General features: G+C 68.7%; 95 protein-coding genes and 1 pseudogene (1 of these 96 running past the window's edge). 60 read left to right on the top strand and 36 right to left on the bottom strand.

Annotation, left to right across the window (positions count from 1 at the left end):
- Nucleotides 1–582: the 3' portion of a DNA polymerase domain-containing protein gene (locus tag ACSMFO_RS27785; protein WP_073847940.1), read on the top strand. The gene continues 360 nt to the left of window position 1, outside the view; 582 of the gene's 942 nt are visible here — the last part of the coding sequence; its start codon lies off the left edge, out of view; it ends in the stop codon at nucleotides 580–582.
- A gap of 72 nt (nucleotides 583–654) precedes the next feature.
- Entirely contained in the window at nucleotides 655–1,809 is a 1,155-nt protein-coding gene (locus ACSMFO_RS27780) for a 4-hydroxybenzoate 3-monooxygenase (RefSeq protein WP_436461068.1), read from the top strand.
- Nucleotides 1,810–1,956: 147 nt separating this feature from the next.
- Here ACSMFO_RS27780 and ACSMFO_RS27775 read toward each other — a convergent pair whose 3' ends face one another.
- From ACSMFO_RS27775 to ACSMFO_RS27765, 3 genes are all read right to left on the bottom strand, one after another.
- The gene (locus ACSMFO_RS27775; protein WP_038518657.1) at nucleotides 1,957–2,583 is read right to left on the bottom strand and encodes an AAA family ATPase; all 627 of its coding nucleotides are present in this window, start codon (nucleotides 2,581–2,583) and stop codon (nucleotides 1,957–1,959) included.
- Nucleotides 2,584–2,638: 55 nt separating this feature from the next.
- A complete protein-coding gene (locus tag ACSMFO_RS27770) occupies nucleotides 2,639–3,304 on the bottom strand; it encodes a DUF998 domain-containing protein (RefSeq protein ID WP_436461067.1) in 666 nt (221 codons plus the stop codon).
- A gap of 81 nt (nucleotides 3,305–3,385) precedes the next feature.
- Nucleotides 3,386–4,537: a beta-ketoacyl synthase N-terminal-like domain-containing protein gene (locus ACSMFO_RS27765; protein ID WP_436461066.1), complete on the bottom strand. Its 1,152-nt coding sequence runs from the start codon at nucleotides 4,535–4,537 to the stop codon at nucleotides 3,386–3,388.
- Nucleotides 4,538–4,671: 134 nt separating this feature from the next.
- Here ACSMFO_RS27765 and ACSMFO_RS27760 point away from each other — a divergent pair, with 134 nt between their 5' ends.
- The 4 genes from ACSMFO_RS27760 to ACSMFO_RS27745 all read left to right on the top strand — a co-directional run bounded on the left by ACSMFO_RS27760 (nucleotide 4,672) and on the right by ACSMFO_RS27745 (nucleotide 9,555).
- The gene (locus tag ACSMFO_RS27760) at nucleotides 4,672–7,248 is read left to right on the top strand and encodes an EAL domain-containing protein (protein WP_436461065.1); all 2,577 of its coding nucleotides are present in this window, start codon (nucleotides 4,672–4,674) and stop codon (nucleotides 7,246–7,248) included.
- A 100-nt stretch (nucleotides 7,249–7,348) separates the two neighbouring features.
- The gene (locus ACSMFO_RS27755) at nucleotides 7,349–7,915 is read left to right on the top strand and encodes an Rv1733c family protein (RefSeq protein WP_436461064.1); all 567 of its coding nucleotides are present in this window, start codon (nucleotides 7,349–7,351) and stop codon (nucleotides 7,913–7,915) included.
- A gap of 712 nt (nucleotides 7,916–8,627) precedes the next feature.
- The gene (locus tag ACSMFO_RS27750; protein WP_436461063.1) at nucleotides 8,628–9,191 is read left to right on the top strand and encodes a TetR/AcrR family transcriptional regulator; all 564 of its coding nucleotides are present in this window, start codon (nucleotides 8,628–8,630) and stop codon (nucleotides 9,189–9,191) included.
- A gap of 1 nt (nucleotide 9,192) precedes the next feature.
- A complete protein-coding gene (locus tag ACSMFO_RS27745) occupies nucleotides 9,193–9,555 on the top strand; it encodes a tautomerase family protein (RefSeq protein ID WP_436461062.1) in 363 nt (120 codons plus the stop codon).
- On the opposite strand, the gene ACSMFO_RS27740 is transcribed toward ACSMFO_RS27745, so the two are convergent.
- Complete coding sequence (locus tag ACSMFO_RS27740) at nucleotides 9,556–10,251, bottom strand: CDP-alcohol phosphatidyltransferase family protein (protein ID WP_436461061.1); 696 nt, start codon at nucleotides 10,249–10,251, stop codon at nucleotides 9,556–9,558.
- Between the two features lie 60 nt (nucleotides 10,252–10,311).
- Here ACSMFO_RS27740 and ACSMFO_RS27735 point away from each other — a divergent pair, with 60 nt between their 5' ends.
- Genes ACSMFO_RS27735 through ribA form a run of 5 tightly spaced genes read left to right on the top strand, consistent with a single transcriptional unit; the run spans nucleotide 10,312 to nucleotide 15,158 of the window.
- A complete protein-coding gene (locus ACSMFO_RS27735; protein ID WP_436461060.1) occupies nucleotides 10,312–11,292 on the top strand; it encodes a zinc-dependent alcohol dehydrogenase in 981 nt (326 codons plus the stop codon).
- 20 nt (nucleotides 11,293–11,312) lie between these two features.
- Entirely contained in the window at nucleotides 11,313–11,711 is a 399-nt protein-coding gene (locus ACSMFO_RS27730; protein ID WP_038518637.1) for a 6-pyruvoyl trahydropterin synthase family protein, read from the top strand.
- On the top strand, nucleotides 11,708–12,775 hold the full coding sequence (locus ACSMFO_RS27725; protein ID WP_436461059.1) for a glycosyltransferase family 4 protein: 1,068 nt from the start codon (nucleotides 11,708–11,710) through the stop codon (nucleotides 12,773–12,775). Before ACSMFO_RS27730 ends, ACSMFO_RS27725 begins: the two co-directional genes overlap by 4 nt.
- Nucleotides 12,772–13,590 (top strand): methyltransferase domain-containing protein, encoded by an 819-nt coding sequence (locus ACSMFO_RS27720; RefSeq protein ID WP_436461058.1) that lies wholly within the window; start codon nucleotides 12,772–12,774, stop codon nucleotides 13,588–13,590. Before ACSMFO_RS27725 ends, ACSMFO_RS27720 begins: the two co-directional genes overlap by 4 nt.
- The gene (ribA, locus tag ACSMFO_RS27715) at nucleotides 13,587–15,158 is read left to right on the top strand and encodes a GTP cyclohydrolase II (RefSeq protein ID WP_436461057.1); all 1,572 of its coding nucleotides are present in this window, start codon (nucleotides 13,587–13,589) and stop codon (nucleotides 15,156–15,158) included. The genes ACSMFO_RS27720 and ribA overlap by 4 nt, the downstream gene beginning before the upstream one ends.
- Before the next feature lie 156 nt (nucleotides 15,159–15,314).
- Here the strand turns inward: ribA and ACSMFO_RS27710 are convergent, their stop codons facing one another.
- A complete protein-coding gene (locus ACSMFO_RS27710) occupies nucleotides 15,315–16,010 on the bottom strand; it encodes a creatininase family protein (protein WP_436461056.1) in 696 nt (231 codons plus the stop codon).
- 18 nt (nucleotides 16,011–16,028) lie between these two features.
- Here ACSMFO_RS27710 and ACSMFO_RS27705 point away from each other — a divergent pair, with 18 nt between their 5' ends.
- The 3 genes from ACSMFO_RS27705 (at nucleotide 16,029) to ACSMFO_RS27695 (ending at nucleotide 18,783) form a co-directional block, all read left to right on the top strand.
- On the top strand, nucleotides 16,029–16,817 hold the full coding sequence (locus tag ACSMFO_RS27705) for an inositol monophosphatase family protein (protein WP_436461055.1): 789 nt from the start codon (nucleotides 16,029–16,031) through the stop codon (nucleotides 16,815–16,817).
- Between the two features lie 78 nt (nucleotides 16,818–16,895).
- Entirely contained in the window at nucleotides 16,896–17,990 is a 1,095-nt protein-coding gene (locus ACSMFO_RS27700) for a glycosyltransferase family 4 protein (protein ID WP_436461054.1), read from the top strand.
- A 55-nt stretch (nucleotides 17,991–18,045) separates the two neighbouring features.
- A complete protein-coding gene (locus ACSMFO_RS27695) occupies nucleotides 18,046–18,783 on the top strand; it encodes a GNAT family N-acetyltransferase (protein WP_436461053.1) in 738 nt (245 codons plus the stop codon).
- Between the two features lie 5 nt (nucleotides 18,784–18,788).
- Here the strand turns inward: ACSMFO_RS27695 and ACSMFO_RS27690 are convergent, their stop codons facing one another.
- Nucleotides 18,789–19,082, bottom strand: coding sequence for a hypothetical protein (locus tag ACSMFO_RS27690; protein ID WP_436461052.1), 294 nt, complete (start codon nucleotides 19,080–19,082; stop codon nucleotides 18,789–18,791).
- Nucleotides 19,083–19,185: 103 nt separating this feature from the next.
- Here ACSMFO_RS27690 and ACSMFO_RS27685 point away from each other — a divergent pair, with 103 nt between their 5' ends.
- Nucleotides 19,186–20,049 carry an NAD(P)-dependent oxidoreductase gene (locus ACSMFO_RS27685; RefSeq protein WP_436461051.1) on the top strand — a complete coding sequence of 288 codons (864 nt, stop codon included), beginning with the start codon at nucleotides 19,186–19,188 and terminating at the stop codon, nucleotides 20,047–20,049.
- A 191-nt stretch (nucleotides 20,050–20,240) separates the two neighbouring features.
- On the opposite strand, the gene ACSMFO_RS27680 is transcribed toward ACSMFO_RS27685, so the two are convergent.
- From ACSMFO_RS27680 to ACSMFO_RS27640, 9 genes are all read right to left on the bottom strand, one after another.
- The gene (locus ACSMFO_RS27680; protein ID WP_436461050.1) at nucleotides 20,241–21,203 is read right to left on the bottom strand and encodes an LLM class flavin-dependent oxidoreductase; all 963 of its coding nucleotides are present in this window, start codon (nucleotides 21,201–21,203) and stop codon (nucleotides 20,241–20,243) included.
- Between the two features lie 16 nt (nucleotides 21,204–21,219).
- Nucleotides 21,220–23,121, bottom strand: a complete 1,902-nt coding sequence (locus ACSMFO_RS27675; protein WP_436461049.1) for a GTP-binding protein — start codon at nucleotides 23,119–23,121, stop codon at nucleotides 21,220–21,222.
- 217 nt (nucleotides 23,122–23,338) lie between these two features.
- Nucleotides 23,339–24,781 carry a glycoside hydrolase family 3 protein gene (locus tag ACSMFO_RS27670; RefSeq protein WP_436461048.1) on the bottom strand — a complete coding sequence of 481 codons (1,443 nt, stop codon included), beginning with the start codon at nucleotides 24,779–24,781 and terminating at the stop codon, nucleotides 23,339–23,341.
- 3 nt (nucleotides 24,782–24,784) lie between these two features.
- Nucleotides 24,785–25,615: a carbohydrate ABC transporter permease gene (locus ACSMFO_RS27665; protein ID WP_038518602.1), complete on the bottom strand. Its 831-nt coding sequence runs from the start codon at nucleotides 25,613–25,615 to the stop codon at nucleotides 24,785–24,787.
- Nucleotides 25,612–26,598, bottom strand: a complete 987-nt coding sequence (locus tag ACSMFO_RS27660) for a carbohydrate ABC transporter permease (protein WP_038518598.1) — start codon at nucleotides 26,596–26,598, stop codon at nucleotides 25,612–25,614. Before ACSMFO_RS27660 ends, ACSMFO_RS27665 begins: the two co-directional genes overlap by 4 nt.
- Complete coding sequence (locus ACSMFO_RS27655) at nucleotides 26,595–27,887, bottom strand: extracellular solute-binding protein (RefSeq protein ID WP_436461047.1); 1,293 nt, start codon at nucleotides 27,885–27,887, stop codon at nucleotides 26,595–26,597. The genes ACSMFO_RS27660 and ACSMFO_RS27655 overlap by 4 nt, the downstream gene beginning before the upstream one ends.
- 298 nt (nucleotides 27,888–28,185) lie before the next feature.
- The gene (locus ACSMFO_RS27650) at nucleotides 28,186–28,608 is read right to left on the bottom strand and encodes a DoxX family protein (protein WP_436461046.1); all 423 of its coding nucleotides are present in this window, start codon (nucleotides 28,606–28,608) and stop codon (nucleotides 28,186–28,188) included.
- 127 nt (nucleotides 28,609–28,735) lie between these two features.
- Nucleotides 28,736–30,784, bottom strand: a complete 2,049-nt coding sequence (locus tag ACSMFO_RS27645) for a hypothetical protein (RefSeq protein ID WP_436461045.1) — start codon at nucleotides 30,782–30,784, stop codon at nucleotides 28,736–28,738.
- Nucleotides 30,785–30,862: 78 nt separating this feature from the next.
- Entirely contained in the window at nucleotides 30,863–31,660 is a 798-nt protein-coding gene (locus ACSMFO_RS27640) for a thioesterase family protein (RefSeq protein ID WP_436461044.1), read from the bottom strand.
- 58 nt (nucleotides 31,661–31,718) lie between these two features.
- Between ACSMFO_RS27640 and ACSMFO_RS27635 the strand changes: the two genes are divergently transcribed.
- Together ACSMFO_RS27635 and ACSMFO_RS27630 are read left to right on the top strand one after the other, a co-directional pair.
- Entirely contained in the window at nucleotides 31,719–32,414 is a 696-nt protein-coding gene (locus ACSMFO_RS27635) for a TetR/AcrR family transcriptional regulator (RefSeq protein WP_436461043.1), read from the top strand.
- 9 nt (nucleotides 32,415–32,423) lie between these two features.
- On the top strand, nucleotides 32,424–33,629 hold the full coding sequence (locus ACSMFO_RS27630; RefSeq protein WP_436461042.1) for a PP2C family protein-serine/threonine phosphatase: 1,206 nt from the start codon (nucleotides 32,424–32,426) through the stop codon (nucleotides 33,627–33,629).
- A gap of 1 nt (nucleotide 33,630) precedes the next feature.
- Here the strand turns inward: ACSMFO_RS27630 and ACSMFO_RS27625 are convergent, their stop codons facing one another.
- Nucleotides 33,631–34,200 (bottom strand): YdeI/OmpD-associated family protein, encoded by a 570-nt coding sequence (locus tag ACSMFO_RS27625; RefSeq protein WP_436461041.1) that lies wholly within the window; start codon nucleotides 34,198–34,200, stop codon nucleotides 33,631–33,633.
- Nucleotides 34,201–34,290: 90 nt separating this feature from the next.
- Here ACSMFO_RS27625 and ACSMFO_RS27620 point away from each other — a divergent pair, with 90 nt between their 5' ends.
- Complete coding sequence (locus tag ACSMFO_RS27620) at nucleotides 34,291–34,650, top strand: arsenate reductase family protein (protein WP_038518577.1); 360 nt, start codon at nucleotides 34,291–34,293, stop codon at nucleotides 34,648–34,650.
- A 241-nt stretch (nucleotides 34,651–34,891) separates the two neighbouring features.
- Here the strand turns inward: ACSMFO_RS27620 and ACSMFO_RS27615 are convergent, their stop codons facing one another.
- Nucleotides 34,892–36,244 carry a PLP-dependent aminotransferase family protein gene (locus ACSMFO_RS27615; protein ID WP_436461040.1) on the bottom strand — a complete coding sequence of 451 codons (1,353 nt, stop codon included), beginning with the start codon at nucleotides 36,242–36,244 and terminating at the stop codon, nucleotides 34,892–34,894.
- Between the two features lie 46 nt (nucleotides 36,245–36,290).
- On the opposite strand from ACSMFO_RS27615, the gene ACSMFO_RS27610 reads away from it, so the two are divergent.
- Nucleotides 36,291–37,295, top strand: coding sequence for an aldo/keto reductase (locus ACSMFO_RS27610; RefSeq protein ID WP_436461039.1), 1,005 nt, complete (start codon nucleotides 36,291–36,293; stop codon nucleotides 37,293–37,295).
- A gap of 79 nt (nucleotides 37,296–37,374) precedes the next feature.
- Here the strand turns inward: ACSMFO_RS27610 and ACSMFO_RS27605 are convergent, their stop codons facing one another.
- On the bottom strand, nucleotides 37,375–38,532 hold the full coding sequence (locus ACSMFO_RS27605; protein WP_436461038.1) for an epoxide hydrolase family protein: 1,158 nt from the start codon (nucleotides 38,530–38,532) through the stop codon (nucleotides 37,375–37,377).
- Nucleotides 38,533–38,593: 61 nt separating this feature from the next.
- On the opposite strand from ACSMFO_RS27605, the gene ACSMFO_RS27600 reads away from it, so the two are divergent.
- On the top strand, nucleotides 38,594–39,559 hold the full coding sequence (locus ACSMFO_RS27600; protein WP_436461037.1) for a helix-turn-helix transcriptional regulator: 966 nt from the start codon (nucleotides 38,594–38,596) through the stop codon (nucleotides 39,557–39,559).
- 18 nt (nucleotides 39,560–39,577) lie between these two features.
- On the opposite strand, the gene ACSMFO_RS27595 is transcribed toward ACSMFO_RS27600, so the two are convergent.
- Both ACSMFO_RS27595 and ACSMFO_RS27590 read right to left on the bottom strand, forming a co-directional pair.
- The gene (locus ACSMFO_RS27595; RefSeq protein WP_436461036.1) at nucleotides 39,578–41,239 is read right to left on the bottom strand and encodes a sulfatase; all 1,662 of its coding nucleotides are present in this window, start codon (nucleotides 41,237–41,239) and stop codon (nucleotides 39,578–39,580) included.
- Nucleotides 41,240–41,301: 62 nt separating this feature from the next.
- Nucleotides 41,302–42,441: a PucR family transcriptional regulator gene (locus ACSMFO_RS27590; RefSeq protein ID WP_436461035.1), complete on the bottom strand. Its 1,140-nt coding sequence runs from the start codon at nucleotides 42,439–42,441 to the stop codon at nucleotides 41,302–41,304.
- 144 nt (nucleotides 42,442–42,585) lie between these two features.
- Between ACSMFO_RS27590 and ACSMFO_RS27585 the strand changes: the two genes are divergently transcribed.
- The 4 genes from ACSMFO_RS27585 to htpG are packed head-to-tail and all read left to right on the top strand — an operon-like array spanning nucleotide 42,586 to nucleotide 47,955.
- Nucleotides 42,586–43,812 carry a YncE family protein gene (locus ACSMFO_RS27585; protein ID WP_436461034.1) on the top strand — a complete coding sequence of 409 codons (1,227 nt, stop codon included), beginning with the start codon at nucleotides 42,586–42,588 and terminating at the stop codon, nucleotides 43,810–43,812.
- Complete coding sequence (locus ACSMFO_RS27580; RefSeq protein ID WP_436461033.1) at nucleotides 43,809–44,423, top strand: hypothetical protein; 615 nt, start codon at nucleotides 43,809–43,811, stop codon at nucleotides 44,421–44,423. The genes ACSMFO_RS27585 and ACSMFO_RS27580 overlap by 4 nt, the downstream gene beginning before the upstream one ends.
- A 50-nt stretch (nucleotides 44,424–44,473) precedes the next feature.
- A complete protein-coding gene (locus ACSMFO_RS27575) occupies nucleotides 44,474–46,069 on the top strand; it encodes an alkaline phosphatase D family protein (RefSeq protein WP_436461032.1) in 1,596 nt (531 codons plus the stop codon).
- Nucleotides 46,070–46,089: 20 nt separating this feature from the next.
- A complete protein-coding gene (gene htpG, locus ACSMFO_RS27570) occupies nucleotides 46,090–47,955 on the top strand; it encodes a molecular chaperone HtpG (protein WP_436461031.1) in 1,866 nt (621 codons plus the stop codon).
- 291 nt (nucleotides 47,956–48,246) lie between these two features.
- Here htpG and ACSMFO_RS27565 read toward each other — a convergent pair whose 3' ends face one another.
- The 8 genes from ACSMFO_RS27565 to ACSMFO_RS27530 all read right to left on the bottom strand — a co-directional run bounded on the left by ACSMFO_RS27565 (nucleotide 48,247) and on the right by ACSMFO_RS27530 (nucleotide 57,274).
- Entirely contained in the window at nucleotides 48,247–50,262 is a 2,016-nt protein-coding gene (locus ACSMFO_RS27565; protein WP_436461030.1) for an iron ABC transporter permease, read from the bottom strand.
- Entirely contained in the window at nucleotides 50,262–51,239 is a 978-nt protein-coding gene (locus tag ACSMFO_RS27560) for an ABC transporter substrate-binding protein (RefSeq protein ID WP_038518551.1), read from the bottom strand. The genes ACSMFO_RS27565 and ACSMFO_RS27560 overlap by 1 nt, the downstream gene beginning before the upstream one ends.
- A 17-nt stretch (nucleotides 51,240–51,256) precedes the next feature.
- On the bottom strand, nucleotides 51,257–52,072 hold the full coding sequence (locus ACSMFO_RS27555; RefSeq protein ID WP_436461029.1) for an ABC transporter ATP-binding protein: 816 nt from the start codon (nucleotides 52,070–52,072) through the stop codon (nucleotides 51,257–51,259).
- Nucleotides 52,073–52,144: 72 nt separating this feature from the next.
- Entirely contained in the window at nucleotides 52,145–53,014 is an 870-nt protein-coding gene (locus tag ACSMFO_RS27550; protein WP_436461028.1) for a metal ABC transporter permease, read from the bottom strand.
- Nucleotides 53,011–53,754, bottom strand: a complete 744-nt coding sequence (locus ACSMFO_RS27545; RefSeq protein WP_436461027.1) for a metal ABC transporter ATP-binding protein — start codon at nucleotides 53,752–53,754, stop codon at nucleotides 53,011–53,013. Before ACSMFO_RS27545 ends, ACSMFO_RS27550 begins: the two co-directional genes overlap by 4 nt.
- Nucleotides 53,751–54,665, bottom strand: coding sequence for a metal ABC transporter substrate-binding protein (locus ACSMFO_RS27540; RefSeq protein ID WP_436461026.1), 915 nt, complete (start codon nucleotides 54,663–54,665; stop codon nucleotides 53,751–53,753). Before ACSMFO_RS27540 ends, ACSMFO_RS27545 begins: the two co-directional genes overlap by 4 nt.
- 48 nt (nucleotides 54,666–54,713) lie before the next feature.
- Nucleotides 54,714–56,813 carry a (Fe-S)-binding protein gene (locus ACSMFO_RS27535; protein ID WP_436461025.1) on the bottom strand — a complete coding sequence of 700 codons (2,100 nt, stop codon included), beginning with the start codon at nucleotides 56,811–56,813 and terminating at the stop codon, nucleotides 54,714–54,716.
- A 23-nt stretch (nucleotides 56,814–56,836) separates the two neighbouring features.
- Nucleotides 56,837–57,274: a hypothetical protein gene (locus tag ACSMFO_RS27530; protein WP_436461024.1), complete on the bottom strand. Its 438-nt coding sequence runs from the start codon at nucleotides 57,272–57,274 to the stop codon at nucleotides 56,837–56,839.
- Nucleotides 57,275–57,608: 334 nt separating this feature from the next.
- Here ACSMFO_RS27530 and ACSMFO_RS27525 point away from each other — a divergent pair, with 334 nt between their 5' ends.
- From ACSMFO_RS27525 to ACSMFO_RS27510, 4 genes are all read left to right on the top strand, one after another.
- Nucleotides 57,609–58,193, top strand: a complete 585-nt coding sequence (locus tag ACSMFO_RS27525; RefSeq protein WP_037346159.1) for a hypothetical protein — start codon at nucleotides 57,609–57,611, stop codon at nucleotides 58,191–58,193.
- A gap of 80 nt (nucleotides 58,194–58,273) precedes the next feature.
- The gene (locus ACSMFO_RS27520) at nucleotides 58,274–60,220 is read left to right on the top strand and encodes a flotillin family protein (protein WP_436461023.1); all 1,947 of its coding nucleotides are present in this window, start codon (nucleotides 58,274–58,276) and stop codon (nucleotides 60,218–60,220) included.
- Nucleotides 60,217–65,100 carry a DNA repair ATPase gene (locus tag ACSMFO_RS27515; RefSeq protein WP_436461022.1) on the top strand — a complete coding sequence of 1,628 codons (4,884 nt, stop codon included), beginning with the start codon at nucleotides 60,217–60,219 and terminating at the stop codon, nucleotides 65,098–65,100. Before ACSMFO_RS27520 ends, ACSMFO_RS27515 begins: the two co-directional genes overlap by 4 nt.
- A 223-nt stretch (nucleotides 65,101–65,323) precedes the next feature.
- On the top strand, nucleotides 65,324–66,547 hold the full coding sequence (locus ACSMFO_RS27510; RefSeq protein WP_436461123.1) for a DUF222 domain-containing protein: 1,224 nt from the start codon (nucleotides 65,324–65,326) through the stop codon (nucleotides 66,545–66,547).
- A gap of 291 nt (nucleotides 66,548–66,838) precedes the next feature.
- Here the strand turns inward: ACSMFO_RS27510 and ACSMFO_RS27505 are convergent, their stop codons facing one another.
- Nucleotides 66,839–67,759 (bottom strand): helix-turn-helix domain-containing protein, encoded by a 921-nt coding sequence (locus tag ACSMFO_RS27505; RefSeq protein ID WP_436461021.1) that lies wholly within the window; start codon nucleotides 67,757–67,759, stop codon nucleotides 66,839–66,841.
- 183 nt (nucleotides 67,760–67,942) lie between these two features.
- Between ACSMFO_RS27505 and ACSMFO_RS27500 the strand changes: the two genes are divergently transcribed.
- On the top strand, nucleotides 67,943–69,145 hold the full coding sequence (locus ACSMFO_RS27500; protein ID WP_436461020.1) for a cytochrome P450: 1,203 nt from the start codon (nucleotides 67,943–67,945) through the stop codon (nucleotides 69,143–69,145).
- Between the two features lie 5 nt (nucleotides 69,146–69,150).
- The gene (locus ACSMFO_RS27495) at nucleotides 69,151–69,330 is read left to right on the top strand and encodes a ferredoxin (protein ID WP_037346172.1); all 180 of its coding nucleotides are present in this window, start codon (nucleotides 69,151–69,153) and stop codon (nucleotides 69,328–69,330) included.
- A 49-nt stretch (nucleotides 69,331–69,379) separates the two neighbouring features.
- On the opposite strand, the gene ACSMFO_RS27490 is transcribed toward ACSMFO_RS27495, so the two are convergent.
- Nucleotides 69,380–69,931, bottom strand: a complete 552-nt coding sequence (locus tag ACSMFO_RS27490; protein WP_436461019.1) for a snapalysin family zinc-dependent metalloprotease — start codon at nucleotides 69,929–69,931, stop codon at nucleotides 69,380–69,382.
- 138 nt (nucleotides 69,932–70,069) lie between these two features.
- Between ACSMFO_RS27490 and ACSMFO_RS27485 the strand changes: the two genes are divergently transcribed.
- The 6 genes from ACSMFO_RS27485 (at nucleotide 70,070) to ACSMFO_RS27460 (ending at nucleotide 76,963) form a co-directional block, all read left to right on the top strand.
- Nucleotides 70,070–72,691 carry a P-loop NTPase fold protein gene (locus tag ACSMFO_RS27485; RefSeq protein ID WP_436461018.1) on the top strand — a complete coding sequence of 874 codons (2,622 nt, stop codon included), beginning with the start codon at nucleotides 70,070–70,072 and terminating at the stop codon, nucleotides 72,689–72,691.
- A gap of 36 nt (nucleotides 72,692–72,727) precedes the next feature.
- Nucleotides 72,728–74,482, top strand: a complete 1,755-nt coding sequence (locus ACSMFO_RS27480; RefSeq protein ID WP_436461017.1) for a substrate-binding domain-containing protein — start codon at nucleotides 72,728–72,730, stop codon at nucleotides 74,480–74,482.
- Nucleotide 74,483: 1 nt separating this feature from the next.
- Nucleotides 74,484–75,005, top strand: coding sequence for a hypothetical protein (locus ACSMFO_RS27475; RefSeq protein ID WP_436461016.1), 522 nt, complete (start codon nucleotides 74,484–74,486; stop codon nucleotides 75,003–75,005).
- A 50-nt stretch (nucleotides 75,006–75,055) separates the two neighbouring features.
- A complete protein-coding gene (locus ACSMFO_RS27470; RefSeq protein WP_016331763.1) occupies nucleotides 75,056–75,421 on the top strand; it encodes a hypothetical protein in 366 nt (121 codons plus the stop codon).
- Between the two features lie 29 nt (nucleotides 75,422–75,450).
- On the top strand, nucleotides 75,451–76,152 hold the full coding sequence (locus ACSMFO_RS27465) for a Crp/Fnr family transcriptional regulator (protein ID WP_037346186.1): 702 nt from the start codon (nucleotides 75,451–75,453) through the stop codon (nucleotides 76,150–76,152).
- Nucleotides 76,153–76,273: 121 nt separating this feature from the next.
- Nucleotides 76,274–76,963 (top strand): hypothetical protein, encoded by a 690-nt coding sequence (locus tag ACSMFO_RS27460; protein WP_016331765.1) that lies wholly within the window; start codon nucleotides 76,274–76,276, stop codon nucleotides 76,961–76,963.
- Between the two features lie 200 nt (nucleotides 76,964–77,163).
- Here the strand turns inward: ACSMFO_RS27460 and ACSMFO_RS27455 are convergent, their stop codons facing one another.
- The 4 genes from ACSMFO_RS27455 to ACSMFO_RS27440 form a co-directional block, all read right to left on the bottom strand.
- On the bottom strand, nucleotides 77,164–78,609 hold the full coding sequence (locus ACSMFO_RS27455; RefSeq protein WP_436461122.1) for a DUF1996 domain-containing protein: 1,446 nt from the start codon (nucleotides 78,607–78,609) through the stop codon (nucleotides 77,164–77,166).
- A gap of 242 nt (nucleotides 78,610–78,851) precedes the next feature.
- Nucleotides 78,852–80,369 (bottom strand): tripartite tricarboxylate transporter permease, encoded by a 1,518-nt coding sequence (locus tag ACSMFO_RS27450; protein ID WP_038518508.1) that lies wholly within the window; start codon nucleotides 80,367–80,369, stop codon nucleotides 78,852–78,854.
- Complete coding sequence (locus ACSMFO_RS27445; RefSeq protein WP_436461015.1) at nucleotides 80,369–80,863, bottom strand: tripartite tricarboxylate transporter TctB family protein; 495 nt, start codon at nucleotides 80,861–80,863, stop codon at nucleotides 80,369–80,371. The genes ACSMFO_RS27450 and ACSMFO_RS27445 overlap by 1 nt, the downstream gene beginning before the upstream one ends.
- On the bottom strand, nucleotides 80,860–81,828 hold the full coding sequence (locus tag ACSMFO_RS27440; protein ID WP_081976006.1) for a Bug family tripartite tricarboxylate transporter substrate binding protein: 969 nt from the start codon (nucleotides 81,826–81,828) through the stop codon (nucleotides 80,860–80,862). Before ACSMFO_RS27440 ends, ACSMFO_RS27445 begins: the two co-directional genes overlap by 4 nt.
- A 132-nt stretch (nucleotides 81,829–81,960) precedes the next feature.
- Between ACSMFO_RS27440 and ACSMFO_RS27435 the strand changes: the two genes are divergently transcribed.
- Together ACSMFO_RS27435 and ACSMFO_RS27430 are read left to right on the top strand one after the other, a co-directional pair.
- Nucleotides 81,961–83,493: a sensor histidine kinase gene (locus ACSMFO_RS27435; protein WP_038518505.1), complete on the top strand. Its 1,533-nt coding sequence runs from the start codon at nucleotides 81,961–81,963 to the stop codon at nucleotides 83,491–83,493.
- Nucleotides 83,490–84,152, top strand: a complete 663-nt coding sequence (locus tag ACSMFO_RS27430; protein ID WP_360087973.1) for a response regulator — start codon at nucleotides 83,490–83,492, stop codon at nucleotides 84,150–84,152. The genes ACSMFO_RS27435 and ACSMFO_RS27430 overlap by 4 nt, the downstream gene beginning before the upstream one ends.
- On the opposite strand, the gene ACSMFO_RS27425 is transcribed toward ACSMFO_RS27430, so the two are convergent.
- Entirely contained in the window at nucleotides 84,103–84,714 is a 612-nt protein-coding gene (locus ACSMFO_RS27425) for a TetR/AcrR family transcriptional regulator C-terminal domain-containing protein (protein ID WP_436461014.1), read from the bottom strand. The genes ACSMFO_RS27430 and ACSMFO_RS27425 overlap by 50 nt on opposite strands.
- Before the next feature lie 80 nt (nucleotides 84,715–84,794).
- Here ACSMFO_RS27425 and ACSMFO_RS27420 point away from each other — a divergent pair, with 80 nt between their 5' ends.
- The 22 genes from ACSMFO_RS27420 to ACSMFO_RS27315 all read left to right on the top strand — a co-directional run bounded on the left by ACSMFO_RS27420 (nucleotide 84,795) and on the right by ACSMFO_RS27315 (nucleotide 115,202).
- A complete protein-coding gene (locus tag ACSMFO_RS27420) occupies nucleotides 84,795–86,174 on the top strand; it encodes a DHA2 family efflux MFS transporter permease subunit (protein ID WP_436461013.1) in 1,380 nt (459 codons plus the stop codon).
- Nucleotides 86,175–86,266: 92 nt separating this feature from the next.
- Nucleotides 86,267–87,469, top strand: coding sequence for an ROK family protein (locus ACSMFO_RS27415; protein ID WP_436461012.1), 1,203 nt, complete (start codon nucleotides 86,267–86,269; stop codon nucleotides 87,467–87,469).
- A 552-nt stretch (nucleotides 87,470–88,021) separates the two neighbouring features.
- Nucleotides 88,022–89,239, top strand: coding sequence for an ROK family protein (locus ACSMFO_RS27410; RefSeq protein ID WP_228694674.1), 1,218 nt, complete (start codon nucleotides 88,022–88,024; stop codon nucleotides 89,237–89,239).
- Nucleotides 89,236–90,738, top strand: coding sequence for a sugar ABC transporter ATP-binding protein (locus tag ACSMFO_RS27405; RefSeq protein ID WP_436461011.1), 1,503 nt, complete (start codon nucleotides 89,236–89,238; stop codon nucleotides 90,736–90,738). The genes ACSMFO_RS27410 and ACSMFO_RS27405 overlap by 4 nt, the downstream gene beginning before the upstream one ends.
- Nucleotides 90,735–91,748, top strand: a complete 1,014-nt coding sequence (locus tag ACSMFO_RS27400; RefSeq protein ID WP_436461010.1) for an ABC transporter permease — start codon at nucleotides 90,735–90,737, stop codon at nucleotides 91,746–91,748. Before ACSMFO_RS27405 ends, ACSMFO_RS27400 begins: the two co-directional genes overlap by 4 nt.
- Nucleotides 91,749–91,770: 22 nt before the next feature.
- Nucleotides 91,771–92,823, top strand: coding sequence for a substrate-binding domain-containing protein (locus tag ACSMFO_RS27395; RefSeq protein WP_360087962.1), 1,053 nt, complete (start codon nucleotides 91,771–91,773; stop codon nucleotides 92,821–92,823).
- 41 nt (nucleotides 92,824–92,864) lie between these two features.
- The gene (locus ACSMFO_RS27390) at nucleotides 92,865–94,034 is read left to right on the top strand and encodes a Gfo/Idh/MocA family protein (RefSeq protein WP_436461009.1); all 1,170 of its coding nucleotides are present in this window, start codon (nucleotides 92,865–92,867) and stop codon (nucleotides 94,032–94,034) included.
- Between the two features lie 109 nt (nucleotides 94,035–94,143).
- The gene (locus tag ACSMFO_RS27385; RefSeq protein ID WP_436461008.1) at nucleotides 94,144–95,301 is read left to right on the top strand and encodes an inositol-3-phosphate synthase; all 1,158 of its coding nucleotides are present in this window, start codon (nucleotides 94,144–94,146) and stop codon (nucleotides 95,299–95,301) included.
- Nucleotides 95,298–96,146: an SCO3242 family prenyltransferase gene (locus ACSMFO_RS27380; protein WP_038518478.1), complete on the top strand. Its 849-nt coding sequence runs from the start codon at nucleotides 95,298–95,300 to the stop codon at nucleotides 96,144–96,146. The genes ACSMFO_RS27385 and ACSMFO_RS27380 overlap by 4 nt, the downstream gene beginning before the upstream one ends.
- A complete protein-coding gene (locus ACSMFO_RS27375; protein ID WP_436461007.1) occupies nucleotides 96,143–97,555 on the top strand; it encodes an EboA domain-containing protein in 1,413 nt (470 codons plus the stop codon). Before ACSMFO_RS27380 ends, ACSMFO_RS27375 begins: the two co-directional genes overlap by 4 nt.
- Nucleotides 97,556–97,559: 4 nt before the next feature.
- The gene (locus ACSMFO_RS27370; RefSeq protein WP_436461006.1) at nucleotides 97,560–98,423 is read left to right on the top strand and encodes a TatD family hydrolase; all 864 of its coding nucleotides are present in this window, start codon (nucleotides 97,560–97,562) and stop codon (nucleotides 98,421–98,423) included.
- Nucleotides 98,420–99,490 (top strand): metabolite traffic protein EboE, encoded by a 1,071-nt coding sequence (gene eboE, locus ACSMFO_RS27365; protein ID WP_436461005.1) that lies wholly within the window; start codon nucleotides 98,420–98,422, stop codon nucleotides 99,488–99,490. Before ACSMFO_RS27370 ends, eboE begins: the two co-directional genes overlap by 4 nt.
- Nucleotides 99,487–100,860: an alkaline phosphatase family protein gene (locus tag ACSMFO_RS27360; protein WP_436461004.1), complete on the top strand. Its 1,374-nt coding sequence runs from the start codon at nucleotides 99,487–99,489 to the stop codon at nucleotides 100,858–100,860. Before eboE ends, ACSMFO_RS27360 begins: the two co-directional genes overlap by 4 nt.
- A 313-nt stretch (nucleotides 100,861–101,173) precedes the next feature.
- Entirely contained in the window at nucleotides 101,174–104,266 is a 3,093-nt protein-coding gene (locus tag ACSMFO_RS27355) for a ThuA domain-containing protein (protein WP_436461003.1), read from the top strand.
- Nucleotides 104,266–105,270 carry a sugar phosphate isomerase/epimerase family protein gene (locus ACSMFO_RS27350; protein ID WP_395878959.1) on the top strand — a complete coding sequence of 335 codons (1,005 nt, stop codon included), beginning with the start codon at nucleotides 104,266–104,268 and terminating at the stop codon, nucleotides 105,268–105,270. Before ACSMFO_RS27355 ends, ACSMFO_RS27350 begins: the two co-directional genes overlap by 1 nt.
- A 10-nt stretch (nucleotides 105,271–105,280) precedes the next feature.
- The gene (locus tag ACSMFO_RS27345) at nucleotides 105,281–106,168 is read left to right on the top strand and encodes a sugar phosphate isomerase/epimerase family protein (protein WP_436461002.1); all 888 of its coding nucleotides are present in this window, start codon (nucleotides 105,281–105,283) and stop codon (nucleotides 106,166–106,168) included.
- Between the two features lie 14 nt (nucleotides 106,169–106,182).
- The gene (locus ACSMFO_RS27340; RefSeq protein WP_038518455.1) at nucleotides 106,183–107,199 is read left to right on the top strand and encodes a multicopper oxidase domain-containing protein; all 1,017 of its coding nucleotides are present in this window, start codon (nucleotides 106,183–106,185) and stop codon (nucleotides 107,197–107,199) included.
- Nucleotides 107,200–107,218: 19 nt separating this feature from the next.
- Nucleotides 107,219–111,184: a ThuA domain-containing protein gene (locus ACSMFO_RS27335; protein ID WP_436461001.1), complete on the top strand. Its 3,966-nt coding sequence runs from the start codon at nucleotides 107,219–107,221 to the stop codon at nucleotides 111,182–111,184.
- Nucleotides 111,185–111,255: 71 nt separating this feature from the next.
- Complete coding sequence (locus ACSMFO_RS27330; RefSeq protein ID WP_436461000.1) at nucleotides 111,256–113,148, top strand: OmpL47-type beta-barrel domain-containing protein; 1,893 nt, start codon at nucleotides 111,256–111,258, stop codon at nucleotides 113,146–113,148.
- Between the two features lie 319 nt (nucleotides 113,149–113,467).
- A complete protein-coding gene (locus ACSMFO_RS27325) occupies nucleotides 113,468–114,331 on the top strand; it encodes a sigma-70 family RNA polymerase sigma factor (RefSeq protein ID WP_436460999.1) in 864 nt (287 codons plus the stop codon).
- A 29-nt stretch (nucleotides 114,332–114,360) separates the two neighbouring features.
- Nucleotides 114,361–114,837, top strand: coding sequence for a carboxymuconolactone decarboxylase family protein (locus ACSMFO_RS27320; protein ID WP_037346248.1), 477 nt, complete (start codon nucleotides 114,361–114,363; stop codon nucleotides 114,835–114,837).
- Entirely contained in the window at nucleotides 114,837–115,202 is a 366-nt protein-coding gene (locus ACSMFO_RS27315; protein ID WP_360127441.1) for a DoxX family protein, read from the top strand. The genes ACSMFO_RS27320 and ACSMFO_RS27315 overlap by 1 nt, the downstream gene beginning before the upstream one ends.
- A gap of 27 nt (nucleotides 115,203–115,229) precedes the next feature.
- On the opposite strand, the pseudogene ACSMFO_RS27310 reads toward ACSMFO_RS27315, so the two are convergent.
- Nucleotides 115,230–115,343 (bottom strand): annotated as a pseudogene (locus ACSMFO_RS27310) (IS481 family transposase); the annotation flags it as partial.

Raw genomic sequence — 115,343 nt, 5'->3', positions numbered from 1 at the left:
CATCTCGTGCTCGATCTGGACCCGCCCGCCGGTGACGATTTCGCGCATGTCGTGAAGGCCGCCGTGCTGGTGCGCCAGGCACTCGCCGAATCCGGGCTCGTCGGGACGGTGAAGACCAGCGGTTCCAAGGGAGTGCACATCTTCGTCCCGCTGGTGCCGGGACAAGGCGGCGAAGACGTCTTCGCCGCGACCCGCGCGCTAGCCGCCCGCGCGGAGCGGCTCGATCCGTCGGTCGCGACGACCGCGTACATCGTGGAAGACCGCGAGGGCAAGGTGTACCTCGATTCGACGCGGGCGGGCGGCAACACGGTCGCGGCGGCGTACAGCCCGCGCCTGCGGCCGGGGCTGCCGGTGTCGTTCCCGGTGGCCTGGGACGACCTCGAAAACGTGGTCCCCGCCGATTTCACCGTGCACACGGCGCCCGATCTCCTCGGCGGCAAGGATCCGTGGGCCGAGTCGATGCCGGAACCGCAGACACTGCCCGCCGACCTTGTCGAACAGGGCCACACGATCCCGATCGCGCGGGTCGTGGCGATGCACGAGGGGAAACGCCGGGCGCGGGCGCGGGAGCGGAAGGACTGAACGCCCACGGCGTCACGGTGTTTTGTGTACCTTGGACCGCGCTGGGGGCGGGCGAAGGTACTGGGGGCTTTCGTGGGAAAGATCGATGCCGACGTGGTGATCGTGGGGGCCGGTCCGGCCGGGCTCACGCTGGGGAACCTGCTGCGGGCGGCCGGGATCGACTGCTTGATCCTCGAGCGGCAAAGCCGTGAGCACGTCGAAAACCGGGCGAGGGCGGGATTTCTCGCCGCGAACAGTGTCCGCGTGCTCACCGAGAACGGGCTCGCCGCCGGGCTGATCGAGAAGGGCGCGAGGCACGACACCTGCGCGTTCCGCAATGATCGGGCCGAATTCGAGCTGAAGTACGGCGAACTGGGGAACGGTGAGGTGCACACCGTTTACCCGCAACAGTTCCTGGTCACCGACCTGATCGCGGAATTCCTCGCTCGCGGCGGGGAGATCAGGTTCGGCACCGAGGTCTCGTCGGTGTCGGGCATGGACGCGACGGTCATCGCCGATGATCTTCTGTTGCGCGCCAAGTACATCGCCGGCTGCGACGGCAGGCGCGGTGTTTCGCTGAAATCCGTCCCCGCGCGGGTCTTCCGGCGGGACCACGACATCTCGTGGCTCGCGATCCTCGCCGAGGCGCCGCCGAGCATGTCCGCGATCGGCTACGCGATCCACGAACGGGGATTCGCCGGGCATATGGCGAGGACGCCGACGGTGACGCGCTATTACCTCGAAGTCCCGCGCGGCGAGGATCCGGAAGAGTGGGGAGACGACCGGATCTGGGACGAACTGCACGTGCGGATGCGCTCCGATCGCTACGGCGAGCTCAAACGCGGCGCCATCATCGAGCGCCGGATCGTGGACATGGCCTCGCGCGTGATGGACACGATCCAGCGGGGGAACCTGTTCCTCGCGGGGGACGCGGCGAGCCTCATCAGTCCCGCCGCCGCGAAGGGCGCGAATCTCGCGCTGATGGAGGCCGAGATCCTCGCGCACGCGTTGATCGAAGCCCATACCGAAAGCGACACGACGGCGCTCGATCGCTATTCCGCCGACTGCCTGCCGCGGATCTGGCGTGCGCAGGAGTTCTCGCTCTGGATGATCACTCTGCTGCACGGCCCGGCGGGATACGACGACGAGGCCGTCTTCCAGCGGGCGCTGCGGGACGCGCGGCTGGAGAGCCTGCGGGTTTCCCGTGCGCACCAAGACTTCTTCGCCGAAAACTACGTGGGCATCTGAACCGGACGCCCGTCGTGTCCGTATTCCGGGGAAAGAGGACTTCGCGGAGTGAAAGGATGAACGACGATGCCGGTACGCATCCGCTGGACGCCGCCGAACCCGCACCCGAATCGTCCCGGCCCCGCGGACGAACCCGAGCCGGAACCGCTAGCCCGCGCGGACTGTGTGTGCGGCGGGGCGCTCGACGCGGAGGAGCCGGACGTCGCCTGAGCGGTGTCTCCCCGGCTCCTCCTCGGTGACGAAGCGCAGCGCGCCGGTGACCTCGCGGGTCACCATCCGCGCGCTGTGCCAGCCCGCCGGGACCCAGCCTTCACGCAGGGCGCGGCGTACCTTCTCGGCCCTTTTGACGTGGCGGGCGAACGAATGCCGCCGGATGACCCGCCCGCGCGCGACTTGGCCCGCGCGGGCGTCTTCCGGGGCCACGTCGAGCCACAGCAACCGGACCGGACGTCGGCTCAGCAGGCCGAGCAGGGCCAGCAGGCCGCGAGTCGTGGCCCTGGTCGACGGTTCGTGCACGACGAGCGGGCCGCCGTCCGCCAGCGCGGAGCGGACGACCCGCGCGCGATGCCAGACGTGGACCAGCGGCCGGTAGATCCGGTACGGCAGCGCGGGCGGCAGCCGTTCACGCAGCCGCGCGCGGACCTGGTCGGAATCGAGCACCGGTAGCGCGCCGGTCGCCGCCCGGGACAGCAGGGTGGTCTTGCCCGCCCCGGGAATCCCCGCCACCACCAGCAGGTCGCGACGGCCGAGCCGGAGTGCGATGCGATCGGTCATACGGCCTCAACGACCCGGCCGAGGATAAAGGTTCCTTTACCTTGATCGGCACAGGTCAGGCCGTCACGCGCGTTCCCGGTAGCGAGGTCTTGTCCGGCAGCAGCGTCCCGCCCTTGGTGAGCCAGGCGACACCGAACGCGAGGATCGCCACCGACTCCAGCCACAGCGCCGGGTAGAGGTCCTTCGTCAGGTCGTCGAACACCAGCCCGCAGAGCACGATCAACGCCAGGCACACCAGCATGATCACGCCCGACGCGACGTACAGCCGGTTCCGTTCGGGTTTGCGGGCGCCGGGGATCTCCTTGTCCGACTTGGTGAACAGCACGATGCAGAAGAACGCCAAGGTGAGGAAGAAGACCGCGGCGAAGCCGAGGTGCAGCAGCCCGATGATCTCGTCCGAGCGGTCGCCGTTCGCCGGTGTCGTCGGGAAGAGCGCCACCCCGACGGCGGCCACCGCAGCGATGTTCCCGGCGATGTCGTCGACCCGGCCGTAACCCCGGTAGGACAACAGGAAGACGCCGATGGCGCACATGACGCCGACCCAGACGTCACGCATTCCCGAGTAGTAGTAGCCGCTGATCGAATTGAGCAGGCCGCCACTGTCGACGACCATCTTCCCGAAGACCAGTACGAAGGGCAGCCCGATCCCGAGGAAACCTATGGCGCGCCGCAAGAACAGGTAGTTGTGGACGAGATTGTCGGATGCCGTTCGCAGGCCCATGGTCGCCTCCGTGCTCAGAGCTGGTCGCTAGATAATGACAGCTCGTGACGACGGTGGGACCGTGTGTTATCGAATTGCTCGCTAGGGAGTCTCCAGTACGACAGCCGCGACGTAGCCGCCCATCCCGATCGACGTCTTGACGGTGAGCCCGCTTTCCGGCCGGGACGGTCCGTCCAGCAGCTGCGGATGCCCGTCCGCCACCGGTTTCGGCGCCGGCACCAGATCCCGCTCGGCCGCGAGGCAGATCGCCGCGATCTCGGTCAGCGCGCTGCCCGACTGGCTGTGCCCGGTCAGCGGTTTGATCGAGTAGATCCCGGTCTGGTGGGGGAAGACCGCTTCGAGGATCTGGGATTCCGTGCGGTGGCAGAGTTTCGTGCCGGTGCCGTGCGCGTTCAGGTAGCGGACGTCCGACGGTGCGGCGGCCGCGTTCTCCAGCGCGCCGGTCACCGCCTCGATCGCGCTCGTCGAATCGGGGTCGAGCGCCATCGCGTTGTGCGCTTCGTGCGTCATCGCGCCGCCTCGCAGCGTCGCGTACGAATCGGTCTTCCGCTGGGTCAGCACGACCGCGACCGCGGCCTCGGAGAAGGTGAAACCCTTTGTGCCCTCTTGGAAAGGGCGGCAGGCCTCGAGCGGGGGCACGTCGGTGATCGCCACCCCGCAGTGCACGAAGTTGCGCACCATCGGCCTGGTGGCGGACAGATCGGTGGTGACCACGACGACGTCGTCGGCCATGTCCGCGTCCAGCCACATCTTCGCGGTGAGCACGGCGGCGCTGCCGGTCGCGCACATCGCGGACGTGGCCATGGAGGGGCCGTGGAAGCCGAACTCCGACATCAGCGTGGCGATCGGGGTCGAGGGCATCATGCCGATGAACTCGCGCCGGTACATGAGCTGCTCGCCGAGTTCGGTGAGCCTGTCCCAGGTGCGCAGGTCCTCACGGACGCCGCCGGAGATGACCCCGACCCGGCGTCCCGGCGTCCAGCCTCGCGAGCCGGCGTCTACGATCGCCTCCCGTGCCGCGGCGAGCAGGGCGCGCGCGTGCAGGCTGCCGTCCCTCGCCTTGCCGCCCTCGGCGACGTGCGCGACCCAGCCGGGCAGATCCGGGGTCTCCCCGAAGCCTTCGGTGAATTGGGCGCAGGGGACGCCGCTCGCCAGGCCCTCCCACAGTGATTCGCGGCCCCAGCCGTAGGCGGTTACGGCGCCGATGCCGCAGATGTCTGTTTTGCTCCGCACGTGTTTCCCTTCAACTACATTCGGTCAACGCTGGGGTGGAATAGCCGTACCGGTCAGCTGTCCGGGGAGGACGGCTACGTCGATTTAGTGATCTAATCGGAAGCTACATCAGTCGAGTAGGGGGTTTGGATCAGATGGATCCTGACGATCTCGACGGTGGGACTCCCGACACCCACCGGCCCTCGGATCAGGATTCCTCGCCAGCGAACGGCACCGCGACCCGCACGGTGGGAAAAACCGACCGGCACGCGTCGCTCGTCCGTCTGCTGACCGAGTTGTCCGCCGAGAGGGATCGGCGCGGCGAACCCGCGCTCGCTTTTCTCGGCCAGGGGTACCGCCTTTTGGAGCAAAATTCCGACAGCGGGACATTGGGGACGCAATATCTCACGATGGTGGAGGCGAGTCCGTACGGGATCTGTGTCCATCAGCGGGGCAAAGTCGTGTTCGTGAACTCGGCCACCATGAGGTTCGTCGGCGCGAAGGTGTCGACCGAGATCATCGGGACGCACATCACGGATCTGGTCGACGCGGGTTCGCAGGACGCGCTGCTGGCGCGGATCGGTTCGCTGGCCTCGCCCGGCTCGTTCAGCGAACCGACCGAGATGACCTTGCGGACCCTTCAAGGCCGTAGCGTTGCCGTCGAATCCCAGGCGGTGCTCACCACCTGGGAGGGCAAGCCCGCGTACCAGGTGATCATGCGCGATCTGACCACGCAGAAGGCGGCCGAGTCGGGCCTGCGGTTCCAGGCGGCGCTGGTCGGCCACGCGAGCGACGCGATCATCGCGACGTCGCCCGACGGGCTGGTCACGAGCTGGAACCCGGCGGCCGAGGCCGTCTACGGGCACGACCTCGACCAGGTCATCGGGGTGCCGGTGGCCGAGGTCGTCGGCGCGCCGATGAGCCCGCGGGAGGTCGTCGCGGCGGGTGGTGTCGTGCAGGCGACGCATTACAGCGCCGACGGCACGGCGCTGGCGGTGCGTGTCTCCGCGGCCGAGATGTTCGACGGTTACGTGCTGCTGTGCGCCGACGAGACCGCGCAGCGCCGGGCCGAGGCCGAATTCGCCACCGTCGTCGAGACGCTCGACGAGGGGGTGCTGCTGGTCGGCCCCGGCGGACGGATCGAGCTGGCGAACTCCGCGGCGCACCGGATCGCCGGCGTGCCGTCGGGATCCCTGGTCGGCCTGGAGAGCCGGACGCTGCGGCTGCACGACGAACAGGGCGTTCCGGTGCCCGTCGACGATCTGCCGTCCGCGCGGGTGCGCCGGTCCGGGAAGGTCGAGACCGGGCGGGTCGTGCAGGTGCGGCGGCGCGACGGCGCGCACCGATGGCTTTCGCTGACCTCCGGCCCGCTGATGGCGCCCGGCCAGAGCGTGCCCTCGGTGCTGACGTCCTTCGCCGACATCACCGAACGGCGGGCGATCAGCGAACGGCTGGCCTACGAGGCCACCCACGACCCGCTGACCAGGCTCGCGAACCGCACGTACGCGCTGAACCACCTGCGCCGGACGATCGCCGACCCGGCGGCCACGACCACCGTGATGTTCATCGACCTCGACAAGTTCAAGATCATCAACGATTCGCTCGGTCATACCGTCGGCGACCAGGTGCTGCGCATCATCGGCGACCGGCTGCGGGCCGCCGCCGGGCCTTCGGACCTGGTCGGACGGCTCGGCGGGGACGAGTTCCTGGTCATCACCACCGGTTATACCGAAGCCGCCGAGGTGCGGGCGCTGGCCGATCATCTCCAGCGGCGGCTCGCCGAATCGCTCACGGTGCACGGCCGAGAACTGCATATCAATACGAGCATTGGAATAGTGATCGCCGAACCGGGCGATCGACGCACCGCCGACGAATTGCTGGAAGACGCCGATTTGGCGATGTATCAGGCGAAAACTTTCGGCCCCGGTCGTTACGCGTTCTATGCGCCGATCATGCGGAAACGAGTGCGGGACCGTTTCGCGCTGGAACAGGATCTGCGGAACGCCGTCGCGGAAGGGCTGGTCGAGACCGTTTATCAGCCCGTCGTCGATTTGCGGACCGGTGAGATGGTCGCGGTGAAGGCGAAGTCCTGTTGGGACCATCCCGTTCGCGGGCCGATCGATCCGGCGGAATTGGCCGAGCTCGCCGACGACGGCGATCTTTTGACGGTCATCGGGGCGGAGGTTCTCGCCAAGGCCGCCTGCGAGATCTCTCGATGGCGTGCCGATCATGGTGTGCACTGTAATGTGAATGTGAGCCTTTCGGTCCGCCAACTGGGCGATCCCACGTTGCTGCAAGTGGTTCAGACAACACTGGAGAGTGCAGGTCTTGGGCCGCAGGACCTGAGTCTCGACGTCGACGAGACGGCGCTGAAGGACGCGGCCGACGCCGTCGACGCGCTGCGGAAGACCGGGGTGCGGGTGACCGCGGAACGGTTCGGCGCCGGGTACTCCTCGCTCGCGCAGCTGTGCAGGCTCGATCTGAGCGTGATCGAGATCGACCGGTCGTTCGTGGCCGACCTCGGGCGATCGAGCGACGCCGAACCGATCGTCGCCGGGATCATGGCGATGGCGCACGCCGTCGACCTCATGGTCGTCGCGGAAGGCGTCGAGACCGCGCGGCAACTCGAGGTGCTGCACGAACTCGGTTGCGATTGGGCGAAGGGGCCTCTGGTGGCTCCGCCGGGCCGGGTCGAAGACCTGAAGCCCGCGTACGAACACGTTGTGCGGTGAACCGGACGCTCGTCGCGTACGTGGTCCTTTGATGCGGGACCAAAGCCTCCTGTCGTGACGGCTCTTCCCTGCGCAGGCTTACCGGTGAAGGAGGTCCGTCGTGTCGCTTGTGTACCTGTGGCGCCGGATCCACCTCGGCCGCGGCTGGGATCGGGTCGAGGCGGCGATCTTGATCGCCTGCGTCCTGATCGCGCTGCTCGGTGTGCCGCTGGCCGCGGCGGCGGGCTCGGAGGCCTACGCGACCATGATGGCGCGCTCGGCTCTTGAGACGGCTTCGCGTCACTCGACGACCGCGTTCCTGCTCGAAGACGCTCCGCCGGCGCGCGTCGGTGTCGATGGGACGCCCTCCGTGGAGACGGCCCCGGTGGCGGCGCGATGGGCGTTGCCGGATGGTCGGTTTCAGGAGGCGCGTGTCGCTTCGGGCCTCGGCGCTTCGGCGGGGGACGCGGTGATCGTGTGGCTCGACGAGTCCGGTGCCGTCGTGGAGCCGCCGGTGACGCCGCTGGACGCGGCCAGTGCGGGGATCGGTGTCGGCGTGGGGGTGTGGCTGGGCGCGGCGGCGCTGCTGGCGGCGGCGTATCTGCTCGCGCGGCACCTGCTGAACCGGGCGCGGTGGGCGGCTTGGGACCGGGAGTGGGAGCGGTTCGGGCAGGACTCGCGTTCTTGAGGCTTTGGCGTTTAGTCCTCTGAATGCCTGCGGTCCGTGAAGGCCTCCTTCCCTCGGCTGAGCCCAAGGGGAAGGGGGCCTTCACGCGCGCTGGCTGTGAGGCCTGAGGGTCGCTGAGGCGCATGTGGTGATTTGGTGGTCCGTGAAGGCGTCCTTCCCGACTTTGAGGGTCAGGGTCCCGGCAAAGTCGCCATCCGCTGGTCAAGCGGTGACGAAGGGGGCTCGTCATAGTGGCCTCACGCCCCTCTCGACTGTCCATAGGGGACAATTCTGAGGTGATCGTGCCCGATTTGAGCGTTTTGCGAGTGGGTCGTGAGTGTTTTGTGTCGTTCTAACGACACAAAGCACTCACGACTCACTCGAAAACCGGGCAGATATGCATCAAACGGACATCCACCTGTCGATTGGTGTCCTTTGTGGACAATAGCCGGTCAAGCTCCTGGCATCTGCCCCGCTCGGAGATCCAGCCAGAATCGTCTTGGGTGGCATTGACCGGCGCTTATGCGACTTTGCCGGAACCCTCCTTTGAGGGTAGTCAAGGAGGTCTTCACGGACCGGTGGCCATCGCGGAGCGCGTGAGCCCGTCGCGTTTAGTCCTCTAAATGCGGGATGTGGGCGCTGACCTGCGGGGAAGCGTCAAAGTGGTAGCAAAGGTCCCTTGCTCCCATGCGCGTGGCTTGTCTCTGTACCTACTAGTATGTACGGTCAGGACGTGGACAAGAGGGAACGGCTCATCGAGAGCACTCGCGAGCTTCTGTGGGAGCGCGGGTACGTCGGCACCAGCCCGAAGGCGATCCAGGAGCGCTCCGGCGCCGGCCAGGGCAGCATGTACCACCACTTCCAGGGCAAGTCCGAACTCGCGCTCGCCGCGATCGGCCGCAGCGCCGACGACCTGCGCGCCAAGGCGGAGGCCGAGTTCTCCGGGCCCGGTTCGGTCGTCGAGCGCATCACCGTCTACCTGCGCCGCGAGCGCACCGTGCTCAAGGGTTGCCCGGTCGGCAGGCTCGCCCAGGATCCCGACGTGATGGCCGACGCGGAGCTGCGAAGGCCGGTCGAGGAGTACTTCGGCTGGCTCACCGGGCGCCTCGCCGAGTTGCTCGAAGAGGGCCGCGCCGCCGGTGAACTCGACCAGACACTCGACCCGCTCACCACGGCGACCGCGCTGGTCGCGGTGCTGCAGGGCGGGTACATCCTCGCCCGCGCCGCCGGCTCCCCGGACGTGTTCGCGAAAGCCGTCGACGGCGCCCTCGGCCTGCTGACCACCAAGGAGAACTGACATGCCCTTCGTCCGCATCGACACCATCGGGACCGAGAAGCTCGAAGCTCTCGGCAACGCCGTCCACGACGCGCTGGTCGAGACGATCGGGATCCCGGCCGACGACCGCTTCCAGGTCCTCAACGGCCAGAGCACCCTGAAATACGACGACTACCTGGGGATCCGCCGCGACGAGGGGATCGTGTACGTCACGATCACCATGCGGCAGGGGCGTACCGACGAGCAGAAGAAGTCGCTGTACCGGCGGATCGCGGAGCTCGCCGAGGAGTACGCGGGGACCGAGCCCCGGAACGTGCTCGTCATGATCACCGAGACCGATCCGGTCAACTGGTCGATCGGGAACGGCGAAGCGCAGTACGCGTGATCACGCGGGCGCGGCGGTGAAGGCGTGCTGCTCCAGCAGCCACCACGTGTCGCGTCCGAACGACCAGGTCAGCAGCGCCAGCGCGCCCAGTGTGACCACGAAACCGGCCCAGAACGGCAGGACCGTCGAGGCCACCACGACCAGCACGATGCCCTGGACCGCCGCGACCGTCTTGCGCGCCATGCTCGGCGGAAGCGGCGTGTTCAGCCACGGCCACAGCCTGCCCGCCACGACGAAGACGTAGCGCATCGCGCCGATCGTGAGCACCCACGGGCCCAGCGACTGCGCGACGACCACGCTCAGGATCAGGATCAGATACGCGTCGACCTCCATGTCGAACCGCGCGCCCAGCGGCGACGCCGTCCCGGTGCGGCGCGCGACCTGGCCGTCGACGGCGTCCAGGGCGAGCGCGACCGACGCGATGACGACCATCGCGACGATCTCCCGGCCCGCGGTGTCGACGACGAGCGCGGTCACGCAGCCGACCAGCCCGCTGCGGGCGAGAGTCACGGCGTCGGCGGGGCCGAGGGAGCGCGCGGTGCTCCGGTTCAGGCCGTAGGTCAGGAATCCGCCCACGGCGAGGCCGTAGGCCGCTCCGGCGAGCCAGCCCAGCGGGCCCAGTCCGGTGACGGCGTCCAGCGTCCCCAGCAGCGCCAGCTGGACGAGGACCCCCAGGAAAATACCGGGGTTGATCACGAGGCCTCCTCGTTATGGTGGCGGTGACCCCGCTTCCAGGGTCCGACATGAGAGGACACGATGGAACGCGCCTTCTGGTTCAGTGGTTCCGGCGACGGTGAGCTCAGGCCCGTCACGCTCCCTCCGGTCGGCGATGACGAAGTACTGGTCCGCACCCTGTACACGGGCGTGAGCCGCGGCACCGAGACGCTCGTCTTCCGCGGCGAGGTCCCACCGAGTCAACGTGCGGCCATGCGCGCGCCGTTCCAGGAAGGCGACTTCCCCGGTCCCGTCAAATACGGATACCTCAATGTCGGCGTGGTCGAACGCGGTCCGGACGACCTCGCCGGGCAGGTCGTCTTCTGCCTCTATCCACATCAGACGCGCTATGTCGTCCCGGCGTCCGCCGTCACGCCGGTGCCGCGCGAGGTCCCGCCGGAACGCGCGATCCTCGCGGGGACGATCGAGACCGCGGTCAACGCCGTCTGGGACGCGTCGCCGAAACTCGGCGACCGGATCGCCGTGGTCGGCGCCGGGATGGTCGGCAGCAGCGTCGCGAAACTGCTGGCCGGTTTCCCCGGAGCCAGGGTGCAGCTGATCGACGTCGACCCGGCGCGCGCGAAGATCGCCGAAGCGCTCGGTGTCGACTTCTCGACACCGGAGGACGCGCTGGGCGAGTGCGACCTCGTCGTGCACGCCAGCGCGAGCGAAGCAGGGCTCGCCCGATCGCTGGAACTTCTCGCGCCGGAAGGCGAGGTCATCGAGCTGAGCTGGTACGGCGACCGGAGGATCAGCGTCCCGCTCGGCGAGAACTTCCACTCACGACGGCTGTCGATCCGCAGCAGCCAGGTCGGCATGGTCTCGCCGTCCCGCCGGCTGAACCGGACCTACGCCGACCGTTTGGCGCTCGCCTTGCGTCTCCTCGCCGATCCAGGGTTCGAAGTGCTGGTCAGCGGGGAATGTCAGTTCCGTGAACTACCGGACGTCTTGCCGCGTCTGGCCGCGAATGAACCAGGAACGCTCTGCCTCCGTGTGACCTATCAGATGGAGGAAACGCGTTAGGGCTCGATCCGGGAGGTCCGTTGTTCAGTATCACCGTCCGCGACCACGTCATGGTCGCCCACAGCTTCCGCGGCGAGGTCTTCGGCCCAGCACAGCGGCTGCACGGCGCGACCTTCCTGGTGGACGCGACGTTCCGCCGGTCCGAACTGGACGCCGACAACATCGTCGTCGACATCGGCAAGGCGACCGAAGAGCTCAAAGCGGTGCTCGCCGACCTGAACTACCGCAACCTCGACGACGTGCCCGAGTTCGCCGGGATCAACACTTCGACCGAGTTCCTCGCCAAGGTCATCGCGGACCGGCTCGCCGGCCGCGTCCACGCGGGAGCGCTCGGTGAGGGCGCGCGCGGCCTCGAAGGGCTCACCGTTTCGCTGCACGAATCCCACGTCGCGTGGGCGAGCTACGAGCGTGCGCTGTGAACCGTCTCCACGTGGTCCTGCCCAACGACATCGACGACGTGAGCGCGCCCAGCGGCGGCAACGTCTACGACCGGCGGTTGTGCGACGGCCTCGCCGGCGAGGCGGTGGAGGTCCACGAGATCCCGGTGCGCGGGAACTGGCCGCGGCCCGACGCCGAAGCGCGCAAGGTCCTGGCACGCAAGCTGGCCGAACTTCCCGACGGCGCCGCGGTGCTGCTCGACGGACTGGTCGCCTGCGGGGTGCCCGAGGTGATCGCGCCCGCCGCGCGGCGGCTGTCGATCGCGGTGCTGGTGCATCTGCCGCTGGCCGACGAGACGGGACTTTCGCCTTCGCTCGCCGCCGAACTGGACCGGCTGGAACGCGAGACGCTGGGCGCGGTCGACGCCGTGGTCGTGACCAGCGAATGGGCGGCTCGACGGCTGATCGGGCACCACGACCTCGCCGCGCATCGCGTGCACGTGGTGCCGCCCGGCGTCGACAAGGCCGAAGTCGCGTCCGGGAGCCTGGACGGGACGCGGTTGGTCTGCGTCGCCAACGTCACGCCGCGCAAGGGACAGGGCACGCTCGCGGACGCGTTGAAGTCGCTCAAAGATCTACCGTGGATTTGTGAGTGCGTTGGTGCCATTCCCCGAGAGACCCGCTACGTCGAACGCCTGCGGCGGCACGCGCTCGGCGGACGGTTCACACTCACCGGCCCGCGATCCGGCGAGGAGCTCGAAGCGACGTACGCGGCCGCAGACCTTCTCGTGCTGCCTTCGCGCGCGGAGACCTACGGCATGGTCGTCACCGAGGCTCTCGCGCACGGCGTCCCCGTGCTGACGACCGCCGTCGACGCTCTGCCGGACACGCTCGGCCGGGCGCCCGACGGCAGTGTGCCCGGGCTGCTCGTCCCCGGTGAGGACGTCAACGCGCTGGCCGCGGCCCTGCGCCGCTGGCTCACCGAACCCGACCTGCGTGACCGCCTTCGCGCCTCCGCACGCCTGCGCCGCGAGACGTTGACCGGCTGGGACGAGACGGCCCGCGGCGTCGCCGCCGTGCTGCTGAGCGAACGGACGGCGGCATGACCAAATACGCCCCCAGCTGGCTCCAGCTGCGTGAAGACGCCGACGCCGCCGCTCGGGCGGCCGAGCTGATCGAGCCGGTGCGGTCCTTCTTGAACGAACAGGACGAGGTCGTCATCCGGGATCTCGGCTGCGGCACCGGTTCGCTCGGCCGCTGGCTGGCCAGGCGGCTGCCCGGCCGCCAGCGCTGGATCCTGCACGACCGCGATCCGGACCTGCTCACCCACGCGCAGGCCCGCACCAGCCGTCCGGATCACGCTTTGGACGGAAGGGAAGTCACCGTCGTCACCGAACAGCGTGACATCACCGAGTTACGCGCGGAGGACCTCGCTGGGACCTCGCTCGTGGCGGCGTCGGCGCTGCTCGACCTGCTCACCGCCGAGGAGATGTCCCGGCTGGCGGAAGCGTGCGTCGAGGCGCGCTGCGCGGTCCTGTTCACGCTGAGCGTTTCGGGCCGGGTCGTGCTTTCGCCCAAGGACAGGTTCGACGTCGAGATCTCCGACGCCTTCAACGCGCATCAGCGCCGGGTGACCGGCGGCCGGTGGCTGCTCGGGCCGGACGCGGTGGACGTCGCCTTCGGGGTTTTCGAACGCCTCGGCGCCACCGCGCGGCGAGCGCCGAGCCCTTGGCGGCTCGGGGCGGATCAGGCCGCGCTGACCGCGGAATGGCTCACCGGCTGGGTCGGCGCCGCTTGCGAACAGCGGCCGGAACTCGCGGCGGACGGCGACTCCTACCTGCGATGGCGGCTCGCGCAGTGCGCGGCAGGCGAGCTGAACGCGGTGATCCAGCACGAAGATCTCCTGGTGGTGCCCGCGTGAAACGGCTCTGGCCCTGGCTTCGGATCGTCGGCGCGCTCGCCATCCTCGGCGCGCTCGTCTGGCAGCTGGGCACCGGCGCGTTCCTCGAAGGTCTGCGCGAGGTCGACGCGGGCGGGATCGCCGCCGCGCTCGGGATCGGTTTCGCCACCACGGTTTTCAGTGCCTGGCGCTGGCGCATCGTCGCGCGGCGGCTCAGTCTCGAACTCTCGCTCGGGAGCGCCGTCGGCGAGTACTACCGCGCGTTGTTCCTCAACGGTGTCCTGCCGGCGGGCGTCCTCGGCGATGTGAACCGCGCCGTGCAGCACGGGCGCGAAGCCGGTGACGTGCCGCGCGGCGTCCGCGCGGTGGTGCTGGAGCGCACGGCCGGGCAGATCGTGGTGATCGGCGCTTCGGTCGTCGTCGTGCTCAGCGCGCCTTCCGTGGTGCCGCCGCCGATCGACCGCGTGGTGACGGCCGCCGGGATCGTGGTGGTCGTCCTCGCCCTCGCGGCGATCGTCACCGGGATGACGGCCGGGAAGCGGTGGATCCACAGTGGATCGAAATGGCGCCGCGGGTTCGCCGTCTCCCTCGCCGACGTCCGGCTCGGCCTGCTGACCAAGGAAACCTGGCCAGGGGTGGGCCTGCTCTCGGTCGCCACCCTCGCCGGGCACCTCGCCCTGTTCGTCGTCGCCGCGCGCGCGGCGGGCGTCACCGCGCCGGTCGGCGACCTGCTGCCGTTGATGATCCTCGCCCTGCTCGCGATGGGGCTGCCGCTGAACATCGGCGGATGGGGCCCTCGCGAAGGCGTTTGCGCGCTGCTGTTCGGCGCCGCCGGCCTCGGTTCGGCGCAGGGCGTCACCGTGGCCGTCGTCTACGGCGTGCTCGCGCTCGTCTCCAGCCTTCCCGGTGCGGGCGTCCTGCTCGCGCGTTCTGTCAGGAGTCACCGAACAGACAGGAGAAGCCCGATGACCGTCGAGAGGGTCGTTGAGACCAGACTGCCCACCCGGTACGGCGTTTTCCGTGCGTATGGGTACTTGGACGCCGACGGCACCGAACAGATGGCGCTGGTGCACGGCGACGTCGCGACCTCCCGCACGCTGGCGCGGGTCCATTCGGAATGCCTCACCGGCGACGTGTTCAGCTCGATGCACTGCGAATGCGGCGACCAGCTGGACGCCGCGCTGCGGGCGATCGTCGACGAGGGCGCCGGAATCCTCGTGTACGCCCAGGGCCACGAAGGACGCGGAATCGGCCTGCTCGCGAAGCTGAAAGCGATGCGGCTGCAGGACGAAGGGCTCGACACCGTCGAGGCGAACATCGCGCTCGGACTGCCCGTGGACGCCCGCGACTACCGCGCCGCGGCGGAGATCCTGAACGATCTCGGCGTGCGGTCGGTGCGGCTGCTGTCCAACAACCCGGCGAAGGTCGACCAGCTGGAACGGCACGGCGTGCGGATCAGCGAGCGGGTGCCGCTGCTGGTCACGCCGAACGACGAGAACCTGCGGTACCTGCGGACCAAACAGGAGCGGATGCACCATTTCCTGCCGCATCTGGACGCCATCGAGTCGGTGGGCGCGGCGCGGAGCTGAAGGGGACTTTCCCCGCGTCTCACGCGGTGAAGGGCGCGTGCGGGGTCGTGAGTGGTAAAGAGGGTTAGAACGACACGAAACACTCACGACCCGCTGTACCGACGCCCCACCCGCCCGAACAGGCGAACAGTGCATGACATGCGGGGAAAGTCCCCTTCAGCCGAGCGCGGCCAAGGTGTCCCCGAAGCCCTCCACCAGTGACGCCAGCACCAGCCGCCCTTTCTCCGCAGTCGCCAGCGAAGGCCGCCCGACCACACCGGATTCCGCGTACGGGCGCAGGCCCACCGTCAGCAGGTGCCGCCTGTCGTCGGCGAGGTGATCCGCCTCGGTGAACCCGTCCCGGACCAGCGACGGGTGCGCGTGCAGCAACAGGGAGGTCTCCAGTTCGCCGGCGTGCATGTCGCTGTCCAGGGACGTCTCCAGCCCGGCCGCGTCGTGCGCCGCCTGCCAGCCTTCGACACCGGGGAAGAGCGCCATCGGCGACGTCGACTCCTGGACCACGTTGGACAGGACGTAGTTGCCGCCGTGCGCGTTCACCAGCACCAGTTTCGGGACACCGGAACGGCGCAGAGACGCGGCGACGTCGTTCACCACGGCGTGCAGCGTCGCGGCGGAGATGCTGACCGTGCCCGCCCACTCCGCGTGTTCGTGGGAGCAGCCGATCGTGATCGGCGGAAGCCGCAGCACCGGATACGCCGCGGCGAGGGCGTCGGCGATCGTCGTCGCGATCACCGCGTCGGTGGCGAGCGGGAGGTGCGCGCCATGCTGTTCGAAACTGCCGACGGGCAGCACCGCGACCTCGGCGCCGCGGGCGCTTTCGTCGGCCGTCGTGGCCGTCGGGAACAGGTTCACGCGGGCTACGGTACCCATATGACCGACCACGCCGCATTGTTGTCCGTGGCCCGCGAGGCCGTCGCCAAGGCGACCGGGATCATCCGCTCGATGACGTCGTTTTCCGTTGCCGCCAAAGGTGATCGCGACATGGTGACCGACGTCGACCTCGCCGTCGAGGACACCGTTCGGGAGTTCCTGGCGCGCGAGACGCCGGAGATCGGCATCCTCGGCGAGGAGCGCGGGCACGAGGGGAACGAGGACCTGTGGTGGGCGCTCGACCCCGTCGACGGCACGGCGAACTTCGCGCGCGGGATTCCGCTGTGCGGTGTTTCGCTCGGTCTCGTCGACGGTCTGAACAGCACGGTCGCGGCGATCTCCCTGCCGTTCCTCGACGTCACCTACACCGCTGTGGCGGGCCAGGGCGCGTACGCGGGCGAAGAGCGTCTCACGGCGTCGAAAGCGACGAAGCTGTCCGACGCGATCGTGAGCATCGGCGACTTCGCGGTCGGCGAGGGCGCGGAGGTCAAGAACCGGGTCCGGATGGCGTTGCTGGCCGAACTCGGCGGCCGTGTGCAGCGGGTCCGGTTCCTCGGTTCCGCGGCGATCGACCTGGCGTGGGTCGCGGACGGCAAACTCGACGCGAGCGTCATCCTCGCCAACAAACCGTGGGACACGATGGCGGGTGTGCTGCTGGTGCGCGAGGCCGGGGGAGCGGTCGTCGACCTCGACGGCGGCGAGCACACGGTGCGTTCGGCGGCCACGATCGCGGTCGGCGCCGAACTGCGTGACGAGATCGTCGCGTCGATCGCGCGCGTGGCGGGCTGAACTTTGTCACCCGGGAAATGAACCGGACGGGCGCCGTATCCGTGTCTCCTGATAAGGCGCCCGCATCTGGAGGTAACCGTGTTCACCTCGAATGTCCGCGTGACCGAACCGGTCGTCTTCGTCCTGCCGGGCGAAACCGAGGACGTCAGCGGTGAATACGACCGCCGGATGTGCCAGAACCTCCCGGCCACCGGCCTTCCCTTGCTGGAACTGCCGATCGCCGGGGAATGGCCGATGCCGGGGCCGCTGTCGCGGTCGAGACTGGCCCGTTCGCTCGCCGCGCTGCCCGACGACACCGTCGTCCTGATCGACGGCACGGTCGCCTGCGGGGTCCCGGAGATCGTGGTCCCGCACGCGCGGCGGCTCCGGCTGGCCGTCCTGGTCCACCGGCCGCTCGCCGACGATCCCGCGCTCGACCCGGCGCAGGCCGCCGAACTCGACGCCTGCGAACGGGAGACCCTGCGGCTGACGGGGATGATCGTCGCCAGCGGGCCGTGGCTCGCGCGGCAGCTGATCGACCGGCACGACCTCGACCCGACCCGCGTCTACGTGGCGACACCGGGCACGGACGCGGCGCCGCTCGCCGCCGGGGCCGACGGCGTTTCGCGGCTGCTGTGTCTCGCGCCCATGACCCCGCGCCACGGCCAGGACGTGCTCATCCGGGCGCTGTCCCTGGTCGACGAACTGGCGTTCAAATGCGTGTTCGCCGGCGCGACACACCACGATCCCGCGTACGTCGACGAACTGCGCTGGACGGTCGAACGGCTCGGGCTCGGCTCCCGGATCAGCCTCATCCAGCCGCCGGACGACCTCGACCTGGTCTACGACGGCGCGGATCTGCTCGTCCTGCCCGCCCGCGGCGGCACGTCCGGACTGGTCGTCGCCGAGGCGCTGGCGCGCGGGATCCCCGTGGTGGCCACGGAAACCGCCGGCGCGCACGACGCGCTCGGCACCGCGCCCGGCGGCGGCGTGCCCGGCATGCTGGTGCCGCCGAACAACCCGTCGGCACTCGCGGCGGCGTTGCTGCGCTGGTCGCTCGACGCCGAACTCCGCCATTCCCTGCGGACGTCGGCGCTCGCGCGCAGCAGCGTCCTCGAGGAATGGGACGTCGCAGCGGGCAGGCTCACCGATGTGCTCTCCCGGTTGCAGGCGGCGCCGCGCCAGCCGGTTTGATCATCGCCCGGAAGCAGCTATCGGGGGAGATCACCGGCTCGGTTGACTGGGCGGCATGCGAATCGTCGATCTTGCGTCCCGTCCCGATCTCCTCGATGCCGCGCTGAATCTCGGCGACGTCGGCGGTGAGTTCATCTACGCCGGGTTCAGCGGCAAGATGATCACCCCTGACCGGTTCCTGCGCCACTGGTCGCGGTATTTCCTGATCGCACTGGACGACGGCGGCGAGCCGATCGCGCGGGCGCTGTCGGTCCCGCTGACCTATCCGGCCGAAGACCGCCACGAGCTGCCTTCGCACGGGTGGGACGAGGCGATCCAGTGGGCCGCGCAAGATCTCATGGACGGCCGCGCGCCGGACACCCTGTGTGCGCTCGAAGTCGTTGTGGCGCCGCGAATGCGCGGGACGGGCCTGTCCACGCCGATGCTCAAGGCGCTGAAGGCGCGCGCGGCCGAGACGGGGTTGAAGCGGCTGATCGTCTCCGTGCGCCCGATCGGCAAGGAGGACGAACCCGACGTTCTCATGGAGGACTACGCCCTCCGGCGGCGCGAGGACGGGCTGTTCGCCGACCGCTGGCTGCGCACCCACGAACGGCTCGGCGCGCGGATGATCAAGGTGTGCCCGTTCGCGGTGACCATTTCGGGCTCGATCGCGGACTGGAAGGAGTGGAGCGGCGTCGACCTCGTCGACGGCGACAACGTGATCCCCGGCGGGATCGCGCCGGTGCACGCGAACGTCGAGCGGGACTGCGGGGTGTACGTGGAGGCGAACGTGTGGATGGAGCACCCGTTCTGATCGGCTCAGTCTTCGCGGCGGCGGAAGCGCTCGCCGTCGAAGACCATTTCGAGTGGCGGGAGCCGGGTGTCGGGCCGCCAGCCGGCGCGGAAGGCGTCGCGAATGGCGCGGCGGACCTGCGTCTGTGTCGGCAGGAAGGCGTGGTGGTAGGGGTCCAGGACGAGAATCTGACCGTCGGTGCCGTCTTCCTTGACGCGGATCGCGCGCGTCGTGCGTTCCCAGTCGGCGTCGAGATGCCAGAGGAACGACTGGCCGTTGCGCAGCGAGACCCGATGGGTGTCCTTCTCCGGCCAGGCCATCGTGCTCACTCCTCGTCATCGTGTCGCGGGGCGTTCCTCGCGATTTCCGCCGCAATCGTCGCATCGGGCCCGGTGCCGTTCTCCGGTACCGCAGAGTGGAGCCATGGACCTCGAACGAGTCGGTTTCGCCGGGCTGGGCAGTATGGGCGAACCGATGGCACGGAACCTGGTGCGGGCCGGGATCCCGGTGCTCCGCTGGAACCGCACGCCGGGCAAGGCCGGCCAGGTGGCCGACGTCGCCGAACTCTTCGCGCGGTGCGACGTCGTGATCCTGATGCTCAAGGACGCGGCCGCCGTCGACGCCGTGCTCGGCCGCGGCGGGCCCGAGTTCGCCGGGCGGGTGGCGGGCCGCACGATCGTCCACATGGGAACGACGGCACCAGGTCATTCCCGCGCGCTGGAGGCGGACCTCGTCGCGGCGGGGGCGAAGTACGTGGAGGCGCCGGTTTCGGGTTCGCGTGTCCCGGCGGAGGCGGGGGAGCTGGTCGCGATGCTCGCGGGCGACCCCGGCGCGGTCGAGGACGTCCGGGAGCTGTTCGGGCCGATGTGCCGGGAAACCGTGTACTGCGGGCCGGTTCCCAACGGGCTCCTGATGAAGCTGGCGGTCAACGTGCACCTGACGTCGGTCGTGACTTCGCTGGCCGAGACGGTGCATTTCGCCCGGGCGCACGGGCTTGATCTCGGCCGGCTCGCCGACGTGCTCGGCGCGGGGCAGCTCGCCAGCCCGATCCTGCGGGTCAAGGCACCCAAGCTGGTCGAAGAGGATTTCGCGCCGCAGGCCTCGATCACGAACGTGCTGGCCAACGTCGAGCTGATCGCGGCGGCGGCCGGGGACGCGGGCCTGAAGCTGCCGCTGATCGAGGCGTCCCGTGCCCTCTACGCCGAGACCGCGCGGCTCGGTCTCGGCGAGGAGGACATGGTCGCCGTCGTCAAGGCGCTCGACACCCGCTCGCATCCAGAGGACTGAATGCCGTCGTTGCGTGTGCAAGGACCGCATTTAGTCCTCTAAATGCGGTGCTTTGGGGGGCAGGGACCCGGCGTGGTCGGTCGCTTGGGCGTTGTGAAGGGGACTTTCGCCGCATCGGATGTGGGGAAAGTCCCCTTCACGTCAGGCGCAGCCGCCCCTGACCGCATTCAGAGGACGAAATGCGGTGGGGGTCAGCCGCGCAGGGCCGAGGCGATCCGGCCCGCCGCGGCGAAGGACTCCTCCTCCGGCTCACCGAGCAGGGGAAGCAGGATGACGGACTCGGTCCCGGCCGCGTACAGCGCGCGGATCTGCTCGACGCACCGGTCCAGCGGGCCGCTGATGCTCAGCCTGTCGATCCACTCGGGCCGCAACCGCCGGGCCAGGTCTTCGCGGTCGGTGGCGGCCTTGACCTCGGCAAGCAGTTCGGCGCCGAAGTCCAGCGGCTCCAGCGCCGGACCGGAGTTCGGCCCGATCGCGGACGCCACGTCGGACCGGGCGCGTTCGCGGGCCCGCTCGGGATCGGCGTCGAGGGCCAGCCAGTTGTAGGTGGCGATCGAATGGCCTTCGACGCCGATCAGGTCCCGCGTCGCGCGGACGTACTCCGGGGTCGCCGGTTCGGCCAGGAGCGTCCCGTCGGCGACCCGGCCCCCCGCCGCGAGCGACTTCGGGCCGCGGACGCCGGCGACGAGCTTCGGCGGCAGCGCGGGCGGGAACTCCAGTTCGACCTCGTCGAGCCGGACATGCTTGCCCTCGAAGGAAACGCGCTCACCCGCCAGGAGCCGCCGGATGACCGTCAGCGTCTCCTCGAACGCGGCGAGCGCCGACTTCGGCCACGCGTCGATCTGCCGCATCCAGCTCGGCACCCCGTGCCCGAACCCGGCGATCAGCCGTCCCGGGTACAGCTCCGCCAGCGCCGCGATCTCCATCGCCGCGATGGCCGGGTTCCTCGCCACGGCGGGCATGATGCCGATGCCGAGCGTGATCTTCTCGGTCGCCGCCAGCACCGCCGACGCCGTCGCGATCCCGCCCGCGTAGAAGCAGTCCTCGACGATCCAGACCTCGTCCAAACCCTCCCGTTCCGCGCGCCGGGCGAGGCCGGTCAGCCGGGCGGCGGGCAGCTCGCGCGGGATCCTGACCCCGAGCCGTGAAACCATGACGTTCTCCGTTCACTCAAACGCGCCGCAGCACGCGTAGCAGGTATTCCTTGCGTTCCAACGGGTTGTGATCGGTTCTAGATCGTGATGGCACCGGTCCCCGGACGGGCCGGTAGCCGTGGAAGGACGTCTCCATCGCGCCTTCTCCGCGGGTCGCCGAGGGCAGGAGCTGGTGCACCTCATGGGTTTTCGCCGCCGGGATCTCGCCTTCCAGCTCGGCCGTCCCGTCCTTCGTGAGCGTCGTCCGCGGCACGGCGCGCGCTCGCGCCAGCAGTGCGGTCACCGGGCCGAGCGTGTCGGCCGGCGTCTGGAGGGTGAACCGGTGCAGGGGTTCGTGCACGGTCGTCCCGGCTTCGCGCAGCGCCTCCATCAGCACCAACGGCGTCAGATCGCGGAAATCGCCCGCGGTGCTGGACATGCTCTTGTCGAACGTGCCGTGGGCGTGGCTTTGCCTGGCGTAGTACCCGGAATGCGTCATCGTCACCGCGCAGTCGCGCACCTCCCAGCCGTGGATGCCTTCGCGCAACGTCTCTTTCACCGTGTCCTCCACGGCTTTGACGAAGGAGTACGGCATCGAGCCGAGTTCGACCTCCAGCCGGAATGAAATCCCGCTTCCGGGTTCGACGCGCAGTCCGACCGTGGCCAGAAAGGGGTTCGACGCCGTGCCGATGAGTTCGACGGCCGATCCGGTGCCGTCGACGCGTTCGACGCAGATCGTGGTCGTCTCGCTGAACGTGACGTCGATGCCGTACTCGTCCGCGAGCGTCGCCTGTATGACCTCCTTCTGCACTTCTCCGTACAGCGAAACGGAAGTCTCCTGGCGGACCTCGTCGTGCCGCAGGCCGATCAGCGGATCCTGTTCGGTCAGCCGGGTGAGCACCTGGTGCAGCGGCCCGCGATCGGCCGGGCGCACCGGCGAGACGACGGTTTCCAGCGTCGGCGGCGAGAACCGCGCTTCCCGCGTCCGCGGCCGGGCCCCGAGCACGTCTCCGATCCGGACGTCGAGCCCCGAAAGCTTCGCGATCCGCCCGGCTTCGGCCGACGCGGACGGCACGGCCGCGCCGTTGTCGAAAACGCTGATCGCGGTGACCTTGCCTTCGCCATCGCCGAGCGGGACCTTGTCGCGCACGGCGACGCTGCCGGAGAACAGCCGCACGTACGCGATCTTCTCGCCGCCCGGCGCGCGCTCGACCTTGAACACCGTGCCGGACAGCGGCGCGTGGACGTCGGCTTCCTTGGCGGGCAACAGGTTCTCGATGCCGTCGCGGAGCGCGTCGATCCCGGCGCCGGTGATCGCGGACCCGAAGTAGACCGGATGCACGCGACCTTCGGCGACTTTCGCGGTGAGTTCGGCGCGGAGCCGTGACGGCGTGAACGTGTCCGGGGCGGTGAGGTATTCGGTGAGGAAGTCCTCGTCGAGCGTCGCCAGCAGATCGATCACCCGATCGGTTGCCATCGTGGTCGACGACGGCGTGAGCTTCTCGGTGATCTCCCGGAAAACGCGCTCCGGATCGGCGCCGCGACGATCCAGTTTGTTCACGAACAGCAGCACCGGGATGCCCAGCCGCCGCAAGGTCCGCATGAGGACACGGGTCTGGGCTTGGACGCCTTCGACCGCCGACAGCACCAGGACGGCGCCGTCGAGCACGCCGAGCGCGCGTTCGACCTCGGCGATGAAATCGGGGTGGCCGGGGGTGTCGATCAGGTTGACGGTGACGTCGCCGAGGGCGAACGACACCACGGCCGCCTTGATGGTGATGCCGCGGGCGCGTTCGAGCGCCAGCGTGTCGGTCTGTGTGCTGCCGTCGTCGACGCTGCCCAGCTCGCCGATGATCCCGGCGGTGTGCAACAGGCGCTCGGTCAGGCTCGTCTTCCCGGCGTCAACATGCGCCAGAATCCCCAGATTGAGGGTCTTCACGAGTGGTCTCGTCCTCGAGGTAGGCGGGAATTACCTGATGGAAGGACGTGGACACTCGCAAGGCGATCATCTCCTAGGCCGGGAACCGATCTTCCCGACTACAACACCCCCGCTCCGGCGGCGCAACCGAAATACCCCCGAACGCAATTCGTCCTCTGAACGCGGTAGTTGCGTGTGCAAGTACCGCATCCAGAGGACGAAATGCGAAAGGGGCCGATCAGGCCAGGTACTCCGCGGCGGCGCGGAGGCTGACGTAGGACCCGCTGAACGTGTCGATCCGCGGCCCTTCGGTCTCCGGGCCGGGAACGCCGGTCTCGACCCTGATGTAGTCCACAGTGGACTCGCGCAGCCAGCTCAGGAACTCGCGGACCTCGGGGTGCCGGTGCGCTTCGCGCGTCACCACCACGAGGTCGCGGGCGCCGTGGGCGGCTTCGATCGCGGTCGCGATCCCGTCCGCGCCGACCTTGAGCGCCCGGGTGCCGGGCACGAGTTCGGTCAGATGCGAGCCGAGCCCCCACGGCATCGGGCCCGCCGCGATGATGGGCTCGGTCTCGATGTCGATCACCAGCGGCGGGCCGCCCAGCTTCGGCGAACCCTGGATCCGCAACGCCTTGCGCGCCGCCTCCAGGCCGAGGCGGTGATCCACCGGCGAGATCGGCGTCGACACCGGGGGAGTGCCGAGCGCGGCGACCCGCTCCGACGCCTCCACCAGCCGCTCCATCGGCAGCTCACCGGACTCGACGGCGGCCGCGATGACCGCCGCGATCCGGTTCAGCTCGTCCTCTTCGAACGACACCCCGCCGAGGCAGAGCGCGTCGGCACCGGCGATCAGCGCCCGCACCGACGCCCGTCCGACGCCCTCGGTCTTGCCGAGTTCGCCCGCGACGGCGCCCATGTCCAGCGCGTCGGTGATGACCGCGCCGGTGAAGCCGAGTTCGCCGCGCAGCACGTCGGTGAGCGCCTTCGGGTTGAGCGTCGCGGGCAGTTCGCCCCACGCGGGCACGACGAGGTGCCCGGTCATCACCGCGCGCACCCCGGCCGCGATCGCCGCCTTGAACGGGACCAGTTCGATCTCGTGCAGTTCCGCCTCGGTCCGGGGCAGCACCGGCAGCGCGTGGTGCGAATCGTCCGTCGCCGCCCCGTGCCCGGGGAAATGCTTGGCCGACGCGGCCACGCCGTACTTCTGCAGCCCGGTGATGAACGCCGCGACATGCGGCGACGCCTTCACCGGATCCGAACCGAACGCCCGGACCCCGATCGAGGGATCCTCCGCCGCCATCGTGAGATCCGCGCACGGGGCGAAGCTGATCGTCACCCCGCACGCGGCCAGCCGCTCGCCGAGCGCGGCCGCGACCGAGGTCGTCAGCTCGACGTCGTCCGCGGCGCCGAGTGCGAGCGGCCCCGGCACGAACGAGCCGGTGGCGACGTCGAGCCGCGTGACGTCACCGCCCTCCTCGTCGATGCCGACGAGCACGTCGGGCCGTTCCGCCCGCAGCTGCGCGCTCAGCGCGGCCACCTGCTCGTCGTCGACCACGTTGCGGCCGAACAGGATCGCGCCGCCGAGGCCGTCCGCCACCTTGCGGCGCAGCCAATCCGGCGCGGTGGTGCCGTCGAAGCCCGATACGAGAACGGATGCGGCGAGCTTTTCCGGTGAAGACAAGGATTACCCCTTCACTGCGCCTGCGGTCAGGTTGGACACGAGCTTGCGCTGGACGATGATGAAGAACACCAGCGCGGGCACGGCGTAGATGACCGACGCCGCCATGATGCCGCCCCAGTCCACGGAGAACGCCGTCCGGAACGACGACAGCCACACCGGCAGCGTCTGCTTGTTCTGGTCGCGCATGAACACGAACGCGAACAGGAACTCGTTCCACGCGGTGATGAAGCTGAACACCGAGGTGGTCACCAGTCCCGGCGCGAGCAGCGGCAGCGTCACCCGGCGGAAGGCACCCGCCCGGCTGCAACCGTCGATCATCGCGGCCTCTTCGAGGTCGTACGGGATGCCGTTGACGAAGCCGTAGAGCATCCAGCACGTGAAGGGCAGCGTCGCCGCGAAGTACACCAGCAGCAGCGAAGGCAGCTGGTTGAGCAGCCCGGCGTCGCGCATCAGCAGGTACATCGGGATCAGCAGTGCTTCGAACGGCGCCAGCTGGGCGACGAGCACCAGCAGCAGGAATCCCTTACGCCCGCGGAAACGCATACGGGACAAGGGAACCGCGGCCAGCACACCCGCGACGAGCGAACACAGCACCGCGCCGAGCGTGACGATCAGGCTGTTGGCGAGGTACGTGGTGAAACCGGGTTTCGTCAGCGCCGAGACGAAGTTGTCGAACGTCACCGAAAGCGGGACGAGGTCGTAGTCCGGGGACAGGACCTGGCCCGGCGTCTTCAGCGAGGAGGTGAACATCCAGTACGTCGGGAAGACGAACAGCAGCGCCACCACCACGCCGAGCGTGCCGAGGCCGATCCGCTGGGTCAGGGACTTCCTCATGACAGGTCGGCCTCCTTCGTGCGCACCAGCAGCTGGACGTACCGGGCGGTGAGCAGGATCAGCACGAGCATCATCAGCAGGGCGGCGGTGGCCGCCAGGCCGAAGTGGTTGCCCGCGAGGCCCTTGAGGTACATGTAGACCGGCAGCGTCGTGCTGGCGCCGTCCGGCCCGCCTTGACGTATCGCCCACACCTGGGCGAACAACTTGAAGTCCCACAGCACCGACAGGAACGTGACCATGGTCAGGATCGGCCGGATCGCCGGCCAGCTGACCGCCCAGAACGCCTGCCAGGCGTTGGCACCGTCGATGCCCGCGGCCTCGTACTGCTCCTTCGGGACGCCGAGGAGCCCCGCGTAGAGCGTGAAGGCCACGAACGGCACCGCCTGCCAGACCACCAGGATCCCGATGACGGTGAGCGTGCTCGGGCCGGTGGAGAACCAGGAATGCCCGATGAAGCTCTCGAAACCGAGCTTCGCGAGCGTCTTGTTCAAGATGCCGTACTGCTGGTCGAAGATCCACTGGAACACCGTGGTCGTCGCGACCACCGGCGTCGCCCACGCGAGGATCAGCGCGACCTGCACGATCACCCGGACCACCGGGTTGAGATGCCGCATCAGCACCGCCATGAGCAGCGCGAGCAGCAGGGTGAGGATCACGACCGACGCGGTGAACACCAGCGTCCGGACGGTGATCTCCCAGAATTCCGAGTCGGACAGGATCTCGGAGAAGTTCTCGAATCCGACCCAGACCATCTCCCCGGAGACCAGCTCACGGAGATCGAGCTTGCGGAGACTGATCCCGATCAGCTGCAGCGTCGGCCAGCCCAGCAGGACCAGGATCGCGACCAGAGCGGGAAGGATCAGCAGGTACGGCGCCGTCCGCTCGCCGAGGCGGAGGCGCCGGTTGGATTTCGGGGGTTTGATGCGCGGCGATGCCGGCGGGGTGGCCCCCGCCGGCATCGTCACATCTTTCGTCGTGGTCATCCGCCGATGAGCTTGTCGAGCGCTGCGTTGGCGTCGGCGGTCGCCTGGTCGAGCGTCTTCGTTCCGGTCAGGTAGGCGGTCAGCATGTCCTTGATCGGGTTCTGACCGGACTCGACGTCACCCCACTTGGGGCTGGTCGGCACGGCGCGGCCGTTCTTGGAAGCCTCGGCCATCACCTTGGTGAGCGGGTTCGCGTCGAGCGCGGACACGTCGGTCGAGGTACCGGGGACGTAACCGGCCTTGGCCAGCTCGGTCTGGTACTTCGGGGTGGAGAACAGCTTGACGTAGTCCTTCGCCGCGGCCGCGTTCTTGCTGTTGGCCGGGATGACCAGGTTCGAGCCGCCCAGGAAGACCGGGGCCGACTTGTCGGCGGTCTTGCCCGGGATCGCGAAGGCGCCCGACTTCTCCTTGATCTTCGGGTCGGTCTTCGCCGCGGTGTCGACCTCACCCGGGACACCGATCATCATCGCGACCTTGCCGGCGCCGTAGATGCCCGCCTGCTGCGGCGTGGCCTCGTCGGCGTCCTTCGGGGCCTTGGTGCCCGAAGCGTCGGTGAGCTGCTTGTAGAACTCGAGCCCGGCCTTCGCCTGCGGGGAGTCCAGGGTCGACTTGAAGGACTTGCCGTTGGCCTGGGCGATGTCGCCGCCCTCGTCCCAGATGTAGGACAGCAGCTCGTACCAGTTCTGGCCGGGGTGGTAGAGGGCCTGGAACTCGGGGTCGCTGCCGAACTTGGCCTTGAGCTTGGTGATCGCGTCGAGCCACTCCGTGCGCGTCTTCGGCGTCGCGGTGATGCCCGCCTGCTCGAACATGTCCTTGCGGTAGATGACCTCGCGGTTGGCCGCGTAGAACGGGACGCCGTAGGTCTTGCCGTCGAACTCGCCCGAGGCCTTGAGGCCCTGCAGCCACTGCGCGCCGTTGAAGTCGTTCACGCTCGACGTGAGGTCGGCGAGCACGCCCTGGTTCGCGAACGCGGGCGTCTGGGTGTTGCCCAGCTCGATCACGTCCGGCGGGTTGTCACTGGCCAGCGCGGTGGTCAGCTTCTGCTGGATGCCGTTCCACTGCTGGATCTCGTACTTGACCTTGACGCCGGGGTGCGCGTCTTCGAATTCCTTGTGGAGCGAGTTCGTCAGTGCTTCGGGGGCGGTCCCCGTCATGAGCCAGACCGTGAGCGAGCCGTTCGAGGCCGCAGCGCTCGAATTCGTGCTGTCGCCACTGCCGGAACCGGCGCAGCCCGCCGTCGCGAGGGTGATGGCGGCGGCGCCCGCAGCCATCTTGAGCCAGCGCTTCACTCGTGCCGTCCTTTCGATGCCCGGCCACCATGCCGAGCTCCCACAAAATGGTGTAGACCAATGCGGGCAGCGTGGTACGTACCACTCCGACTGTCAAGCGGGTGGCCGGTTCGTTGTAAACGAGCCGCAATCTTTCACCTTGAGTGAGCGTTCGATCACGCTGATGATCAGTTTTCGGCGCGCTCGTCAGTGCCTCGCGAGGCGGGCTGACATGCGGTTTTTCTTTGTCCGTCCCGGTGATCGGGGCATTCGGCGGGTGATCTTTGCGCCGTTCGGTGTAAGGGTGGCGCGCGTTCGCCTAGAGGTCGTCCTCGGCGTCTTCGGGAGGCGCGATCCCGAGCAGTGCGCGCGTCTGATCCTGGAGGAACCAGGCCAGCGTCGCGCAGACGATCAGCAGGATCAGCGGGAGGACCGGGCCGCCGTTGGCGAGGATGAACAGTTCCGTGACGCTCGCGCCCACCATGACGCCCGCCAGCAGCAGCGCCGACGGGCCGCCGAAACGGGGGATCAGCAGGCCGATCGCGCCGGCGACCTCGAGTACGCCGGTGACGTACCGGAGCCACTGCCCGAGCCCGATCTCGGCGAAGACCTGTTCGGTGTGGCCACCGGAGAACAGCAGGTAGCCGCTGTAGAGGAACTCGGCGGCGAGCGCCACGCGCACGACCCACAGCACGATCGAGCCGATGGGCAGGCTTCGGGTACCGCTGGCTCCTCCGGTCATGCCGGGGATCCTTCTCCTGGTGAGCGGGGCTGGCAAGGCGGCGGCGAGGTACATGGGCTGAAGGCTCCCTTCGCCGCGTCTGATGCGGTGAAGGGAGCCTTCAGCCCGGCCGAAAACGGGACACACGTCACTTCTGTTCGCCGAGGAGTATCTGTTCGAGCAACAGGTCGACGTCGCGGGCGGACTCGGCTTCGCCTATCCGGTGGAACGTTTCGGCGGCACGGAGCGCGCGGCGGGCGGCCTCGCGGACGCGGCCGGCGGCGCTGAGCACGTGGGCGGCGACGTGGTCGAGCTGCGCGACGAGATGTTCCCTGGCGGGCGCGGTTTCGGTTTCCACCGCGTGCACGGCGGTTTCCGCGGCGTCGAGCGCGCTCAGCGCCGCGTCGACGTCGCCGGACCGCAGCCGGGACAGCGTCGCCGCGTTACGGCAAGTGGCGGCCACGTAGCCGCCGCCGATCGCCAAGGCCGCGTCGGCGGCCCGCGCGTAGAAATCCGCGGCGTTCGCGCCGTAGCCGAGCAGATCGAGCTGTTCGGCGGCGGCCATGCTCACCGAGATGTAGGAATGCCCGGTGTCGCCCGAATCGTGGAGGATTTCGGCGAGGACGGCGTATTCGTTGAAGGCGCGCGAAGATTCGCCGAGCGCGCGGTAGCTGTCGGCGTACATCCACCGGCAGCGGTGGCCCCAGTCCGGTGACGTGGCGAGCAGGGCGATGGTGCGGGGCGCGACGTCGAGCACCTCGTCGTAGCGGCCGGCGCCGTGCAGCGCGGTGACGAGGACGTACCAATGTTCCGCGGTGTCCTTGCCTTTCGACGCGGAGACACCGAGAGACGCGTAGGCGTCGTCGACGGCTTCGGCGAACCTGCCGGTGCCGATCAGCGACAGCGCCCGAAGATGGCGAAGATGCCCGCGCAGTCGTTCCGGACCGCCTACGGGCAGCGTCGCCAGCAGGTGTTCCACGAAGACGTCCAATTCGTCGAGCGATCCTGTGCGCTCGTAAGCGATCCGGACCTGTTCGACCGCTTCGACGGCCTTCTCGCCGACGTTCCCGACGATGAAGGCGTCCGTCGCCGACCGCGCGAGTTCCAGTGTGGTCACCGGATCCTCGCCGTCGCCGTTCCGCAAAGACGCTTCGAGACACAGAAGTGTTCCGAGGAGCAAGGGATCGCCCGCCTCGCCGGCCCGCTCGGCACCCCGTCGCAAGGCCTCGTACGCCTCGGACGTGCGGCCCTGCCCGGAAAGCACGTGCGCCAGCCAGTATTCGCCCCAGCATGCGGCGCGTTCGTCCGTCCCGGCGCGCAAGCGGGCCGCGGCCACCGTCGTCAGCGCGACCCCGGTCTCGACCTGATCGTCGAAGACGAGCCACAGCCCGAGCCAGCATTGGTTGAGCAGGAAGCGGATTTCGTCGCCCTGGCCCCGGAATCCGGCGGCCGCCTGGCGCAGCCGCTCCTCGGTGTCCTCGCCCTGGAAAAAGATCGCGCGCAGTTCGCTCAGCCGGGGCGCGATTTCATCCGGGACATCGTCGATCGCTTCGAGGCAGGCTCGCGCCTCTTCCGGTTCGCACCGGTGATTGTGGATCTCCGCCCGGATGACGAGTTCTTCCGCGGACAGCCCGGGCGGCGGCAGGATCGGGACCCGGGGGAGCGCCGACGGCAGGAGCGGGACGAATTCCGCGACCGGTTTCGCGGCCATCTTCCGTTCGGCGTAGACGGTGAAGTACCCGGAGTGCTCGCGTCCGTCGAGTTCCTCGGCTTCGACGAGGGCCGCCGCCCGCATCCGCTCGTGCAGCCTGCTCAGGGGGACGCCGTCGTACGGACCGTTGAGAACGAACGGGATCTCGCCGTATCCGGTTTCCGTCAACCGGCGGGTGAGCAGCGCCGCCGAGGCGAAGAACTCGAGCCTGCCGACGGCGTCCGAATGGTCGCCGACACCGTCCAAAAGCGACAGAAGATCGAGACCGGTGTGCTCGTTGCCGGTGAGGGCGCAGAATTCCAGCCGCGACGCGTGATCGCCGTACCGGAGTGGGTCGCCGGACGAAGCCCTGGTCACCCAGCGGTAGGTCGACGCGGCCTCGGCGTATTTGCCGGCGGCGGCCAGTGGCACCAGGGTCCGGCAGAGCCGGGTGATCTCGGCGCCGCCGGAATCGTTCTCGCCCGCGCGGCGTGGTTCCGCTTCCATGGTCCTGCCCCCAGAACAATGACGTCGACGCCGGATCTTAACTCCCGGCGCCGCGTCATGAACCCGCTTTCGGGTGGTTCAGGGGAGACGTACGGCGGCGATCTGGGTCGCCTGCCCGATCAGCCGGTTCTTTTCGTCCCAAAGCTCCGCGACCTCGTCCATCCGGTCGCCGCCGAGTTCGCCCGCGCGCATCCGCACCCGCACCGGACCCGGCGCCGGAAGCCCGCGCAGGTACGCGGTGAACTGGACGGTCGGCGCCCAGCCCGCGATGCCCAGGTCGTAGGAGATCGGCGGCACCGGATCGAGCGCGACGAGCAGGCTCACCGGATCCCAGTCGCTGCCGTCGGCGAGCCGCAGCCAGGACGAGATGACGCCTTTCCGGGACGGCTGTCCCACCGCGAATCCGGCCGCCGCCGGATCGAGGCGCTGCTCGACGACGTCCATCAGGCCGATGCGGAAGCCGCCACCGCCGTCGGCGGGCACGGGCAGGCAGTCCTGCTCCGGCGGGAGCTCCACCGGGTCCACTCCGGACCACCACGCGTCTCCGTCGGCCAGGACGCCTTGGGTGATCAGCGCCTCCGTGCAGGGCGCGCCGCCCTGGCTCAGCCGCGCGCGCAGCTGGGTGAGGCCGCGGCCCTCGCGCAGCACCTCGACCTCGACGACCGCGGGGCCGGGCTCGGGTGCCACCGAGAACGAGCCGCTGATCGCGGTCAGATGCGGATGCGAGGAGACCTCGGCGGCCGCCTTGGCGAGCACGGCGAGGAGATAGCCGCCGTGCAGTTTCGTCCCGATCGTCCACTGTGGATCGAGCTCGGTGTCGAAGACCGGGTCGTCGCCTCGGCGACCCAGCGCGGTCGCGGTCCGGAAGTGCGCCATGCCTCAAGCTGACACCGTCAAGTTGACGGTGTCAAGTCAATGCTGGCAGCATCACGGCATGGGCGCGAAGCGGACGAAGGCGCGACCGGGCGAAGGGGACAGGCTGCGCGGCGAGATCTTGTCCGCCGCCGACGCCCTGCTCGGCGAGGCGGGTACCGACGAGGCGCTGACGCTGCGAGCCGTCGCGCGCCGCACGGGCGTCTCCACGCCGTCGGTCTACGCGCATTTCCCCAGCCGGGACGCGTTGCTGGAGGCGGTCTGCCTGCGGGTGTGGGACGAACTCGCGCGCCGTATGCACGAGCATGCCGTCGAGGTCGCCGATCCGATGCGTGCCCTCAGCCGCCGCGCACGGGTGTACGCCCGGTTCGCCCTCGATCATCCGGTGCAGTACCGCGTGCTCCTGATGCGTCCCTCCGGCGGTTCGTCGCCCGGCGCGGTCGCCTGCTTCCGGTACCTCGCCGACGCGACCGCCGCCTGCGTGCGGGCCGGGATCCTGCGCGGTGAACCGGAGATCCTCGCGATGGGCCTCTGGTCGGCGATGCACGGCTGCGTGAGCCTGCTGATCGCCCAGCCGGGGTTCGACTGGCCGGAAGAGCCGGAGGCGCTGATCGACACCGTCATCCGGATGGCCGGGCTCGGCACGGCGCTCGCCTGCCGTGTCCCGCGGGACGCCATTCCGCCGAGTGCAGTACTGGCGGGTGACCTCGACGGACTGGCGGCGGGCTGGGAGGTGGCCGCCGACCGGACTGGTTAGGCTCTGCGCATGCCCGAGACCCCGACAGCCGACGATCGGCTCCAGGTGCTCGAAGCCATCACCGACACGGCGCTGGGGCACCTCGGCCAGGACAAGGTGATGGCCACGATCCTGGCGCGCGTGCGCGAGGTTCTCGGTGTCGACACCGCCACGGTGCTGCGGCACGATCCCTCGGCCCAGCAACTGCTGGCGATCGCCGCTTCCGGGATCGAGGAAGAGGTCTACCAGGACGTCCGGGTGCCCGTCGGCGCCGGTTTCGCGGGCACGGTCGCCGCGCAACGCCGCCCGGTGATCATCGACCACGTCGACGAGACCACGGTGGTGAACGCGCTCCTGTGGGAACGGGGGCTGCGCACGCTGCTCGGCGTGCCGATGCTCGCGGGCGACGAGCTGATCGGGGTCCTGCACGTCGGGTCGCTGACGCCGAGGGAGTTCTCCGAGACCGACATCGACCTGCTGCGGCTGGTGGCCGCGCGGCTCGCGCTGGCGGCGCAGATCGAACTCTCGTCGACCGATCGCGCGGCCGCCGCCGCGCTGCAACGCAGCCTGGTGCCCGCGCGGTTGCCCGCTGTTCCGGGCATCCAGTTCTCCGCGCGGTACGTGCCGGGTACCGAACCCGGGGTCGGCGGCGACTGGTACGACCTGTTCTCGCTGCCGGGTGACCGGCTCGGCATCGTGATGGGCGACGTCGCCGGGCACGGCCTCAACGCCGCCGTGATCATGGGACGGCTGCGCAGCGCGCTGCGCGCCTACGCGCTCGAATCGGACGACCCGGCGGAAGTGCTGTCCAAACTGGACCGGAAGGTGCAGCATTTCGAACCGGGTTCGCTGGCCACCGTCGTGTACGGACTGATGACGGCTTCGCGCGACAGCATGGCGATCTCGCTGGCCGGGCATCTGCCGCCGGTGCTCGCGCCGCCCGGCGGTCCGTCGGTGTTCGTCGACGCGCCGGTCGATCCGCCCATCGGGGTGACCGGGCCGCGGCGCCGAAGAACCGTCGTCGAACTGCCGCCCGGTGCCGTGCTCGCCTTTTACACAGACGGTCTCGTCGAGCGCCGGGATCAGCTGATCGATGTCGGCCTGCAGCGGCTCGCGAGCGTGGTCTCCGCGGATCAGCCCGGTGTGGTCTGCGCACGCGTGATGGCCGCGCTCGTCGGCAACACCCCGGCACAGGACGACATCGCCCTCCTCGTCGCCCGGTGCGAACCGAACTGACTCACCGGACCGGGTGATTCGCGCGGACGTTCACGGCCGCGAGTTCGACGGTCTTGGTGATCCGCCGTTCCCGGGTCTCCGGCTTCTTCGCCGTCAGGATCCATTCCAGGATCAGCCGCTTCGACGACGGCGGGAACTTCTCGAAATGAGTGCGGGCGGCCTCGTCGGTGTCGAGCCGGGTACGCAGGTCATCCGGGACGCCGTCGCCGTCCGGCACGACCTGCCAGCGGCCCTTTTCCTTGGCCAGGTCGATCATCGCCTGACCGCGTTCGGTCATCTGTCCTTCGGCGATGAGGCGGGCGGCCCGCTCGCGGTTGACCCGGCTCCACGTGCTCCGGGGATTGCGCGGGGTGAACCGCAGCCGCGAACTGGTGGCGTCGTTCTTGCGGTGCAGCCCGTCGATCCAGCCGAAGCACAGGGCCTGCTCCATCGCCTCTTCGATCCGGACGCCGGCGACGCCGCTGTCCTTGTGCGGGATGACCAGCCAGATCTCCTTTTCGGTCCCGGCGTTCTCGGCCAGCCAGGCACGCCACTCGGCGGGGGAGGCGGCGCTGAAGATGGTCTCGTCCATGGCCGGGTTCCTTTCGTCGTAACGTCTATGACCATCATCGGAAGCAAAGTGCTCATCGAGTGAGCACTTTTCGAAGGGAGGTGGCCCCGGATGGAGATCTGGGTGAACCCGGCGTGTTCCAAATGCCGGTCCGCGGTGTCGATGCTGGACGAGGCGGGGGCCGAGTACACCGTGCGGAAGTACCTCGAGGAGCCACCGACGGCGAAGGAGCTGAAGGCCGTCCTCAAGCGGCTCGGGCTCGAGCCGTGGGACATCACCCGCACCGCCGAGCCGATCGCGAAGGAACTCGAACTCAAGACCTGGGGGCGCACCCCCGCCGACCGCGACCGCTGGATCGAGGCACTGGCCACGCATCCGAAGCTGATCCAGCGGCCGATCATCACCGCCGACGACGGCACGACCGTGGTCGGGCGGACCCCGGAGGCCGTTCAGTCGGTACTTCCGGACTGACCGCCTCGTGAGTGGCGAGGACGGTTAGAAGTCGAAAGTCAAACGTGTTGTGTTCGCGGGCGGGCTCGGTGGTGGAGTGAAGGCTCCCTTCGCCGCGTCCGATGCGACGAAGGGCCCCTTCACCCCTCGGCTCACGTGGCAGAGCCCGTTCTCCAAGCACGCGAGTGCGGCGTCGCATCACCCAGTCCAGCCCGAATACGTCACATTTGCCTCACCCCTCCATAGCCGTCCTTGCCACTCACTAGGGGTGCGCGATGGCCTCCCGCAGCAGGCGGGCGGCGGTGCCGACGGAACCGTCCGCGAGGTTGCCGTAGCCGAGGACCAGCCCGGGTTCGCCGGGTGCGACGCGGTAGTCGTCGAGATCGGCCACGCGCAGGCCTTTGTCCGCCGCCCGTTCCACCACCGCGGCGGCGGATCCGCCGGGCAGCTCCAGTACGAGGTGCAGGCCGGCGGCGACGCCGGACAGACGCGCCGGGCCGAGCGCGTCGACCAGGGCGTCGCGCCGGGCGCGGTAGCGGCGCCGGGCCGCGCGCAGGTGCCGGTCGTACGAGCCGCGTTCGAGAAAGGCCGCGAACGCCAGCTGGTCCAATGCCGGCGGAGTGGGCGAGGACTCGACCCGGTCCGTCCACTGTGGAGGGACGGCGTACCAGCCGAGGCCGAGCGCGGGACTGAGGGTCTTGCTGACCGACCCGAGGAGCGCGACCCTCGCCGGATCCATCCCCTGCACCGTCCCGACCGGACGCCGGTCGTAGCGGAACTCGGCGTCGTAATCGTCTTCGATGATCAGGCCGTCGGCCTCGCGCGCCCAGGCCAGCAACCCGGCGCGGCGGGCGGGCGACAAGACGGTGCCGGTGGGGAACTGGTGCGCCGGGGTCACGAGAACGGCCCGGACGCCGGGAGGGATGTCCTCGACGCGGAGCCCGTCTTCGTCGACCGGGACGCTGACGACGTCGAGCCCGGCACGTGTCGCGATGCGGCGCAGGGTGCGCCAACCGGGGTCTTCGGCCGCGACGCGGGTGATCCCGGCCGCGAGCAACGCCCGGCACAGGCGGCCGAACGCGTCGGTGACGCCGGACGCGATCCGCACGTCGTCGACGACCGCACCCCGGCAGCGGCGGAGGTGGTCGGCGAGCACGGCGCGGAGCCGCGGATGCCCGCCGGGGACGGGGTAGCCGAACTCGCCGTGGGGCGCGTTCACGAGTACTTCGCGGACCGCCTCCGCCCAGCGCGTCCGAGGGAAGTGCCGCAGATCGGGCAGGCCGGGCGCGAGGTCGATCTCGGGCGGCGACACCTTGCGTCCGGCGGGTTTCGCGGGCTCGGCGCCCGACGCGGACCAGCGCACGACGGTGCCCGATCCGGTGCGCGCGGCGAGGTAGCCCTCCGCGATCAGTTGCTCGTACGCCTGCGTGATCACCCAACGGGAGCAACCGAGATCCGCGGCGAGGGTGCGGCTGGGTGGCAACGCGGCGCCGGAGCCGAGCGTGCCTTCGCGGATCACGGTGCGCAGCGCCCTGGTGAGCCGCTCGTGCCTGGGGCCCGGCCCGGAGAGGTCGAGAAGCACGTCCCAAGCCAGATTGGTCCGGGATCCGGTCATGTGAACGGACTGTAGTACCGGACCGATCGCGCATAAGGTCCAGACCATGGAAAAGGTGGAACTCGGCCGGACCGGCCGGAAGGTCAGCCAGGTCTCGCTCGGGTGCATGACGATGGGCACCGCCACCGACGAGCGGACCTCGGCGCGGATCCTGGACGCGTACCTCGACGACGGCGGCGACTTCCTCGACACCGCGAACTGCTACTCGTGGTGGGTGCCCGGCGCGTCGGGCGGGGAGAGCGAGGAACTGCTCGGGAAACTGCTGAAAGGCAGGCAGGACAAGGTCTTCCTCGCGACGAAGGTGTCGGCCGCGGTCGCCGACGCCGACAGCGCGCGCAAGGGGTATCACGACGACGGCACCGCGGACTGGGACTACATCGGACGGCATTTCGAGGGCGCGGGCGGCGACGTGATCCGGCGCGGCGTAGACGAAAGCCTGCGGCGGCTCGGCACCGACCACATCGACCTGTACTACGTCCACGTCGACGACCGGGCGACCCCGCTGGAGGAGACGCTGGCCGCGCTCGACGAGATCGTCCGCGCGGGGAAGGTGCGGCAGATCGGCTGGAGCAACGTCCGCACCTGGCGGCTGGAGCGGATCCGCGCGCTCGCGGAGCGGCACGGCTGGGCCTCGCCGGTGGCCGTCCAGTTGCAGCATTCGTATCTGCGGCCGGTGGCCGATTCGGCGTCGCTGGCCACCGGGGACATGCTCGATTTCCTGCGGGACAACGAAGACATCGCGCTCGCCGCGTACTCGTCGATCCTGCGCGGGATCTACGACGACTCCGCGCGGCGGCTGGCGCATCCCGTCTGGCAGACCTACGTCGGCGCGGACGGTGAGGCGCGGATGGCCGCCGTCGAGACCGTGGCGCGGGAGGTGGGGGCGACCGGGAACCAGGTCGCGCTGGCGTGGCTGCTGCGCCAGACGTCGCCGCGGGTGCTGCCGCTGATCGGGCCGCGGACCTGGGAACACTACGAGGCGATCCGGCCGGCCTTCACGCTGGAGCTGAGCGCGGAGGCCATGGCGGTACTGGACGGCGCCGGTAGCTGAAGGGGACTTTCACCGCATGAGACGCGGCGATGGGAGCTTTCACCGCATGACATGCGGTGGAAGCTCCCTTCAGCCCCCGTCAGGAAAGCTTGCGGAAGAACGCCCGGATGTCTCCCACCAAAAGGTCCGGCGCGTCCTGCGTCGCCCAGTGGCTGCCGCGGTCGAATTCCTGCCACGAAACGATGTTCGCGTGGTCCCGCTCGGCGAAGCGCCGCAGCGGCCGGAAGTCGTAGGCGAAGCTGGCCAGCCCGGTCGGCGCGGTCGTCGGCTCGGCCGGGTGCTCGCTGTGCTTGTCCTCGTAATAGAACCGCGCCGCCGAAGCCGCGGTGTTGGTGAGCCAGTACAGCGTGGCGTTGGTGAGCACGTGGTCGTCGCTCGTGCCCGCCAGCAGTTGCGCGCTCCAGGCCAGCTGCCCGGTCGGCGAGTCGGCCAGCGCGTGCGCGAGGTTCTGCGGCGCGCTCTCCTGGAGTTTCGCGTAGCCGGACATGTCGTCGTTGAAGGACTGGAGGAACTGCATGTACTCCAGTTCCTTCTCGGTCATGCCCTCGAACTCCGCCGGATCGCCGCTGGGGAACGAGAACAGCTGCGTCACGTGCACACCGAGCACGTGCTCGGCGTCGATCCGGCCGACCTCGGGGGCGACGAACGAACCGGCGTCGTTCCCGTGCGTGCCGTAGCGCTCGTAACCGAGGCGGCGCATCAGCTCGGCCCACGCCTGAGCCGTGCGGTACCGGTTCCAGCCCTTCTCGCGCGTCGGGCCCGAGAAGCCGAACCCGGGCAGCGAAGGGATGACCACGTGGAACGCGTCCGCCGCGTCGCCCCCGTGGGAACGCGGGTCCGTCAGCTGGTCGATCAGGTCGAGGTACTCGAAGACCGAGTTCGGCCAGCCGTGGGTGAGGATCAGCGGCGTCGCGTCCGGCTCCGGCGAGCGGACGTGCAGGAAATGGATGTTCTGCCCGTCGATCTCCGTGGTGAACTGCGGGTACTCGTTGAGCTTCGCCTCCCACTTCCGCCAGTCGTAGCCCTCACGCCAGTACGAGACCAGCCGTCGCACGTACTCCAGCGGCACGCCGTACTCCCAGCCCGGCGTGACCGGTCCGCGTTGCACCCCGTCGGTCACCTGGTCGGCGGGCAGTTCGTTCGCCCAGCGGACGCGGGCCAGACGGTCGGCGAGGTCGTCCAGTTCGGCCTGCGGGACCTCGACGCGGAAGGGCTTGATCTCGGTGTTTGCGTTCATAAGACCAAGGTAGAGTGACATTAGGAACATCCCGTTCCTAATGGAGGAGCAGCCTGAAGAAATGTTGGAAACCTCGGCAAGACTGCTCCGTCTGCTCTCCCTGCTGCAGACTCCCCGTGACTGGACCGGCACCGAACTCGCGGAACGCCTGGAGGTCAGCGCCCGCACGATCCGCAACGACGTCGAGCGTCTCCGCGCGCTCGGGTACCCGGTGAACGCGACCCGCGGTTCCGTCGGCGGTTACCGGCTCGGCGCGGGCGCCGATCTGCCGCCGTTGCTGCTGGACGACGAGGAAGCCGTCGCCGTCGCCATCGGCCTGCGGACCGCCGCCGGCGGCACCATCGCGGGCGTGGAGGAGACGTCGTTGCGCGCGCTCGCCAAGCTGGAGCAGGTGCTGCCGTCCCGGTTGCGCCGCCGCGTGAACGCCTTGCAGGCGTACACGATCCCGGTGCCGAGGGACGAGCCCGGCCCGCGCGTCGCCGCCGAGACGCTCACCGTGCTGACGGCCTGCTGCCGGGACCGTGAGGTGCTGCGATTCGGCTATCGGACCCACGACGGTTCGGAAAGCGTCCGCAAGGTCGAGCCGTATCGCCTGGTGAACTGGGGACGCCGCTGGTATCTGGTCGCCTGGGACCTCGACCTCGACCGCGGCGACTGGCGCACCTTCCGCGTCGACAGGTTGACCCCGCGTATCCCCACCGGCCCGCGGTTCACCGCGCGCGAACTGCCCGAAGACGTCACGGACCGCGTGCGGCGCGGGGTTTCGTCCGCCGCTTGGCGCTACCGCGCCGACGTCACGGTGCACGCGTCCGCCGAAGAGGTGACCGCGCGGATCAACCCGGCCGTCGGGACGGTGGAGGCCGTCGACGCGAACACCTGCGTCCTGCACACCGGCGCGGACAGCATCGAGACGATGGCCGTCCACTTAGGACTCCTCAACGCCCCATTCCACGTCACCGAACCCCCGCAGTTAGTCGACTACTTGCGCGAGCTGGCCGATCGATATCGCGACGCCACCCGCATTTAGTCCTCTGAATGCGGGTTTTCAGCGGGCGAAAGTGGTCAGGAACCGGTCCCGGAACGTGTCCATTCGCCACACCGGCGCGTTCCGGTCCGGGTGCAGGCCGTCCTGCCAGTGCCACGCCGCGACCTTGTCGAGCACGGCCTTGTCCCGCGTGACCACGGTGATCGGGACGTCGTGATCCGCGCCCGCGCCGGCGACGATCGGATTCGGCTGGTGGTCGCCGAGGAACACGAGCACGAGATCGTCGTCGCCGTACGTCTCCACGTACGAGATGAGCGAGTTCAGCGAATACGCGATCGAGTCGCCGTACGCGCCGCGCACCTTGGCGGGGTCGGTGAAGACCTCTTCGGGGGTTTTCCCTTGCGAGGGCATGGGATCGTAGATCGATCCGTCGCCGACGGCGGCCCAGTCGACCATGCGGGGCAGCGGCGTCCACGGCCAGTGACTGGTGACGAGGTCGATCTCCGCCATCATCGGCGGGCGGTCCGGCTTCCCGCGTTCGGCACGCTGGAACGCCGAAAGCGTGAACTGGTCCGGCATCGTGGCGTAGGAGAACTGCGGGCCGTGATACCCGATGCTTCGCGAGTCGTAGTAGCGGTCGTAGCCGTAGACCTCGCCCTCCGGCCAATCCTCGGTATGCGCCGGGACGACGCCGACGGTCTCCCAGCCCGCGCGTTCGAACGCGCCGCCGAGGGTGAACCGGTCGGTCTTCACGAAGTCGTCGTAGCGGTGCTGGCTGTCGACCCACACCCCGGATTGGAACGTCGAGTGCGCCAGCCAGCTGCCCGCGCTCGTCGTCGGCGACGTCAGGAACGCGCTGCGCGAGCCGTAGCCCGCGTTCTTCAGCCGCGCGGTCCCGGCGTCGAGGACCGCGTCGACCTTGGGCGCGATATCGGAGTCTTGGACGGCCACCCGGCCGTAGCTCTCGATGAAGGTGAACAGCACATCCTTGCCGCGCAACGCGTTCAGCAGTCCGGAAGGCGGCGTGTCACGGAAGGCGTCGACGGCGACTTCCTCGGCGAAGGCCTGCCTGTCCCGGATCCCGGCCCGGACCTGGCGGAGGTCGTCGTAGGCGAAGGCGACCGCACTGCGCGAAGCGAGGGGCTGTCCCGGAGCGAGCTGCGCGCCGGAGACCGCGCACACCATCCAGACCACGCTGAGCACGGCCGTCACCCTGGTCGACGCCGTGCGCCGTCCGGCGACCACCCGGCTCAACCGCAGCACGGCCAGCGCCATCAGCACGATCACCACCACCGCGAGCAGCGTCAGCCCGGCGAACGACGCGATCGCGCCCGCCCGGCCGATCGACGTACCGAGCAGGTCGACGCCGTTGCCGAGCACACCCCAGTCGAAAACCGGGTTGAACCGCCGGTTCAGCGCGAGCCCGAACCCGATGTCGATGGCCTTGAACACGGTCAGCAGCCCGAGGATCGCGCCGGCGGACACCGCGACGATCCGCCGGGCGCCGTCGCGCAGCATGAGCACCACCGCCACCCCGAGCAGCGCCTCGACCGGCAACCGCACGAACGCTTCGGGTGTCAGCGCGTCGAGGTCGTTCGGCGCGAGCAGGGCGAACAGCACGAGAACGGCGGACAGGGTGGTCACCGCGCTGGACGCGATCTCACGGGCGGCCGTCCGGTCGCCGGGCAGGCCCACGAGGGCGGGGCGCGTGAAAACCGACAAGGCGGGTTCCTTCCGGGTGGAGAAGCCTTCACCGGGTTACACGGACGACGGACCCCGGCGGTTCAGCCCGAGCGCCAGGTGCGCAGCGCCCACCACCAGCCGACGGTGTGCCGCACATGCGTACCGCCGTCGTCTTCCGGCGGATCGAGCGACGCCCCGGTGATCTCGCCGAGCCGGGCGAGCCGGTACCGCACGGTGTTCGCGTGGACGTGCAACGCCGCGGCGGTCTGGTCGAGCCGTCGCCCGTGGTCGAGGTAGGCCAGCGCGGTCGAGACGAGTTGCCCGTGGAAGTCGTCGCCCGGCGTCAGCGCGCTCAGCAGGGTGTCACCGAGCAGTGCGGCGAGCCCCGGCTGGGCGGCGAGCGCGGTCTCGACGGCCAGATCGGCCACCGCGTGCAGACCGCGGGACCGCGCGGCCGTCGGCAAGGCCATCACGCACAGCGCGTGCATCCCGCGGACCTCCGCGAGCGGGACGGCGGGGGAGACCACCATCAGGACGTCGTCCCCGAGCGCAGACGGGGTGGGAAGCCGCGGCGCCAGCCCGGTCAGCCGCCCGTCGACCAGGCCGAAGACGCCACCCGTCGCGCCGAGCCGTCGCTCGACGACCCGCGCCTGGTACGGATCGCCGACGTCGGAGAGCAGGCAGTGATAGCGTCCGCCCGGGTTCAGCCCGACGTTCGCGACCTCCTCGGCCGAGGGCGCCGCCGTGTCGCCGCCCAGCAACCGCCGCAGCAACCGGGCCCGGCTGTCGTGCACCGTGCGGGAGAGTTCGAGTTCGGCCTCGTGATATCCGGCGATGACCTGCCGTTCGAGCGCGCGCGTGTTCCGGTCGAAGTCGACCAGGGCCGCCAGCATGACGTCGTCCGGCACCCCGGCCGCCTTGCCGCGTTCGACGGCGATCTCGACCGCGCGGCTGCGGCCGGCCTGCACCCCGCGCAGCAGCGCGGCGAGCGGCACCCCCTGCGCGGCCCTGTCCGCGCCGAGGACGGCGGCCGCGGCGTAGTCCTGCTCCCCGGCCCCGCCCGGCCGGTCGAATGAGGCGAGCCCGGCGGCGAGCACGATCGCGACGTGCCGCCGGTTCTCGCTCACCGGCAGGCTCGCGACTTCCGGCGACTCCGTGCGGGCGGCCCGGACCACTTCGTCGACGACGTCGGCGTCGGCGGCCATCGCGGCCAGCACCTCGTGGAGCGACCGGTGCGCCATCGCCACCGCCTTCCCGCGCGGATTGTGCCCGGTGCACAACGAAGCCGGCGGTCCTTGGCGACCGTCCCCTACCGAGGGTGTCCGGCCGGTTGGTTTCCTGTGAGCTACCGAAAGGTAACAGGCCCTCGCCGAAAGGTGCGCGTGATGCGGAAACGCCGGTTGCTGAACACCGTCCTCGTGACCTGCCTCGCCGCGGCACTGGGCTCGGCGCCCGCCGCCGCGGCGGAAGACGGCCTGCGGCAGGTGCTGTTCGTGGGCAACAACTGGGAGGGGACCGCGGACGTCATCGCGCCCTCCGGCGACTACGCCAAGATCGCGCGCGTCGACATGGTGCCGGACAAGGCCGAGCGGCTCACCGAGATCTACCTGAACCCGATCAAACTCGCCTTCTTCCTCGGCATCCGCAACGGTGTCGGCGAGGGACACGACCAGCTCGTCGACGACCTCTACACCACCCCGGACGGCCGCGCGGTGGTCGCGTCCCGCCCGAGTTTCGCCGACGTCGTGTCGATCGACCTCGCCACCGGCCGCGTCAACTGGCGGTTCCCGGTGTCGGGTTTCCGCTCCGACCACATGGCCGTGTCGCCGGACGGCCGCAGCATCGCGGTGTCGGCCTCGACGTCGAACACCGTCCACGTGCTCGACATCGAGACCGGACGGCAGCTCGGCTCGTTCAAGACCGGCGACAAGCCGCACGAGAACACCTACACCGACGGCGGCCGGTACCTCTGGAACAGCTCGATCGGCGAGGTCAACACCGCGCTCGACGCGCCGTGGCAGGACTTCACCAAGGGCGACCGGCGGCTCACCGTCGTCGACGCGACCACCTTCAAGCAGGTGAAGGTGATCGACATGCGCGAGCGCTTGGACGCCTTCGGGCGTGGCGATCTCTCCGACGCCGTCCGGCCGGTGGCCTTCACCCCCGACGAGTCGAAGCTGTACTTCCAGGTGTCGTTCTTCAACGGCCTTCTCGAATACGACGTCGCCACCGACCGGATCACGCGGTCGAAGACGCTGCCGAAGAACCCGGACACCAGCGAGGACCGCACCACCTGGGTCAACGACTCCCGGCACCACGGGCTTTCGATGAGCCCGGCCGGTGACAAGCTCTGCGTCGCCGGGACGATGGACGACTACGCGACCATTGTGGACCGCGCGAGCCTGCGGGAGGCTCAGCTCGTGACGGCGGCGAAGCCGTACTGGGCGACCGTGAGCGGTGACGGAAGGCATTGCGTCATCTCGGAAAGCGGCTCGGACCAGGTGACGGCGATCGACTTCGCGACCGGCGCGAAGGTGAAGTCCATTCCGGTCGGCGACCACCCGCAGCGGATCCGGATCGGCCACGTGCGCACCGGTAGTCTGCGCGGGTGAGCGAAGAGATCTGGGCGGCCCTCGGTGCGACATCCCTCGACGAGGTGCGGCGGCGTGCCGCGGTGATCGACGCGGTCACCGAGATCGACCCGATCGCGGTGGACGGCGCGGTGCGCTACGCCTGGAACAACGGCGGTGGCGAGTCGGCGGTCTGGTATTTCACGCCGGACGGACGCGCGCTGCTGCTGACCTTCGACCACGAGTCCGACCTGAACCTGTACGCCGAGGGCGACTACTCGGTGCAGGAGGCGCTCTACCGTGGCGTTCCCGAAGACCTCGTCGCGCTCGTGCGCGACCAGCCCGAGAACTACGAGTCGTTGAACCTCGTCTCGGATTCGGGAGCGACGATCCTCTACGCCGGCGGCGTGTTCTGGTTCGACGGGGCGCGATGGCTGCAGGCCGAAGGCTTCCTCGACCACTGCCGAGAGGAGGGTCTGGACCCGCTGAGCGAGTCGGGGTTCACCTACTGCCTCGGCGACTACCGGTTCGGTGAGGAGTTCACGCCCGAGGCGATCGTCGGGGACCGCGCCGCCGACGGCTGGTACGAGGACGACGCCGAACGGGAGAAGTCGCTGGCCGAGATCCGCGAGATCTTTTCGCGGCTCGGCTGAGGAGTCCGCTCAGCGCACGATCTTGGCTCCGCTGTGGCACCGTTTCAGGAATGAGTCTGCGCCTGGGGCCCTTGCTGCGGCATGTCGACGAGACGTCGGCGACGGTGTGGGTCGAGACCGGCACCGCCGGTGAGGTCGAAGTGCTCGGCACCACCGCGAGGACGTTCGAGATCAAGGGCCATCACTACGCCCTGCTGGTGCTGACCGGTCTCGAACCCGGCTCGTGCGTCGAGTACGAAGTGCGCGTCGACGGCGAAAAGGTGTGGCCTCCGGCCGGTTCCGAGTTCCCGCCGAGCCGGATCCGGACGCTGCCCGAGGAGGAGTCGAGGGTCCGGCTCGTCTTCGGCTCGTGCCGCAAACCGCACGACGGCGACGCCTTCGGCCCGGACGCGCTGGCCGCGTACGCCCGCCGGATGGCCGCGGGCGAGGAAGCCGAGTGGCCGCAGGCGTTGCTGATGTTGGGTGATCAGGTCTACGCGGACGAGACCACCGACGAGACGCAGGAATGGCTGAAACGCCGCCGGGACACCTCCCGGCCGCCGGGTACCGAGGTGATGGACTTCGAGGAATACACCCATCTGTACTTCGAGGCCTGGGGCGAGCCGGCGATCCGCTGGTTGCTGTCCACCGTGCCGACGTCGATGATCTTCGACGACCACGACGTCCGCGACGACTGGAACACCTCCCTCGCCTGGCAGCGGCGGATGCGCGCGCAGCCGTGGTGGCGGGAACGGCTGCGCGGCGCGATCATGTCGTACTGGGTCTACCAGCACCTGGGGAACCTCGGCCCCGCGGAACTCGCCGAAGACGCCACCTTCCGGAAGGCGATCGGTTCCGGCGGTGACAACGCCGAGCTGCTCTCCGCGTTCGCCGATGAGGCCGACAACGAACGCGACGGCACCAAAGGCGCGCGGTGGAGCTATCGCCGGGACTTCGGCGGCGTGCGGTTGCTGGTCATCGACAGCCGGGCGGGGCGGATCCTGGCGGGCGGCGCGCGGTCCATGGTCGACGACGACGAATTCGACTGGATCGAGGAGAACGCCGCCGCGCCGTGCGACCACCTGCTGATCGGCTCGTCGCTGCCCTGGCTGCTGCCGCCGGTCATCTCCCACCTGCAGTCGCTGAACGAACGTGCCTGCGACCGTCCCGGATGGCGCGGCAGGCTCGCGGAGAAGATCCGCCAGGCCGCCGACCTCGAACACTGGGCCGCGTTCCGGGCGTCGTTCGAGCGGCTGTCCGCGATGATCGCCCGCGAGGGACGGCGGGACGATCCGCCCGCCACCATCGCGGTGCTTTCGGGCGACGTCCACCACGCCTACATCGCCGAGGCGCACTACCCCGAGCCGGTGACTTCGACCGTCTTCCAGCTCACCTGCTCCCCGGTCCACAACGCCATGCCGCGTTTCCTCCGATGGGCTTTCGCCGGCACGTGGTCGGCCGCGCTGGCGTCCCTCGCGCGCCGCTGGGCCGGCCGGGGCGGCGTCGCGCCCGACCCGCTGACCTGGACCAAGGTGTCCGGACCGCATTTCGGCAACGTCATCGCCACGGTCGAGACCGAGGGCCGGGCGTGCGTCACGACGATCGAGCAGGCGACCGGCGACGGACTGGTCGAAGTGGCCCGACAGAGGCTTACCCGGGCCGAATAGGCGCTGGGTAATATCGGCCCGTGACAACCTCTGCCGAAACACTCGAGTTCCAGTCGGAGGCACGTCAGCTGCTTCAGCTGATGATCCACTCGATCTACTCGAACAAGGACACCTTCCTGCGGGAGCTGGTGTCCAACGCCTCCGACGCACTGGACAAACTCCGCCTCGAAGCGTTCCGTGACAAGGAACTCCAGGCGGACACCGACGATCTCCACATCGAGATCGCGACCGACCCCGAAAACCGCACCCTCACCGTGCGGGACAACGGAATCGGGATGAGCCGGGACGACGTCGTGGCGCTGATCGGCACGATCGCGAAATCCGGCACCGCCGAATTCCTGAAGAAACTGAAGGAGACCAAGGATTCCGCGGCCTCGCAGGATCTGATCGGCCAATTCGGCATCGGCTTCTACGCCAGCTTCATGGTTGCCGACAAGGTCACGCTGCTGACCCGCCGCGCCGGATCGGACGAGGGCGTCCGCTGGGAATCCGAGGGCGAAGGCACGTACACCATCGAGACGGTCCCGGACCTGCCGCAGGGCACGTCGGTCGTCCTGCACCTCAAGCCCGAGGACGCCGAAGACCAGCTCTTCGACTACACCTCGGCCACGAAGATCAAGCAGATCGTCAAGAAGTACTCGGACTTCATCACCTGGCCCATCCGGATGACCGAAGGCGAAGAGGTCGTCACGGTCAACTCGATGAAGGCGCTGTGGGCCCGTCCGTCGTCCGACGTCACCGAGGACGAGTACAACGAGTTCTACAAGCACGTCGCGCACGACTGGAACGACCCGCTGGAGACGATCCGGCTCCAGGCCGAGGGCACCTTCGAGTACCAGGCGCTGCTGTTCCTGCCCGGCCACGCGCCGCTCGACCTGTTCATGCGGGAGCGCAAACGCGGTGTCCAGCTGTACGTGAAGCGCGTCTTCATCATGGACGACTGCGAAGCGCTGATGCCGGAGTACCTGCGCTTCGTGAAGGGCGTCGTCGACGCGCAGGACCTCTCGCTCAACGTCTCGCGCGAGATCCTGCAGCAGGACCGGCAGATCCAGCTGATCCGCCGTCGCCTGGTCAAGAAGGTGCTGTCGACGGTCAAGACCCTGATGGCCGACGAGAACCGCTACAAGTACGACACCTTCTGGAAGGAGTTCGGCCGGGCCGTCAAGGAAGGCCTGCTGGACGACCACGAGAACCGCACCGCGATCCTCGACATCTGCTCGTTCGCATCGACGAACGACCCGGAGAAGCTCACGTCGCTGCGTGAGTACGTCGAGCGGATGAAGGACGGCCAGGAGCACATCTACTACCTGACCGGCGAATCGCGGCAGAGCATCGAGAACTCCCCGCATCTGGAAGCCTTCCAGGCCAAGGGTTACGAGGTGCTCGTGCTCACCGACCCGATCGACGAGATGTGGGTCGACGCCGTCTCGGGCTACGAGGAGAAGCAGTTCCAGTCGGTCGCGAAGGGCGAGGTCGAACTCGACTCCGACACCACCGACGAGCAGAAGGAAGAGTTCTCCGGGCTGCTGACCTGGCTGACGACGACGCTGGCGGAACAGGTCAAGGAGGTCCGGCTCTCGTCGCGGCTGACGACCTCGCCTGCCTGCATCGTCGGCGACACGAACGACGTCACCCCGACGCTGGAGAAGATGTACCGCGCGATGGGCCAGGAACTGCCGCAGATCAAGCGGATCCTGGAACTGAACCCGGGGCACCCGCTGGTGTCCGGGCTGCGGTCCTCGTTCGCCGAGAAGGGCGAGTCCGAAGGGCTCGCGGAGACCGCGGAACTGTTGTACGGCATGGCTTTGCTCGCCGAAGGCGGCGAACTGGCCGACCCGGCGCGCTTCACGAAGCTCCTCGCCACGCACCTGCAGAAGACCCTGTAGTTCCGTGGGCTGAACTGTCCACAAGGGACGCCGAGACTGACTCGATGCCCGATTTGAGCGCTTTGTGCTGAGGTCGTGAGTGGCAAAGAGGGTTAGAACGACCATTGCCACTCACGACCCCCGCGCAATACTGCGCAAAGTGCCTAAATCGGACGCGTTGATCTCGAAAAGTGACCTTTTTGGACAGTCGTGGGGCTGGGCCTCAGTGGTGAGCCCGCTTGCACCGCCGACTCAAGGCCGACAGCCCGTCCGGAACACGCACCTTCGCCGTCCCGGCATCCTGACGGCTCGCTACGGCCGGGTCTTCCAGAGCACCAGCACGAAGTACGGCGTCCCGACCATCGCGATGACCAGGCCCGCCGGGATCTGGGCGGGCGCGATGACCGTCCGCCCCAGGGTGTCCGCGACGCTCACCAGCAGCGCACCGAGCGCCGCGGCCACCGGGACGATCCGGCCGTGCCGTCCCCCGACCAGCGAGCGCGCCAGATGCGGTGCGACCAGACCGACGAAGACGACCACACCGATGGCGGACACCGCGGTGGCCGCCAGGATCCCGGACGCCGCCAGCACCACCAGCCGTGACCGTTCGATGCGCATCCCGAGCACGCGCGGGGTGTCCTCGTCGAGGGCGTGCAGGTCGAGTTCCCGGTGCTTGATCCACAGCAACGGCGTCAGCGCGACGAGCGCGAGCGCCACCGGCACGACCTGGTCCAGCGTGCGGCCGTAGGTCGACCCGGAAAGCCAGGTCAGCGCCTTGGCCGAGTTCCACGGGTCGGAGACCACGATCAGCAGCGTGATCAGCGCCATCCCGGCCGACCAGACCGCGATGCCGATGATCACCAGCCGGTCCGAATCCAGCCCCGACCGCCACGCCAGCCCGTAGACCAGCAGGAACACCACGGTCGCGCCGGCCCCGGCCGCACCGGCGATCGACCAGGCGCCGACCGCGGGGACGATGGTGATCAGCGTGATCGCGCCGAGCCCGGCGCCCGCGGTGATGCCGAGCAACCCGGGTTCGGCGAGCGGATTGCGGCTGACCGACTGGATCCCGCAGCCGGACACGGCCAGCGCGGCACCGGCGAGCAGCGCGGCCAGCACCCGCGGAAGCCGTTGGTCCAGCACGAAGGTGAGTGCGGTCCCGGTGTTGCCGGTGACCCAGTTCGCGAGATCGCCGAGCAGCACCATGCGGTCGCCCAGCATCAGGCCTGCTACCGGGACGACGGCGAGGAGAGCCACCAGGACGACGGAAATGAGCACGAGCCGCCGGGTCGATCCGGCGACCCCGACCCGCCCGGCCGGGGCCGGACGGCGCGAGCCGCTTCCCCGGCCGCGCCGCGCCAGCCACACCATCACGACGGCGCCGACGATCGTGGTCACCACCCCGGTCGGCACCCGTACGGCGGCGGCCGAGCCCATGATCGCCCGCAGGACGACGTCGGCGCCGAGCACCGTGACGACGCCGACCAGCCCGGAAACCGGCAGCAGGGCACGATGTTTGGCGATCGGCAGCAGCAGCCGCGTGACCACCGGCGCGCTCAGCCCGACGAACCCGACCGGTCCGGCGACGGTCACCGCCGCCGCGGTCAGCGCGACGGTCAGCACGATCGCGGTGACCCGGGTCCGGCGGACGCGCAGGCCGAGCACGGTCGCGTTGTCGTCGCCGAGGGCGAGGATGTCGAGTTTGCCGCCCATCGCGACGAGCGCCACCACGGCGATCACCACGATCGGCGTCATCTGACCGGTCGCACGCAGATCGGCCACCGTCAGCGAACCGCTGCCCCAGGCGAACAGCCCGCTCGTCTCCTCCTCGAACAGGAGCAGCAGCAGGACGGTCACCGACTGGAGCGCCAGCAGCATCGCCGAACCGACGAGCACCAGCCGTGGGCTCGCGGCACCGCCGCCCGCGAGACCGAGTACGACGACGGCCGCGGCGAGCCCGCCCATGAACGCCGCCCCGCCCACCGGCACGAGCGGCAGCGAGAGACCGAACGCGGAGATGGCGACCACGGCGAAATGCGCGCCCGCGTTGACCGCGAGCGTGTCCGGCGAGGCGAGCGGATTCCTTGCCACGGACTGCATTCCCGCGCCCGCGACACCGAGCGCGATCCCGAGCAGTAACGCGGCGAGCAGCCGGGGGACGCGCGCGCCCTCCAGTACCGCGAGGGTCTGCGCGTCGCCCTGGCCGAAGATCGCCTTCACCACGTCCAGCGGACCGGACGTCGAAGTGCCCTGCGTCAGGTGGATGCCGGCGAGGACGGCGATGAGCACCACCAGCCCCGCCGACACCGCGATGGTGCGGGCACGCATCAGGCCGTGACTGCCTTCACGATCTGGTCGGCGGTCATGATGATCGACTTCGGTCCGCCGAAGGTCCACGTGCCCGACTCGAGTTTGTGGATCTTCTTCGACACGACGAACGGCAGCCGCTGGTAGACGGCGTTCTGCGCGAGCCCGGTGGTGAAGACGTCCTCTTCGGACGCGCTGTAGAACAGCACGGTCTTCGGGTCGGTGATCGCGGTCAGGCCCTCGACGTCGGTCTGGCCGAGACCCCACTGCGGGTCGACCTTGCCGGTCCAGGCGTTCTTCAGGCCGACGGCCTCGGCGGTGTCGGAGACCAGCGAACCCTTGCCGAACGGGCGGATGCTGACGGTGCTGCCTTCGAGGTAGCCGTCGGCCATCAGGAACGGGGTGCCCGCGGCGCCCTTGGCCTCGACGGTCTTCTTGCCCTCGGCGAGTTTGGCGTCCATTTCGGACAGTTGCTTGTCCGCGTCGGCCTCCTTGCCGACCGTCTTCGCGATCAGCTTGAAGTCCTCGCGCAGGCGGTCGAAGTTCCGGCTCGCGTCGCTGGACTTGGTCACCACGACCGGCACGTATTTCTCGATCTGCGGGACCAGGGTCGAGTCGCGCTCGTCGGCGATGATGACGACGTCGGGGTTCAGCCCGACGATCGCGTCGACGCTGGGCTCGTTGCGCTTGCCGACGTCCTTGACCTCGGCGGACAGGGGAGCGGCCTTGTCCCAGACGTTGTAGCCCGCGACGTCCGCGGCGCCGACCGGCATGACACCGAGCGACGCGACCATCTCGGCCTCGCCCCACTCCAGCGCGACGACGCGCTTCGCCGGGGCCTTGAGGGTGACGGCCTTGCCGCGCGCGTCGGTCACCGTGACCGGTCCGCTCGCGGCGGCGGATTCGCTCGGCGCGGCCGCGGTGTTCTCCGTGGTGCCGCAGGCGGAAAGCAGCAGGGCGGTCGCCGCGACGAGGGCGGCGGGGATCGGCAAACGCATGGTTCTTCCTGGATTTCTCAGGCGGGCCTGGGCGAATGCCGCCCGAGTGGCCTGCAGTGGATCGCGCCCGTCACGGGGTCGTTCGCGACGTGGACGGTGACGCCGTAGGCCTGGGAGAGGTGTTCGGAGGTGAGCACCTGCCCGATGTCACCCGTGGCCACGATGGTTCCCTCGCTCAGCAGGACGACCTCGTCGGCGATGATCGCCGCGTGGTCGAGGTCGTGCAGCACCACGCCGACCGCGACGCCTTCTCCTGCCAGATCGCGGACGACGTCGAGGATCTCGACCTGATAGCGCAGGTCGAGATGGTTGGTGGGCTCGTCGAGCAGAAGCACGGAGGTCTGCTGGGCGAGACAGGAAGCGAGCCAGACGCGCTGGAGTTCGCCGCCGGAGAGCTCGTCGACCCCGCGTTCGGCCATCGCCGTCACGCCGGTGAGCTCCATCGCGCGGCGGACCGCGGCGGCGCCGTCGATGTCGACCCCGCGCCAGCCGGAGCGGTACGGATACCGGCCGTAGGAGACGACGTCGCGCACGGAGACCCCGCTCGGGGTGGGCCGGTGCTGGGTCAGCAACGTGACCTGGCGCGCGAATTCCTTACCGGACAACGCGTTCCCGCCCCAGACGGCGCGTTCCCCGAGCTGGACGCTGCCTTCGCGGGGTTTGTGCAGCCGCGCCAGCGAACGCAGGAGCGTCGACTTGCCGGAGCCGTTCGGCCCGACCAGCGCGGTCACCGAGCCGGCGCGCAGCGACAGGGACACCCCGTCCACCACGGCCCGCTCTTGGTGCGCGAGCACCAGGTCATGGCCGGTGAGCAGCGCGGCTTCCGTAGACATGAGGGGAGCCTAACCTAAGGCGCCGCCCTGACCCATGTCACGAGAGACACAGAGCGCGGGGTGATTGTCCGGTTACGCCGTTCGCACCGCTTCGCGCCGGCGCTTGGCCAGCCGCTTCCCGACGATCCCGTGCCGCGGCCCGAACAGGTACACCAGCGTGAACCCGGCGCCCTGCACCAGCACGATCATCCCGCCGGACGCGGTGTCGAGGTGGTAGCTCAGGTACAGCCCGGCCACCGCCGCGAGTACCGAGAACGACGGCGCGATCACGAGCATGCGGCCGAACCGGTCGGTCAGCAGGTACGCCGTCGCGCCGGGGATGATCAGCATCGCCACCACCAGGATCACGCCGACCACCTGCAGCGCCACCACCGCGGTCAGCGCGAGCAGGCCGAGCAGCGCGGCGCCGAGCACCCGCGGGTTGAGCCCGATCGCGTGCGCGTGCGTGGGATCGAAGGCGTACAAGGTGAAATCGCGGCGTTTGAGCACGAGCAGGGTGAGCGTGATCGCGCCGAGGACGCCGATCTGGATCAGATCCGAGGTGTCGACGCCGAGCAGGTTGCCGAAGATGATGTGGTTCAGGTCGGTCTGGCTCGGCGTCACCGAGATCAGCACGAGGCCGAGCGCGAACAACGTGGTGAACACGATGCCGATCGCGGCGTCCTCCTTGACCCGGCTGGTGTCCCGGACGACGCCGATCAGCGCCACGGCGAGGAAGCCGAACACGACGGCGCCCAGCGCGAAGGGCGCGCCGAGGACATAGGCGAGCACGACACCGGGCAGCACCGCGTGCGAGACCGCGTCGCCCATCAGCGACCAGCCGATCAGCACCAGCCAGCAGGAGAGCACCGCGCAGACCGCGGACGCGATCACCGTGGACGCCAGCGCCCGCACCATGAAGTCGTAGCTCAGCGGTTCGAGGAACAGGTCGTAGAGACTCACGCGGGTTCTTCTTCCCGTTGCAGGATATCGAGTCCGAACGCCAGCGCGAGGTTCTCGGGCCGGAGCACCTCGCCGGGGGAGCCGTGCGCGAGCACCTTGCGCATCAGCAGGATCGCCTCGTCGGCCAGGCCGGGCAGCGCGTGCAGATCGTGGGTGGAGATCAGGACCGCGGCGCCGTCGGCCGCGAGTTCCTTGAGCAGCCGGGTGATCGTGGCCTCGGAGCGCTTGTCCACCCCGGCGAACGGCTCGTCCAGCAGCAGGACACGGGCGCCCTGGGCGATCCCGCGCGCGACGAACGCGCGTTTGCGCTGCCCGCCGGACAACTGACCGATCTGGCGTCCGGCGAGTTCGGTCAGCTCGACCCGTTCCAGCGCGTGGTCGACGGCGTCGTGGTCGGCGCGGCGCGGGCGGCGCGTGAAGCCGAGCCGCCCGTAGCGGCCGGTCATCACGACATCCCGCACGGACAGCGGGAACGACCAGTCGACGTCCTCGCTTTGCGGCACGTATCCGATCACGCCGGTCTTGCGGGCGCGGGCGGGAGTGCCGCCGTCGATCGACACCGTGCCGGTGTCCGGCCGGACCATGCCCATGATCGTCTTGAACAGCGTCGACTTGCCGGAGCCGTTCATCCCGACGAGCCCGCACACGCGGCCGTGATCGAGCGTGACGTCGACACCGTCGAGCGCGAGGACGTCGCCATAGTGGACGGTGACGCCTTCGACGCGGATCGCGGCCGTCACGGCTTCGCCCCGGTGAGCGCGGCGACGATCGTCTTCGAGTCGTGGCGGATGAGGTCGAGGTACGTCGGCACCGGACCTTCCGGCCCGGACAGCGAATCGACGAAGAGCACGCCGCCGAACGCGGCACCGGTCGCCGAGACGACTTGGCGCATCGGGGCGTCGGAGACCGTCGACTCGCAGAACACCGCGGGGACCTTGTTCTCCTTGACGAACCCGATGGCGCGGGTGATCTGCTGCGGGGTCGCCTGCTGTTCGGCGTTGACCGCCCAGATGTACCGCTCGGTGAGACCGGTGTCGCGCGCGAGGTAGGAGAAGGCGCCTTCGCAGGTCACCAAGGCGCGTTCGTTCTTCGGCAGGGTGCTCAGCGCGTTCGTCATCTCGTCCTGCACCCCCTGCAGTTTCGCCTTGTAGGCGTCGCCGTTGGCCTTGAACACGGCGGCGTCGCCGGAGGAGAGCTCGCTGAACGCCTTCACCATGTTGTCCACGTAGATACCCACATTTTTCGGGGACATCCACGCGTGTGGGTTCGGCTTGCCCTGATAGGCGTCTTCGCCGATGGCGATGGGCTGGACGCCTTCGCTGACAACCTTGTGCGGCGCGTCGCTCTCCTTGACGAACCGGGCGAACCACGCCTCCAGGTTCAGTCCGTTGTCGAGGATCAAGTCGGCCTTCGCGGCCTTCTTGATGTCGTCCGGCGTGGGCTCGTAGCCGTGGATCTCCGCGCCGGGCTTGGTGATCGACTCGACGCGGAGCTTGTCGCCCGCGACGTTCGAGGCGATGTCCGCCAGGACCGTGAACGTCGTCAGCACCACGGGCCGCTTGTCGTCCGTGCCGCCGGCGGGTCCGCCGCATGCGGACAGGACGAGTGCGGACGCCGCCAGCGCGCACACGGTCTTGCGCAGATTCGCCATCCCGTGAGTCTAGAGTTCGGTATGCCGAACTTCCAACTCACGTGTGCCTTAAATCTCGGTGGCGGTCCGGTCCCGGTCCCGTACGGACTCCAGCAGTAGCTGGGAAACGTCGCGCACAGTGACGTTCTCGCCACGCTTTTCGCTCTGCCGCTGCACGAGACCGTCGTTCAGCATCACGCGGCAGAACGGGCAGCCGGTGACGATCGTTTCGGCGTCGGTGCCGAGCGCTTCGTCGACGCGTTCGAGGTTGATGCGCTTGCCGATCTGCTCCTCCATCCACATCCGCGCGCCACCGGCGCCGCAGCACAGCGAGCGGTCCGCGTGCCGGGGCATCTCGCTGAGCGTCGCGCCGGTCGCGCCGACGAGTTCGCGCGGCGGCTCGTAGACCTTGTTGTGGCGGCCGAGGTAGCACGGGTCGTGGTAGGTCACCGGGCCGGCGTCGACCGGTTTGACCGGCGTCAGCTTGCCCGCGCGGACGAGCCGGTTCAGCAGTTGCGTGTGATGCAGGACCTCGTAGTGCCCGTCCAGTTGCGGGTACTCGCGGCCGAGGGTGTTCAGGCAGTGCGGGCAGGTGGTGACGATCTTGCGCGTCCCCGGTTCGCGGCCCTCGAACACCGCGTTCAGCGTCTCGACGGTCTGCTGCGCGAGCATCTGGAAGAGGAATTCGTTGCCGGAGCGGCGCGCCGGGTCGCCGGTGCACGATTCGTCGGTGCCGAGGATCGTGTACTTCACCCCGGCGAGATGCAGGAGTTCCGCCGTGGCGCGAACGGTCTTGCGGGCGTTGTCGTCGAAAGCCCCCGCGCAGCCGACCCAGTAGACGTACTCGACGTCGTCGGCGAGTTCACCGTCGAAGATCGGCACCTCGAAGCCGAGGTCCTTCGTCCAGGCGAGGCGGTCGGAGTTGTTCTGGCCCCAGGGATTCCCCTTGGTCTCCAGGTTCTTGAACAGCACACCGAGTTCGCTCGGGAACGCCGACTCGATCATCACCTGGTAGCGGCGCATGTCCACGACGTGGTCGACGTGCTCGATGTCGACCGGGCACTGCTCGACGCAGGCGCCGCACGTGGTGCACGACCAGAGGACGTCCGGGTCGATGACGCCGAAGTCCTCCTTGGTACCGACGAGCGGACGCTCTTCGGGGGCTTCCTTGCCGTCCAGGATGTACGGCGCCTTCTCGAAGAGATGGTCCCGCAGATCCATGATCAACAGCTTGGGGGACAACGGTTTCCCGGTGTTCCATGCCGGGCACTGCGACTGGCAGCGGCCGCATTCGGTGCACGTGGCGAAATCGAGCATGCCCTTCCAGGTGAAGTCCTCGATCTTGCCGCGGCCGAACGTGTCGTCCTCGCCCGGATCCTCGAAGTCGATCGGCTTGCCGCCGGATTCCATCGGCAGCAGCGGGCCGAGCGCGTCCGGGAGCCGTTTCGCGGTGACGTTGACCGGCGCCAGGAAGATGTGCAGGTGCTTGGAGTAGAGCACGATCGACAGGAACGCCAGCATCACGCCGATGTGCAGCAGCAGCCCGACGGTCTCCAGCGGTTCGGTGACCGACGTCCCCAGCGGCTCCAGGAGTTCGCCGACGCCGAGGGAGACCCACGCGCCCGACTCGTACGGGAAGACGCCGACCGCCGCCGAAGCGCCGCGGAAGAGGAACATCGTCCAGATCACGTTGAAGATCATGAACAGGATCAGCCAGGCGCCGCCGGTGTGCGAGCCGAAGAACCGCGACGCGCGCTCCTTCCGTTCGGGCGCTTGGCGGATCCGGATGACCGCGAAGACCGCGAGCGACACGAGTACCGCGACCGCGATGAAATCCTGCAGGAAACCCAGGACCGCCCAGTGCCCGATGAGCGGGATGTGGAAGTCGTGGTCGAACAGGGCGCCGTACGCCTCGACGTAGACCGAACCGAGGATCACGAAACCCCAGAACGTGAACAGATGCGCGAGCCCGGGGACGGACCATTTGAGCAGTTTGCGCTGTCCGAAGACCTCGGCCAGATGCGTTTTCGCGCGGACGGCCATGACGTCGGAGCGTTTCTCGTCCGGCTGGCCGGAACGGATCAGTTTGGCGAGCCAGGCGGCGCGACGGGCGGCGAAGGCGAGGCCGGCGACGGTGATGAGCAGACCGAGGATGAGACGAACGAGCACGAGTCCTCCGGGGGAGAATCGGCTCAGTGAGAGCCGGTGTAGTACCGGCACGCCTTGCAGGCGTACCGCATTTTGGCCACTCGCCACCGTTTTCGGTAGGCCTCCAGCTGGCCCGGTCGTGGCGGATGCACGCCGAGCCTGCGGTGACGGCGGATCCGCCGTCCCGTTTCGAAGAGTTCGGTCGCCAGGCCGAGATAGGCGCGCCTGAGTGCGATCCCCGGCTCCGCGGCGAGGTTGTCCCGGCAGAATCGGTGCAGCAGCGCGAGATCGGGGAGGCCGGGGGAGGTCACGCCGGGGAGGTGTTCGACGACGCCGAGGCCGGGATGTCCGGCGGGCACGGAGAATCTCGCGGGGAGTCCACAATGGACGCAGGTGAGCGTGCAACTCAGGCACCGGGTGACGTGGCGGATCCGCCGTTCGCGCTGATCCTCGTCGATCGTCTCGCGAACGTGCCAACCCAAGGGAGCCTCCCAAGACCGTGGTGTGTCCTGTGTCACTCTCAATACTGGAGAGTAGGGCTCGTCCCGATGGCGCGACAGGTCCAACCGGATGGCTTCCGAGCGGCCGGTCGGCGTAACCCTGGGCGACCGGTCGCATTCAGAGGACGAAACGCGGCGGAAGGGCGTGGGTCCAGGTGGTCGTGAGTGGTAAGTGTCGTTAGAACGTCACTTACCACTCACGACCACTCCGCACGCTTCCGCACACCGTGACCCAGTCGTAGCCGAAAACGGCCCGCCCGGCGTCACGCGCTGGTTATAGTCCTGACCCGGGGTAATGGGGGAGGGAACGACGGCGATGGGCGGGTTCGTCACCGCGGCTCTGGGGTTCCCGGCCGTGCTCTTCAGCTTCCTGTTGATCGTGGTGATCGGCTACTGGCTGCTGGCACTGCTCGGTGCGGTCGATGTCGACGACTTCGACGGCGGCGACGGGCTCCTGGCGGGCTTCGGCGGCGTCCCACTGTCCATTTCGCTCTCTTTGCTGATCGCATTCACCTGGTTCGCCAGCCTGGCAGGGACGGTTCTTCTCGATGACCTTGAGCTTTCGACACCATCGAGGATCGGGTTCGGGGTCGGCGTGCTCGCCGTCGCGCTCGTCCTCGGCACACTCGGGACGAGGGTGATCGTGGTGCCACTACGCCGGGTGTTCGGTCCCGCGAGGGAACCGAGCAGGAAGGACTTCGTCGGCAGGGCGGCGGTCATCCGCACCTCGTCGGTCACGCACGACTTCGGTCAGGCCGAAGTCGCCGCCGCCGACGGGTCGACGGCCATTGTGGACGTTCGGCAGGCGGGTCAAGGCAACCTGACGGCGGGCAGCCGCGTGGTTCTCTATGACTACGACTCCGAACGCGAGTTCTTCTGGGTCGAGTCTTTGGACATCTGAAGCAGAAAAGGAACACTATGGGTGCCATCAGCGTGGGGGCCGGCGTTCTGATCGCCGTGGTAGTTGTCATCCTCCTGGTCTTGCTCTTCACGATCACCAGGTTGTTCAAGAAGGTGCCGCAGGGTAAGGCGCTGATCATCTCGAAGGTCCGCCGCGTCGACGTGACGTTCACCGGCGCGATCGTCCTGCCTGTGCTGCACAAGGCCGAGATCATGGACACCTCGGTCAAGGCCATGGAGATCACCCGGACCGGCCGCGAGGGCCTGATCTGCCGGGACAACATCCGCGCCGACATCCGGATCTCGTTCTTCGTGCGGGTCAACAAGACCGTCGAGGACGTGATCAAGGTCGCGCAGGCCATCGGCACCGAACGCGCGAGCCACGAGGCGACCCTGCAGGAACTGTTCAACGCCAAGTTCTCCGAGGCGTTGAAAACCGTCGGCAAGCAGCTGGACTTCGTGGATCTCTACACCAAACGCCACGAATTCCGCGATCAGATCATCCGCGTCATCGGCACCGACCTCAACGGGTACAGCCTGGAGGACGCGGCCATCGACTACCTCGAGCAGACGCCGATGGCGCAGCTCGACTCCGCGAACATCCTCGACGCGCAGGGTATCCGCAAGATCACCGAGCTGACCGCGATCGAGCACGTGCGCACCAACGAGTTCCGCCGCAGCGAGGAGAAAGAGATCACCCGCCAGAACGTGGACGCCAAGGAGGCGATCCTCGAACTGGAGCGGCGGCAGGCCGACGCGGAGATCAAGCAGCGCCGCGAGGTCGAGACCATGCGTGCCCGCGAAGAGGCCGAGATCGCCAAGGTGCAGGCGGAGGAGCGGCTCAAGTCGCAGGCCGCCGGACTGCGCACGGACGAGCAGCTCGGCATCCAGCACCAGAACCAGCAGCGTGAGATCGAGGTCGCGGGCAAGAACCGCGAACGCGTGATCGCCATCGAGAGCGAGCGCATCGAGAAGGACCGGCTGCTCGAGGTCATCGGCCGCGAACGCGAGACCGAGCTGTCCCGGATCGCCAAGGACAAGGAAGTCGAGACCGAGAAGCGGTCCATCGCCGAGGTGATCCGCGAGCGCATCGCGGTCGAGAAGACCGTGGCGGAGCAGGAAGAGAACATCAAGAAGCTCCGCGTCGTCGAAGAGGCGCAGCGTCAGCGCGAGGCCATCATCATCCGGGCCGAGGCGGAGGCGCAGGAGAACCTCGTCAAGGACATCAAGGCCGCGGAAGCCGCCGAGGCCGCGTCGAAGCACAAGGCCCGCGAGGAGCTGACGCTGGCCGAGGCGCGCCAGCAGGCCGCCGAGCTGGAGACCAGGGCGAAGATCCGTCTGGCCGAAGGCATCCAGGCCGAGGAGGCCGCCGTCGGCCTGGCCGCGGCGCAGGTCAAGGAACGCGACGCCGACGCGCTGGAGAAGGTCGGCCGCGCCGAGGCCATCGTCGAACGCGAGAAGGCGATCGTGCTCGCCGACGCGATGCGCGACAAGCTCAAGGGCGAGGCCGAAGGTCTCACCGAGAAGGCCGCCGCGATGGCCGCGCTCGACTCCGCCAGCCGTGCCCACGAGGAGTACCGCCTGCGTCTGGAGGCCGAGAAGGAGATCCGGCTCGCCGCGCTCAACGTGCAGCGCGAGGTCGCCGAGGCACAGGCCACGGTGCTGGGCATCGGGCTGGAGAAGGCCGACATCGACATCGTCGGCGGCGAGACGATGTTCTTCGAGAAGGTCATCGGCTCGATCGGGCTCGGCAAGAGCGTGGACGGCTTCGTCGAGCACTCGGACGTCGTCCAGACCCTGGGGAAGTCGTGGCTCGACGGTTCGGGCAGCTTCACCGACGACCTGACCAAACTGGTCGGTTCCGTGAGCACCGAGGACGTGAAGAACCTGACGCTGTCGGCCTTCCTGGCCAAGCAGTTGCAGGCGGGCGGCCCGGACAGCGGCAAGGTGCAGGAGCTGCTGGCCATGGCGCAGCGGCTCGGCCTGGCTGACAAGTCCGTCGCCGCTCTCGCCCCCGCGAAGCAGTGACGGCGACCGAACCGGCGGCAGGAACGGAGCAGCTGGACGCGGGCACCTACGAGGTGCTCCGCGCCCGGCTCGCCGCACAGGCCGCCGAACTGGCGAAACGCGCGGACGAGCTCAACACCGCGCGGCTCGGCGTCTTCGGCAGCGCGCAGCTCGCGCTGATCGGCACGGAGCGGATCCGCACCGCGAACAACTGCGTACCGCGCGACGTCGTGTCGGTCGGCGGGCGGATGTTGTTCGGCTACAACGTCTTCATCGGCCTCAAGCCGGAGACGACGGTCGACGACGTCTTCTCGCTGCACGGTTTCAGCCATGACGACGAGGCGTTCCGCTTCGACGACGTGCCCGCCGAGGAGCTGCCGGAGCTGTTGCGCGACGAGCAGTTCGTCCGCGATTTCGCGGAGCTGTACCGGTACTACCGGCAGGCGAAGCTGCTGCAGCTGCGGCGGGTCGAAGGCAAACTGCTCGCGGTGTTCCAGATCGGCCCGCGGACCGAGGACATCCGCGTGCTGCGCTGGGGTGTGGCCGCCGACGGCAAGGTGTCCTATGTGGACAGCCGGGGCGAACGCGACCATGTCTTCCCGCCGTCGCACGACTTCGAATGGGTCGAGACCGGCCGCGAGCAGCACGTCCTCGGGCGGCATCCGCATATCTCGATCGAGGACGAGGTGTTCGTCGAGACCGTCGGCGGCAACCTGACGATCAAGGTCGAGAACAACACCGAGACCGGCGAAGGCGTCTACTCCGAACCGGTCGACGAGCCGCTGCAGAGCCTGGCCGACGCCGAGGTCTCCTACGCCAGGATCGGCCCGCTGATCCTGCTGCGGATGCTGCCGTACAAGGAGACCGAGCACCGGTACCTGGTGTTCAACACCCGCACCCGGAACGTGGTGCGCCTCGACGGGATCGGGCAGGCGTGCCAGCGGCTGCCCGAGGACCACGGGATCATCTTCCCCGGCGGCTACTACCTCGACACGGGTGTCAGCAAGACGTTCGACACCACTGTGGACGGTCTCGAATTCGAGCGCGTGATCCGTTCGCCCAACGGGGAGGACGTGCTCTACGTCTTCCACGCGCGGGCCGACGGGCGCTCGCTGCTCCTGCCGTACAACGTGATCCGCAAAGAGGTCTCGAACCCGATCCCGTGCCACGGGTATTCGCTGTTCGACGACGGCACGATGGTGTTGTTCCGCGCGCTGTCCGACGAGCCGAGCCGCGTGCACCCGATGCAGGTGTGGCGGACGCCGTTCCAATCGGATACGTACGCCGCGTCGCAGCCGGCCGGGACAGGACCGCTGGAGCGGGTCGGCAACGCCGATCTGGTCCGCGGGATTTCCGACTGCCTCTCGATCGGCCGGATGGTCGGCGAGATGGCGCCGTCGGCGGCGGTGTTCGAAGCGCTGATCGCCGCGTGCGCGCGGGTCTTCGACCACTACCACTGGCTCGGTGAGGCCGAACTCGGCGATCTGCGGTCGCCGCTGTCCGACGTCCGGGTGACCGCCGAGCAGGTGCTCGACGAATTCGAGACGGTCACCTCGCTCACCGCGCAGGCGGCCGAAGCCGTCGAGGAAGCGGCCGCCGAGACCGCGTCGCTGGTGCGCAGGGTCCGCGGCGAGGCGCTGAACGCGGCCGACGCGTGGGTGCGCAGGCTCGCGGAGATGCACCGCGCGCGTGGACATCTCGTCACTGTGCGGGAGCTGCGGTACGTCGACACCGACCGCGTCGACAAGCTGATCGCCGATCTCGACACGGAATTCGGCGAGGCCGCGCAGCGGGCCGTCCGGTTCCTGCAGGGCGAGGACGCGTTCACGAGCTATCACGCCGAGGTCGACGGCCTCATCGAGGCGGCGGGCGCGATCTCGACCGTCGCCGAAGCGGTCCCGGTCGCCGAACGGCTGGACGAGCAGTCCGGCGGGCTCGAAGTCCTCACCGACGTCGTCGGCGGGCTGGAGATCGCGGACGCCGTGGTGCGGACGAAGATCCTCGAACGCGTCGGCGAGGTCATCGGCGCGGTCAACCGGGCTCGCGCGACCCTCGACGCGCGGCGCAAGGAACTGCTGGAGACCGAGGGGCGGGCCGAGTTCGCCGCCGAGTTCGCGCTGCTCGCGCAGGCCATCACCGGCGGTCTCGCGGTCGCGGACACGCCCGACCGCTGCGACGAGCAGCTCGGCAGATTGCTGCTGCAGCTGGAAAACCTCGAATCGCGGTTCGGGGAGTTCGACGACTTCCTGGCGTCGCTCGGCGAGAAGCGCACCGACGTCTACGAGGCGTTCTCCTCGCGCAAGCAGGCACTGCTCGACGAGCGGGCGCGCAGGGCGGACCGGCTGGTCGATTCGGCCGAGCGGATCCTCACGAGCGTGACCCGGCGGGTCGGCACGCTCGGCTCGGTCGACGAGATCAACACCTACTTCGCCTCCGACCCGATGGTCGCGAAGCTGCGCAGCGTCGTCACCGAACTGCGTGAACTCGGCGATCAGGTGCGCGCCGAGGAGCTTGAGGGGCGGGTCAAGGCCGCGCGCCAGGAAGCCGGGCGCGCGCTGCGCGACAGGCTGGACCTCTACGGCGAGGGCGGCGAGACCATCCGGCTGGGCCGCAACACGTTCGCGGTCAACACGCAGGACATCGACCTCACCCTGGTGCCGCACGAGGGTGGGATGAAGTTCGCGATCACCGGCACCGATTACCGTTCGCCGGTGCGGGATTCCGCGTTCGAGGAGACGAGGCCGTACTGGGACCAGCTGCTGGTCTCGGAGTCGGCCGAGGTCTACCGCGCCGAGTACCTGGCGACGTCGATCCTTGCCGAGCAGCCGGACCTGCAGGACGGCGATCTGCTGGAGGTCGTCCGGCGCGTCGCGGGGGACCGGTACGACGAGGGTTACGCGCGTGGCGTGCACGACCACGACGCCGCCGCCATCCTGGCGGTGCTGGTGCGCCTGCGGTCCGCCGCCGGGTTGCTGCGGTATCCGCCCGCCGCCCGGGCCGCCGCCCAGCTGTTCTGGGCTTTCGGCGCCGAAGAGGCGGCGAAGTCCGCCTGGACCACGCGTGCCGCGTCGCTCTCGCGGGTGCGGGAGGCGTTCGGGCACACCACGGCGATCGACGCACTGGCACGGGAACTCGCCGATGCGATGGCCGCGTTCGCGACGTCCTCGGGGCTGACGCTGGATCTCGAACTGGCCGGCGAGTACCTGTTCGAGGAACTGGCCGACGCGTCGCCCGGGTTCGTCACCAGCGGTGGCGCGCGGACGCTGCTCGACAAGTTCCGGCTGGACCGCCGGAGCTTCGCCGAAGATTTGCGTGCGCTCGAAGATCTCGTGGATCGGCATCAGCTCGCCGAGGCATGGCTACGGTCCTTTGTGGACTCTGCTGGTCTTTCTCGTGACGAACTCGCGGAGGCCGTCGCGATCGAACTGGCCGACCTGCCGCGATACGACTCTTCGGCCGAACTTTCGGCCACTGTGGACGGTCTGCTCGGCTCGCATCCGCGGATCGTCAACCGGTCGCTGACCCTGCGGCTCGACGAGACACTCGCCAGGACTCGGCGATTCCGGCGCGATCGCGTCCCCGGTTTCCGTGCGTACCAACGGTTGCGCAACGACCTGGTGGCGGCCGAACGCGACAGGCTGCGGCTGGCCGAGTACAAGCCGAAGGTGATGAGCGCCTTCGTGCGCAACAGGCTCCTCGACGAGGTCTACTTGCCGCTGATCGGCGACAACCTCGCGAAGCAGCTCGGCGCGACGGGCGACGCGCGGCGGACCGACCAGTCCGGTCTGCTGCTGCTCATCTCGCCGCCCGGCTACGGCAAGACGACGCTCATGGAGTACGTCGCGAGCCGTCTCGGGCTGGTTTTCGTGAAGGTGAACGGGCCGGCGCTCGGACACGAGGTCACGTCGGTGGATCCGGCGGACGCGCCCAACGCGACGGCGCGGCAAGAGGTCGAGAAGATCTCTTTCGCGCTGGAGCAGGGCAACAACGTGCTGCTGTATCTGGACGACATCCAGCACACTTCGCCGGAGCTGTTGCAGAAGTTCATCTCGCTGTGCGACGCGCAGCGTCGGATGGAAGGCGTCTGGGAGGGCCGGACGCGGACTTATGACCTGCGGGGCAAGCGGTTCGCCGTCTGCATGGCCGGTAACCCGTACACCGAGCAGGGAAAGCGGTTCCGGATCCCGGACATGCTCGCCAACCGCGCGGACGTGTGGAACCTCGGCGATGTGTTGTCGGGCAAGGAAGACCTGTTCGCACTGAGCTACATCGAAAACTCGCTCACCGCCAACACCGTGCTGGCCCCGCTGGTCTCTCGGGAACGGTCCGATGTGGACGTTCTGGTCCGCCTGGCCCGCAGCGACGGCTCGGTGCGGGCGGATCAGCTGAAACACGCGTACTCGGCGACCGAACTGGAGCAGATCCTCGCCGTGCTGCGAAAACTGATCAAGGTGCAGCGGATAGTCCTGACGAACAACCAGGCGTACATCGCTTCAGCGGCGCAAGCGGACGCGTCCCGGGTCGAACCGCCGTTCCAGCTCCAAGGCTCGTATCGCAACATGAACAAACTCGCCGGCCGGATCGTGCCCGCGATGAACGACGCGGAGCTGGAAGCGCTGATCGACGACCACTACGCCGGCGAAGCGCAGACGCTCACTTCGGGCGCCGAAGCCAACCTGTTGAAGCTGGCCGAACTCCGCGGCCGTCTGAGCGACTCGCAGGCGCAGCGGTGGGCGGATGTGAAGGCGGCTTACCTGCGTGCGCAAGCGCTGGGCGGGGACGATGAGGACCCGATGAGCCGTGCTGTCGGCGCTGTGGGGCTGCTGGCTGATCGAGTGGGTGCGGTGGAGGCGGCTATTGAGCGGGCTTCGGAGCGGATGGTTGTGCGGGATGTGATGTAGGGCTTTCTTGGGTTTTGACTGCGGCGGCCCATTACCGGGAGACGGTGATGGGCCGCCGGGTTTTTTGCCTGGAATCGGCGGGCGCCGGTTGCTTGTGAGGTCGGGTCTTGCCGGTGGCGATGTGTGCGTTTGCCGAAAATCGGCAATGCCTCTGTCGTTCGTGGGGCCGGGAATTGTCGGTGGTGGGTCGTAGGTTCGTGGGGTGGATACTCATTCCGCGCCTGTGGCGCTTTTGGAAGGCCTCGCCGATCCCGAGGTGCTGGCTGCGGTGAACGATGCCGCGATTGTGTTGGATGACAAGGATTCCGTGGCGTTGGCGCAGGCCGCGTCGGCCGGGATCGCACGCCTGGAAGCGGTCAGGTTCCGGGCGCTCGCGCAGCTGAACCGGCATCGTGACGGCGCACGGAGTGTGGCGCAGGAGGTCGCGTTCGCGTTGTCTGTCACGGATAATCACGCGGGCGCCATGGTCGCCGCGGCGGACGCGCTGATCACCCGGCTGCCCCGGACGTTGAATCTGATGGATGAAGGGAAACTGGCCGGGTTCAGTGCGATGAAGGTCGCCACGGCCACCACCTGGCTCTCCGACGAGGACGCTCGTGCGGTCGACGCGTTGCTGGAAGAGCGGATCGGGGACAAGAACCCGGATCAGGTCCGGAAGGCAGCCAACCATGCGGCGAACACCATCGATCCCGAGGGTGCCGGTAAACGGGCTGAGCGGCATCGTGAGGGGCGGCGTCTGTCGTTGCGGCATGGTGAGACCGGGGTCGCCTGCATCGAGGTCGAGGATGGGCCGGTGGAGAAGGTCGCTGCCGCGTATCAGCGGATCGATCGTGAAGCGCGGGCTCTCAAGACCAAGGAGGAACCCCGCACTCTCGACCAGCTCCGCGCCGATGTCGCGCTCGATCTTTTGCTCGGTGGCCAGGGCGGGGCGAGTGAACGCAGCGAAGTGTTCCTGTACATGGATCTGTTCACCTATCTCGGGCTGAACGACGATCCGGCGGAGCTGGCGGGGCATGGCACGATTCCCGCCGCGCTGGCCAGGGAGATCGCCACGGGTGGGAACAGTGTGGTGCGGCGGATCATCACCGACCCGCTGTCCGGGCAGGTTCTGGATCTGGGCCGGGACCGGTACCGGCCCAGCGCGGGTTTGGCGGAGTTTGTGCGGGTGCGGGATCGTGAGTGTCGAAGACCTGGCTGTCATCGTCCGGCGCAGGCGTGCGACCTCGATCATGCGGTGCCGTGGCAGCACGGCGGGCATACCGCCGATACCGATCTTATCGACCTCTGCCGCCGAGATCACCGGTTGAAAGACGAACCCGGTTGGACCTACCGGCTCGCATCCGATGGCACTCTGACGATCACCACTCCCACCGGGCAGCGCTACGACAGCGCTCCTCCGCCGCTTCATGGACCTCACCCATCAGGCGACGAGCCACCGCCGTTCTGAGTCCGTCGCCGGAAAACGGCGATGGGTCTGGTGTGTGGAGGGCTTCAGCCGGGGGATGTCGCCGACGAGTCCGGTCTGTCGTCGGAATTTGGCGACAGGGGGAGTCGTGTGTACGGCACTGAGCTTCAGCCGGAGAACGCAGTCGGCCGGTTCCGCTGTTTCGATGTGTTGCCGAAAACCGGCGACAGGCGGTTAGGTGATGGGCCGGGTTTCAGCCGCAAGCCGTCGAGAAGTCCCACCGTTCCCATCCGTCGCCGAAAGGCGGCAAAGGACCAGTCCGCATGCGAAGCCTCAACCCTCCAAAGCCGCCAACTGCCCCAGCGTAAGCCGTTCCACCAAAGGAACCGCCCGATACTCCCCCTCACGACAATCCACCCGCACCGGCCCGGCGATATGCGGATGCTCCTCCACCACGAGCAAAGCGTTCGCAACCCGATCAGGCGACCATCCCAGCGCGCCCGCGAGGGCCGAAACGGAAAGCGCGCGGCCGGCATGCAGAAGGGCGGCGAGTACGGTCAAGGCGTCACCGGCGAACACCGCGACGCGGTCGTCGAGCATGATTTCGTTGATACGCGCGTGAAACCGGGAGAGGTCGTCCATGCGGGCGCCCGCGGGGGTCGAAGTGCCGAGGACTTCGGCACCCTGGCGTGAGACCCGCACCCATTCCTGATTGGACCGGACGCTTTCGTTCCACACCCGTTGCGGCATTTCCTCGTCGATGACGTAGCGCTCGCGCCGTCCGTCCCGTTCCCGCCGGAGCATCGCCTGGGATTCGAGGTAGGCGACGGCGTTCGAGATCGACGCCGGGCTGACCTGGAGCCGCTGGGCGAGTTCGGTGGCGCTGAGTACGCCGTTGTCGCTGACGGACAGGCAAGCGAGCAGTCGCGCGGTCATGCGGGGGAGGCCGGTCGCGACGATCATTTCGGCGAACTCGGTTTCGAAGGCGCGGACGGCTTCGGGGTCGCGGCCGTAGCCGTTTTCGACGACGGGGACAGCACGCGGCTGGGGTTTGCCGCGACGCGCGCGTTCTCCGGTCACCCTGGTCGCTTCTTCGGCGCGGTAGCCGGATTGGCCGCTGTTGCGCGCGACCTCACGGCTGATCGTCGACGTCGGACGCCCGAGCCGCCGGCCGATCTCGGCGTAACCGAGGCCGTCCTTGAGCCAGGTCGCGATCAGCCGACGGTCCTCCTGGGTCAGTCTGCCGCCCGGCATGGGCACCTCCTGTGCGTTCACCCGCAGATCATTGCAACGTGTCGTTGCATTCAGCGACAAGATCGTTGCAACGATTTGCGGAAATCTACCAGCAAGAACAGCAAAAAAGCCAGCCCGTAGCTTTGAAGCGAACCTGAATGCAACGTAGCCTTTGGGCATCGGTAAAAACTGGGAGGAACAGAAATGACCACGTCGGTCCCACATCTCACCGAGCTGCCCCTCGAACGCCCGAAGGGCTGCCCGTTCGACCCGCCCGCCGAGCTCGGGACGCTGCGCGACGAGCATCCGCTCGTCCGGCTGACGTTCCCCGACGGGCACGAAGGCTGGCTCGCGACCGGCCACACGATCGCCAGGGCGGTCCTCGCGGATCCCCGGTTCAGTGCCCGGCAGGAGCTGATGCACTCGCCGCTGCCGGGAGCGGCCGCGATGATGGAGATGCCGCCCGCGGCGCCGGGGATGTTCATCAAGATGGACGATCCCGAGCACGGCCACTATCGCAAGCTGCTCACCGGCAAGTTCACCGTTCGCCGGATGCGGCTGCTCAGCGAGCGGGTCGAGCAGGTGACCACCGAGTACCTCGACGCGATGGAGCGCCAGGGAACGACGGCCGATCTGGTGCCCGCCTTCGCGCAGCCCATTCCGGCGCTGATGATCTGCGAGCTGCTCGGCGTTCCCTACGAGGACCACGAGTTCTTCCGCCGCAACGTCATGCCGCTGAACCTGCCGGACGCTTCGGCCGAGGAGCAGGGAGCCGCCATCACCGCGTTGGGGGAGTACCTCTACAAGCTCATCTTGGCGAAGCGGGCCGAGCCGACCGATGACATCCTCGCCGAGCTGACGACCACGGAGCTCACGGACGAGGAGCTGACCAGCATCGCGTTCCTCTTGCTGGGAGCCGGTCTCGACACCACGGCGAACATGCTCGCGCTGGGCACTTTCGCCCTTCTCCAGCACCCGGACCAGCTCGCGGCCCTGCGCGAGGACCCGGAGCTCATCGACGGCGCGATCGAGGAACTGCTGCGCTACCTGACCATCACGCACACCGGGGCGCGCACCGCTCTCGAAGACGTCGAGATCGGGGGCCGGCTCGTCAAGGCCGGGGAAGTGGTCGCGCTTTCGGCCCAGGCCGCCAACCGCGATCCGCTGAAGTTCCCGGAACCCGACCGGCTCGACGTCCGGCGGAACGCAGCCGGGCACGCCTCTTTCGGGCACGGGGTGCACCAGTGCCTCGGTCAGCAGCTCGCGCGTGTGCAGATGAAGGTCGCTTTCACCGGGCTGCTCGCCCGGTTCCCGAAGCTGCGCCTGGCCGTTCCGGCCGACGAGATCCCGATGCGGACGGACTCCGACATCTACGGGGTGTACGCGCTCCCGGTGGCCTGGAGCTGATCGCGATGAGGCTCGAAGTGGACCGGGAACGCTGTGTGGGCGCCGGAATGTGCGTGCTGACCGCGCCGGAGGTGTTCGCGCAGGACGAGGAGGACGGCCGGGTCCGGTTGCTGGACCGCGATCCGGCGGAGATCGGCGACGCCGTGCAGTTGTGCCCGGCCGCGGCGATCACGGCGAACGCCTGAAGACCACCCAGGCCAGGGGGTGCCGGGCGGGCACCCCCTGGCGCGGGGATCAGCCGATTTCCGCGAGAACCTTGCCCGCGTCGGCGCTCTGGACGGCGGTGCCGGCGTAGAGCTGCTGGACCCTGGCCTTCTCCTGGGCGTTGGGGTTCACGTTGGAGCAGCTGACGCCGCCGGTCGAGCCGGACATCAGCGACGAGCAGGGCCCGGGCTTCACGTCGGGCAGGCCGAGGCTGTGGCCCAGTTCGTGCGACGCGATGCGGGTCTTGTTGTAGCCCTGCTGGACGGCCTGCCTGCCGTACCACACGGTGACCGTGCCGCTCGGGCGAACGGGGCCGAGGGTGGCGCGCGGCCAGCCGTTGTCGGCGATGATCCGGATGTTGACCCGCTGGCCCGGCGTCGCCTTCACGAGACGGACGTTGGTGACGTTGGTGTTCCAGACGTTGACGCCGGCGGCCACCGCGTCCTTGAACTCCGCGGCCTGGCTGTCGTCGTAGGTCAGGGTGGTCGCCATGATCTCGGCGGCACCCGCGGAGGGTGCCGTGAGCACCGAGATGGAGAGCGCGGCGCCGGTGAGCACCGCGGCGAAGGTACGTCGAAGCACGTTTGAACTCCTCGCGTCTAAGGCGTGCTGGAATTTCGGAGCAGTGTCGACACTGAACCTGTCGAAGCGCTCGGGGTACCCGCCGATAGTCGTCTGTCGTTAACCATGATCTTGACGCGACCGGAAGACTGTGCCGTTATGACGACGGCACGTTTCACCGGACACGAAGAACCGATCCTCGCGGTCGCGGTGAAGGGAAACCGGCTGGTCACCGGGAGTGCGGACCGGACGGTCCGGGTCTGGGACCTGGAGACGGGGAAGCAGCGATTCACGCTGAGCGGCCATGATCGGCCGGTCCTGGCGGTGGGTATCTCGGGTCAGTACGTGGTCGGTTGCGATGGGGCGACGGTGCGGCGCTGGCGGATCACCGGCGCCGAGGCGCATCCCCCGGAGGTCCAGACCACGAAGCGGGCCGTGGCGGTCGCGGTGGCCAAGGACGCCGTGGTGTCCGGCGCGGGGAGCGCCGTCGAGGTCCGGCGGCTGGACGGCGGGACGGTGCGCGGTCTGCGCACCGGCGGCCCGGAGATCGAATCGGTCGCGGTGACCCCGGACGGCGGGTTCGTCGTCGCCGGGGACGATGCCGGCGGCGTGCGGCTGTGGAACGGGAAAGTCGTTTCCCACTACCGGTTCGGCGGAGTGGGCGCGATCCACGTGATCGCGATCTCGCCCGACGGTGAGCAGGTGCTGTCCGCCGACGGCGAGACGGTCCGGTTGTGGCGGCGCAAGGGCGATTCCGCCCTCGTCTTCCCCGCGCACACCGGGGTGGTGCGGGCGCTGGCCTTCGGGGTGGACGGCAAACTCGTGCTCTCGGGCGGTTCCGACGGCGAGGTCCGCGTCCGCGAGATCGACGACCCGCGGGAGTACACGCTCCTCGAGGGACATCAAGGGAACGTCTGGGCGATCGCCTGCACCGCGGGCAACGAGAAGGTCGTCACGGTCGGGGACGACCGCACGATCCGGGTGTGGGACCGCTTCGGCAACCAGATCGACGGCACCGGTTTCGTCGAGCCCAAACCGGGCCGGGCGCGGCCGCGGATCACGCCCGACGTCGAAAGCCCGGTCGACCTGATCGGCTTCCACGACGACGTGCGCACCCTCGCCGCGGTCATCGCCGACCGCGAGACCAGCCCTCCCCTGTGCGTCGCGCTGCTGGGGCCCTGGGGCTCCGGCAAATCGAGTTTCGTCCGGCAGGTGACGGACCGAGTCGCCGAGCTGGCCACCCGGTCCCGCGGCGACGCCGCCAACAGCGTGTTCGCCGGTGAGATCCGGCAGATCCGGTTCAACGCCTGGCAGTATCACGACGACCATCTGTGGGTCGGCCTGGTGGACCATCTGTTCCGCAACCTCGGCGCGCCCGAGGCGCATGCGGACGCCGGTGAGGTCCACGCCGAACGCGAAGCGTTGCGGACCCGGCTCGCGGGCCTGAAAGCCGTCAAGGCGGACTCTCCGCTCACGTGGCGTTGGCGGCTCTTGGTGTCCGGGGTGGACCGCGCCGAACGACGGCGGCGACGGCTCGCGGTGGCGGGCTACGCGCTGGCCGGAGTGCTCGGCATCGCCACGGCGATCACCGGCTGGGCGTTGTGGCACAACGCGATCCTCGCCGCCGCGGGTGCCGTCGTCGCGCTCGGTGCCGTGCTGACCCCGGCGCTCACCACCGCCAGGGCCGCCCTCGCGCCGGTGAAGTCCACATTGGACAAACTGCGGCACGATGTCGACAAGCGCGCGGAACGGTTCGAGACCGAGGTGCGGGAGACCGAGGAACGGCTTCGGCGGCTGGACGCGGCCGGCAGGCTCGGCGATCTGATCGAAGAGGCGAAGTCCGGCCGATATGGGGACTACCAAGGGGTTTTCGCCCGGGTCCGGGAGGACCTCGCGGAGCTGAGCGCCGATCTGGCCGACGCGCGGGAACAGTGGCTGCGGGCGGGCGGGAAGGGCAAGCCGCCGCTGGAACGGATCGTGCTCTACATCGACGACCTCGACCGCTGTCCGCCGTCGAAGGTGATCGAGGTGCTGGCCGCGGTCCATCTGCTGCTGGCCCTGCCCGCGTTCGTCGTGGTGGTCGCCGTCGACCCGCGATGGTTGCGGCGCTGCCTCGACCAGCACCACGAAGAGCTGTTCGGCGCGGGGGAGTCGAGCCGGACCGAGTATCTCGACAAGATCTTCCAGATCGTGTTCGCCTTGCGCCCCATGGGAAGCGCGGCGGACGAACTCATCGACGCCCTGATGCCGATCGAGGAACGGGAACCGCGGACATCCGCGCACGAAGAATGGCCGGAGGACGAGAGCACCCCCGAACGCGGTGAACAGGTGGAGGTCGTGGTCCAGGACACGGCCCCGCCGACGTTCTACAACATGCGGCCGGATCGGTTGCGGCTCACCGAGGTCGAACGCGATTTCGTCCACGTGCTGCGGAAGAAACTGAACACGCCGCGCGAGATCCGGAAGCTGGTCAACCTCTACCGGCTCGTCCGCATCGGCATCCCGGACGCGGAGCTGGAGGCGTTCGTCGCCGGCCCCTATCGCGCCGTGCTCGTCCTGCTGGCCCTGCTGGTCGCCGATCCGGAGGCGGCGCGTGCGACGTTCATCGCGCTCTCCGGCGAAGAATCGTCGCGCGACGCCTTTCCACCTGAATGGCGGCTAGACGTCGAATCCTTCGATGATCTACAGGTTTATCGGAATTGGGTGGGCACGCTCGCGCGCTTCAGTTTCGAAACCTACGATCTGGTGACCGAGGAGACGGAACCGGGATTCACGTTGTAGCTACACTTGCCCGCTACGACGGCTAGGGGGCGGCGCATGCGGAGATCAGGCTGGCTTTCGCTCGTCTTCGGCGCGCTCGTCGGGACGCTCGTGATCGTCCTGCTCGCGACCACGGTCACCGCGCCGTCGAACGCGTCCAGGTCCGACTGCGTCCGGCTGGTCACCAGTTCCTCGACGGAGAAGGGCGATCTGATCGCCGAACTGGCCGGACGGTACAACGAGACCGGCCGGACGTTCGACGGCGGCAAGTGCGCGAAGGTCGAGGCGCACAAGAAGACCTCGGGCGCCACGCTCGACCTCATCGCCGACGGCTGGAACGACATCGACCAGCACCAGCCCGAGCCCCAGGTCTGGATGCCGAGTTCCTCGCTCTGGCTCGATCTGCTGCGGCAGCGAGGGAAGGGCGAGCGGATCAAGGCCGGGCCGAAGACGTCGCTCGCGACCAGCCCGATGGTGATCGCGATGCCGGAACCGATGGCCAAGGCGATGGGCTGGCCGGAAAAGACCCTCGGCTGGAATGACGTCCTGCAGGTGAACCGGGACGGCGGCTGGGCCTCGAAAGGTGCGGAGTACGCGAAGTGGGGCAACTTCACGCTCGGCAAGGACAATCCGCGGCGGTCGACGTCCGGGCTCGCGGCGACCATCGCGACCTACTTCGCCGCGACCGGCGGCGACTACGGCAAGATCGGGACCGCGGAGACCGTGCAGTTCGTCCGCGGGATCGAGGCGTCGGTCGCCTACTACAGCGACGATTCGGTGGCCTTCCTCAAAACGCTGTACGACGAGGACCGCAAGAAGCCCACGCCCTACATCAGCGCGATGGCGATGCAGGAGCAGATGGTCTACCTCTACAACCGCGGCGTGCCGACCGGGGATCCGGCGCAGCTGAACGCGAACCCCGTCGCGCCGCTGCGCCCGCTGGTCGCCGTGCACCCCAAGGAAGGGACGATGCTGATCGACCACCCCTTTCTGACCACCGCGAGCGCGTCGCCGGAGCAGCAGGCCGCGGCCGATGACTTCTACGCCTTCCTGCGGGAAGAGGGGCAGCAGAAGCGGTTCCGCGATCTCGGGTTCCGCGACCCCGATGGCAGGCCGGGGCCGGATCTGGCCGGGATCGTGGGCACCCAGGGGACCCAGGAACCCCCGAAGATCGGCGTCCCCACCGGCGAGCAGATCCAGAAGATGCTGGACGGCTGGGAGTACACGCAGCGGCGCGGCCGGATCCTGCTGGTACTGGACCTGTCCGGTTCGATGAACGAGCCGTTCGACAAGAACCGCAAGGACAAACCGTATTCCGAGAGCCGCATAGCCCTGCTGAAACCCGCGATCCGGAAACAACTCGAGTACCTGCATCCCGAGGACGAGGTCGGGCTGTGGACCTTTTCGGACGGGTACGAGGAGAAGATGCCGATCGGCAAGGTCAAGAACGTCCGCGGCCCGATGCTCCAGCTGGTCGAGAACCTGACCCCGAGAGGGGACACGGCGCTGTACCAGACGGTGATGGCGGCCAACGACAAGATGCGGCGGGAGTTCGATCCGAACCTGATCAACGCCGTCGTCTTCCTGACCGACGGCGAGAACACCGAAGCCGGGACGAAGGAGCAGGTGCTGCAGAACGTCGACGCCGACCGGCTGGACAACTCCGTCCGGATCTTCACCATGGCCTACGGCGCGCAGGCCGACAGCCGCGTCCTCGACGAGATCGCGCAGAAGTCCAAGGCCCGCAGCTATCAGGCCGTCGACCCGTACGGCATCGACAAGATGTTCGTCAACGTCTTCAGCAACTTCTGACATGGCCGAGTACGACAACCGGCCGTTCCACGTCGTCGCGGTGGTGCTGGGCCTGATCGCCGGGATGATCGGCCGCGCGGTGACCTATCCGCATCCGCAGGCCTGGCTCTTCGGCGCGGCCGCCGCGCTGGCCGTGCTGATCCCGGCCGAAACCGCGTTCTTCGTGCTGAACGGCAGGCGACGGAAGCCGGCGCGGGAGGTGCGGGAGAAGAAGCGTGCGCCGCAGCCCGCCCACCACGACCACTTCAGCCTGCTCGGCCGGGCGCTGACGGCCATCGAAACGCTGCGGCCGGGCGAAACGGAGCTTTCCGGAGCCTTCCGGCGGGCGGCGGCGCGACTCGAAGAGCACAAGAACCGGAACACTCCGGAAGTCGACGAGCTGAGGGACGAGACGAGCCAGATCACCGACAGGCTGGAGCGGCACGTGCGGGACGGGACCCCGGTCGGGGTGGTGCTCGTCCAGCGGATGAGGCTGTACCAGGAAAGGCTCGAAGTCGCTCTCGCGGCGGTCGAACCGGGGTGAGTGTTCGGTGCCGAACAGACTACGGCCGTGCGCCATGCTGATCTGACAGCATGCCGTTGATCGGGCGCCGGGTTGTCGAGGGCGTGGAACATGTGGTCGTGCCGGTGGAGCACCGGTTCAGCCTGGAGGAGGCCGTGCTGGCGGTGATGGCCGCCAAAAGCACCGTGCGGCCCGCTCCAGGGATCAAGGTCGCTCCGCTGAAGGTGTCGGAGGTACGGTCAGCGCTGCTTTATGCGGCGAAGCACGCCGATAGGCGACACCAGATCGTGGACAGCTATTTCGTCGAGGCCGAAGACGGACCGTTGCACCGGTTGGCCGAGTGGATCAGATCGGAACTGGTCCGGCTGGGCATCTTCACCACCCACGACGGTTCCGCCGCCGGATCGGGTGGCCGACTCGGTTACTCTCCGCGATAGGTGTTCACGACTGCCTGGGAGGGTGTTTCGTGGGTTTGGGCCAAGAGGCCGCCGAAGAGAGAGAACGTCCGTTCCTGGAGCGGCTGGACGAACCCGTCCGCGCCCGGTTGCTGGAGATGGGGACCCCGCAGACCTACGAGGCCAGACAGGCGCTGATGCGGGCGGGCGAACCCGGCGACTTCGTCATGTTGCTGCGGTACGGCTACGTGAAGGTGACCAGCGCCGATCGGATGGGCGCGACGGTCATCCTCGACGTCGGCGTGCCCGGCGATCTGCACGGCGAGATCGCGGTGATCGCGGGCGGTATCCGGATGGCCGACGTGGTCGCCATCGAGGAGGTGCACGTCCGGCGTATCGCGGCGAGCGAGTTCAACCGGTTCCTGCTGGATCATCCGGCGGCGATGCGCGAAGTGCTCGTCAGCGTCGCCCGGCGGTTCGTGCTCGCCCAGCGTCAGCGGACCCAGTCGTGGAAACCGCAGGCGGTGGCGCGGGTCGCGACCCGGCTGGACTACCTGGTCGACGTCTGTGGCATCCGGACACCCGCCGGCTGGCGGATCGGGATCCCGTTGAGCCAGGACGAACTCGCGCAGTTCATCCCGATGGGCCGGACCATGGTCGCGCAGGCGCTGGACAAACTCCGGAAGGCGGGAGTTGTGGCCAGTTCGCGCCGTGCGATCACCGTCATCGACCGCGAGGCATTGCGGGTGATCACGGAAAAAGGTGTGACTTAGCTCACTGGCGTTGACCATCGCGAGGTCACGTTTTGTTCGGTTCCGAACAGAACTTCCGGTGAGGAGTGGGAACACTGCTTCCTGCCGCCAGTTTTCACCGATCAGGGGAGGGGTCGCAGAGATGCAGGTGCTGACCTCAGGCCACTACAACGCGCACACCCACGCCGTGCTTTCCGTCGACATCGTCGGTTCGTCCAAGGCCAGCGACGACCTGCTGGACCCGATGAAGACCGAGATGGAAACGCTGGTTTCCCGCTCGTTCAACGCGGTGGGGCTCGCCCCAGGGGAAGCGCGTCACTTCCGGGAGACCGGGGACGGGCTGATGGTCGCGTATCCGGACCACGCCGTCGGGCAGCTCTGCGAGGTCGCGTTCCATCTGGACCATCTGCTCCGGACCCGTAACCGCTACGCCAGGGTCCCGATGCGGGCACGGGTGGCGGTCCACATGGGACCGATGGCGGACAATCACCGCTACCACCGCACGTACATCACGCTGACCCGGCTGCTGTGCGCCTCGACCTTCAACGACGCCGTGGGCTACTGGTGCCGTTCGGATCCGACGGGCGACAAGTTCGGCGCCGGGATGATCGTCTCGCAATCCGTGTGGCGCAACGTGGTCGAGCCGTTCGGGGTCGCGCTGGTCCCGCCCGCCCGCTGCGCCCGGATCAGCGTCACCACCCCGGACTTCGCCGACAGCGCGTGGATCCACTTGCCCGGCTTGGACGCGGAAGCGGTCCTCGCCGAACTGAATCCCGCCGTCGCGGTGCCGCTCGTGTTCGACCGGGTGAGCCGGTTGTCCACGACGGCCTGACCCAGACCGGGCGGTCCGGTTTCCAGGGAGGGAAAACCGTATCGCTCGCCGGTTCCCGGCCTGGTACCCCTACGCCGGGCCGGGAACCGGACCCCCGGCGCGGGGGGTGGGGGCGCGGGTCATCCCCGCCGCGCCCTCTCGCAGAGACCTCGTGAGTGGCGAGGACGGTTCTAACCGTCCTCGCCACTCACGAGTTTGAGTCACTGTCGGCAGCGTTTACCGCTGTTGATGCACCTCACCAGCTGGTTCATCAGCCGCTGCGACATGACGTTCGCGAAGTCGTCGTGGTCGGAGCGCGGGTTGTGCTTCTCCTGCGCGAAGGCGTCGACCGCGTATTGCCCGGCGGCCTGGATGTTCGACGGGATGTCGTACACCAGCGTGATCCGCAGCTGCGGCACGTTCTTGAAGCCACGCGGGCATTTCCCGTTGCGGTCGGAGAACACGATATGCGTGCGGTGGTTCGCGCTGTCGGTGTTCTTGCCGTCCCAGCAGTTCGGGAACGAGTGGACGCGGGTGACCTTGCTGCCCCGCGGGCAGATCGGGTACAGCTCGGTGAGCCGGTCCTCGAAGCCGGTGCAGGTCCAGCTCGGCCGGGCGTTGGCCGGGCCGTTGGTGCTCTGCTTGGCGTCGCCGTAGAGCACGCGCAGGAACTTCGGCATCGCGACGACACGGCGGGCGCCGCCGCTGGTGAAGGTCAGGTCGACCTTCTCGGCGCGCTGGATCTCGCCTTCGTTGTCGCCGATCTCGTTGTTGTCGTTGACGCCGGGCAGGTCGGCCGCCTTGCCGTCGGACTTCTTCTTCTCGGCGTCACCGGCGGCGTTGACATTGCTGTTGTCGCCGCCGTTGTCGAGACCGCCCTTGCCGTTCTGCTTCACCGCACAGCCGGCGAGCTGGTCTTCGTTCTTCGCGACCGGCTTGCCCGCCTGCCGCATGGTGTCGCCGATCTGCTTGATCGACGGCTTCCGCTTGTTCTTCAGCTCGTCGAGCACCTGTCCGGCTTGTTTTCCTTGCGCCAGCTGGTTGTTCGCGTTCTCGGACTCCCGGTCGAGTTTGTCGAGGTTCTCGTCGATCGCGGGCATGGCCTGGTCGGGGACTTCGCTGAGTTCACTGAGTTCGCTGGCGACGTCGGGGCAGTCGACCTGGGCGGCCGCCTCGTCCTTGGCCGCGTCGACGCGATCGGCGGCGAGTTTCTCCTCGTTCGCCGCCTCGTTCTCTTCCTCTTCCTCGGTGTTGATCCGGATCACCGGCCAGAAGTAGGCCGACTTGTCCCCGTTCTCGCAGGTGGTGCCCGCGCGCAGCAGGCTCTTGTTGTTCGAATCCGCGTTGGTCGAAAGATTCCCGACGTAGTCGTGCAGATGCTCGGCTCCATTGCGGACGCCGGGCTGCGCGATGAAGTTGTCGCCGTTGAAGTGGCCGTTCTCGTTGCGGCCGCAGTCGACGGTGAACGTCCCTCGTGCGCCTCGTTTCGCGAGGTCGAGGTTGACGTTGTTGCCGCGGGGCACCTTCGTGATGTCGATGAAGAACGACTTGTCCGCGCCGTCGGCCCTGGCGGCGTCGGGGGTTCCGGTCGTGGTGACCACGACGATCCCGCCGACGGCGATGGCGAAGGCGGTGGCGCCCGTGGCGACCTTGGTGCGGCGCGCCATGCGATGGCGGCCGGCGGATCTTTGGTTACGGGGCATGAACTTGTTCACCTCGTTCGGTGTCGTTGCCCGGAGCCCGGGGGATGCGTCGCCGGGAGTGCCGGCGTCGCTGACTCCGTGTTGGCTGAAACGGCCCCGAGAGACAGCCGGTTCAAAACGCGACCTCGCCGTTATCTTTTCGTTATCTTTGGAGAAGAAAAAGGCCCGGCCTCGGGGCAGTCGAGGCCGGGCCGGGTTCCCGCTGGTCAGGCGTCGACCTTGTCCTTGGGCTCCGCCTCGGGAGCGGTGGGGCGGGCAGGAAGGAAACGCTTGATCACCGGGAAGAACAGGATCACCAGGATGATCACGTAGACCACGATCGCGAACGGCGTGTTGACCAACCCGGTCAGCGAGCCGTCACTGAGCTGCAGCGCGCGCCGCATCTGCTGTTCGGCGGCCGGGCCGAGGATCACGCCGATGATCGCCGGCAGCACCGGCAATCCGTAGCGGCGCATCGCGAACCCGATCAGGCCGATCACGAACATCACCAGCAGGTCGAAGATGTCCGCGTTGACCGCGTACGCGCCGACACTGGCGAAGAACAGGATGCCCGCGTAGAGGTACGGCCGCGGGATGCGCAGCAGCTTCGCCCACAGCGGTGCCAGCGGCAGGTTCAGCACCAGCAGCAGCGTCAGGCCGACGAACAGCGAGGCGATCAGGCCCCACACCAGCTTCGACTCGCGTTCGAACAGCAGCGGACCCGGCTGGATGCCGTACTGCTGGAACGCCGCCAGCATCACCGCCGCGACCGCGGTGGTCGGCAGGCCCAGCGTCAGCATCGAGACCAGCGTGCCCGCCGCCGAGGACGACGCGGCCGCTTCCGGACCCGCGACCCCTTCGATGGCGCCCTTGCCGAATTCGTCCTTGTGCTTCGACAGCCGCTTTTCGGTCAGGTACGAGAGGAACGTCGGGATCTCCGCGCCACCGGCCGGGATGGCGCCGAACGGGAACCCGATCACCGGACCGCGCAGCCACGGCTTCCAGGTCCGCTTCAGATCGGCGCGCGAGAGCCACGGCCTGCCGACCGGGATCGGCTTGAAGGTGTTGCGCCGCAGATGCGCGGCCACCCACAGCGACTCGCCGACGGCGAACAGCGCGACCGCCACGATCACCACGTCGATCCCGTCCGCCAGATGCAGCGAACCGAAGGTCAGGCGCGACTGACCGGTCATCTCGTCCAGGCCGACGAGCCCGATGGTGAGGCCGATCAGCAGCGACGCGACACCGCGGATCCGCGAGTTGCCGAGCACCGAGGTGACGCCGATGAACGCCAGCACCATGATCGCGAACAGGTCGGGCGCGCCGATGTCGACCGCGTACTTCGCGATGATCGGCGCCAGCAGCACCAGCGCCATCGTGCCGAGGATGCCGCCGACGAAATGCCCGATCGCGGCCGCCGCCAGCGCCTGGGCGCCGCGGCCCTTGCGTGCCATGGGGTTTCCGTCGATCGCGGCGACCACGGAGAAGCTCTCACCCGGGGTGTTCAGCAGGATCGACGTCGTCGAGCCGCCGAACATGCCGCCGTAGTAGATGCCGGCGAACATGATGAACGCCGCCGTCGGCTCCATGCCGTAGGTCACCGGCAGCAACAGGGCCACCGCCATCGCGGGGCCGATTCCGGGCAGCACACCGATCGCGGTGCCCAGCAGCACACCGAGCGCGGCGAGCGCGAGGTGTGTCGGGGTCAGCGCGGTGCCGAACCCGTCGATGAGTTGCTGCAGCATCAGAACACCTCCATCAACGGGCCACCGGGCAGCGGGACACCGAGCAGGTTGTTGAAGATCAGGAAGGTCGCGACCGACATGCCCGCCGCGATCAGCGGATCACGCACCAGGTTGCGGCTGCCGAGGGCGAACGCCGCGCCCCAGAACAGGATCGCGCCCGAGATCGGGAACCCGACGAGGCCGATCAGCGCCGCGTTGGCGAGGAAGGCACCGCACAGCAACAGAACCGTGCGCATGTCGGCGGGCGCGGTGAGGTCGATGTCCTCGCCGCCCTCGGCCTCGCCTTTACCGCCGCGCAGGACGTCGCGCGCCAGCAGTACCGCGACGATCAGCAGCAGCGAGCCGACCAGGACCGGGACCGCCTTCGGCCCGACGGGACCGCGCTGGGCGAAGTCGGTGGGAATGCTCAGCGCGTCGGTCAGCACCAGCACGCCGAGCACCACGAGCACCACGCTCACGCCGAGTTCGGAGCGCCCTTTCAGCCACGTGGTCATGCCAGACCCAGCTCTTTCAGCACCGTTGCCACTCGAGTGTTCTCCTCTTTGAGAAACGAACCGAACTGCTCACCTGGCGCGAACGCGCCGGTCCATCCGTTGCGCTGCAAGGCTTCCTGCCACTGCGGCGTCTTCTGCAACCGCTCGAACAGGCTCACCAGCTTCGCGCGGTCCGACTCGGTGATACCCGGCGGCGCGACGATGCCGCGCCAGTTCGTGAACTTCACGTCGACACCGGACTCCGTCAGCGTCGGCGCGTCGATCCCGGGGAGCCGCTTCTCGCTCGTCACCGCCAGGACCCGGAGCGTGCCCGCCGCGATCTGGTCGCGGTACTCGCCGACACCGGAGACGCCGAACGCGACCTTGCCGCCGAGCACCGAGGCCAGCAGTTCGCCGCCGCCGTCGTACTGGACGTAGTTGACCGTCTTCGGCGCGAGCCCGATCGCCTTCGCCATCAGCATCGGCGCCAGGTGGTCCGGCCCGCCGGGGGACGAGCCGCCGCCGACCTGGACCGCGCCCGGGTCCCGCTTCCAGGCATCGAGCAGCTGGCCGATGTTCTGGTACGGCGAATCCTTGCCGACCACGACGATGTCCGACTCTTCGATCAGCTTCGCCACCGGTGTGGTGTCGAGCAGCGAAGACGGCGACTTGTTCGTGAACACGCTGCCGACGACGCCGAGCCCCATCGACATGACGAGTTTGCCGTTGCCGCGTTCGGCCACCGTGCGGCCGAGGCCGACCGTGCCGCCGGCGCCGGGGAGGTTGAACACCTCCGCGTTGCCGAGCAGGTCGGCGTCCTCCATGGCCTTGGTCGCGGTCCGCGCCGTGATGTCGTAACCGCCGCCGGGCGCGTTGGGTACGAGTACCCGCAACGACCGGATCTGCGAGCCCTCGTCGGCCTCGCTGCCCGGGGTGAGCAACGGTGGCACCAGCAAAACGGCGACGAGCGCCGCCGCGATGGCCAACCAGCTACTGGGCTTCACTGTGATCCCCGCCTCTCTGCCGCGTGGTTGGACATGTTGCACTCGTGTAAACAGAGATGTCTCGCTTAGACGCCTAAGGGTTCTTTTGTTCTTTGTGGTCACGAGGAGGTGGCGATGGGTGCTCGGGGTTCCTTGGCCCGCCAGCTCCTCGTGTGGCAACTGGTAGTCGTCAGCTGCCTACTCTGCGCGGTGGGCGTGCTGGCCGTCGTCCAGGCGGGGAACAACTTCCGCACGACCGAGGGACGCCGGGCGCTTTCGGTCGCGGAGAGTGTCGCCGCGCAGGGCATCGTGGGCGACCTCGACAACGGCCCGTGGGAGCTGAACGCGCCCGCGGAGACCGCGCGAAGCCTCTCCGGGGTCGATTTCGTCGTGATCGCGGGAGCGGACCGTTATGTGCTCGCGTCACCTGATCCGGGGCAGGTGCGCACGCTGCTCGACCTCGGCGACAGCACCGTCCTCTCTGGACGGTCGTGGGTCGGCGAACTCGACGGCTCGATCGTGGCGCACGTCCCGGTGCTCGACGAGAAGGGCGGCAAGGTGGTCCGCATGGTCGCGGCGGGCTCGAAGTCGCCAGGGTTCTTCGCCGGAGTGCTCGAGTCGCCGGACAACGCCCTGCGCGTGCTGGGGGTCGCGCTGGTGATCGGGGTGAGCGGTTCGCTGCTGCTGGCGCGGCGGGTGAAGAACCAGACGCTCGGCCTGGAACCGCACGAGATCACCGCGCTGGTCGAGAACCGGGAGGCCCTCCTGCACGGCATCAAGGAGGGCGTCGTCGGCCTGGACCCGCAGCACCGGATCACCCTGGTGAACGATCAGGCGCGCGAACTGCTGGCGCTGCCGGACGACGCGGTCGGCCGGTCGGTCGAGGACCTCGACCTCAACGAACGCATCCGCGACCTGCTCACCGGCCGCGCGACCGGCGCCGACCAGATCGTGCTGCGGCAGGGGAAGGTGCTCACGCTGAACCGGATGCCGATCGACGTGCGGGGAGCCGTGGTCACCCTGCGGGACCGCACCGATCTGATGACCCTGCGGGACGAACTCGACGCCAGCAGGCACGCCACCGACACGTTGCGGGCGCAGGCGCACGAGTTCAGCAACCGGCTGCACACCATCTCCGGGCTGCTGGAACTCGGGGAATACGAAGAGGTTCGCGGTTACGTCAGCCGGATCAGCTCGGCGCAGGGGGAGTGGCGCGCGGAGGTCGGCTCGCGCGTCGGCGACCCGGCGGTGGCGGCGCTGTTGATCGCGAAGGCGTCGCTCGCGGCGGAACGCGGGGTCGGGTTGCGGATGGCCCCGGACAGCGAACTGGATCGCGTCGAAGACGCCCTTTCCACGGATTTGGTGACAGTGCTGGGAAATCTCGTCGACAACGCCTTGGACGCGCTGGGTGGGGAACAGGGCTGGATCGAGGTCGGCGTGTGGCAGGAGGAGGACGAAGTGCGGGTGGAGGTCCGTGATTCCGGGCCGGGAGTCGCCCCGGAGATCGCGGAGGAAGTGTTCGAGCACGGGTTCACGACGAAGGCCGCCGCGCACGGCCAGCGCGGTCTCGGGCTCGCGCTGATCCGGCAGGCCTGCGTGCGGCGAGGCGGTTCGGTCGAGGTGCACAACTCCGGTGGCGCGGTGTTCACGGCGAGGTTGCCGCGATGATCAAGGTGCTCGTCGTCGACGACGATTTCATGGTCGCGAAGGTCCACAGTGGATACGTCACGCGCACGGAGGGGTTCGCCGTGGTCGGGGTCGCGCACACCGGCGCCGACGCGATCCGCCTGGCGCGGGAACTGAAACCGGATCTGGTGCTGCTGGACGTCTATCTTCCCGATGTCGACGGGCTTTCGGTGCTGCGGGAACTGCGCGCGACCGAGGACGTCGACGTCATCCTGATCACCGCCGCGACCGACGTGGAAACCGTGCGGCAGGCGATGCGGGGCGGTGTCCTGCACTATCTGATCAAACCGTTCGAGTACGCGTCGCTGCGCGATCAGCTGACCCATTTCGCGTCGTTGCACCGGCGGCTGGACCGGCTCGCCGAGGCCGGGCAGGCCGACGTCGACCAGGTCTTCGGCGCGCGGCCGAGCGCGAAACCCGTGCTGCCCAAGGGACTCACCGCCGAGACCGCGCGACTGGTGGAGACCGCGCTGCGGGGCGCGGCCGGCGGGATGTCGGCGAGCGAATGCGCCGAGGCGACCGGTGTCGCGCGAGTGAGCGCGCGCCGGTACCTGGAGCATTTCGTGGCGACGGGCAAGGCCGAAGTGACGCTCAAGTACGGCGGGACGGGACGGCCCGAACGCCGCTATCTCTGGTCGTGACCCCTCCCCGCATTTCGTCCTCTGAATGCGCGACGTCGGCGCGGAGCCCGGCGATGAGGCGGGCGAGGCCGTACTCGAACGAGGCGGCCGGATCCTCCTCGTGGTCGCCCTCGGCGTGCTGCTGTTCGTCGATCGCGCAGCCGAGGGTGTACCGGCTGATCGCGAGGATCGCGTGCGTCGCGTCCTCCTCGGCGAAACCGGCCCGCAGCAACGGTTTGATCAGCGGTGTCATCGCCGACCGGCCGGTCGGGCGGGAACCGGCGTGCAGGCGGGCGCCGTCCCGGTAGGACAGCAGCGTGGCGCGGATGGTGCGGGCGCGCCTGGCCAGCCATTCGGCCCAGTCGTCCATCGCCGCGGGATCGTCGAGCGGGGCGAGCCGGTCGTCCAGCATCGTTTCGGCCATCTGGTCGAGCAACGCCTGCTTGCTCTTGAAATGCGTGTAGAGCGCGGGACCGCGCACGCCGAGCTTCTCCCCGAGCTTGCGCAGGCTCAGTCCGTCCAGCCCGACCTCGTCGAGGAGTTCCAGCGCGGCTCGAACGTAGCCATCCCGTCTCACGACCATGCGCACACCTTCGCCGGTCCGTATCGAAGTTGACAACTCGGCAGTATCTTATCACTGTTAAGAACTTAACAGTGATAAGAATGGCAGGTAGGATGATCGGAAGTCCCGATGAGGACCGGTTGACCCCGGCGTTGTGGGGGACGGCCGCGATCCTGACCGTCGGCGGATTCCTGTCGATGTTCACGTCGACCGTCGTCACCGTCGCGCTCGGCACGATCGCGGCCGGATTCCGTGCATCGCTCGGTACCGCCCAGTGGATCGCGACCGGTTATCTGCTCGCGCTCGCCGCGATGGTGCCGGTGAGCGGCTGGGCGTGCCGTCGCTTCGGGACGACGCGGGTGTGGCTGGGGTGCGTCGGTCTGTTCGCGGTCTTTTCCGCCCTCTGCGCGGCGGCGCCCTCGGTCGAGACGCTGATCGCCTTCCGTGTCCTGCAAGGCGCCGCGGGCGGGCTGCTGGTCCCGGCGGGACAGATCCTGTTCGCGACGATGGTGGGGCCGAAACGGCTCGGCCGGATGATGGCCGTGCTGAGCATCCCGATCTACCTCGCTCCCGTGCTCGGCACCCTGGCCGGCTGTGTGCTCGCCGAGCGGTTCGGCGTGCCGTGGCTGTTCCTCGTGAACGTGCCGCTCGCGCTGCTCTGCCTGCTGCTGGGCCGGAAACGGCTGCCGAGGGAAGGTCCCGTCGACACCCGTCCGCTGGATTGGCGTGGCTTGGCGCTCACCGTGACCGGATTGCCGTTGCTCGTCTACGGCTTCGCCGAAGCCGCCCCGATCGCGGCGGGCGCCGGTGCGATCCTGCTCGCCGTCTTCGTGGTCACCGCGCTGAGGTCGCCCGCGCCACTGCTCGACCTGCGGCTGTTCCGCGACCGGACGTTCTCCTCGGCCGCCGCCGTCATCTTCGGGATGGGGATCGCCCTGTTCGGTGCGATGATCGTCCTGCCGCTGTACTACCTCGACGTCCGGCACGAAAGCCTCGTCGCCACCGGGTTCCTGACGGCGCCGCTGGCACTCGGCACGGTGCTGGCCCTTCCGCTCGCGGGCAGGCTGACCGACCGGATCGGCGGGGCGCGGGTGATCTTCGCCGGGCTGATCGTCACGATCATCGGGACGGTGCCGCTCGCGCTGCTCACCGGATCCGACGATTACTGGTGGCTCTCGGCCGTCCAGGTGGTCCGCGGCTGCGGTATCGGGTTGACCACGACGCCGGCGCTCGCCACCGGCCTGGTGTCGGTGCCCAAAGAGCGAATTTCCCACGCCATGCCGCTCTTCGCCATGCTGCAACGGATCGGCGGATCCTTCGGCACGTCGGTCCTGACCGCGGTCGTCGCCGCGCGGCTCGCCGCCGCTCCCGGGTCCGCGGCGGCCGTCGCGGGCGCGCACGGGTGGATCGCCGGGATCACGGCGATCGTGCTGATCCCGTCGTGGCTCCTCGTCCGCGCCGAAATGTCCACAAAGGACTGACGAGGGCCGGTGGGTTTGTTCCCGTCCGGAGGGCGTGAAGGTTTCCAGTGTCATCCGGGACAGCGGGTGGACAACGCCGTAGGCTCAGGTGAATGAGCACGGCACCCACGTCGGAGCATCCGACGGTCGAAACCCGGCACCAGACCCAGTTGCTCACCCTGTTGCGCGATGAGGGACCGATGTCCCGGGTCGAACTGGGGGAGCGGCTGGAGCTGCCGCGCGCCCGGGTGGGGGCCGAGGTCGCGCGGCTGGCCGAGGTCGGCCTCGTCGAGACCGCGGGTCCGTCGGCGAGCCGCGGTGGCAGGCGGTCCACCCTCGTGCGGCTCGCGGGAGACCTGCGGGTGCTGTCGGTCGACGTCGGCGCGACGTCGGTCGGGGTCGCGCTCACCGACGCTTCGTGCGAGGTGCTGGTGCACACCGTCGAGGACTGCGACGTCCGGCAGGGGCCGCACGCCGTGCTCAAACGGGTCGTCGCGCTGGGGGAGAAGATCCGCGAAGAGGCGCCGGGCAAGCTGATCGCGGCCGGGATCGGCTTGCCGGGGCCGGTGAGTTTCGCCGAGGGCATGGCGGTCGCGCCGCCGATAATGCCCGGCTGGGACCGGTTCTCCGTGCGCGACCATCTCGGCGGGCTGCTGCGCTGCCCGGTCACGGTCGACAACGACGTGAACTCGATGGCGCTCGGGGAGCGGCACGCCGGCGTGGCGCGCTCCATCGACGACCTGGTGTTCGTCAAGATCGGTACCGGTATCGGCTGCGGGATCGTGCTGGGCGGCAAGGTGTACCGCGGCGTCGCCGGCACCGCGGGCGACATCGGGCACATCCGGCTCGACGACTACGGGCCGACCTGTGCCTGCGGCGAGACCGGCTGTCTCGAGGCGTACTTCGGCGGCGCCGCACTGGCCCGCGACGGGTTGACGCTCGCGCGCAGCGGCCGGTCGACGTACCTCGCCGACGTCGTCGCGGCCCGCGGCGCGATCACCGCGCAGGACGTCGGCCGCGCGGCGGCGTCGGGCGACTTCGGCGCGGTCAACCTGATCCGCGACGGCGGGCGGCGGCTCGGCCAGGTGGTCGCGTCGCTGGTGAGTTTCGTGAACCCCGGCATGGTCGTGATCGGCGGCGGCGTCGCGCAGCTCGGGCATCAGCTGCTCGCCGAGATCCGCAGCTCGGTCTACCGGCGGTCGCTGCCGCTCGCGACCGGGAACCTGCCGATCGTGCTGTCCGAGCTGGGGGACACCGCGGGGGTCATCGGGGCCGCCTGGTCCGCCACGGACCGGGCCTTCACGCTGAGTAGCTGACCGACACTCGTGAGTGTTTTGGGTCGTTAGGGCCAATCGTGCCCTCCGTACCTCCTGGTCCGAAGTCCGTGAAGGCCTCCTTGAGGGACTCTAGGTCCCTCAAGGAGGCCTTCACAGACTTGGGCACGCAGGGGTGGCGTGAGCGGAGGCGTGACTCGTGTGATCGGGGGCGTGATTCGCGTGTTTGGAGGCGGCACTCGGGGTGTTCCGCCTCTGATCACGCGAGTTCCGGCTTCGATCACGTGAGTGCGGTGCCACGTCCTCGTGAGTGGTAAGGGCGGTTAGAACGACCCAAAACACTCACGACACCCAAGCGCCCTGCCGCACGTTGGGCACTCACCTGATTCCGATTAGTAACGTCAAGATCGTACAGACTTTCGCTCAAAAAGTACGAAAGTCTGTGTCGTTTGAGACGGCTAATCGGGTGACGGCGGGCTTTAGTCGACATTTCTGTCCTGTTGTCACCTTGACGGGTGACGGGCGCCACCCTACTTTCGCTGGCTAAGTAACAAAGTTTGTTACGGCCGATTCGTAAGTGGGGACTGTGTGGCGGTGACGGAATCCGGGCGGCTCGACCCAGTCAGCCCCCGTACGGCGAACCTCGCCGCGCTCCTGCGGGCGTTGCGCGAGGGGCCGCTCTCGCGCACCCAGCTCGCGGCACGCTGCGGGCTCACCAAGGCGGCCGTCTCCGGGTTGATCACCGAGCTGTCCGAACGCGGTCTCGTCCGCTCCGCCGGACTCCAGGGCGGCGGCAACGGCAGGCCCAGCCAGCTGGTCGAACTGAACGGCGCCAGCGCGTGCGGGCTCGCGCTCAGCGTCGAGGCCGATCGCTTCGCCGCCGTCGTCACGAACCTCGACGGCCGCGTGGTCTCCGAGCGCACCGAGACCGCGGACGTCGCCGCGCTCGGGCTGCACCGGAGCATGGACGAACTCGCCTTCCTCGCCCGGACCGTGCTGCTCGACGGCCGGCCGGTCGGGGTCACCGTCTCGGTGCCCGGTCTGGTCGATTCGGCCGCCGCCGTCCTCCGGTTCGCGCCGACCCTGCGCTGGCGCGACGCCGAGATCGCCGATCTCCTCGCCGCCCGGCTCGGCCTGCCGGTCGAGGCCATCACGGTCGACAACGAGGCCAACCTCGGCGCGGTCGGCGAGGCCGTCGCCGGGGTCGGAAAAGGCGTGCGGGAGCTCTTCTACCTCAGCGGCGGCACGGGTGTCGGCGGCGGGCTCGTGTCCGGTGGCGCGATTTTGCGCGGTGCCAGGGGTTTCGCGGGCGAGGTCGGGCACATCACGGTCGATCCGTCGGGCGAGCAGTGCCCCTGCGGCCGGGTCGGCTGCCTGGAGACCAAGGCCGGGCTCAACGCCGTCCTGCGCGGCGCCGCCTCGCCGGGCGACCCGCTGCACGATCCCGCGCTCGGCGTCGACGGCCGGGTCGGGCTGCTCAAGCACCGCGTCCAGCGCGGTGACCAGCGCGCGGTCGCGGCGGTCTCGGAACTCGGGGTCGCGCTCGGCATCGCGGTGTCCACCGTGGTCGACGTGCTCGACCCGGACCTCGTCGTCCTCGGCGGCTACTTCGCCGAACTGGGCGAATGGCTGGTCGAGCCGGTGCGCCGCGAACTGTCCGCGCGTCCGCTCGGGCACGAGCCCGCCTGCCGCGTCGAGCCGTCGCCGCTGGGCACCACCGCCCCGCTGCGCGGCGCCGCGCATCTCGCCACCGAACGGCTTTTCGCCGATCCGACGCTAGTTCCCACCACGGCCGAGGAGGCTCCGGCATGACCTTGCTATCCGTCCGGGGGATCGTGAAGACGTTCCCCGGGGTGCGTGCGCTGGACGGGGTCGACTTCGACGTCGAACCCGGCGAGGTGCACTGCCTGCTCGGCCAGAACGGCGCGGGCAAGTCCACGCTGATCAAGACGCTCGCCGGAGCCCACCGGCCCGATGGTGGCGAGATCTTCTGGCAGGGCGAGCCGGTCACGCTGCCCTCACCGGTCGCCGCGCTGAAGATCGGCATCGCGACCATGTATCAGGAACTCGACCTGGTGCCCGGGCTTTCCGTGGCGGACAACATCTTCCTCGGCCGCGAGCGGGCGACGTTCGGGTTCACGCGGATCAGCGAGTCCCGGAACAAGGCCGCGAAACTGATGGCCCGGCTCGGGCATCCCGAGATCGCGCCGTCGACCGAGGTCGGCAAGTTGTCCGCCGCCGGTCAGCAGCTGGTCTCGATGGCGCGGGCGCTCGCGTACGACGCGAAGCTGCTGGTGATGGACGAGCCCACCGCGGCGCTGGCGGGCGAAGAGGTCGACAACCTGTTCCGCATCGTCGGCGAGCTGACCGCCGAAGGCGTCGCGATCGTCTACATCTCCCACCGGCTCGAAGAACTGCGCCGGATCGGCCACCGCGTCACCGTGCTGAAGGACGGCAAGACCGTCTCCACCGGCCTCGACGCCAAGGAGACGCCGACCTCCGACCTCGTCGCGCTGATGGCGGGCCGCAAGGTCGAAACCGTGTTCGGCCCGCGCCACCAGGAACACGTCGACCCGGACAACGAGGTCCTGAAGGTGGAGAACCTGACCACCGTCGGCGAGTTCGAGAACGTGAACTTCACCGTGCACGCCGGGGAGGTCGTCGGGATCGCGGGCCTCGTCGGTTCGGGCCGCAGCGAGCTGCTGGAGACGATCTTCGGCGCACGCAAACAGGACACGGGTTCGGTGTCGGTCGACGGCGAACCCGTCCGGCCGGGCAGCGTGTCCGCGGCGGTCAAGGCCGGGATCGGGCTGGCGCCCGAGGAACGCAAGAGCCAGGGACTCCTGCTGGACCTGCCGGTCGTGCACAACGTGACCCTGGCGAGCCTGGGCAAGTACGCGACGTTCGGGTTCACCGAGCGGGGCAGGGAACTCGACGACGCCGGGGAAAGCCTGCGGCGTCTCGATCTCCGGCCCGCCGACCCGCACCGGATCATCCGCACGCTGTCCGGCGGCAACCAGCAGAAGGCGGTGCTCGCGCGCTGGCTGGTCCGCGGCTGCCGGGTCCTGCTGCTGGACGAGCCGACGCGCGGGGTCGACGTCGGCGCGCGGGCGGAGCTGTACCGGCTGATCGAGGAACTGGCCGCGACCGGGGTCGCGATCGTGCTCGTCAGCAGCGAGATCCCCGAGGTACTCGGCCTGTCCGACCGGGTGCTGGTGCTGCGTGAAGGACGTGTCCTGGCTGAAAAGCCGTCCGCGGAGCTGACAGAGGCGGAAGTGCTCGACGTGATTCTCGAAGGGAGTGCGGCGTGACCGACCAAGCCGAATCGGTGCGTACGCAGAGCGCCGTGGAACCCTTGCCACCCAAGCAAAAGCGAAACTTCTCGCTCGACACCCGGCTGCTCGGCCTTGCCGGGGTTCTGGTGATCCTGTGCATCGTCGGCCAGGTGACCCGGCCCGACCAGTTCTTCACCGACGGCAACATCTCCACGATCCTGCGGCTCGCCGCGGCCATCGGGGTGGTCAGCGTCGGGATGACGTTCGTGATCATCGCCGGCGGCATCGACCTCTCGGTCGGGTCGATCGTGGCGCTGTCCAGTGTCTGGCTGACCACCTTGGCCACCCAGTCCTACGGCCCGTTCGTGATGATCCTTTGTGGACTCCTGGTCGGCCTCGGCTGCGGGCTGATCAACGGGATCCTGGTCTCCTACGGGAAGATCGTGCCGTTCATCGCCACACTGGCGATGTACGTATCCGCCCGCGGCCTCGCGGAACGCATCAGCGGCCGCCGCACGCAGGTGGTGTCGGAAGCGGGTTTCCTGGACTTCTTCCGCGGTGACCTGCTCGGCATCCCGGTGCTGATCTGGATGTTCGCGCTGGTGTTCGCGATCGGCTGGGTGGTGCTGAACCGCACCACGTTCGGCCGCCGCACCTTCGCCGTCGGCGGCAACGCCGAGGCTTCGCGGCTGGCAGGCATCAACGTCAAACGGCACACCGCGCTCGTCTACGGCGTCGCCGGGCTGTGCTGCGGTATCGCCGCGCTGATGGTCGTCGCCCGCACCACCGCGGGCGCCTCGACCAACGGCATGCTCTACGAGCTCGACGCCATCGCGGCGGTCGTCATCGGCGGCACCCTGCTCACCGGTGGCCGCGGCTCGCTCATCGGCACCCTGATCGGCGTGCTGATCTTCACCGTGCTGTCCAACATCTTCACGCTCAACAACCTGGACACCGACATCCAGAACATCGCGAAGGGCGTGATCATCGTCCTGGCCGCGCTACTGCAGTTCCGCTCCGTGAAAAAGACCAAGGCGAGTACTTGATCACCGTGGATGGAGAATCGTCATGACCGAACAATCCCTGCATCGCCGCCGTTTCCTGCTGGGAGGCGCGGCCGTCGGAGCGGGTGCGCTGCTGACCGCGTGCACCTCGAACGAGGCACCGGCGCAGAACAACGCGGCCAACGTGGCCAACGCCGGGGCGAACTCGCAGCCCGGAACCCCCGTCACCATCGGGTTCTCGGCGCCTGCCGCGGACCACGGCTGGATGGCGGCCATCACCAAGAACGCCCGCGCGCAGGCGCAGAAGTTCAGTGAGGTCACGCTCAACGCGACCGAGGGCACCAACGACGTCAACCAGCAGATCTCCCAGGTGGAGACCTTGATCAACGCCAAGGTCAACGTCCTGGTGATCCTGCCGTTCGACGGCAAGGCGCTGACCGCGGTCGGCCAGCAGGCGATGGACGCCGGTATCCAGGTGATCAACCTGGACCGCGTCTTCGACACCCCGCTCGCGTACCGCACCTGGATCGGCGGCGACAACTACCGCATGGGTGTCAACGCCGGCAACTACATCGCCCAGCAGATGAAGGCGAAGAACATCGCCAGCCCGGTGATCGGCGAGGTCGCGGGGATCGACTCGCTGCCGCTGACCCAGGAACGCAGCAAGGGCTTCAAGGACGCCTTGACCCGCCAGGGTTTCACGGTCGGCCCGCGCGTCTCGGCGCAGTTCACCCCGGAGTCGGGCGAGCAGCAGACGTCGAACCTGCTGCAGTCGGCGTCCAAATTGGACGCACTGTGGAACCACGACGACGACCAGGGCGTCGGCGTCATCGCGGCGATCAACAACGCCAACCGCAAGAACTTCCTGATGGTCGGCGGCGCGGGATCGAAGAACGCGATGAACCTGATCAAGTCCGACGCCGAACCGCTGAAGGCGACGGTGCTCTACAGCCCGTCGATGGCGTCTTCGGCGATCTCGCTCGCGCGGCTGCTCGGCCAGGGCAAGGGCGCCGGTGACTTCGCCGAGCACGAGATCCCCGCCGAGATCACCACGTACTCCGCGGTGGTCACCAAGGAGAACGTCGACAAGTACATGGACGTCGGCTTCGACTCGTAAACCCGCGTACCCGACACGCAAGCGGAGATCTAGGAGGGGTATTGAGCACGGCAACGGAAACGATCGGGATCGGCATGGTGGGCCACGCGTTCATGGGTGCGGTGCATTCGCACGCGTGGCGCAGCGTGCACCGGTTCTTCGCGCCACCGCTGATCCCGCGACTCGCCGTGCTCGGCGGCCGTGACGAAGTGCGGGCGAAGGCCGCGGCGGAACGGTTCGGCTGGGAAGACGTCGAGACGGACTGGCGCGCGCTGATCGCCCGCGACGACGTCGACCTGGTCGACATCTGCACGCCGGGCGACAGCCACGCCGAGATCGCGATCGCCGCGCTCGAAGCGGGCAAGCACGTGCTGTGCGAGAAACCGCTGGCCAACACCCTCGCCGAAGCCGAAGCGATGGCCGAGGCGGCGGCGAAGGCACGGGCCAACGGCGTCCGGTCCATGGTGGCGTTCAACTATCGCCGGGTGCCCGCGCTCGCACACGCCAGGAAACTGGTCGCGAGCGGGGCGCTCGGCGAGATTCGCCACGTGCGGTCGGTCTACCTGCAGGACTGGCTGTCCGACGCCCAGGCGCCGATGACCTGGCGGCTGCACAAGGACAAGGCGGGCTCCGGCGCGCTGGGCGACCTCGGCGCGCACATCGTCGACGCCGCCCAGTTCGTCACCGGCGACACGATCACCGGGGTTTCCGCGCTGACCAACACCTTCGTCAAGGAGCGGCCGGACGGCGACGGCGGCACCGGGCAGGTCACGGTCGACGACACCGCGCTGTTCCTCGGCCGGTTCACCGGCGGCGCGGTGGCGAGTTTCGAGGCGACCCGGTTCGCGCTGGGCCGCAAGAACGCGATGCGGCTGGAGATCAACGGGTCGAAGGCGAGCCTCGCGTTCGACTTCGAGTCGATGAACGAACTGTCCTTCTTCGACGGTGGCCAGCCGCCCACCGAGGCCGGGTTCCGCCGGATCCTGGTCACCGAACCCGAGCACCCGTACGTCGGGGTGTGGTGGCCGCCGGGCCACCTGCTCGGCTACGAGCACACCTTCACCAACGAGGTCGCCGATCTGCTCACCGCGATCGGCGAAGGCAAGGATCCCGAACCGTCCTTCGAGGACGGATTGCGGGTTCAGCAGGTTTTGGACGCGGTCGAGCGCAGCGCGTCCGACGAGGCGCGATGGACCACTGTGCCCGGAGTCACCGTGAAGGGGAGTAACTGAGCGAGAGATCCAGCCGAAAGTCGCATGACGGCTATCACTGCGACTTGGTTCGATCCGAAACATCCGACCATCGGAGGTTGGGGTTCTCGGGTTCTGGAAAGGTGGAGAAATGCCTGCTCACGAGCGTACGGGCATCTGGTTGATCGGGGCGAGGGGGTCTGTCGCCACTACCGCCGCGGTAGGGCTCCTCGCGCTGCGCGCGGGGGTCGCCGGCGGTGGCGGCTGTGTCACCGAGCTGCCCGCGTTCGCCGGGGTTCCGTTGCCGGGCTGGGACGATCTGGTCCTCGGCGGGCACGACATCGTGCACACCCCGCTGGAGAAGCGCGCCGAACAGCTGGCGCACGCCGGTGTCTTCGGGCACTCGGTGTTCTCCGCGGTCCGGTCCGGGCTGGCCGAGGTGGACGCCGAGATCCGCGACGGCTACCACCCGGCGACGCACACCGGTGCCCAGGCCGACGCGGCCGCCCGGCTCACGGCGGACATCCGGGCTTTCGCCGACCGGCACGACCTCGCGCGGGTCGTCGTGGTCAACGTGTCCTCCACCGAGGCCCCGTGTCCCCACCTGCCCGAACACGACGACCTCGACGCGCTCGAAGCGGCTTTGGCGGATCCGGCGCGGGCGGTGCTCCCGTCGAGTTCCCTGTCGGCCTACGCGGCTTTGAAGGCGGGAAGCCCGTACGTCGAGTTCACGCCGTCCGCCGGGATCACCCTGCCCGCGCTGCGGCAACTCGCCGAGCGGGAAGGCCTGCCGTACGCGGGCTGCGACGGCAAGACCGGCGAGACGCTGCTGCGCACCGTCCTCGCGCCGATGTTCAGCGCGCGGGCGCTGAAGGTCCGCTCCTGGGCGGGTACCAACCTGCTGGGCGGTGGCGACGGCGAGACACTTGCCGACCCGGTGACCGCGAACAGCAAGCTGGAATCCAAGGCGCGCGGGCTCGCGGCGCTGCTCGGCGAGGACGTCACCGCGCCGCTGCACATCGACAACGTGCCCGACCTCGGCGAGATCAAGACCGCGTGGGACCACGTGTCGTTCGAGGGTTTCCTCGGCGCGCGCATGAGCCTGCAGTTCACCTGGACCGGCTACGACTCCGCGCTCGCGGCGCCGCTGATCCTGGACCTGGCCCGGTTCGTCACCGCCGCGCACGCCGGCGGCCAGAGCGGCGCGCTGACCGAACTCGGCTTCTTCTTCAAGGATCCGCTGGGTAGCGACGAACACCGTTTCGCCGAGCAGACCGCCCGCCTGGTCACCTGGGCGGCCGACCTGTGAAGGCCTATGTGGAACTCGTCCGGGCGCCCGCGGCGCTGACGGTGCTCGGTGACACGGTCGCCGGATCCGCCGCCGCGGGGCTCAAGATGACCGGCCGACGGCTGCTGTTGCCGTTGTCGTCGGTCGCCTTCTACTGGGCCGGGATGGCCCTCAACGACTGGGCGGACCGGAAGCTCGACGCCGTGGAGCGGCCCGAGCGCCCGATCCCGTCCGGGCGGGTGAGTGCCGGCGCGGCGCTCACCACCGGGGCCGCGCTGACCGCTGCCGGACTCGGCCTGGCAGCGCTCGGCGGCGGCCGTCGGGCGATGCGCGTCGCGGTCCCGCTCGCGGCGTCGGTGTGGGCCTACGACACCGTGCTCAAGCCGACCCCGGCCGGACCGGTGGCGATGGCGGCGTGCCGCACGCTCGACGTCCTGCTGGGCGCAGGTGATTCGCCGAAGAAGGCAGCCACGGCCGCGGCGGCGGTGGGTGTCCACACGCTCGGTGTCACCGCGCTCTCCACGGGGGAGGTCCACGGCGCGAACCCGGCGACCGCCCGGGCGGCGCTGGCCACCAGCTGCGCGGCGACAACGTTGGCATTGACCGGACCGGCCCGTGGGGGCTGGCATCGCGCCGCCTCGATGGCCGCCGGTTCGGGCTACGCGGGCCTGGTCGGCCGGGCGCAGGCGGACGCCGTCCGCGACCCGTCGGCGAAGTCCGTGCGCTCGGCGACGAAGAACGGCATCCACGGCATGGTCCCGCTGCAGGCGGCGGTCACGGCGAAGGGCTCGGTACTGGGTGCGGCGCTGGTCGCGGCCGCGCTGCCGATCGCCCGCAAGCTGTCGAGGAAGGTGAGCCCCACATGACGTTCTCGCTCGGATACGGCACCAACGGCTTCTCCAACCACCGCCTCGACGACGCGCTCGCGGTGATCGCCGACCTCGGGTACACCGGGGTGGCGCTGACCCTGGACCACGACCACCTCGACCCGTTCGCCGACGATCTGGCGCGGCAGGTCGACCACGTGGCCTCCCGGCTTTCGGCGCTCGGCCTGAACAGGGTCGTCATCGAGACCGGCGCGCGCTACCTGCTCGACCCGTGGCGCAAGCATTCGCCGACGCTGCTTTCGGACGACCCCGCGTTGCGGATCGACTTTCTGGCGCGAGCCCTGCAAATCGCCGGGGATCTCGGCGCGGACTGTGTGTCGTTCTGGTCTGGCGTGTCCACTGTGGACAATGACCTCGCCTGGTCGCGGTTGCGTGAAGGGGTCGCGGCGGTCCTGGAGCACGCCGCGCGGCTGAACGTGCGGCTGGCGATGGAACCCGAGCCCGGCCACCTCGTGCAGCATCTGGCCCAGGTCCTGGACCTGCGCAAGGAACTAGGCGAACCGGACCTCTTCGGGGTCACGCTCGACGTCGGGCACTGTGTCGCCGTCGAGCCGGTGAACGCGGCCGAATGCGTCCGCCTCGCCGGTCCGCTGCTGTGGAACGTGCAGCTGGACGACATGCTGCCGAGGGTCCACGAGCATCTGGAGTTCGGCGACGGGCATCTGGATCTGCCGGGGACGCTCGCCGCGCTGGCGGAGATCGGCTACACCGGGCTGGCCGCGGTCGAACTGCCCCGGCACAGCCACGCCGCGCCGGACACCGCGCGCCGGGCCTTCGAGGCCCTCACCGCGGCGATGCCGCAGACGTGGCAGGCCAAGGCGGAACGCCGGATCCGGGAGAAGCCGTCGGTGATCGGCTCGATCTTCCCGGCCGTCGGCCGCGAGGTCGGCCGGGAGGCGCTGCGCCCGGACACCGATCCGCAGGGTCTGGTCCACGGCACGGTCGACGACCGGGCACGGGTCCGGCTCGTGTCGGTGCTGGCCGACGTCCTCGACGACGCGGCGCTGGCCGCGGAACTGCGCGATCTCTACCGCTACGGCGACGACGCCGAGCGGCGCGGGGTCCTGCGGGCGCTCTCCGCGCTGGAGTCGCCGGGGGCCGAGGTCACCGACGCCGGGATCAAGCTGGTCGAGGACGCCTTGCGCGCCAACGACATCAGGCTGGTCGCCGCCGCCATGGGTGCCTTCGCCCGGTTCCTGGACGACCACACGTGGCGCCACGGCGTCCTCAAATGCGTCTTCGTCGGTGTGCCGCTGGCCGCCGTCGCGGACCTCACTTCCCGCGCGGACGACGAGCTTCGGAGAATGCTCGCCGATTTCGCCGACGAACGCAGGGCGGCCGGACGTGACGTACCCGCCGACGCCCTCGAACTCCTCAAGGAGAACTGAGCCAGTGCGTATCTTCGATCCCCACATCCACATGTCCTCCCGGACCACCGACGACTACGAAGCCATGTACGCGGCCGGTGTCCGCGCGCTGGTCGAACCCGCGTTCTGGCTGGGGCAGCCGCGCACCAGCGTCGGCTCGTACACCGACTACTTCGACGCGCTCATCGGCTGGGAACGGTTCCGTGCCGCGCAGTTCGGCATCCGGCACCACTGCACGATCGCGCTGAACCCCAAGGAGGCCAACGACCCCCGCTGCCGCGAGGTGCTCGACGTGCTCCCGCGGTATCTGGCGAAGGACGGCGTGGTCGCGGTCGGCGAGGTCGGCTACGACTCGATGACCAAGGAAGAGGACGAGGTCTTCGCCCAGCAGCTGGCGATGGCGCTGGAGCACGACCTCCCGGTGCTCGTGCACACCCCGCACCGCGACAAGCTGGAAGGCACCAAGCGCACGCTCGACGTCGTGCGTGAGTCCGGCGTCGCGCCGGAGCGCGTGGTCGTCGACCACCTCAACGAGGTCACCGTCAAGCTGGTCAAGGATTCCGGTGCCTGGATGGGTTTCTCCATCTATCCGGACACCAAGATGGACGAGCACCGGATGGTCGGGATCCTGCGCCAGTACGGGCTGGACCAGATGATCGTCAACTCGGCCGCCGACTGGGGCCGGTCCGATCCGCTGAAGACCGCCAAGACCGGGCAGGCGATGCTCGACGGCGGGTTCACCGAGGCCGACGTCGACAAGGTGCTGTGGCGGAACCCGGTCGACTTCTACGGGCTCAGCGGCAGGCTCACACTCGACCCGCTGCCCGGGTTCACCGGCGAGGCCGTGACGTTCGAGGGCAACTCGGTGCTGCGAGGTGCCCGCAAATGATCTCCTACTGTACGAACGTCCACCCCGCCGAAGACGTCGACGGCATCGTCGCGCAGTTGGAGCGGTACGCGCTCCCGGTGCGTGAGCGGCTGGGCGCCGATCGGCTCGGCGTCGGGCTGTGGCTTTCCGCGCCGGTCGCGCGCGGCCTCGCCGAAGACGCCGAGGCACGCAAGCGTTTCCGTGCGGAACTCGACGCCCGCGGGCTGTCGGTGTACACGCTCAACGCCTTCCCATACGGCGGCTTCCACGACGACGTCGTCAAGCACGCGGTCTACCGTCCTGAGTGGACACACCCGGACCGGGTCGCCTACACGATCGACTGCGTGAACGTGCTTTCCGACCTCCTCGCCGGTGATGCTTCTTACGGCAGCATATCCACGCTGCCGTTGGCTTGGCGTGAACCGTGGGGCGAACAGGACGACCGGCGGGCGATCGAGTCCTTCGCCGAGGTCGTCCGCGCGATCGGTGACCGGCCGATCAAACTGGCCGTCGAACCCGAACCCGGCTGCGTGCTCGACACCGTGGCCGACGCGCTGGGCTGGCTGTCCGGCCGCGTCGACCCGGAGTACGTCGGGCTGTGCCTGGACACCTGTCACCTCGCGGTGTCGTTCGCCGATCCGGCGGAGACGCTCAAGGCCATCGCGGAGTCCGATGTGGACATCGTGAAGGTGCAGGCTTCCGCCGCGTTGCACGTCGAAGACCCGGCCGAGGCCCGTGACGCGTTGGCGGCGTTCGCGGAACCGCGGTATCTGCACCAGGTCCGCGAGTTTTCGGGCGGCGTCGTGCGCAAGGCCGACGACCTGCCCGAGGCGTGGACCGACCTGCCGGGGGAAGGGCCGTGGCGCGTGCACTTCCACATGCCACTGCACCAGGCGCCGGCCGCGCCGCTGTCCACCACGACCGACGTCCTGCGCACCGTCGCCGCCGGGCTGCCCGGCGAACCGCATATCGAGGTCGAGACCTACACCTGGAGCGTGCTCCCGGACGCGGGCGACCTCGTCGGCGGAATCGCCGCGGAACTCGAATGGGCACAGGCGAACCTCGTCAAGGAAGGGGCTTCCGCGTGAAACCCTTGGTCGTCATCGACGTCGTCGGGCTGACCCCGAAGGCGTTGCGGGACATGCCGAAACTGTCCGCCGTCGCGAAGGACGGCTGGCAGGCCGAACTGGGCACGGTGCTGCCCGCCGTCACCTGCAGCGCGCAGTCGACGTTCCTCACCGGGCTCATGCCCGCGCAGCACGGGATCGTCGGCAACGGCTGGTACTTCCGCGAACTGGGCGAGATCTTCCTGTGGCGCCAGCACAACCGGCTCGTCGGCGGCGAGAAGCTCTGGGAGACCGCGCGGGCGGCGCACCCCGGGTACACGTCGGCGAACGTGTGCTGGTGGTACGCGATGGGGATGAGCACCGACGTCACGGTGACCCCGCGGCCGATCTACCACGCCGACGGCCGCAAGTCGCCGGACGCCTACGTGCGCCCGCCCGAACTGCACGACCAGCTGACCGGCGCGCTGGGGGAGTTCCCGCTCTTCCAGTACTGGGGTCCGACGGCGTCGATCAAGTCGAGCAAGTGGGTGATCGGCGCGTCGCGGCAGATCCTGCGCGAGAAGCGTCCCGATCTGCTGCTGACCTACGTTCCGCACTTGGATTACGACCTGCAGCGCTTCGGCCCCGACGCGCCGCAGGCACGGCAGGCCGCGCGGGAACTGGACAACGCGTTGGCGCCGTTGCTCGATGACGCCCGCAACGCCGGGGCGACCGTGGTCGCGCTCAGCGAGTACGGGATCACCAACGTGCACCGGCCGGTCGACATCAACCGGGCACTGCGGCGCGAGGGTCTGCTGGAGGTCTACACCCAGGCGGGCATGGAGTACCTCGACCCGTGGGCGTCGCGTGCGTTCGCCGTCGCCGACCACCAGGTCGCGCACGTCTACGTCCGCGATTCCGCTGATCTCGAGCGGGTGCGGTCCATCGTGGGCGAGCTGACCGGTGTCGACGAGGTCCTCGACCGTGAGGCGCAGGCCAAGTACGGGATCGACCACGAACGCGCCGGCGAGCTCGTCGCGGTCGCCGAGCCGGACTCGTGGTTCACCTACTACTACTGGCTCGACGACGAGCGGAAGCCCGACTTCGCGCGCGGCGTCGAGATCCACCGCAAACCGGGTTACGACCCCGCCGAGCTGTTCTTCGACCCGGAGGACAAGTTCGCCAAGGCGCGGGCCGGGCTGAACCTGGCGAAGAAGTTCGCCGGGCTCCGGTACGCGATGGACGTCGTCCCGACCGACCCGCGCTGGGTGCGCGGCTCGCACGGACGGCTGCCCGATTCCACAGAGGACGGTCCGGTGTTGCTCTGTTCGGATCCGGCGTTCGAACCGTCCGGTCGTGTGGGGGCCACCGACGTACACCCGCTGTTGTTGTCGCTGCAGGGACTGAAGTAGAGGAGGTGGCGGGGGTGCTGAGGCCGGTGCGTGTCGCGAAAGCCACTTTCGCGACGTCTGATGTCCCGAAAGTGGCTTTCGGGACATGGTCGCCCGCTCCCGCCGCCACCGACGTTGCGAAAGCCACTTTCGCAACCTTCAACGTTGCGAAAGTGGCTTTCGCAACACCTCGGCTCGGCTCCGGGCCGGCGAGCTGACCCACTCCAGAAAGGAAAGCTCCACCCCGCAAGTCCTTCCTTGATCGCCGCCGCTCATCGAAAGGATCGCCACTGCTATGTCTTTGAAACGACGATTGGGTGTGCTCGTCACATCCATGGTCACGGCTCTGACAGGCGTCGCGCTACCGATGCAGACCGCATCGGCGCACGAAGCGGCCACGGTGCTCGTGTTCTCCAAGACCGCGGGCTTCCGGCACGATTCGATCCCCGACGGGATCAAGGCGATCAAGGATTTGGGGGCACAGAACCACTTCGCGGTGGAGGCCACCGAGGACGCGGCGGCCTTCACCGACGCGAACCTCAAGCGGTTCAACGCGGTGGTCTGGCTTTCCACCACCGGTGACGTGCTGAACGCGGACCAGCAGGCCGCGTTCGAGCGGTACGTGAAGGGAGGCGGCGGGTACGTGGGCGTGCACGCCGCCTCCGACACCGAGTACGACTGGCCCTGGTACGGCGAGCTGGTCGGGGCGTACTTCAAGTCCCATCCGCAGATCCAGCAGGCGAACGTCAAGGTCGAAGACCACGAGCACGTGTCCACTATGGATCTTCCGGAGACGTGGCCGCGCACCGACGAGTGGTACAACTACCGCGAGAACCCGCGCAGCAACGTCCATGTGCTCGCGAGCCTGGACGAGAAGAGCTACCAGCCCGGTGACGGTGCGATGGGCGATCACCCGATCGCCTGGTGCCACGAGAATTCCGGCGGCCGCTCCTGGTACACCGGCGGCGGGCACACCAAGGCCTCCTACGCCGAGCCGGCCTTCCTCAAGCATCTGGCGGGCGGCATCAAGTACGCCACCAAACTGAGCGAGGCGGGCTGCGCCAAGGAGACCCAGGAAGACCCGGTCGACGCGGACTTCGACCAGATCACCCTGGCCAAGGGCGAGGAGAAGACCGGCGAGCCGATCGCGCTTTCCGTGCTGCCCAACCGCGACGTCCTGCACACTTCGCGCGACGGGCGCGTCTGGTACACCAGCTCGTCGGCGACGACGTCGTTGGCCGGGCAGATCCCCGTCTACAACCACGACGAGGACGGCCTTCAGGGCGTCGCCATCGACCCGGACTTCGCCAAGAACCGCTGGGTCTACCTGTACTACGCGCCCAAGCTGAACACCCCGGCCGGTGACGCGCCGGAGAACGGCACCCCCGCCGACTTCGAGCCGTTCAAGGGTTACAACCAGCTCTCGCGGTTCAAGCTGGGCACCGACAACAAACTCGACCTCACGAGCGAGCAGAAGATCCTCCAGGTCCCGGCCGAACGCGGCATCTGCTGCCACGCCGGCGGCGAGATCGACTTCGACGCCAAGGGCAACCTCTATCTGTCCACAGGGGACGATTCCAACCCGTTCGCCTCCGACGGTTTCACCCCGATCGACGAGCGTGCCGACCGCAACCCGGTGTACGACGCGCAGCGCACCTCGGCCAACACCAACGATCTGCGCGGCAAGGTGCTGCGGATCAAGGTCGGCGCGGGAGGCAAGTACACGATCCCCAAGGGCAACCTGTTCCCCAAGGGCACGGCCAAGACCAAGCCCGAGATCTACGCGATGGGCTTCCGCAACCCGTTCCGCTTCGCCGTCGACCGCAAGACCGGCTGGATCCACCTGGCCGACTACGGCCCCGACGCCGGCGCGGCCGACCCGAAGCGCGGTCCCGGCGGCACGGTCGAGTTCAACCTGATCAAGAAGCCCGGCAACTTCGGCTGGCCGTACTGCGTCGGCGACAACCTGCCGTTCATCGACTACGACTTCGCCACCAAGCAGTCCGGCGCGGCCTTCGACTGCGCGAAGCCGAAGAACACCAGTCCGCGCAACACCGGCCTGACCGATCTGCCGCCGGTGGAGAAGGCGTGGATCCCCTACGACGGTGGTTCGCTGCCCGAGTTCGGCACCGGCCCCGAGTCGCCGATGGGTGGCCCGGTCTACCAGTTCGACGCGAAGAACCCGTCGCAGACGAAGTTCCCGGAGTACTTCGACGGCAAGACCTTCGCCTACGAATGGGAACGCGGCTGGATCAAGGAGATCACCGTCGGCGCGAACGGTGAACGCGGCGCCATCAAGCCGTTCTTCGACTCGATGGACCTCGTGCGCCCGATGAACCTCGAATTCGGCCCGGACGGCGCGCTCTACGTCCTCGACTACGGCACCGGCTACTTCGGCGGCTCCAAGGAATCCGCCGTCTACCGCATCGACTACACCAAGGGCCGCCGCACGCCGGTCGCCCAGGTGGCCGCGGACAAGACGTCCGGCCAAGCCCCGCTGACCGTCAAGTTCGACCCGGCGGGGACGAACGACCCCGACGGCGGAGCGCTCACCTACGCCTGGGACTTCGACGGGAACGGCACGACCGATTCCACCGAGGCCACCCCGGTTTCCCACACCTACGCCGCGAACGGCCAGTACACGGCGAAGCTGTCGGTCACCGACTCCACCGGGCTGACCGGTTCGGCGAGCGTGGTGGTCACCGTCGGCAACACCGCGCCGGTGGTCACGCTGAAGACTCCGGTCAACGGCAGTGTGTTCAGCTTCGGCGACATGGTCCCGTTCAAGGTCGAGGTGACCGACGCCGAGGACAACCCGATCGACTGCTCCAAGGTGACCGTCGAATACATCCTCGGCCACGAGGGCCACGGGCATCCGCTGAGCCGCGCGACCGGTTGTGAAGGCACCATCGCCACGCCCGCCGACGAAGGACACGGCGCGGACGCCAACGTCTTCGGCGTCATCAACGCCAGCTACACCGACAACGGCGGCAACGGCGTGCCCGCGCTCACCGGCGAGGCGGAATCCATCCTGCAGCCGAAGCTGAAGCAGGCCGAGTTCTACACCCAGTCCAGCGGGATCGAGGTCGTCGCGCACGCCGGCGCCAGCGGCGGGAAACGCGTCGGTCACATCGAATCCGGCGACTGGATCAAATTCGACCCGGTGAACCTCGTGGGTGTCAGCGGCATCGGCTACCGGGTCTCGTCCGGTGGTGCGGGCGGCACGATCGAGGTGCGCTCGGGCGCGGTGGACGGACCGCTGGTCCAGACGGTCACCGTCGCCAACACCGGCGGCTGGGACACCTACGCCGATATCCCGGCTTCCGCCATCACCGACCCCGGCGGCACCGGCCCGTTGTTCCTCGTGTTCAAGGGCGGTTCCGGCGGCTTGTTCGACGTCGACGCGATCACCTTCGAGGAGAACTGATGAGCCGTCCGATCACCCTGTTCACCGGCCAGTGGGCGGATCTCCCGTTCACCGAGGTGTGCAGGCTGGCCAGTGAATGGGGCTACGACGGCCTCGAAATCGCGTGTTCCGGCGACCACTTCGAGGTCGACCGCGCACTGTCCGAAGAGGACTACGTGCCCGGACGCCTCAAGCTGCTCGCCGAGCACGGCCTCAAGGTGTGGGCGATTTCCAACCACCTCGTCGGCCAGGCCGTCTGCGACGACCCGATCGACGAACGCCACCAGGCCATCATCCCCGCCCGGGTGTGGGGCGATGGTGAGCCCGAAGGCGTCCGGCAGCGGGCGGCGAAGGAGATGGCCGACACCGCCCGTGCGGCGGCGAAACTCGGCGTGGACACGGTGATCGGCTTCACCGGCTCGAAGACCTGGAAGTACGTCGCCATGTTCCCGCCGGTCTCGCAGGCGGTCATCGACGACGGCTACCAGGACTTCGCGGACCGGTGGAACCCGATCCTCGACGTCTTCGACGAGGTGGGCGTGCGGTTCGCCCACGAGGTCCACCCGTCGGAGATCGCTTACGACTACTGGACCACGAAACGTGCGCTCGAAGCTGTCGGCGACCGTCCGGCATTCGGGCTGAATTGGGATCCTTCGCATTTCATCTGGCAGGACCTCGACCCGGTCGGCTTCATCCTCGACTTCGCCGACCGGATCTACCACGTGGACTGCAAGGACACCAGGAAGCGGTTCGACGGACGGAACGGACGGCTCGGCTCGCATCTCCCCTGGGGAGATCCCCGACGCGGCTGGGACTTCGTTTCGACCGGGCACGGCGACGTGCCCTGGGAGGACTGTTTCCGCGCACTGAATTCGATCGGCTACGCCGGTCCGATCTCGGTGGAGTGGGAGGACGCCGGCATGGACCGGCTCCGGGGCGCGGCGGAGGCCGTGACCTTTCTGCGGGGGCTCCTGTTCGACAAGCCGTCGGCGGCCTTCGACGCGGCTTTCAGCAACCAGAAGTGAGGGCGGTTTCATGTGCGGTGAAGAAGCTGAGCAGTTCCACTCTCGACGGGCGCTCCTGCGCGGCGCGGCGACGGCGGCGGTCGCGGTCGGCGCGGCGGTAGCCCTGCCGAGCGTGGCCAGTGCCGCCACCGAGGCGGAGACCCAGGGATCCGGCCACCACGGACGGGGCCGGGTCCCGGTGGAGAAGATCAGCATCCAGCTCTACTCCCTGCGCACCGCGCTGCAGGCCGATCTGCCGGGAACCCTGTCCGCGCTGGCGGACATCGGCTACCGGAAGGTCGAACTGGCGGGCACCTACGGCCGCACGGCCGAGGAGTTCCGCGGACTGCTGGACAAGAACCACATCAAGGCGACGTCCACCCACGTCGGCATCGACGGCGATCTCGACAAGACCATCGCGGACGCGAAGGTCCTCGGGAACACCCGCGCCAACGTGCCGTGGGCGAATTTCGACACCATCGACGGCTGGAAGCAGTTCGCCGGCCGGATGGACACGGCGGCACGGAAGTTCCGCCAGGCCGGAATCCCGCTCGGCTACCACAACCACGCGCACGAGTTCGCCGCCATCGACGGCGTGCGCCCGTACGACGTGCTCACCAGGAACACGAACCCGCGGTACGTGCACCTGGAGATCGACCTGTTCTGGGCGGTGGAAGGCGGGATGGACCCGGTTTCGCTGTACCGGCAGCACTGTCCGCGCGTGGTGCAGTACCACGTCAAGGACCGGACCGCGGCGGGCGAGATGGTCGACCCCGGCAAGGGCGCCATCGACTTCCCGCGCATCTTCCGCCACACCCGTCCCCACCTCGCCGAGTACATCGTCGAGCACGACAACCCCACGGATCCCCTGAGCACCGCCCAGACCGGATTCACCTATCTCCGTAACGTCCGCTTCTAGCTGGGGAATCCACAATGGACAACAAGAAACGCGGGCTGTCCCGCAGATCGATGCTCGCGGGCACCGCGGCCGGGGTGATCGCCCCGGTCGTGGTGTCGGCCAGCGCCGGTTCGGCACCGGCCGCCGCGGCCGGGATGACCCGCAACATCACCGTCTACGCCGACTACGTTCCCGGCACGACCCGGGTCGGTTACGGGCTCGAGCCCGGCAAACCGACGATCCCCGGACCGCTCCTGGAGTGCTACGAGGGTGACACGCTGGTGATCGAGCTGGTCAACAACACCGACCAGCGCCTCTCGATCCATCCGCACGGCGTCAACTACGACACCAAATCCGACGGTTCGCCGTTCAACGATTCCTTCAACAAGCCATACGAGACCAAGACCTACACCTGGAAGACCCGCACGGCCTACCAGGCGGCCAACGGTTTCTGGATGCCCGGCAGCGCGGGGTATTGGCACTATCACGACCACGCGTTCGGCGGCGACCACGGCACCGCGGGCCTGATGAAGGGTCTGTACGGCGGCCTGATCGTGCGCAGGCGCGGGGACCTGCTGCCCAGCAAGCAGTTCACCGTGGTGTTCACCGAAATGTGGATCAACCACCAGGTCGCCCCGAACACGCCGATCTTCGAGGCGAACCTCGGCGAACGCGTCGAGTTCATCTGCATCGGGCACGGCAACCTGATGCACACCTTCCACCTGCACGCGCACCGCTGGGCGGACACACGCACCGGCATGCTCACCAGCGCGACCGACAACGCCCCCATCCTCGACAACAAGACCCTGGACCCCGGCAACTCCTTCGGGTTCCAGGTGATCGCCGGTGACGGCGTCGGGCCGGGCGCGTGGATGTACCACTGCCACGTCCAGCAGCACTCGGACGACGGCATGTCCGGGGTGTTCCTGGTCCGCAACGCCGACGGCGGGATGCCCGCGGGCGCCCAGGAGGCGATCGACCGCTTCAAGGGGCACCAGCACACCACCACGTCCACGCCGAACGCCACCGGCGCCTCGGCCCACCACCACTAGTCTTGAAAGGAGCGAGAACTTGAGACGAGTATTTTCGCAACGCCGGCTCCGCAGACGGTCACTGGCCGCGCTCGCGGTCGGCGCCGTCGTCACCTCCGGGCTTCCGCTGGCCATCGCGCCGGTGACCGCCGAAGCCGCGACGAACGTCCCGGTGAACGTCCTGGTCTTCCACGGCGCCGCCGCGGACCAGAAGGACCCCGTCCTGCGTGCCACGGACGCGATCGCGAGCCTGGGCCAGGCGAACGGCATCTCCGTTTCGTCCTCTTCGGACCCCGCGGTGTTCACCGCGGCCAACCTCGCGAAGTACCGCGGTGTCGTCTTCCTTTCCGCGCAGGGCATCACGCTCAACCGTGACCAGGAAACCTCGCTGCAGAACTACATGAAGGCGGGCGGCGGGTTCCTCGGCCTGTCCGACGCCGCGCGGGCCCAGGACGGTTCGCAGTGGTTCTCGGGGCTGATCGGTGCCCGTCCGGTGGGGGCGCGTCCCACGCCGGAGGCGGTCGCCTCGGTCACCGCGAGCGCGGAGAACCCGCCCAACGAGACCAAGGAAAAGCTCACCGACAACAACGAGAACACGAAGTGGCTGGCCTTCCAGCCGACCGGCTGGGTCGCCTACAAGCTGGCCGCCCCGGTGGCCGTGAGCAGCTACGCGCTCGTCTCGGCCAACGACTACGCCGGGCGTGACCCCAAGAGCTGGACCCTGCAGGGATCCAACGACGGGACCACGTGGATCGATCTGGACACTCGCGCAGGCGAGACATTCCCGGACCGGTTCGTGAGCCGGACGTTCACCTTCGCCAACACCACGGCGTACTCGAACTACCGGCTGAACATCACCGCCAACGGCGGCGAGCCGCTCATCCAGCTGGCCGATTTCAAGCTGTTCAAGGACAACTCGACCACCCCGCCGCCGCCGGAACCCGACCCGGCGCAGGCCACGGTCGACGTCCTCGACAAGGCGAACCCGGCCACCGCGGGCCTGCCGCAGAAGTGGGTGCGCACCGACCGGTGGCTCAACTGGGAGGTCAACCCGGTCGGCACCGTGCACACGGTCGCGCAGGTCGAGGAATCGACCTACAAACCGGGTGTCGGCGCGAACGGCGCCTTCCACCCGATCTCGTGGTGCCGTGACTACGACGGCGGCCGCTCCTTCTACAGCGGCATGGGCCGGACCGAGGCGAGCTACGGCGAAGCCCAGTTCCGCAGCCACATCCTCGGCGCGCTCAAGTGGACCACCGGCATGGTGCGCGGTGACTGCAAGGCGGGTATCGCGGCCAACTACAAGGTCGAACGCCTGACCGCGGTCAACCAGCCGGGCCAGATGGACCAGATCGGCGAGCCGCACGGGCTCACCATCGCGCCGAACGGCCGGGTGTTCTACATCGGCCGCGCCGCCTGCGCCGGCAACGTCGTGCCCGCGCCTAACGACTGGACCAACCCCGAGATCGGCGCCGGCTGCGGCACGATCCACCAGTGGGACCCGGTCACCAAGAAGCCGAAGCTGCTCACCACGCTGAAGGTGATGGGCAACCGCGGCAGCGGCGACGAACTGGTCAAGAACGAGGAAGGCCTCCTCGGTCTCGTGCTGGACCCGAAGTTCAGCGAGAACGGCTTCATGTACGCCTACTGGATGCCGCACTCGTCGGTCGACATCGACAAGCGGATCGGCAAGCGCACGGTCTCGCGGTTCACCTACGACCTGAAGAACCAGACGCTGGACCAGGCGACTCGCAAGGACCTGCTGTCGTGGGACGTCCAGGTCCACAGCTGCTGCCACGCCGGCGGTGGCATGGACTTCGACAAGGACGGGAACCTCTACATCGGTTCCGGTGACAGCAACTCGTCGCAGGGTTCCAACGGCTACTCCGGCAACAACTGGACCCAGGACTACAAGGGCGTCTCGTTCCAGGACGCGCGCCGCACCGCCGGTAACACCAACGACCTCAACGGCAAGATCCTGCGGATCCACCCCGAGGCCGACGGTACCTACACCAACCCGGCGGGCAACCTGTTCCCCGAGGCCAACGACCCCGGGAACAAGACCAGGCCCGAGATCTACGTGATGGGCGTGCGGAACATCTCGCGTCTGCAAGTCGACAAGAAGACCAACTGGCTGACCGCCGCCTGGGTCGGCCCGGACGCGACCTCGCCGAGCCCGGAACTCGGCCCGGCCAAGTACGAGACCGCCACGGTCATCACCGAGGCCGGTAACCACGGCTGGCCGTACTGCATGGGCAACAAGCAGCCGTACCGCGACCGCAGCAGCACCGACGCCGCGGTCCTCACCGGCTGGTACGACTGCGACAACCCGGTCAACACCTCGCCGCGCAACACCGGCCTGGTGAACCTGCCGCCGATCAAGAAGAACATGATCTGGTACGCGCCGGACGGCGGCGGGCCGGTGTTCCCCAACCGCCCCAACAGCTCCGTCCCGACGTACAACGCGGCCGAGGCCACCTACACGCAGCCCTACCTCAAGGGCGGCGGCCAGGCGGTCATGACCGGACCGACGTACCACCGCGAACTGGTCAACACCAACAGCGGCGTCGCGTGGCCGTCGTACTGGAACGACAAGTGGTTCATCGGTGACCAGAGCAACGGGCAGAACCGGATCGCGGTCACCCTCGACCCGAACGGCGTCGCGAAGCAGGATCCGCCGGTGTTCGCCGAGACGGTGCGGCAGATCATCCCGACCGGCGGTGGCGACAACAAGCTCAACCAGTGGATGGACGCCAAGTTCGGGCCGGACGGCGCGCTGTACGTGCTCGACTACGGCGGCGGCTTCTTCACCTTGACCAACAACCAGAAGCTGCTGAAGATCAGCTACACCGGCGGAGAGGCCACGCCGTCCGCGGCGGCGGCGTCGACCATGGTGCAGAACAAGCCGCTCACCGCGGCCTTCACCGGGTCGAAGTCCGGCGGCGTCTCCTACAAGTGGGAGTTCGGCGACGGCACGATCTCGACCCAGCCCGACCCGCGGCACACCTACCCGCGCACGGGTCTGTACACCGCCAAGCTGACCGTGACCTACGCGGACGGCGAGACGGTGACCACGCGGAACTCGGTCAGCGTCGGCTGTCTCGTGGCGGATTCCGGTGCCACGGTGACCATCGGCGACACCGACACCGGGGTGACCAACCGCAACGCCGGTGGCGGCTGCACGGTCGACGACATGATCGACGACGAGAGCACGTGGACCTCCCACGCCGGTTTCGTCAACCACGTCACCCAGGCCGTGGACCGGCTGGGCGACCTCGGCGTGCTGAACGCGGCCGAGTCGGACAAGATCAACGCCGCGGCCGCCGCGTCGCCCATCGGCAACAAGGGCGTCACCGGCTACGACGCGATCTACGACGGCACGGCCGAATCGTTCCGCAACTGGTCGCAGGCGCCGTCCGGGCAGTTCGCCATCCAGCCGGACGGGTCACTGCGACCGTCGGGCGGGCTGGGCATGCTGTGGTACTCGGCACGGCAGTTCGGCAACTTCTCGGTGAAGCTGCAGTTCAAGGACATCGCGCCGACCGGCAGCGCCAACAGCGGTGTGTTCGTCCGGTTCCCGGATCCGCGCACTCCGCTGGAGCAGCGTCCGCCGGGCAGCTGCGGCACGGTCGGCTCGGCGAAGACGTCGCAGGCCTGGGTCGCGATCTACTGCGGCCACGAGGTGCAGTTGTACGACGGGGCCACCGGTGAGCCGCAGAAGACCGGGTCGATCTACAACTTCGACCCGCGGCCGCTGGACCAGGCGGGTGTGAAGCCGAAGGGGACCTGGAACGAGTACGAGATCAAGGTCGTCGGGCAGAAGTACACGATCATCCGCAACGGTGTGGTGATCAACGAGTTCGAGAACGCGCCGGGCATCCAGTCGTCGCGGGCGGGCGATCCGTCCACCGACTTCCGGCAGTTCGTCAGCGGGTTCATCGGTCTGCAGAACCACGGTGACAACGACCTGATGGAGTTCCGCAACATCCGGGTGCGGCAGCTGTAGCGCGAAAGCCGGCCGGGCGCGCGGGTTCGCGTGCCCGGCCGGTCTCCCTTTGTACGGAAGGTTTCCCTGCGATGTCCCCAAGAACCCTCGTCGTGGCACTGGTGGCCGCGACGCTCGTACTGGCGGGCCTGGTGTTACCGGGCTCGTCCGCCCCCGCCTCCGCCGCACCCGTCCAGACCCTGGAATGGACCGCGGGCGACAGCACCGACCACTACCTCAGCGCACCGGCCACCGCGGTGGCCGGTGAGACCACGATCGTCTTCAAGAACACCGAAGAGCTCGGGTCGACGATGTCGCACACGCTGACGTTCGACACCTCGACCCCTGGCTACAACCACGACGTCAACCTCAATATCCTCGCCAACCCCTACGACGACAAGAACGGCGTGCACGAGGCCACGGTCACGCTGACCCCTGGCAAGTACCGGTACTACTGCACGATCCAGGGCCACACCAAGATGATGGGCGAGTTCGTCGTCACCGACGGCGGCGGCGCCGACACCACCCCGCCGACCGTGACCGCGAATGTGACCGGCACCAAGGACACCGCCGGGAACTACGTCGGTTCCGCGACGGTGAATCTGTCCGCTTCGGACAGTCAGTCCGGTGTGGACAAGGTCGAGTACCAGCTCGACGGCGGCGCGTGGACCGCGTACACCGCACCCGTGGCGGTCACCGCGGCCGGTGCGCACATGGTCCACTATCGCGCTACCGACAAGGCCGGAAACGTTTCGCCGGAAGGGATGTCGTCCTTCACCGTCGTCACCGGACAGCCCGGCGACACGACACCGCCGACGGTGACGGCCGAGGTGACGGGTACCAAGGACGGTGCGGGCAACTACCTCGACACCGCCACCGTGAAGCTCACCGCCACCGACGCCGGCTCCGGTGTCGACAAGGTCGAGTACAAAGTGGACGAAGGCGCGTGGACCGCGTACACGGCTCCGGTCGCGGTCACCGCGCCCGGGATGCACATGGTCTCCTACCGCGCCTCGGACAAGGCGGGCAACGTCTCGCCGGAAGGCATGGCGCACTTCACGATCGTCAGCGGTGACACCACCGCGCCGACCGTGACGTCCGAGGTGACCGGGACCAAGGACACCGCCGGGAACTACGTCGGCAAGGCGACCGTGACCCTCACGGCCACCGACGCCGGCTCGGGTGTCGGCAAGGTCGAGTACAACCTGAACGGTGGTCCGTGGCTCACCTACTCGGCCCCGCTCGCGTTGACCGTGGTCGGCGCGCACACGGTGAAGTACCGCGCCACCGACAAGGCGGGCAACGTCTCGGCCGAAGGCACGGCGACGTTCACCATCGTCGAAGGCGACGACAGCACCGCACCGGTCGTCTCGGTGGTGGTGAGCGGTGATCTGGACGGAAGCTGGTCGTACATCGAGGACGCGACCATCAACCTGACCGCGACGGACGCCGGGTCCGGTGTGGACAAGATCGAGTACCAGCTGGACGGCGGGGCCTGGACGGTCTACACCGCGCCGGTGAAGGTGACCGCGCTCGGCACGCACACGCTGACCTACCGCGCGTCGGACAAGGCGGGCAACGTCTCGGCGGAACAGGGCGGCGCGTTCACCATCGTCGCCGCGCCGCCGGGCCCGGACACCTGCCCGGACTCCGACCTCCGGGACACCGTGATCCTCGGGACGGCGGACAGCCAGGTCGAGAACCGCGACACCGGCGACGGCTGCACGATCAACGACGTGATCGACGACGAGTCGGACTACTCGTCGAACGACCAGTTCGTGACCTACGTGGGGGCCGTGACCCAGGAACTCCTTGACGGCGAGGTCATCTCGTCCGACGAGCGGAACCTGATCGTCACGGCGGCGATCGAGTCCGGTATCGGCGGCACGGCCACCGAGCCGGAACCGGAGCCCGGCAAGAAGAAGCCGGAGACGAAGAACCCCGGCATGAAGAAGACCGTGAAGACGCCCATCCGCGACGTCTGAGCGTACTCGGCCCGGCTCCGCAGGGCTGTGCCGGATGTGGTGAAGGGGCCTTTCCTCGCATACGAAGCGGGGAAAGGCCCCTTCGCTTCGGCCTGGTGACGGGACACCGAACTCGCGTGATCAGGCACGTCACTCGCGTGCTTGGACACGGAACTCGCGTGTTTGAGCACGGAACACCCGAGTGCGGCGTCCAGACACGTGAGTTCCGTCCCCGATCACGTGAGTCACGTCCTCAAGCACACGAGTCACGGAGTCGGTTACCTTTCTCGCGTCGCGCTCGTCATGTCCATGACGGGTTCGGCGCGAGAAAGGTATCGACATGACCGGTGAGGCGCTGGCCAGCGCGTTCGAGGAGCAGCGCGGGCGTCTGGTGGCCGTGGCCCAGCGGATGCTCGGCTCCCGCACGGACGCCGAGGACGCGGTCCAGGAGGCCTGGCTGCGGCTCGCGCGCCAGGACGCCGACACGATCGACAACCTGTCCGGCTGGCTGACCACCGTCGTCGGCCGCGTCTGCATCGACACCCTGCGCTCCCGCAAGACCCGCCCCGAGGACTCCTACGACGAGCCGCCCGAGCTGCTGGTGCTCGACGATTCGCCGGAAGAGGACGCGCTGCTCGCCGAATCGGTCGGGGTGGCGCTGGTCGTGGTGCTCGACACCCTCGGCCCGGCCGAGCGGCTGGCGTTCGTGCTGCACGACCTGTTCGCCGTCTCGTTCGCCGAGATCGGCGAGATCCTCGGCAAATCCGCGGACGCGGCGAAGATGCTCGCCAGCCGGGCCCGCCGGAAGGTGCGAGGACAGCGTCCGGCCGACGAGCCGCGGCAACGCGCGGTCGTCGACGCGTTCCTCGCGGCCGCGCGCGAAGGGGACTTCGACGGACTGCTGGAGATGCTCGACCCCGACGTGACGTGGCGCTCGCAGAGCCGTCACGGCGAGGTCGTGCGGCTCGGAGCGGCCGAGGTGGCCACCCGGGTCCAGCGCGGAGCGCGCGCCGCCGGAATGACCCGGCCCGCGTTGGTCAACGGCAAACCGGGGATCGTGTCGTGGAGCCGGACGGGCAAGCTGCTGGGCGTGATGGCCTGCACCATCGTCGACGGCCGCATCGTCGGAATCGACTCGGTCAGTGATCCACGTCGCCTCGCGGCCATGGGTGTTACCTCTCGGGAGTCCTCCTCGTCGAAGTAGGTGAAAGACCGACGAGAAGGAGAAATCCCATGCAGGCAAGGCTCGAATTCCTCAAGACCGCTCTCGCGCCGAAGCTGGTGAAGCACTTCGTCTCGGCCGCGAAGGTGCTCGACGGCAGCGAACTTCCTTTGGCGACAAGGGAACTGGTGAACATCCGGGCCAGCCAGATCAACGGCTGCTCGGGCTGCCTCGACATGCACACCAAGGACGCGGCGCACGCGGGGGAGACCACGACCCGGCTGAACCTGGTCGCCTGCTGGCGTGAGGCGACGGTCTTCACCGAGGCCGAACGCGCCGCGCTGGAACTCACCGAGCAGGGCTGCCGTCTCGCCGACGGCAGCGGTGTCACCGACGAGGCGTGGGAGGCCGCCGCCAAGCACTACGACGAGGACCAGCTCGTGGCACTGGTGGCCCAGATCGCGCTCATCAACGCCTTCAACCGGCTGAACGTCATCACCCGGCAGCCCGCCGGGGACTACACGCCCGGCCAGTTCGCGGCGCACTGATGGAGACCGCACTGTGGATCGTCGCCGGTCTGCTGGCCGTGATGTATCTCGTGTCCGGGGTCGGGAAACTGTTCCTGCGCAGGGAAACGATCGCCGGAGTGGCCTCGGGCGCGGGATGGGTGCTGGATTTCGGCCCCGGCACGGTGAAGTTCATCGGGGTGGTCGAGATCCTGGGCGCGGTGGGCCTGGTCGTTCCCGCGCTGCTCGACATCGCGCCGGCGCTGGTGCCGCTGGCGGCCCTCGGACTGGCGCTGGTCATGGCGGGCGCGCTGGTCGTGCGGTGGCGTCGCCGCGAGCCCCTGATCGCGCTGCTGGACCTGGGGTACCTCGCGTTGTGCGCTTTCGTCGCCATCGGACGTGCCTGAAGTACATGAAGGCCCCCATCCTTGCGCCTAGGTGTATTGACCTGGGAGGTTGGGGACGCGGCTGGCGGGTGGTTTGCCGGCGAGTGCGGTGTGGCCGCGGTGGTGATTGTAGGTGTGGAGCCAGTCTGGGTAGGCGTCTCG

Source organism: Amycolatopsis sp. w19, from assembly GCF_051373225.1.
GTDB lineage: Bacteria > Actinomycetota > Actinomycetes > Mycobacteriales > Pseudonocardiaceae > Amycolatopsis > Amycolatopsis japonica.
This window is presented reverse-complemented; position numbering and strand designations above follow the sequence as displayed.

Bases quoted from the DNA above. Each gene is read 5' to 3' on its own strand.
- ACSMFO_RS27480 (WP_436461017.1), top strand. From the start codon at position 72,728: ATGCGGAGATCAGGCTGGCTTTCGCTCGTCTTCGGCGCGCTCGTCGGG.
- ACSMFO_RS27555 (WP_436461029.1), bottom strand. From the start codon at position 52,072: ATGTCTACGGAAGCCGCGCTGCTCACCGGCCATGACCTGGTGCTCGCG.
- ACSMFO_RS27315 (WP_360127441.1), top strand. From the start codon at position 114,837: ATGGAGACCGCACTGTGGATCGTCGCCGGTCTGCTGGCCGTGATGTAT.
- ACSMFO_RS27375 (WP_436461007.1), top strand. From the start codon at position 96,143: ATGACGTTCTCGCTCGGATACGGCACCAACGGCTTCTCCAACCACCGC.
- ACSMFO_RS27650 (WP_436461046.1), bottom strand. From the start codon at position 28,608: ATGACCGGAGGAGCCAGCGGTACCCGAAGCCTGCCCATCGGCTCGATC.
- ACSMFO_RS27680 (WP_436461050.1), bottom strand. From the start codon at position 21,203: ATGGTTTCACGGCTCGGGGTCAGGATCCCGCGCGAGCTGCCCGCCGCC.
- ACSMFO_RS27560 (WP_038518551.1), bottom strand. From the start codon at position 51,239: ATGCGTTTGCCGATCCCCGCCGCCCTCGTCGCGGCGACCGCCCTGCTG.
- ACSMFO_RS27690 (WP_436461052.1), bottom strand. From the start codon at position 19,082: ATGGCCTGGCCGGAGAAGGACACCCATCGGGTCTCGCTGCGCAACGGC.
- ACSMFO_RS27395 (WP_360087962.1), top strand. From the start codon at position 91,771: ATGACCGAACAATCCCTGCATCGCCGCCGTTTCCTGCTGGGAGGCGCG.
- ACSMFO_RS27405 (WP_436461011.1), top strand. From the start codon at position 89,236: ATGACCTTGCTATCCGTCCGGGGGATCGTGAAGACGTTCCCCGGGGTG.
- ACSMFO_RS27735 (WP_436461060.1), top strand. From the start codon at position 10,312: ATGGAACGCGCCTTCTGGTTCAGTGGTTCCGGCGACGGTGAGCTCAGG.
- ACSMFO_RS27605 (WP_436461038.1), bottom strand. From the start codon at position 38,532: ATGAACGCAAACACCGAGATCAAGCCCTTCCGCGTCGAGGTCCCGCAG.
- ACSMFO_RS27695 (WP_436461053.1), top strand. From the start codon at position 18,046: ATGCGAATCGTCGATCTTGCGTCCCGTCCCGATCTCCTCGATGCCGCG.
- ACSMFO_RS27660 (WP_038518598.1), bottom strand. From the start codon at position 26,598: ATGACCACGACGAAAGATGTGACGATGCCGGCGGGGGCCACCCCGCCG.
- ACSMFO_RS27455 (WP_436461122.1), bottom strand. From the start codon at position 78,609: ATGGCGCGCCGCACCAAGGTCGCCACGGGCGCCACCGCCTTCGCCATC.
- ACSMFO_RS27640 (WP_436461044.1), bottom strand. From the start codon at position 31,660: ATGGCGCACTTCCGGACCGCGACCGCGCTGGGTCGCCGAGGCGACGAC.
- ACSMFO_RS27590 (WP_436461035.1), bottom strand. From the start codon at position 42,441: ATGGCGCACCGGTCGCTCCACGAGGTGCTGGCCGCGATGGCCGCCGAC.
- ACSMFO_RS27540 (WP_436461026.1), bottom strand. From the start codon at position 54,665: ATGGCGAATCTGCGCAAGACCGTGTGCGCGCTGGCGGCGTCCGCACTC.
- ACSMFO_RS27500 (WP_436461020.1), top strand. From the start codon at position 67,943: ATGACCACGTCGGTCCCACATCTCACCGAGCTGCCCCTCGAACGCCCG.
- ACSMFO_RS27770 (WP_436461067.1), bottom strand. From the start codon at position 3,304: ATGGGCCTGCGAACGGCATCCGACAATCTCGTCCACAACTACCTGTTC.
- ACSMFO_RS27685 (WP_436461051.1), top strand. From the start codon at position 19,186: ATGGACCTCGAACGAGTCGGTTTCGCCGGGCTGGGCAGTATGGGCGAA.
- ACSMFO_RS27430 (WP_360087973.1), top strand. From the start codon at position 83,490: ATGATCAAGGTGCTCGTCGTCGACGACGATTTCATGGTCGCGAAGGTC.
- ACSMFO_RS27420 (WP_436461013.1), top strand. From the start codon at position 84,795: ATGGCAGGTAGGATGATCGGAAGTCCCGATGAGGACCGGTTGACCCCG.
- ACSMFO_RS27625 (WP_436461041.1), bottom strand. From the start codon at position 34,200: ATGGACGAGACCATCTTCAGCGCCGCCTCCCCCGCCGAGTGGCGTGCC.
- ACSMFO_RS27340 (WP_038518455.1), top strand. From the start codon at position 106,183: ATGGACAACAAGAAACGCGGGCTGTCCCGCAGATCGATGCTCGCGGGC.
- ACSMFO_RS27445 (WP_436461015.1), bottom strand. From the start codon at position 80,863: ATGACCACGTGGCTGAAAGGGCGCTCCGAACTCGGCGTGAGCGTGGTG.
- ACSMFO_RS27575 (WP_436461032.1), top strand. From the start codon at position 44,474: ATGAGTCTGCGCCTGGGGCCCTTGCTGCGGCATGTCGACGAGACGTCG.
- ACSMFO_RS27495 (WP_037346172.1), top strand. From the start codon at position 69,151: ATGAGGCTCGAAGTGGACCGGGAACGCTGTGTGGGCGCCGGAATGTGC.
- ACSMFO_RS27615 (WP_436461040.1), bottom strand. From the start codon at position 36,244: ATGACCGGATCCCGGACCAATCTGGCTTGGGACGTGCTTCTCGACCTC.
- ACSMFO_RS27745 (WP_436461062.1), top strand. From the start codon at position 9,193: ATGCCCTTCGTCCGCATCGACACCATCGGGACCGAGAAGCTCGAAGCT.
- ACSMFO_RS27775 (WP_038518657.1), bottom strand. From the start codon at position 2,583: ATGACCGATCGCATCGCACTCCGGCTCGGCCGTCGCGACCTGCTGGTG.
- ACSMFO_RS27450 (WP_038518508.1), bottom strand. From the start codon at position 80,369: ATGCTGCAGCAACTCATCGACGGGTTCGGCACCGCGCTGACCCCGACA.
- ACSMFO_RS27320 (WP_037346248.1), top strand. From the start codon at position 114,361: ATGCAGGCAAGGCTCGAATTCCTCAAGACCGCTCTCGCGCCGAAGCTG.
- ACSMFO_RS27325 (WP_436460999.1), top strand. From the start codon at position 113,468: ATGACCGGTGAGGCGCTGGCCAGCGCGTTCGAGGAGCAGCGCGGGCGT.
- ACSMFO_RS27585 (WP_436461034.1), top strand. From the start codon at position 42,586: ATGCGGAAACGCCGGTTGCTGAACACCGTCCTCGTGACCTGCCTCGCC.
- ACSMFO_RS27705 (WP_436461055.1), top strand. From the start codon at position 16,029: ATGACCGACCACGCCGCATTGTTGTCCGTGGCCCGCGAGGCCGTCGCC.
- ACSMFO_RS27385 (WP_436461008.1), top strand. From the start codon at position 94,144: ATGCCTGCTCACGAGCGTACGGGCATCTGGTTGATCGGGGCGAGGGGG.
- ACSMFO_RS27485 (WP_436461018.1), top strand. From the start codon at position 70,070: ATGACGACGGCACGTTTCACCGGACACGAAGAACCGATCCTCGCGGTC.
- ACSMFO_RS27630 (WP_436461042.1), top strand. From the start codon at position 32,424: ATGCCCGAGACCCCGACAGCCGACGATCGGCTCCAGGTGCTCGAAGCC.
- ACSMFO_RS27435 (WP_038518505.1), top strand. From the start codon at position 81,961: ATGGGTGCTCGGGGTTCCTTGGCCCGCCAGCTCCTCGTGTGGCAACTG.
- ACSMFO_RS27355 (WP_436461003.1), top strand. From the start codon at position 101,174: ATGGTCACGGCTCTGACAGGCGTCGCGCTACCGATGCAGACCGCATCG.
- ACSMFO_RS27610 (WP_436461039.1), top strand. From the start codon at position 36,291: ATGGAAAAGGTGGAACTCGGCCGGACCGGCCGGAAGGTCAGCCAGGTC.
- ACSMFO_RS27475 (WP_436461016.1), top strand. From the start codon at position 74,484: ATGGCCGAGTACGACAACCGGCCGTTCCACGTCGTCGCGGTGGTGCTG.
- ACSMFO_RS27645 (WP_436461045.1), bottom strand. From the start codon at position 30,784: ATGGAAGCGGAACCACGCCGCGCGGGCGAGAACGATTCCGGCGGCGCC.
- ACSMFO_RS27620 (WP_038518577.1), top strand. From the start codon at position 34,291: ATGGAGATCTGGGTGAACCCGGCGTGTTCCAAATGCCGGTCCGCGGTG.
- ACSMFO_RS27565 (WP_436461030.1), bottom strand. From the start codon at position 50,262: ATGCGTGCCCGCACCATCGCGGTGTCGGCGGGGCTGGTGGTGCTCATC.
- ACSMFO_RS27460 (WP_016331765.1), top strand. From the start codon at position 76,274: ATGCAGGTGCTGACCTCAGGCCACTACAACGCGCACACCCACGCCGTG.
- ACSMFO_RS27525 (WP_037346159.1), top strand. From the start codon at position 57,609: ATGGGCGGGTTCGTCACCGCGGCTCTGGGGTTCCCGGCCGTGCTCTTC.
- ACSMFO_RS27345 (WP_436461002.1), top strand. From the start codon at position 105,281: ATGTGCGGTGAAGAAGCTGAGCAGTTCCACTCTCGACGGGCGCTCCTG.
- ACSMFO_RS27505 (WP_436461021.1), bottom strand. From the start codon at position 67,759: ATGCCGGGCGGCAGACTGACCCAGGAGGACCGTCGGCTGATCGCGACC.
- ACSMFO_RS27350 (WP_395878959.1), top strand. From the start codon at position 104,266: ATGAGCCGTCCGATCACCCTGTTCACCGGCCAGTGGGCGGATCTCCCG.
- ACSMFO_RS27760 (WP_436461065.1), top strand. From the start codon at position 4,672: ATGGATCCTGACGATCTCGACGGTGGGACTCCCGACACCCACCGGCCC.
- eboE (WP_436461005.1), top strand. From the start codon at position 98,420: ATGATCTCCTACTGTACGAACGTCCACCCCGCCGAAGACGTCGACGGC.
- ACSMFO_RS27720 (WP_436461058.1), top strand. From the start codon at position 12,772: ATGACCAAATACGCCCCCAGCTGGCTCCAGCTGCGTGAAGACGCCGAC.
- ACSMFO_RS27415 (WP_436461012.1), top strand. From the start codon at position 86,267: ATGAGCACGGCACCCACGTCGGAGCATCCGACGGTCGAAACCCGGCAC.
- ACSMFO_RS27635 (WP_436461043.1), top strand. From the start codon at position 31,719: ATGGGCGCGAAGCGGACGAAGGCGCGACCGGGCGAAGGGGACAGGCTG.
- ACSMFO_RS27330 (WP_436461000.1), top strand. From the start codon at position 111,256: ATGTCCCCAAGAACCCTCGTCGTGGCACTGGTGGCCGCGACGCTCGTA.
- ACSMFO_RS27665 (WP_038518602.1), bottom strand. From the start codon at position 25,615: ATGAGGAAGTCCCTGACCCAGCGGATCGGCCTCGGCACGCTCGGCGTG.
- ACSMFO_RS27600 (WP_436461037.1), top strand. From the start codon at position 38,594: ATGTTGGAAACCTCGGCAAGACTGCTCCGTCTGCTCTCCCTGCTGCAG.
- ACSMFO_RS27470 (WP_016331763.1), top strand. From the start codon at position 75,056: ATGCCGTTGATCGGGCGCCGGGTTGTCGAGGGCGTGGAACATGTGGTC.
- ACSMFO_RS27425 (WP_436461014.1), bottom strand. From the start codon at position 84,714: ATGGTCGTGAGACGGGATGGCTACGTTCGAGCCGCGCTGGAACTCCTC.